Origin of the sequence: Dolichospermum compactum NIES-806 (assembly GCF_002368115.1) — a bacterium.
Taxonomy (GTDB): Bacteria; Cyanobacteriota; Cyanobacteriia; order Cyanobacteriales; family Nostocaceae; genus Dolichospermum; species Dolichospermum compactum.
Genome location: NZ_AP018316.1, coordinates 3,967,002 through 4,074,501, shown reverse-complemented (window position 1 = coordinate 4,074,501; position 107,500 = coordinate 3,967,002). Strand labels below are relative to the sequence as shown.

General features: G+C 37.8%; 68 protein-coding genes, 4 tRNA genes, 1 rRNA gene and 3 pseudogenes (1 of these 76 running past the window's edge). 36 read left to right on the top strand and 40 right to left on the bottom strand.

Annotation, left to right across the window (positions count from 1 at the left end):
• The 3 genes from CA730_RS18935 to CA730_RS18925 all read right to left on the bottom strand — a co-directional run.
• A tRNA-Ala gene (locus CA730_RS18935) sits at positions 1 to 58 on the bottom strand (it extends 15 nt beyond the left edge of the window).
• Positions 59 to 139: 81 nt separating this feature from the next.
• Positions 140 to 213: transfer RNA gene (locus tag CA730_RS18930), tRNA-Ile, on the bottom strand.
• A gap of 125 nt (positions 214 to 338) precedes the next feature.
• Positions 339 to 1,825: ribosomal RNA gene (locus tag CA730_RS18925) — 16S ribosomal RNA — on the bottom strand.
• 312 nt (positions 1,826 to 2,137) lie between these two features.
• Here CA730_RS18925 and glyQ point away from each other — a divergent pair.
• From glyQ to CA730_RS18910, 3 genes are all read left to right on the top strand, one after another.
• Positions 2,138 to 3,016 carry a glycine--tRNA ligase subunit alpha gene (glyQ, locus tag CA730_RS18920; protein ID WP_096669646.1) on the top strand — a complete coding sequence of 293 codons (879 nt, stop codon included), beginning with the start codon at positions 2,138 to 2,140 and terminating at the stop codon, positions 3,014 to 3,016.
• 188 nt (positions 3,017 to 3,204) lie between these two features.
• The gene (locus tag CA730_RS18915) at positions 3,205 to 3,684 is read left to right on the top strand and encodes a DUF4079 domain-containing protein (protein WP_096669644.1); all 480 of its coding nucleotides are present in this window, start codon (positions 3,205 to 3,207) and stop codon (positions 3,682 to 3,684) included.
• A gap of 104 nt (positions 3,685 to 3,788) precedes the next feature.
• Entirely contained in the window at positions 3,789 to 6,164 is a 2,376-nt protein-coding gene (locus tag CA730_RS18910; RefSeq protein WP_096669643.1) for a ComEC/Rec2 family competence protein, read from the top strand.
• A gap of 101 nt (positions 6,165 to 6,265) precedes the next feature.
• Here CA730_RS18910 and CA730_RS18905 read toward each other — a convergent pair whose 3' ends face one another.
• Positions 6,266 to 6,739, bottom strand: coding sequence for a TspO/MBR family protein (locus CA730_RS18905; protein WP_096669641.1), 474 nt, complete (start codon positions 6,737 to 6,739; stop codon positions 6,266 to 6,268).
• 156 nt (positions 6,740 to 6,895) lie between these two features.
• Here CA730_RS18905 and CA730_RS18900 point away from each other — a divergent pair, with 156 nt between their 5' ends.
• Together CA730_RS18900 and CA730_RS18895 are read left to right on the top strand one after the other, a co-directional pair.
• The gene (locus CA730_RS18900) at positions 6,896 to 8,170 is read left to right on the top strand and encodes a glycosyltransferase (RefSeq protein ID WP_096669640.1); all 1,275 of its coding nucleotides are present in this window, start codon (positions 6,896 to 6,898) and stop codon (positions 8,168 to 8,170) included.
• A gap of 108 nt (positions 8,171 to 8,278) precedes the next feature.
• Complete coding sequence (locus tag CA730_RS18895) at positions 8,279 to 9,025, top strand: FkbM family methyltransferase (RefSeq protein WP_096669638.1); 747 nt, start codon at positions 8,279 to 8,281, stop codon at positions 9,023 to 9,025.
• Between the two features lie 83 nt (positions 9,026 to 9,108).
• On the opposite strand, the gene CA730_RS18890 is transcribed toward CA730_RS18895, so the two are convergent.
• Positions 9,109 to 10,923: an ABC transporter permease subunit gene (locus tag CA730_RS18890; protein ID WP_096669636.1), complete on the bottom strand. Its 1,815-nt coding sequence runs from the start codon at positions 10,921 to 10,923 to the stop codon at positions 9,109 to 9,111.
• Between the two features lie 92 nt (positions 10,924 to 11,015).
• A complete protein-coding gene (locus CA730_RS18885; RefSeq protein ID WP_096669634.1) occupies positions 11,016 to 11,990 on the bottom strand; it encodes an ABC transporter ATP-binding protein in 975 nt (324 codons plus the stop codon).
• 233 nt (positions 11,991 to 12,223) lie between these two features.
• Here CA730_RS18885 and CA730_RS18880 point away from each other — a divergent pair, with 233 nt between their 5' ends.
• Together CA730_RS18880 and gatC are read left to right on the top strand one after the other, a co-directional pair.
• Positions 12,224 to 12,745: a photosystem I assembly protein Ycf3 gene (locus CA730_RS18880; protein WP_053539450.1), complete on the top strand. Its 522-nt coding sequence runs from the start codon at positions 12,224 to 12,226 to the stop codon at positions 12,743 to 12,745.
• An 89-nt stretch (positions 12,746 to 12,834) separates the two neighbouring features.
• Entirely contained in the window at positions 12,835 to 13,125 is a 291-nt protein-coding gene (gene gatC / locus CA730_RS18875; RefSeq protein WP_027401505.1) for an Asp-tRNA(Asn)/Glu-tRNA(Gln) amidotransferase subunit GatC, read from the top strand.
• 346 nt (positions 13,126 to 13,471) lie between these two features.
• On the opposite strand, the gene CA730_RS18870 is transcribed toward gatC, so the two are convergent.
• Entirely contained in the window at positions 13,472 to 14,236 is a 765-nt protein-coding gene (locus tag CA730_RS18870; RefSeq protein WP_096669632.1) for a sterol desaturase family protein, read from the bottom strand.
• A gap of 109 nt (positions 14,237 to 14,345) precedes the next feature.
• Here CA730_RS18870 and CA730_RS24635 point away from each other — a divergent pair, with 109 nt between their 5' ends.
• Together CA730_RS24635 and tnpC are read left to right on the top strand one after the other, a co-directional pair.
• Positions 14,346 to 14,504, top strand: a complete 159-nt coding sequence (locus tag CA730_RS24635) for a hypothetical protein (RefSeq protein ID WP_157750021.1) — start codon at positions 14,346 to 14,348, stop codon at positions 14,502 to 14,504.
• Complete coding sequence (gene tnpC / locus CA730_RS18865) at positions 14,504 to 15,496, top strand: IS66 family transposase (protein WP_231939882.1); 993 nt, start codon at positions 14,504 to 14,506, stop codon at positions 15,494 to 15,496. Before CA730_RS24635 ends, tnpC begins: the two co-directional genes overlap by 1 nt.
• Before the next feature lie 104 nt (positions 15,497 to 15,600).
• On the opposite strand, the gene CA730_RS18860 is transcribed toward tnpC, so the two are convergent.
• The 3 genes from CA730_RS18860 to psbX form a co-directional block, all read right to left on the bottom strand.
• Positions 15,601 to 16,161, bottom strand: coding sequence for a TolB family protein (locus CA730_RS18860; RefSeq protein WP_096669630.1), 561 nt, complete (start codon positions 16,159 to 16,161; stop codon positions 15,601 to 15,603).
• A gap of 32 nt (positions 16,162 to 16,193) precedes the next feature.
• Complete coding sequence (locus CA730_RS18855) at positions 16,194 to 17,123, bottom strand: Ycf66 family protein (protein WP_096669628.1); 930 nt, start codon at positions 17,121 to 17,123, stop codon at positions 16,194 to 16,196.
• 150 nt (positions 17,124 to 17,273) lie between these two features.
• The gene (gene psbX / locus CA730_RS18850; protein WP_096669626.1) at positions 17,274 to 17,393 is read right to left on the bottom strand and encodes a photosystem II reaction center X protein; all 120 of its coding nucleotides are present in this window, start codon (positions 17,391 to 17,393) and stop codon (positions 17,274 to 17,276) included.
• Positions 17,394 to 17,745: 352 nt separating this feature from the next.
• On the opposite strand from psbX, the gene CA730_RS18845 reads away from it, so the two are divergent.
• Entirely contained in the window at positions 17,746 to 18,033 is a 288-nt protein-coding gene (locus CA730_RS18845; RefSeq protein ID WP_096669624.1) for a YggT family protein, read from the top strand.
• Between the two features lie 85 nt (positions 18,034 to 18,118).
• On the opposite strand, the gene accC is transcribed toward CA730_RS18845, so the two are convergent.
• Positions 18,119 to 19,465, bottom strand: a complete 1,347-nt coding sequence (gene accC / locus CA730_RS18840) for an acetyl-CoA carboxylase biotin carboxylase subunit (RefSeq protein WP_096669622.1) — start codon at positions 19,463 to 19,465, stop codon at positions 18,119 to 18,121.
• 281 nt (positions 19,466 to 19,746) lie between these two features.
• On the opposite strand from accC, the gene CA730_RS18835 reads away from it, so the two are divergent.
• A tRNA-Leu gene (locus CA730_RS18835) sits at positions 19,747 to 19,829 on the top strand.
• Positions 19,830 to 20,031: 202 nt separating this feature from the next.
• Positions 20,032 to 20,646, top strand: coding sequence for a chorismate lyase (locus CA730_RS18830; RefSeq protein WP_096669620.1), 615 nt, complete (start codon positions 20,032 to 20,034; stop codon positions 20,644 to 20,646).
• A 329-nt stretch (positions 20,647 to 20,975) separates the two neighbouring features.
• Here CA730_RS18830 and CA730_RS18820 read toward each other — a convergent pair whose 3' ends face one another.
• A complete protein-coding gene (locus CA730_RS18820) occupies positions 20,976 to 23,117 on the bottom strand; it encodes a serine/threonine-protein kinase (protein WP_096669618.1) in 2,142 nt (713 codons plus the stop codon).
• A gap of 388 nt (positions 23,118 to 23,505) precedes the next feature.
• On the opposite strand from CA730_RS18820, the gene CA730_RS18815 reads away from it, so the two are divergent.
• Positions 23,506 to 24,552, top strand: coding sequence for a zinc-dependent dehydrogenase (locus tag CA730_RS18815; protein ID WP_096669616.1), 1,047 nt, complete (start codon positions 23,506 to 23,508; stop codon positions 24,550 to 24,552).
• A gap of 506 nt (positions 24,553 to 25,058) precedes the next feature.
• Entirely contained in the window at positions 25,059 to 25,259 is a 201-nt protein-coding gene (locus CA730_RS18810; RefSeq protein WP_096669614.1) for a hypothetical protein, read from the top strand.
• 61 nt (positions 25,260 to 25,320) lie between these two features.
• Here CA730_RS18810 and glnA read toward each other — a convergent pair whose 3' ends face one another.
• Entirely contained in the window at positions 25,321 to 26,736 is a 1,416-nt protein-coding gene (glnA, locus tag CA730_RS18805; RefSeq protein WP_096669612.1) for a type I glutamate--ammonia ligase, read from the bottom strand.
• A gap of 370 nt (positions 26,737 to 27,106) precedes the next feature.
• Between glnA and apcB the strand changes: the two genes are divergently transcribed.
• Positions 27,107 to 27,616 (top strand): allophycocyanin subunit beta, encoded by a 510-nt coding sequence (gene apcB / locus CA730_RS18800; RefSeq protein ID WP_096669610.1) that lies wholly within the window; start codon positions 27,107 to 27,109, stop codon positions 27,614 to 27,616.
• A 222-nt stretch (positions 27,617 to 27,838) separates the two neighbouring features.
• Here the strand turns inward: apcB and CA730_RS18795 are convergent, their stop codons facing one another.
• Complete coding sequence (locus CA730_RS18795) at positions 27,839 to 28,228, bottom strand: hypothetical protein (RefSeq protein WP_096671646.1); 390 nt, start codon at positions 28,226 to 28,228, stop codon at positions 27,839 to 27,841.
• A gap of 217 nt (positions 28,229 to 28,445) precedes the next feature.
• A complete protein-coding gene (locus CA730_RS18790; RefSeq protein WP_096669608.1) occupies positions 28,446 to 32,387 on the bottom strand; it encodes a hypothetical protein in 3,942 nt (1,313 codons plus the stop codon).
• An 835-nt stretch (positions 32,388 to 33,222) separates the two neighbouring features.
• On the opposite strand from CA730_RS18790, the gene CA730_RS18785 reads away from it, so the two are divergent.
• The 3 genes from CA730_RS18785 to cobT all read left to right on the top strand — a co-directional run bounded on the left by CA730_RS18785 (position 33,223) and on the right by cobT (position 35,865).
• A complete protein-coding gene (locus CA730_RS18785; protein ID WP_096669606.1) occupies positions 33,223 to 33,921 on the top strand; it encodes a Crp/Fnr family transcriptional regulator in 699 nt (232 codons plus the stop codon).
• 14 nt (positions 33,922 to 33,935) lie between these two features.
• Positions 33,936 to 34,646 (top strand): DUF2232 domain-containing protein, encoded by a 711-nt coding sequence (locus tag CA730_RS18780; protein ID WP_096669604.1) that lies wholly within the window; start codon positions 33,936 to 33,938, stop codon positions 34,644 to 34,646.
• Positions 34,647 to 34,761: 115 nt separating this feature from the next.
• Positions 34,762 to 35,865 carry a nicotinate mononucleotide-dependent phosphoribosyltransferase CobT gene (gene cobT / locus CA730_RS18775; protein WP_096669602.1) on the top strand — a complete coding sequence of 368 codons (1,104 nt, stop codon included), beginning with the start codon at positions 34,762 to 34,764 and terminating at the stop codon, positions 35,863 to 35,865.
• Here the strand turns inward: cobT and CA730_RS18770 are convergent.
• On the bottom strand, positions 35,859 to 36,206 hold the full coding sequence (locus CA730_RS18770; RefSeq protein WP_096669600.1) for a hypothetical protein: 348 nt from the start codon (positions 36,204 to 36,206) through the stop codon (positions 35,859 to 35,861). The two genes, cobT and CA730_RS18770, sit on opposite strands and share 7 nt — an antisense overlap.
• Before the next feature lie 185 nt (positions 36,207 to 36,391).
• Between CA730_RS18770 and CA730_RS18765 the strand changes: the two genes are divergently transcribed.
• Positions 36,392 to 37,522 carry an extracellular solute-binding protein gene (locus tag CA730_RS18765; protein ID WP_096669598.1) on the top strand — a complete coding sequence of 377 codons (1,131 nt, stop codon included), beginning with the start codon at positions 36,392 to 36,394 and terminating at the stop codon, positions 37,520 to 37,522.
• A 2-nt stretch (positions 37,523 to 37,524) separates the two neighbouring features.
• Here CA730_RS18765 and CA730_RS18760 read toward each other — a convergent pair whose 3' ends face one another.
• On the bottom strand, positions 37,525 to 38,052 hold the full coding sequence (locus tag CA730_RS18760) for a hypothetical protein (RefSeq protein WP_231939881.1): 528 nt from the start codon (positions 38,050 to 38,052) through the stop codon (positions 37,525 to 37,527).
• Positions 38,053 to 38,369: 317 nt separating this feature from the next.
• Between CA730_RS18760 and CA730_RS18755 the strand changes: the two genes are divergently transcribed.
• From CA730_RS18755 to CA730_RS18740, 4 genes are all read left to right on the top strand, one after another.
• Positions 38,370 to 39,353: an alpha-ketoacid dehydrogenase subunit beta gene (locus CA730_RS18755; protein WP_096669596.1), complete on the top strand. Its 984-nt coding sequence runs from the start codon at positions 38,370 to 38,372 to the stop codon at positions 39,351 to 39,353.
• A 141-nt stretch (positions 39,354 to 39,494) separates the two neighbouring features.
• Positions 39,495 to 40,907 carry a protein translocase subunit SecD gene (gene secD / locus CA730_RS18750; protein ID WP_096669595.1) on the top strand — a complete coding sequence of 471 codons (1,413 nt, stop codon included), beginning with the start codon at positions 39,495 to 39,497 and terminating at the stop codon, positions 40,905 to 40,907.
• Positions 40,904 to 41,872, top strand: a complete 969-nt coding sequence (gene secF, locus CA730_RS18745; RefSeq protein ID WP_096669593.1) for a protein translocase subunit SecF — start codon at positions 40,904 to 40,906, stop codon at positions 41,870 to 41,872. The genes secD and secF overlap by 4 nt, the downstream gene beginning before the upstream one ends.
• Before the next feature lie 255 nt (positions 41,873 to 42,127).
• Entirely contained in the window at positions 42,128 to 42,538 is a 411-nt protein-coding gene (locus CA730_RS18740) for a hypothetical protein (RefSeq protein WP_096669591.1), read from the top strand.
• A gap of 55 nt (positions 42,539 to 42,593) precedes the next feature.
• Here the strand turns inward: CA730_RS18740 and CA730_RS24995 are convergent, their stop codons facing one another.
• On the bottom strand, positions 42,594 to 42,929 hold the full coding sequence (locus CA730_RS24995; protein ID WP_172891213.1) for a hypothetical protein: 336 nt from the start codon (positions 42,927 to 42,929) through the stop codon (positions 42,594 to 42,596).
• On the opposite strand from CA730_RS24995, the gene CA730_RS26490 reads away from it, so the two are divergent.
• The 7 genes from CA730_RS26490 to CA730_RS18705 all read left to right on the top strand — a co-directional run bounded on the left by CA730_RS26490 (position 42,929) and on the right by CA730_RS18705 (position 45,848).
• Positions 42,929 to 43,099 carry a hypothetical protein gene (locus CA730_RS26490; RefSeq protein WP_407919744.1) on the top strand — a complete coding sequence of 57 codons (171 nt, stop codon included), beginning with the start codon at positions 42,929 to 42,931 and terminating at the stop codon, positions 43,097 to 43,099. The two genes, CA730_RS24995 and CA730_RS26490, sit on opposite strands and share 1 nt — an antisense overlap.
• A 36-nt stretch (positions 43,100 to 43,135) precedes the next feature.
• Positions 43,136 to 43,327 carry a hypothetical protein gene (locus CA730_RS26485; protein WP_407919743.1) on the top strand — a complete coding sequence of 64 codons (192 nt, stop codon included), beginning with the start codon at positions 43,136 to 43,138 and terminating at the stop codon, positions 43,325 to 43,327.
• 9 nt (positions 43,328 to 43,336) lie between these two features.
• Positions 43,337 to 43,969, top strand: coding sequence for a Uma2 family endonuclease (locus CA730_RS18725; protein WP_096669589.1), 633 nt, complete (start codon positions 43,337 to 43,339; stop codon positions 43,967 to 43,969).
• Between the two features lie 196 nt (positions 43,970 to 44,165).
• Positions 44,166 to 44,468 carry a deaminase gene (locus tag CA730_RS18720; RefSeq protein ID WP_231939880.1) on the top strand — a complete coding sequence of 101 codons (303 nt, stop codon included), beginning with the start codon at positions 44,166 to 44,168 and terminating at the stop codon, positions 44,466 to 44,468.
• A complete protein-coding gene (locus CA730_RS18715; RefSeq protein WP_096669587.1) occupies positions 44,468 to 44,998 on the top strand; it encodes a hypothetical protein in 531 nt (176 codons plus the stop codon). The genes CA730_RS18720 and CA730_RS18715 overlap by 1 nt, the downstream gene beginning before the upstream one ends.
• A 123-nt stretch (positions 44,999 to 45,121) precedes the next feature.
• Entirely contained in the window at positions 45,122 to 45,481 is a 360-nt protein-coding gene (locus CA730_RS18710) for a hypothetical protein (protein WP_096669585.1), read from the top strand.
• A 13-nt stretch (positions 45,482 to 45,494) separates the two neighbouring features.
• Complete coding sequence (locus CA730_RS18705) at positions 45,495 to 45,848, top strand: hypothetical protein (RefSeq protein WP_096669583.1); 354 nt, start codon at positions 45,495 to 45,497, stop codon at positions 45,846 to 45,848.
• Here CA730_RS18705 and CA730_RS18700 read toward each other — a convergent pair.
• The 3 genes from CA730_RS18700 to argF form a co-directional block, all read right to left on the bottom strand.
• Entirely contained in the window at positions 45,834 to 47,315 is a 1,482-nt protein-coding gene (locus CA730_RS18700) for a DNA phosphorothioation system restriction enzyme (protein WP_096669581.1), read from the bottom strand. The genes CA730_RS18705 and CA730_RS18700 overlap by 15 nt on opposite strands.
• Positions 47,316 to 47,402: 87 nt before the next feature.
• Positions 47,403 to 48,008: a transcriptional repressor LexA gene (gene lexA / locus CA730_RS18695; protein ID WP_096669579.1), complete on the bottom strand. Its 606-nt coding sequence runs from the start codon at positions 48,006 to 48,008 to the stop codon at positions 47,403 to 47,405.
• A 187-nt stretch (positions 48,009 to 48,195) separates the two neighbouring features.
• On the bottom strand, positions 48,196 to 49,116 hold the full coding sequence (gene argF / locus CA730_RS18690; protein WP_027403744.1) for an ornithine carbamoyltransferase: 921 nt from the start codon (positions 49,114 to 49,116) through the stop codon (positions 48,196 to 48,198).
• 229 nt (positions 49,117 to 49,345) lie between these two features.
• On the opposite strand from argF, the gene CA730_RS18685 reads away from it, so the two are divergent.
• Together CA730_RS18685 and CA730_RS24630 are read left to right on the top strand one after the other, a co-directional pair.
• Positions 49,346 to 49,417, top strand: a tRNA-Thr gene (locus tag CA730_RS18685).
• Positions 49,418 to 49,633: 216 nt separating this feature from the next.
• Positions 49,634 to 49,780 (top strand): annotated as a pseudogene (locus CA730_RS24630) (ISAs1 family transposase); the annotation flags it as partial.
• A gap of 290 nt (positions 49,781 to 50,070) precedes the next feature.
• On the opposite strand, the gene CA730_RS18680 reads toward CA730_RS24630, so the two are convergent.
• The 18 genes and pseudogenes from CA730_RS18680 to CA730_RS18600 form a co-directional block, all read right to left on the bottom strand.
• Positions 50,071 to 51,753, bottom strand: a complete 1,683-nt coding sequence (locus tag CA730_RS18680) for a GUN4 domain-containing protein (protein WP_096669577.1) — start codon at positions 51,751 to 51,753, stop codon at positions 50,071 to 50,073.
• Between the two features lie 136 nt (positions 51,754 to 51,889).
• Positions 51,890 to 53,701 carry an ABC transporter ATP-binding protein/permease gene (locus tag CA730_RS18675; RefSeq protein WP_096669575.1) on the bottom strand — a complete coding sequence of 604 codons (1,812 nt, stop codon included), beginning with the start codon at positions 53,699 to 53,701 and terminating at the stop codon, positions 51,890 to 51,892.
• A 24-nt stretch (positions 53,702 to 53,725) separates the two neighbouring features.
• The gene (locus tag CA730_RS18670) at positions 53,726 to 54,718 is read right to left on the bottom strand and encodes an MvdD family ATP-grasp ribosomal peptide maturase (protein ID WP_096669573.1); all 993 of its coding nucleotides are present in this window, start codon (positions 54,716 to 54,718) and stop codon (positions 53,726 to 53,728) included.
• A gap of 171 nt (positions 54,719 to 54,889) precedes the next feature.
• Positions 54,890 to 55,867: an MvdC family ATP-grasp ribosomal peptide maturase gene (locus CA730_RS18665; protein WP_096669571.1), complete on the bottom strand. Its 978-nt coding sequence runs from the start codon at positions 55,865 to 55,867 to the stop codon at positions 54,890 to 54,892.
• Between the two features lie 591 nt (positions 55,868 to 56,458).
• Complete coding sequence (locus CA730_RS18660) at positions 56,459 to 56,626, bottom strand: microviridin/marinostatin family tricyclic proteinase inhibitor (protein ID WP_096669569.1); 168 nt, start codon at positions 56,624 to 56,626, stop codon at positions 56,459 to 56,461.
• Positions 56,627 to 57,076: 450 nt separating this feature from the next.
• Positions 57,077 to 59,284, bottom strand: a complete 2,208-nt coding sequence (locus CA730_RS18655) for an ABC transporter ATP-binding protein/permease (protein ID WP_096669567.1) — start codon at positions 59,282 to 59,284, stop codon at positions 57,077 to 57,079.
• A 440-nt stretch (positions 59,285 to 59,724) separates the two neighbouring features.
• Complete coding sequence (locus CA730_RS18650) at positions 59,725 to 60,903, bottom strand: 2-isopropylmalate synthase (protein WP_096669565.1); 1,179 nt, start codon at positions 60,901 to 60,903, stop codon at positions 59,725 to 59,727.
• A gap of 79 nt (positions 60,904 to 60,982) precedes the next feature.
• Positions 60,983 to 65,197 carry a non-ribosomal peptide synthetase gene (locus CA730_RS18645; RefSeq protein ID WP_096669563.1) on the bottom strand — a complete coding sequence of 1,405 codons (4,215 nt, stop codon included), beginning with the start codon at positions 65,195 to 65,197 and terminating at the stop codon, positions 60,983 to 60,985.
• A pseudogene (locus tag CA730_RS26585) lies at positions 65,194 to 65,637 on the bottom strand (phosphopantetheine-binding protein); the annotation flags it as partial. The gene CA730_RS18645 and the pseudogene CA730_RS26585, both read right to left, overlap by 4 nt.
• Positions 65,638 to 65,733: 96 nt before the next feature.
• Positions 65,734 to 72,978, bottom strand: a pseudogene (locus tag CA730_RS18640) (amino acid adenylation domain-containing protein); the annotation flags it as partial.
• 114 nt (positions 72,979 to 73,092) lie between these two features.
• The gene (locus CA730_RS18635) at positions 73,093 to 73,473 is read right to left on the bottom strand and encodes a nuclear transport factor 2 family protein (RefSeq protein WP_096669559.1); all 381 of its coding nucleotides are present in this window, start codon (positions 73,471 to 73,473) and stop codon (positions 73,093 to 73,095) included.
• Between the two features lie 57 nt (positions 73,474 to 73,530).
• A complete protein-coding gene (locus tag CA730_RS18630; RefSeq protein WP_096669557.1) occupies positions 73,531 to 76,776 on the bottom strand; it encodes a non-ribosomal peptide synthetase in 3,246 nt (1,081 codons plus the stop codon).
• A gap of 104 nt (positions 76,777 to 76,880) precedes the next feature.
• Entirely contained in the window at positions 76,881 to 83,588 is a 6,708-nt protein-coding gene (locus tag CA730_RS18625; protein WP_096669555.1) for a non-ribosomal peptide synthetase, read from the bottom strand.
• A 366-nt stretch (positions 83,589 to 83,954) separates the two neighbouring features.
• Positions 83,955 to 84,377 (bottom strand): hypothetical protein, encoded by a 423-nt coding sequence (locus CA730_RS18620; protein ID WP_096669553.1) that lies wholly within the window; start codon positions 84,375 to 84,377, stop codon positions 83,955 to 83,957.
• Positions 84,378 to 84,729: 352 nt separating this feature from the next.
• Entirely contained in the window at positions 84,730 to 85,140 is a 411-nt protein-coding gene (locus tag CA730_RS18615; protein ID WP_096669551.1) for a hypothetical protein, read from the bottom strand.
• A 42-nt stretch (positions 85,141 to 85,182) separates the two neighbouring features.
• A complete protein-coding gene (locus tag CA730_RS18610) occupies positions 85,183 to 86,907 on the bottom strand; it encodes an aconitase/3-isopropylmalate dehydratase large subunit family protein (RefSeq protein WP_096669549.1) in 1,725 nt (574 codons plus the stop codon).
• Between the two features lie 31 nt (positions 86,908 to 86,938).
• Positions 86,939 to 87,991 carry an isocitrate/isopropylmalate dehydrogenase family protein gene (locus tag CA730_RS18605; protein ID WP_096669547.1) on the bottom strand — a complete coding sequence of 351 codons (1,053 nt, stop codon included), beginning with the start codon at positions 87,989 to 87,991 and terminating at the stop codon, positions 86,939 to 86,941.
• Between the two features lie 662 nt (positions 87,992 to 88,653).
• Positions 88,654 to 91,101 carry a hypothetical protein gene (locus CA730_RS18600; protein WP_197705460.1) on the bottom strand — a complete coding sequence of 816 codons (2,448 nt, stop codon included), beginning with the start codon at positions 91,099 to 91,101 and terminating at the stop codon, positions 88,654 to 88,656.
• Positions 91,102 to 91,822: 721 nt separating this feature from the next.
• Here CA730_RS18600 and CA730_RS18595 point away from each other — a divergent pair.
• Both CA730_RS18595 and CA730_RS18590 read left to right on the top strand, forming a co-directional pair.
• A complete protein-coding gene (locus CA730_RS18595) occupies positions 91,823 to 92,872 on the top strand; it encodes a cytochrome P450 (protein ID WP_096669545.1) in 1,050 nt (349 codons plus the stop codon).
• A gap of 198 nt (positions 92,873 to 93,070) precedes the next feature.
• A complete protein-coding gene (locus tag CA730_RS18590; protein ID WP_096669543.1) occupies positions 93,071 to 94,441 on the top strand; it encodes an AAA-like domain-containing protein in 1,371 nt (456 codons plus the stop codon).
• A 152-nt stretch (positions 94,442 to 94,593) separates the two neighbouring features.
• Here the strand turns inward: CA730_RS18590 and CA730_RS18585 are convergent, their stop codons facing one another.
• Positions 94,594 to 96,504, bottom strand: a complete 1,911-nt coding sequence (locus CA730_RS18585; RefSeq protein ID WP_096669541.1) for a patatin-like phospholipase family protein — start codon at positions 96,502 to 96,504, stop codon at positions 94,594 to 94,596.
• Positions 96,505 to 97,643: 1,139 nt separating this feature from the next.
• Between CA730_RS18585 and CA730_RS18580 the strand changes: the two genes are divergently transcribed.
• On the top strand, positions 97,644 to 101,855 hold the full coding sequence (locus CA730_RS18580; protein ID WP_096669539.1) for an SDR family NAD(P)-dependent oxidoreductase: 4,212 nt from the start codon (positions 97,644 to 97,646) through the stop codon (positions 101,853 to 101,855).
• Positions 101,856 to 102,526: 671 nt separating this feature from the next.
• Positions 102,527 to 107,500, top strand: a 4,974-nt coding sequence (locus CA730_RS18575) for a non-ribosomal peptide synthetase (RefSeq protein WP_157750074.1), incomplete at its 3' end; no start/stop codon positions are given.

Sequence of the window (107,500 nt, the reverse complement as noted above, 5' to 3'; positions counted from 1 at the left end):
TCGAACCGCTGACATCCTGCTTGCAAAGCAGGCGCTCTACCAACTGAGCTAAACCCCCAAAAAGAACTCAAAATTTCTAGTCATGCTTCAAAAATATTTAATTTTGACTTTTGACTTTTGATTTTTGACTTCCTTCAGGTGGGCCATCCTGGACTCGAACCAGGGACCTCACCCTTATCAGGGGTGCGCTCTAACCACCTGAGCTAATAGCCCTTATCGAACCAAATCATAGTTTGAAAGCTTTACCTCAAGTCTGCGACCGACCTAGGTTAGACCAATTTAGTTTCTATTAGCAATTGACATTGCTTTCGACAATCTAAATGGATTAGGTCTCCCTAAAAGGAGGTGATCCAGCCACACCTTCCGGTACGGCTACCTTGTTACGACTTCACCCCAGTCATCAGTCCTACCTTAGGCATCCCCCTCCAAAAGGTTGGGGTAACGACTTCGGGCGTGACCAACTTCCATGGTGTGACGGGCGGTGTGTACAAGGCCCGGGAACGAATTCACTGCAGTATGCTGACCTGCAATTACTAGCGATTCCTCCTTCACGAAGGCGAGTTGCAGCCTTCGATCTGAACTGAGCTACGGTTTCTGAGATTCGCATCACATCGCTGTGTAGCTGCCCTTTGTCCGTAGCATTGTAGTACGTGTGTAGCCCAAGACGTAAGGGGCATGCTGACTTGACGTCATCCCCACCTTCCTCCGGTTTGTCACCGGCAGTCTCTCTAGAGTGCCCAACTTAATGCTGGCAACTAAAAACGAGGGTTGCGCTCGTTGCGGGACTTAACCCAACATCTCACGACACGAGCTGACGACAGCCATGCACCACCTGTGTTCACGCTCCCTAAGGCACTCCTATATTTCTACAGGATTCGTGACATGTCAAGCCTTGGTAAGGTTCTTCGCGTTGCATCGAATTAAACCACATACTCCACCGCTTGTGCGGGCCCCCGTCAATTCCTTTGAGTTTCACAGTTGCCTGCGTACTCCCCAGGCGGGATACTTAACGCGTTAGCTACGGCACAGCTCGGGTCGATACGAGCTACGCCTAGTATCCATCGTTTACGGCTAGGACTACTGGGGTATCTAATCCCATTCGCTCCCCTAGCTTTCGTCCCTCAGTGTCAGTTTTGGCCTAGCAGAGCGCCTTCGCCACCGGTGTTCTTCCTGATATCTACGCATTTCACCGCTACACCAGGAATTCCCTCTGCCCCGACCATACTCTAGCTTTGTAGTTTCCACTGCTCTTATCACGTTGAGCGTGACTCTTTAACAGCAGACTTACTATGCCACCTGCGGACCCTTTACGCCCAATCATTCCGGATAACGCTTGCATCCTCCGTATTACCGCGGCTGCTGGCACGGAGTTAGCCGATGCTTATTCCTCAGGTACCGTCATTCTGTTCTTCCCTGAGAAAAGAGGTTTACAACCCAAGAGCCTTCCTCCCTCACGCGGTATTGCTCCGTCAGGCTTTCGCCCATTGCGGAAAATTCCCCACTGCTGCCTCCCGTAGGAGTCTGGGCCGTGTCTCAGTCCCAGTGTGGCTGATCATCCTCTCAGACCAGCTACTGATCGTCGCCTTGGTAGGCTCTTACCCCACCAACTAGCTAATCAGACGCAAGCTCTTCTTCAGGCAGCAAGCCTTTCACCTCTCGGCACATCCGGTATTAGCCACCGTTTCCAGTGGTTGTCCCCGACCTGAAGGTAGATTCTTACGCGTTACTCACCCGTCCGCCACTATCTCCGAAAAGACCGTTCGACTTGCATGTGTTAAGCATACCGCCAGCGTTCATCCTGAGCCAGGATCAAACTCTCCATTTTGGTTCGTCTGTTATAAGCTCTTTCTTAACCGTTTTTACAACCACGGTCAGGTTATTCTATTTTTCTGACGCAGGGTACTTGTTATATTCTGGCTTTCAAACTATAATATTTTCAAGGTTCGGTGCGCTTTTCGGCGGGGCGTTTGTTCCGCTTCGCTTCAGGCACTTATTTAATATATCGAACTTGCTTTGCTTTGTCAACTACTTTTTTAAACTATTTTTGGATTTGTTTTTTATTCGTCTGAAAACTGCTCACTATGCTGGGTTTAGTCCACAATGGGTTAGGAATTGTTGACTCAAGGAAGAGTAGATAGTGAATTTTCAGTCGGTAATAGCGATATTGCATCAGTTTTGGGGACAGCGGGGTTGCTTAATTGCCCAGCCCTATGATATGGAGAAGGGCGCTGGTACTAAGAATCCCCATACTTTTTTAAGGGCTTTGGGTCCTGAACCTTGGGCTGTGGCTTATGTTGAACCTTGTCGTCGTCCGACTGATGGACGTTACGGCGAAAATCCGAATCGGTTTCAGCATTATTATCAATATCAAGTTTTGATTAAGCCTTCACCAGATGATATCCAAGAAATTTATCTAGATTCTTTACGGGCGTTAGGGATTTGTCCTGAAGACCACGATATTCGGTTTGTGGAGGATAACTGGGAAGATGCGACGGTGGGGGCTTGGGGTACGGGCTGGGAAGTCTGGTTAGATGGGATGGAAATTACTCAATTTACATATTTCCAGCAATGTGGTGGTATTGATTGCCGTCCTGTGTCTATTGAGATCACTTATGGTTTGGAGCGATTGGTGATGTACCTTCAGCAAGTGGAGGCAATTACTAAGATTCAGTGGACGGATAACCTTACTTATGGTGATGTTCATCTTCAGGGTGAGATTGAACAGTGTACTTATAATTTTGAAGCGTCGAATCCTGAGATGTTGCTGACTTTGTTTGGTTTATATGAGCAGGAAGCTACTCAATTAACGGAACGAGGTTTGGTTTTACCTAGCTTGGATTATGTAATTAAGTGTTCTCATGCTTTTAATTTGCTTGATGCTAGGGGGGTGATTTCGGTGACGGAACGGACTCGCTATATTACTAGGATTCGGCATTTGGCTAGGAAGGTGGCTCATTTATATGTTGAGCAAAGGGAAAAGTTAGGTTTTCCGTTGCTGAAGAATAGGTTGAGCTAAGATTTTTGGCGTTGCATAGTTGAATCATTAATTAACTCACGCAAAGGTAAGAGTTTTAAAAATGAACGCTAGGGAATTCATGGCTGAATATTGCTTCGCCGCGCAGACTATCAGCAACGCCAAATTTTTAACCCCTATGCTGTGGGATAGTTGTAGATGTTGATGTTAAAAATAGTGGTGTGTGTCAGATGGTAAGTATAAGTGCTGTTTTAGAACCGATTGCGGGTTGGTTTCGTTCTCTAGGTGTTCCTGAAGCGGTTGTGCATTGGGGACATCCAGCGATGATGGGGATTGTGATTTTTGTGGTGGGGACTTTTGTGGGGGTGACGGGTTGGCGTGGTAAGTTGCTAGAGGATAAGGATGCGGCTATTCAAAGCCGTAATGCTCATCGTCAATTAGCTCCTTGGTTGTTTATATTTTTGGCGGGTGGCTATACTGGTGGGGTTTTGTCGTTGGTGATGCAGGAAAAACCACTGTTTGAAAGTCCTCATTTTTGGACTGGTTCGCTGGTGTTGATCTTGTTATTGATTAATGGTGTAATTTCTCTGAGTGGATTTTTTGGGGATAAGGCTGGGTTGCGTGCGGTTCATGCTTATTTAGGAAGTACGGCACTTTTGATTATGTTTGTTCATGCTGTTTTAGGGTTTAATTTGGGGATTTCTTTGTAATGTTGTGATTGCCAAAGCTACTAAAGATGAATTATATCTTTCCCAAGCAGGTTAAATATTTATGCGGTATTCTCTGAACTTGGTGCTTTGGCAATTAAATTTTTATGATGCAGACGAGTGGAATAATTATCTGTCTTAGTTATATTTTGGGTTTGCTGTTTACGGCTATTCCTTGGGGTGGTGTCTGGATTCTGCTGTTGGGTGTGGTTGGGGCGGTTTTTTTTCGCCGCATATATGCTAATCTGCGGAAGTTTGCTGTGAAAAGAGAAGGTGCTGTTGGCAAAAATAAGGTCGGTAATAGCTGGACGGGTACTCCTCATCCGAGAATATGGTTAATTGCTGGTGTGGTGGGTTTGTTGGCTACTATTTATTGGCAATTGCGTGTACCTCAACCGGGAATTAAGGATATTAGTCAGTTTGCGGCTGGGGATAATAGTAATCTTGAACAGTTGGTGATTGTACGGGGGTTGGTGGATAGTAATCCCCGCGTAACTCGTAGTCAACGAGGACAGTTTTGGTTAGCTGCGACTCAGTTGGATGAGGTGAAGAATGATAGCAAGGTGCTGCTGGAAGCTGGTAAAAAGCCTGTGGGAATTCCCAAGGGGGTGACAGGTAGGTTATATGTGACTGTGCCGATATTACAATCTACTGGGTTATATCCTGGACAACAAATTGCGGTGACTGGATTTTTGTATAAACCGACTGCGGCTTCTAATCCTGGTGGGTTTGATTTTCAGAAGTATTTGCGGCAGGAGAGGACTTTTGCGGGTTTAATTGGTAGGCAGATTAATATTTTGGATGATGAACATCCTTGGGGATGGTGGCAAGTTCGTGAGAAGATTGGGCGATCTCAATCTCGTTTATTAGGTGTTCCTGAAGGTCCGCTTGTCAGTGCAATGGTGTTAGGTAGTAAGGCTGTTGATTTACCTTATGATATCCGGGATTTATTCGTAAAAGCAGGTTTAGCCCATGCTTTAGCTGCTTCTGGGTTTCAAACTTCTCTAATTTTGGGTGTAATTTTACAGCTAACAAGACGTACAAATAAAGCCACACAAATTACTCTTGGTAGCTTGGGATTAATTACTTTTTTGTTTTTATCAGGTTTTCAACCCGCAGTATTAAGAGCCGTAATTATGGGTTTTGCCGCTTTGTTGGGTTTGGCTTTAGAAAGAAATGTGAAGCAATTGGGATCTTTATTAATAGCGGCAACATTATTATTGTTCTTTAATCCTCTATGGATTTGGGATTTAGGTTTTCAACTGAGTTTTTTAGCGACTTTGGGATTAATTGTCAGTGCATCTGCAATCACCCAACGTTTAGATTGGCTACCACCTGCGATCGCTTCTTTAATATCTGTACCTTTAGCAGCCACAATTTGGACTTTACCCCGACTGCTAGAGTTTTCTAGTGTCATTCCTGTTTATAGTGTGCCTCTAAATATTTTGACAACACCATTTATTTCTATCATTAGTATTGGGGGCATGATTAGCGGTTTGGTAAGTTTAATTTCCCCAGATTTAGGTAGCACTTTAGCCAGTTTTTTATATTATCCAACCCATTTATTAATTCAAATGGTGGAATTTTTTGCTAATTTGCCAGGTAGTTTGGTGGCAGTTGGGAGTATATCAATTTTGCAAATGTTGACTATCTATCTTTTAATTATTTTAGTGTGCTTAGTCCAATGGTGGCAAAAACGTTGGTGGTTTGCAGGTTTCATAGCAGTTGGTTTGGTACTTGTTCCCATTTGGCATTCTGCAAATAATTTAGTGAGAATTACTTTGTTAGATACTAGAACTGAACCTGTTTTAGTAATTCAAGATCGGGGGAATGTTGCGGTAATTAATGGGGGAAATGAAGGTACGGGTAGATTTACGATTTTACCATTTTTAAGACAGCAGGGGATAAATCAAATTAATTGGGCGATCGCTAGTAAGTTTACAGGTTATACTAATGATGCTTGGTTGGAAATTATGCAAAGTCTACCAATTAAAAATTTGTATGAATATGCTCCTAAGTTGGAGGACAATATTGCAACTCAATTACTACAACAGGAACTCCAAAAACAGCAAGGAATTTATCAAAGTTTAGGAGTTGGACAACCTATAAATACTCCCACAATGACAGCACAATTAATTAATGACCAAGTACCAATTTTAAAGTTACAAATGTTTGGTCAAAATTGGTTATTAGTAGGAAATATTAAATCTCAACAAATTAAAGAATTGATTAAAAGTGGAGATTTGTCTTCTCCCCAGGTGTTGTGGTGTCCATCAGAATCTTTGCAAGATTTAGTTTTAGCACTGAAACCACAAATAGCTATCTCTCCTGCTAATAACCTAGATAGTAAAACATTATCTTTATTAAGTAAGGGCGAAACAAAACTTTTCTTTACTGGTAAAGATGGTGCAATTCAATGGACACCAAATGGTAATTTTCAAACTTTCATTCAGACGACAGAAAATAAATCTTCTGTTTTGTAATATGAGGGTTTTTCGCGCAAAGATACAAAGGAGCAAAGATGCAAAGGCAGAATGTAAATAGTTGAAGGTCAAACATCATTAAGACTTTCAACTTTCCTGCTTTAAGCATCTTGTGGATTAAGACGACTCATTTGCCATGTGGTGTATGTACCTATGGGACTCCAAATTAAATAAGGTAATAATAGTAATGCTGCCCAGAACGATACAGATAAGACTGCAAGGGTGATTAATATACAAATTAGTAGACCTGTACCACCAATGATTGTACCAGCGATAAGACTGCGAAGACGGATCATTACTGGGCTATAAGCTATGGTAAATATCTCTAGAAGTAGGTATAAACCCATCATTAAGCGAGTTATATCGGTATTTGGGCTGTGTTCCCAAATAATATAAGCTGACCAAGCACCACAGATAAAAATTATAGTCCAAATCAGAGGAATTGCTGATTCAAAGGTTAACCATTTCGGTCTTTGTAAATGCCGAAACCATTGACTCTGGTTGGGTGTAATCCAGTTACCAGCGAAGCCTACTAAGAATGCTATAGTGCCAATTATCATCCAAGATTTAATCATAACTGCCTTGGTACTGACTATCTAAAAGTCTGACGCAATGATATTACATTAATAAGGCATTTTAAACATAGATCCAAATCTACTACAGTGATCTGTATTGAATTTATGGGGCAGTTTTCTGGTATATATCATTATAAATAACCAGAAAATACGATTATGACTCATTATGGCTTAATGTGTCCTGCATCTACCGGACACTGGAACACAATACTACCTTTGGGAAAAGAATTACAACAGCGTGGACATCGTGTTACCTTAATTGGTATTCCTGATGCCCAACCCAAGGCACAAGCAGCCGGTTTAGAATTTCGAGTTATTGGTGAATCGGAATGTCCCCTGGGTTCAACGGAAGCATCTATGGCTAAGTTAGGAGAGTTAAGCGGACAGGAAGCACTAAAATATACGATCTCTATTTTTAGAGATATGACTAATATTACGTTCAGGGATGCCCCAACTGTTATCAAAGACGCAGGTATAGAAGCACTATTAATAGATCAAACTATGTCATATGGAGGGACTATTGCAGATGTTTCTGGTCTTCCCTTTATTACTATTTGTAGTGCTGTAGTTTTAAATCGAGAGCCAAGTGTTCCCCCTTTCATGACAGATTGGTCTTATAGCCCAGCTTGGTGGGCAAAACTGCGTAACAAATTAGGTTATCAATTATTAAATCGAGCTACTCAACCTATCACAGAATTAATAGACAACTATCGTCGAGAGAAAAATTTACCTGCATACTCTAGCCCAAATCAACGCTATTCTCAATTAGCTCAAATCAGTCAACAACCTGCGGAATTAGAATTTCCTCGGCAAAATTTACCTGATTGGTTTCATTTTACAGGACCATATCATAGTGCAATTGGTCGGGAAGTTGCTGATTTTCCTTTTGATAAATTAACAGGACAACCTTTAATTTATGCTTCTATGGGAACTTTACAAAATCGGTTATTACCAGTTTTCCAAAAAATTGCCGCAGCCTGTCAAGAGTTGGATGTACAATTAGTAATCTCTTTGGGTGGTTCGGCTAATCCTGAAGTTCTCCAAGGAATACCAGGAAATCCTTTAGTAGTTCGTTATGCACCACAATTACAATTATTAGAAAAAGCAGATTTAACTATTACTCATGCAGGATTAAATACCACATTGGAATGTTTAACAAATGGTGTACCAATGGTAGCTATTCCTGTTGCTAATGATCAACCAGGAGTAGCTTCTCGTATAGTTTGGTCAGGATGTGGGGAAGCTATTCCTGTGAAAAAAGTTAATGTTGATAATTTACGGACTGCTATTAAAAAAGTATTGACAGAAGATAGTTATAGAAAAAATGCTTTGCGGTTACGAGCAGCAATTAAAAAAGCAGGGGGAACAAAGCGAGCAATTGATATTGTGGAACAGGCTGTATCTACTGGTAAGCCTGTTTTAAATCAATAAAACTGACTCAAGCAATAGAATAAATAGTGTGAACTATTCCTTTAGATAAAAACGCGATTTGCAAGCAAGAAATTGATTTCTTTTACAAAATACAGGAAGCAAAAGATTATGAAAAAGATGATTCTACCCAACAATCTAGATTTATTCTATCTTAGTAAAGCAGAAACAGAATTTATATATAAAGAAATTTTTATTGAAAAAGAATATTTAAAACATGGTATAACTATAAATGATAAAGACTGCATTTTTGATGTTGGTGCTAACATTGGATTATTTTCTATATTTTTGAGTACATTGCAAAAGCAATTTAACATATTTGCTTTTGAACCAGTAAAGCCAATATTTGAGGTTCTAAAAGCTAATGTTAACCTTCATTCTGTTCCTAATATATCTATATACAATCATGGGTTAGGCACTGAAAATATTTCTGCAAAGACATTTACTTTTTACCCAAATATGGCTGGTAATTCAACAAGCAAACCTTGGGAAAAAGTAAATCAAAGAGCAGTTATGAATACGGCTCTAAATCAAGATATAGTTGATTGTTTTTTTCAGAGTCAGGAAGTAAAATGCGAAATAAAAACATTATCTTCTGTAATTAATTCATTAGCCATTAAAACTATACATTTATTAAAAATAGATGTAGAAGGAGAAGAATATGAAGTTTTAAATGGCATTAATCAAAGTGATTGGAACAAAATTCAACAAATTGTTCTGGAAGTGCAAGATACAGAAGGAAGAATAAGTAAAATACAAACTCTTCTTGAAAATCAAGGTTTTAGGATTATAATAGATCCCAATAATATGATCCCGTCTACACTCAAGATGTTCAATATGTATGCTATTCGAGCTTGAGGACGAATTAGCTAATATCCACCGATAGGAATACAAAAATCAGATATTATTCCTATCGGTAAAACTCTACTAGTCGCTAACCATTATCGTCCCGTTAATAGTGCTTTGGTTGCGGATTCTCCTAAAACTTTGACTTGGCGATTTAATTGGAAATTTAACAAAGCTACAACTGTTATCTCAGCCAAAAGTGCCAGCAAAATTGTTGTCGTCCGAGTATATTCTATAGCTGCCCAAGGACAGGTAGAAAATAACCACAAAATGGGATGTTTTGAAGGACTAACACCCAAAACGGCAAGAACAATTGATGGTAAAAACATTGCTACACCAATAGTTCCCACTGTCCATACATAACGCTTGGGATGTTTCATGAGTAGCATCAATTGAGCAATTGTGGCATACATTAACATCAGTGTGAAAGCTAAAACCATAGCTAATATGACTTTATTCTTATCAACACTACCATTATAAAAATTAGTAGGTGAGAACAAAATCCAGATTATGATCGGTATGGTGGCAATTAATAGATTAATTGCTATGGCAACAATGGCTGGGCTTTTTTCACCAAATACTAAATCTTGTAATATAGATTTATCTCGATGATTTTGGTGTCTATATCTTGCCCAATCTTGGATAGTTTGCCGCTGAGGTGAAAGCACAATAGTTAAAATTAGAACTAGGGCAAAATTAAGTAAAGCCATGAGAATTATAATCCCTATATCTGATTTGTTCTCAACTGCACCTATAGTCAATCCCAAAAACATTACCTGAGTAAAGGCTATAAATAAATAACTTTGTTTTTTACTCAATATTGTGCTATCTGTATTCCGAAAGCAGCGTTTCATTGCTTGCCAAATACCGTAGGAACAAATTCCGTAATTAACTAAATGAAAGCTGACTAAGGTAAGGAAATTTTTTCCTATTGGTAAGTAGAAAAATTGTAGTTGGCTGATTGATGAATCTTTATAGGAACGAAACAGATTAGGAAATAGATAATTGGTGATATCCCAGGGGCTAAAAAATCTAATCCAAGTTAAGGAATTATTGAAGTCTCTAGAAGATGATACCATTGTCATTGTCATCAACAAAAACACAAGTACAGCACCGCTACCTAACCAAGGTTGAAAGTTACCGAACCAACGACTCACTAAACCGAAAATTAGGGCTGTACTGTAGAAGAATAGACAACTTGCGGCAATCACAGCATAATAACTAAAAATGTAACTCAAGGCGATTTTAGCAGAATGTCCAGCCCACAAATGTAAAGGAATGGCTGTGAGGACAAAAAGATAGATTAAACTAGGGACTCCGATAATTTTTCCAGTTAAAATGCTGGTTTCTGACTGGGGACTAAGGCGAATAAAGTTCAATGTTCCTCGTTGTTCTTCTTTGGCTAAATCACTAATTAATAAATAAGTTCCGCCAACTAAGAGGGTAAAAATGAAAATTACACTAAATGTTAAAAATGTATATTCCCAATGATCTCGCCACCATAATTCCCAGTCTATTTTATCTAAAGGACAAATATTTTTAGATAAATAATTTTGAAGGTCAGCTAGTTCAGTGTTAACTTGCTGAAGTTTAGCATCTAAGTTGGGAATTATGGTATTATCTGATAGTTGAATTTGCTGATAGTTAGTTATTTTTTGGTTGAGTAAGTTTTGTTGTTTATAGAGTTCTTGTTCCTGATTTTGGTATACTTCTCGCAAAGTGCAGTAGGTTGCTCGGAGATAGTAGTTTTCATCGGGAAATTCTCGGAATTGAAATATGAAAACTATGAGTTGTAGTAGTAAGGAAGAACCCATAGATATGATCAGGTTAAAGGGTTTGAATCTGCCTCTTAGTTCTCGAAATAACTGGGGATTTAATTCTCCAACTCTGTCTATGAAATTTAGTAACATTGTCAATACCTCTAAAAGTTGAGAAGTTTTATTTTGGAACAATTTTTAAGTTTGTGCAGAAGATAAATCCAAAATCTAAAATCCAAAATTATCTATGACGCTTGTTTATGACCTAATTTGAGGAAAATAGTTTCTAGGTCTTCTTGGGTACAATGAAACTCTGTTAAGGGAATTCCTGCACTGACAAGCGATCGCAATAAATCAGCCGAATCTTCTGGTTTACCGGAAAAATTTACTCGCACACTATTTCGACTAAGTATTAATTCCCATTCTTCCACTAAGGGATGATTTTTTAATTCACTAACTAATATATCTATATTGCCCAAAGTGGTGATAAAAATCTGCTGTCGGGAAAGACGTTGATAGAGATGTTTGAGTGAAGAACTTTCCACTAAAAAACCTAATTCCATAATTCCTACGGATGTACATAACTCTGCTAAGTCACTAAGCACATGAGAAGAAATTAAAATTGTCATGCCGGCTTCTTGCAAAGCTTTAATGATTTCCCGGAACTGCATCCGCGCAATGGGATCGAGTCCCGAAACAGGTTCATCTAAAAGTAGTAAAATTGGTTCATGAATGATAGTACGAGCTAAACTTAAACGCTGCTTCATCCCCCGTGAAAGGGTAGAAATCATACTATGGCGTTTATTACCCAGTTGAATCAGTTCTAAAACTTCGTGGAGACGTTGGGTACGGCGCTTTCCTTGTAAGCGATACAATCGGGCAAAATAATCTAAATAGTCCCAAACTGTCAAATCTTCATACAGTGGGTAGTCATCAGGTAAATAACCAAGACGACGTTTAAGTTTTAGGTTGTTTTGATTTGACTCTAAGCGATGCTCTGAAGAAGCCGCTACGCGAACGCCATTAATATAAATCTCCCCCGTAGTGGGTTCTTCAGCAGTGGCCAACATCCGAATTAGGGTGGTTTTACCTGCACCATTAGGACCAATTAATCCGTAAACTTCACCCGTATGGATTTCTAAGTCAACATCATTGACAGCAATATGTCTTTCAAATTGCTTAGTGAGTCCAGTGGTGCGAATTGCTATTTCTTTTACCATCGCGGCTGGGTGTGTCTTGTGTGCAATAGTTAACTTAACTCGGTTATACAATAGTATTTACTTCCGTTTCGGAAATGAAAACAAAATAATTTAAAATTTAACTGCGTTTATCTGCGGTCAATAATTCTGGAGATATTACTTCATGAAGCTTCATATTAATTTGGGATAACTCAAACCTCCAAAAATTAGTTAAATTAGCGGTATGCTGCAATTGAGCAACCATAGAGATAAATATGCCAAGAACACAGAAAAACGATAACTTTGTTGACAAATCCTTTACCGTCATGGCAGATATCATCCTCAAGATATTGCCAACCAACAAAAAAGCCAAAGAAGCCTTTGTTTATTATCGAGATGGAATGTCCGCACAGGCAGAAGGTGAATATGCTGAAGCGTTAGACTACTATACAGAAGCGTTAGAAATGGAGGAAGACTCTAATGATCGGAGTTATATTCTCTATAATATGGGTTTAATCTATGCCAGTAACGGCGATCATAATAAGGCTTTAGAGTATTATCATCAGGCCATTGAATTAAATCCACAATTACCCCAAGCCTTGAATAATATTGCCGTGATTTATCATTTTCAAGGTGAGAGAGCTAAGGAAGCAGGGGATAATGACGGTGGTGAAGCATTACTTGATCAAGCGGCTGATTATTGGATTAGAGCGATTCGTATGGCTCCCAATAACTATATTGAAGCTCAGAACTGGATAAAAACCACCGGGCGATCGCAAATTGACGTATTCTTTTAACTTAGGCATTAGCCATTAGTCGGTTGTAAAATTTTGCCTCACAACTGACAACGAACAACTGACAACCGACAACTGACAATTAACAAATTATGATTGATAGTGAACAAGTTCGTAAAGTTGCTAATCTCGCTCGTTTAGAATTAACAGCAGACGAAGAAGCACAATTTACCACTCAACTGGGCGGTATTCTAGACTATATAGAACAACTCAACCAACTGGATGTCACTAATGTAGCACCGACAACTAGAGCCATTGATGTTAGCAACGTCACTAGAGAAGATATTCTCCAACCCTATCCCGAACGAGAAGCAATCCTCAACAGTGCGCCTCAACAAGAAGGAGATTTTTTCCGAGTTCCCAAAATTCTTAATGCTGATTAGCTAGGAATTGACTGAAGATATAGGAAAAAATCTTTTCCTTTCTCCCCAACCCTGATGGCAATATCCATACAAAAGAGTAGAGACGCTCCGAGGAACGTCTCTACATCCCCGTAGGGACAGGGGATTAGGGGATTAGGTTTTTGGGTATGAATTAAATATAGCAGATGATTTTTTATTTGCCAAGTAGTTGAGAATTATTTTTCTATTACTCTTATTAAGAAACATTATTTTATACCCAAATTTTCAATTGTCACATGGGCAAAGCTCTATTTCTCCTCAAAAGCCATCATCTTTTATATTATTTCCTAGTCTAACGAAGTACAAATTTATCTGCGTTTATCTGCGTTTATCTGCGTTTATCTGCGTTTATCTGCGTTTTGACCATTATATCGGTGTTCATTAATTTATCCCAAAACCGAAAATAAAGACCATAGTTACAATTAAACTTGTGATGATGAATAGTATGGTGCGTTGGTGTAATCCAATGTTTACCCCAAAAACCACGTATCCATGAATATGGATAAACTTCATAACCCGTATGATTGACAACACCAAATATCGTCATTAACGTTAGTAATAATCCCACCATACTAATGTGAATGGGAATAATAAAAACCATCACAGGAATGATAATTGCCTGCATCATACTCTCAACAGGATCAAAAGAAAAAGAAGTCCAGGGTGTAGGGTTGATAGATTCGTGATGGACTTGATGAAAGCGGCGATATATACTAGGAATATGCAACCAGCGATGAGTCCAATAAAAATAAGTGTCGTGGAGAATTAAATATATAAATAAGCTCAAAGGTAAATAAAACAAACCATAATCCATAAAATTTAAGTAAACCTTGGTATATCCCAAGTTGATCATTTCGATCATAAAAGCACTTGGTAATGCAAAAATTAAACAGGAAAAAAGAGACCACTTGATTTCACTTTTCATTTTGCTCTTGCGTTTGTTCATATCATGGAGACGACGAACCTCCCAAGATGGGGGACGACGAACCCAAAGCAACCAATAGAGAACCGAAGATACAGTTAGGTATCTTGTCGAAAGAACAAAAAACATAAATACAGTTAAAATACCAAATTGCTTCAGAGTAGGGAACATAAAATTAGCTTTTATTGATACTAAATATTATAGCGGTATGCGTAACCGTTCAGGGGGGTAGAAGAGCGATCGTTAAAAATTACCTCCAAAATGTGATAAATTAAGTGACATGGAACTAAATCGCGTCAATCACTTAGAACAGATACCTCCAGAAGATTGGGGTAAGACTCCAGCCAGCGTCAAGAAACTGGTGGAGGAAATGGCGCAGGAAATAGAACAACAGTCAAAGAAACTAACAGAAGTCCTGACAGTTCAAGAACAGCTATAGTGGCATTGCTAAGTGGAGTCTATCGCCACAGTCACAGAATGGTACAAAGTGCGATGGCAGAAGTGTTTGGAATTTCAATATCGTTGGCAACAGTCAACAAACTCAGACTAGAAGCAAGTAACGCAGTGGCAAGTTGTGTAGATGAAGCCAAAGAATATATCCAAAATGCCCAAGTTGTTGGAGCAGATGAAACCAGCTTTAATCAAGGAAACATTGACGGGTTTAATCCTGAACAGAGGAAAGCTTGGCTATGGGTTGCAGTCACACCTCTGGTAACATTTTTTGAAATTGCTCTGACCCGTTGCACCCTCAAGGCAAAGAATTTATTGGGTGAAAACTTCAGGGGCATTTTGAACTCCGACCGTCATGGTGCTTACAACTGGGTCAGCTTGGAACGTCGGCAATTATGTTGGGCGCATCTGCGACGGGAATTTATCAAAATCTCGGAACGAACTGGAGTATCGGCAGAATTGGGAACTGCACTGGTCAAACAGCAAGAGAAGTTGTTTGAACTTTGGCATCGAGTTAGAGATGGTACTTTAAGTCGGAGTGAGTTTACTGAGATGGTGGTTGAGATTCGTGCATCCATCAAAGCAACTTTACTCGAAGCTGATAACTACGAAATTACATCACGGGAAAAAACACCCCTAGCAAAAACAGTACGCACTTGTCGTCAATTACTCAAAGTTGAGTCGGCGATGTGGTTATTTGTGACAACTGTTGGTGTTGAACCCACTAATAATGCCGCAGAACGAGCTATTCGTCCTGCTGTGATTTGGCGGCGGACTAGTTTTGGCTCTCAAACTCAGGCTGGTAGTGTTTTTGTGGCTCGGATGTTAACTGTGGTAACAAGCCTCAAGTCCCAACAGCGTAATGTTTTGGAGTTTATGACGCAGGCTGTTCTTGCTGCTCGTGGTTCTACCACTGTGCCTTCTTTGCTTCCACAAGTTACTGCTGATTCTGATGATTCTGACTTGTTGAAAGCTGCTTAATTTTATTGCTGGATTTTGGGGGTTGTTTTTCGTTTTCTTTGTACCCCCTGAACGGTTACAAATATTCAATTAGAAAATAAGTAAGTGTAGAAATTTTCCAACGGTCAATTTTTAGTTGACACCCTTGCACCATTAGGAATATCTAACTCAATAGTTGGACCTCTATCAAGAACTTCAATATCCCATTGTCCACGACTAGAGGATTCAAACGCAATATAACGCCCATCAGGACTGATACTAGGATTTCTCACCCAACCACGATAAGTAGGGGTCAGAACTTGTGATTGTTGGGAAGCGCGATCGTAAAGTGCAACAACAGGTCTACCTTGATCACTAGTAATATAACAAATATAACGTCCTGTATAACTTAAGCTAGGACTTTCTACAATTACCGATTGTCTGTTTAAGGTCGGTGTAGGAATAAAACTTTGATTTTCTAAATCGTATAATAACAACTGCTGATAACGAGAACGATTGGAGACAAAAGCCAAAAAACGTCCATTACCACTGATAGCAGGTTGTTCTTCAGTATATCGGCTATTCAGAGAAGTAACTCCCAAAGGAATATTATCAGCGCTACAAGATATCAGCAAACTCGCCAAACCAAAAATTAGGCTCCAATAAATTGACTTTTGGAGCCAGAAGCCAGGTGTAAATGTTTTCACATTACTGTTTTCCGTCGTCAACCCCAAATGTGTTAAATGTCATCATTAAAATCCGAATTATCTGGCTCGTTATTTGGCTTGTTAATGGGATTGTAAGGAAAATATTCGGTTGGGATAGCTTCATCATCATCCTGTCTTCTAGGAGCAACTGAATCTTTAGGTGGACGACGTTTTCTTGGTCTAGGAGTAGGGGTAATATCATCCTCACGACTTTCTGGGCGTTGAGGGCGATTATTGCCAGTATTATTGCGACGTGCTGGTTTTCTCACTGCATCTTGGGAATTTGAAGTTTCCCAATCGTCAACTGGTTTGGGAGTAGAACCCCAATTTTCATCTTCATAACCCTCACTGGGACGACTGACTGAACGCCCAGAATTGTTACGACGCTTTCTTTCAGGTGATTCTGGTTTTTCCCTGTTTCGTGGGTTTGGCGAACTGCGTGGTGGCTGATCTTCGTAATAGTCATCACGAGTAGAACGTTCATCTCGACTACCGCGAATTCTAGGGCGCTGAGGGGCTTCTTCGTCTTCTTCATACGGTAGCGGTTCTAAATCCGCATCCATCTCAGCTTGATAGTTGCGCCGCTCAGAATAAGAATATTTCCTGCTAACCTCGCGCTCATCGTCCACAATGGGAGTATTTCGTTTTGCTTGTTGAGTAGCGATACTTCGCAGACGAATACTTTCGACAGCAAAAAATACTGTAGAACCTACCAAAAGCAATTGACCAAATTGCAAAATTGGATCAAGTCGCCATCCTTGAAATACGAGAATAAAGCCGCACAACAAGCCTACCGCTGCAAAAAATATGTCTTGATCTCTGGACAGTTCTGGGCGGACAGAACGAAGAAAGTACAATGCTGCTCCAGCTACAGCTAGGAAAATTCCTAGAATACTGGCTGAGTTTGCTCCAAAATTTACCTGAGCCAAAACACTGGCTGAGTTCAGCCCCAAATTAACCATTGGTGTTTTCCTAATATCAAATCTATATTAACGAGTTACACTTACTATCACTATTTTAACCAGTCATAATATTGTGGAATAGGAATACTGGAGTCTAGAAGAAAGAAGAAGAAGATGCTTCCTCATTCCCCAGTCCCCAGTCCCCGAAGATTAAAAACGTTGGATTTTATCTTTTTGGCTAATGAAAATTAGACCAATGGTAGCAGGGATAACGACGATCGCAGTACCCCAAACGAGACTCCAAAGAAAATTTGCTAAAGAGGGTGTCATAGTTCTCAACCTTTTTTTACACAGTTTATTCTCATTTTAATCTTGGATTACTTTCTTGAAAAGTAATCCAAGATTATCGGGGTTATTGGTCGGATGTAATACAATAGAGTGCCGGGAAACCCCACTCCTACACGGTTGACGATTTCCTGAATGTATCTCAATTAGGTACATACCGCACATCTAACTTGGTCTTTACTTGATTAATGATCCCAAGTCAATAACTTTGTTTTTCTATTCTCACAATAAAATGGCACTATTTAGTTAAAATTGAGGGAAGAATACGTTACAAAACTTAAAGTTTATCAACTTGCGCCCAAGTTTTGGATTCTCTCACAGATGGTAGCTAAACAACATGACTGGTGTTAACTTGACTGCTTGGATTCTTGGTCCGGTTTTGGGAGTGATGACGTTTTTATTTATTTTCCGCATTATTCTAACGTGGTATCCCCAAATCAATCTTAATAGTTTGCCTTTTAGTGTAATAGCCTGGCCGACTGAACCCTTTTTAATCCCGTTGCGGAAATTTGTACAACCTATTGGTGGTGTGGATATTACCCCGATTATTTTGGTGGCGATTTTCAGTTTTATTCGGGAAATTTTACTGGGTCAGCAAGGGTTACTGACCATGTTAGACAGGTAATTAGGAGTTCGGAGTTCGGAGTCAGGAGGAAGAAAGAAGAATTTTCTCAATGACCAATGACCAATGACCAATGACCAATGACCAATTACTGCATTTTCATGTCCTGGACAAAGCTAGTGTAAATATTACCTTCTAAGAATTGTGGGTTTTCCATGATTTTTTGATGGAAGGGAATAGTTGTAGGGACTCCTGTAATGGCACATTCTCGTAATGCGCGTTTCATCCGGGTAATGGCGGTGGCTCGGTCTGGTCCCCAGACAATTAATTTACCTATCAGGGAGTCGTAGTAAGGGGGGATATGATAGTCCGTGTATACGTGGGAATCAATCCGCACCCCTGGACCTCCGGGGGGAAGATAACCGCTAATTCTACCGGGTGCTGGACGAAAATCATGATCTGGATCTTCGGCGTTAATGCGGCATTCAATGGAATGTCCTCTCAGAACCACTTCTTTTTGTGTGAGCTTTAGTCTTTCACCTTGGGCAATGCGAATTTGTTCAACTACTAAGTCTATACCAGTAATCATTTCCGTGACTGGATGCTCAACTTGTATCCGGGTGTTCATTTCCATGAAGTAGAACTTACCGAATTTATCTAGAAGAAACTCAATAGTTCCTGCTCCGGTGTAGTTAATAAACTGGGCGGCTTTAACGGCAGCTTTTCCCATTTTTTGCCGTAAGTCAGGGTCAAGGGCGGGACTAGGGGCTTCTTCTAGGAGTTTTTGGTTACGACGCTGAATTGAACAGTCTCTTTCACCTAGATGGATAACATTACCGTAGTTATCCGCTAGGATCTGAAATTCAATGTGACGGGGACGTTCAATAAATTTTTCTATATAAACGCCTGCGTTGCCAAAGGCTGCTCCTGCTTCCCCTCGTGCGGCGAAGAAAAGTTTGACAAATTCGTCTTCGGAACGGACTAGCCGCATTCCTCGACCGCCTCCGCCTGCGGTGGCTTTAATCATTACAGGATAACCAATTTTTTTGGCGATCGCTAATCCTTCTTCTTCAGATTCTACTAACCCTTCACTACCGGGAACTGTAGGTACACCAGCCTTTTGCATTGTTTCTTTGGCTGTGGACTTGTCCCCCATGAGCCTGATAGATTCAGGACTAGGACCAATAAAAGCAATGTGGTGGTCGGTACAAATTTCGGCAAATCTGGCATTCTCTGATAAAAAACCATAACCAGGATGAATGGCACTAGTATTGCGCGTTAGTGCAGCAGCAATAATATTGGGAATATTCAAATAACTCTTACTGCTGGCAGGTTCACCAATGCAAACCGCTTCATCTGCAAGTTGTACGTGGAGAGCATTTCTGTCAACAGTGGAGTGAACAGCTACTGTGGCAATTCCCATTTCTTCACAGGCTCGGAGAATGCGAAGGGCTATTTCTCCTCGATTGGCAATTAATATTTTGTCAAATTTCATTTTCTAGTTACGATATCAGTACCAGTAGATTCACATTTTCTCCCATCCTGTTGACATAAAGCTGTTGCATTACTGTAAATCGTGACAGGAGATCCCCAAACATAATTTTTAACAGACTATTTAGATTATGTGGCATCTTTCCTAGACCTTTTAATATGACTTGTGCTGCAACTATATTTCTGTTAGTCTCATACCCATTCAAAAAATATTTGGGAAATATTTGAAAAATCTTGTGTTTGAGAGATTTTTTTATGTTATACTGTAATCTGTGTTCAAAGCGCGCGGATGTGGCGGAATTGGTATACGCGCACGCTTGAGGTGCGTGTGGGCATAGCCCTTGCGAGTTCGAGTCTCGCCATCCGCATTTTTGAATGTAAATAGCCCGCTGCTATGTCAAAAAAATGATTGTAGCAGCGGGTTTTCAAATATTACAGCGATTTTCGGGGAAATAAACCACATTTTTTTATCTCACGCAGAGGCGCAGAGGAGCAAAGAGGAATTAGGAGTGTGGATAAATCAAATTAGATCGTTATAGTATATAGATATATAAACTTTTGTAAAGAACATTGACTACTACTTTTAATCCCACAAATGACTTAATCTTACCCAGTTCTTGGCATTGTCTAACTCCCTTATGGCAAGGTGGGGAGGAAGTTGTTAAACGCGGTTTACCTCACACTCAGTTAGCACCTACTTGGCAATTATTGCTTTTGGGTGATGGTTCTCCGACTCGACACGTTCAACTGCTGACTGGTGAGCCGACGGAGGTGGATGTGATTGATATGTCATCCATTGGCATGAATTCAGATCATGCACCAGCTATAATTCAAATGTTACCGGGTCCAAGAGTGCGTCGGCAGGTGTGGGTACGAACCGCCTCTGGTCAACGGTTATACTATGCTGCTTCTTGGTGGGAAGCCAGTCATGTAGATGAATATTTACAAAACAAGTCTTTACCAATTTGGGCAAGTTTAGCACGGTTACGGACTGAATTGTATAGAGATGTCCAAGGTATTTATTATGGTGACTCAGAGGCACTAGAGTCAGGTTTTAATGAACAAGGTCCATTTTGGGGTCGCCATTATTTGTTTTGGCATCATGGACAACCGCTAACTTTGATTTATGAGGTTTTTTCGCCTTTTTTAACTAAATACTTGGGTGCTATGAATTATGAAGGTTAATCTTGCCAATTACTAATCCCCAAAACCAGATAAAGGTTACATCTACACCAGTTACGGAAACTAATAGATTTTTAATGTCAAATTTGTGTCAGAATCAACCCCAAATTGGGGAAAATGACTTTTTGAATGGAGGGTTAAAGTACGAAAATAATCCCAATAAAATAGTGCATTTTTCATGATGGACATCTATAGAAGATGCAAAGCGGTTTTTTGAATCTCCCAAATTCGTGAAAATTAAACAAGAAGCTGGAGTCGAGTATCCTGATTTCATATATTTAGATCAACTAGAATCGGAGACATTGTAGAGTTATAATCCATAATCTCATAAACTACCGAAATTTAGTTTTATCAAGTACCAAACCTCGAGGGGAAAAATTTTTGTCATCATTGACTGGAATCTGCCAAATTTTAATTAAATTATCTTCACCACCACTAACTAGAAACTTTCCGTCAGCACTAAAAGCAAGGGAGATGACAGCATTACTATGTCCTGTCAATGTTAGCATTTCCTCTCCTGTAGCTACATTCCAGAGTTTAATGGTGTGATAGATTTGTTCTTCAGAAATATTTCGTCCAGCACTTGCTAAAATTTGACCATTGGGACTAAAAGCAATAGTATTCACACTATTATCTTCTACCATGAGAGTCCGAATTTCTTTGAGGGTTTGCAGATTCCATAATTTAATTGTGCGATACCTTCGGTCAGTGCTTACGCGATCGCGGCTGGAACTTGCTAAAATTTTGCCATTAGGACTGAAAGCCACAGCTATAACTGTTTGTGAACTGGTAGCTAAATTCAGAATTGGTTTTTCTTGATTAAGATTCCATAATTTAATCGTTTTATCAAAACTACCACTTGCTAAGGTAACACCATCAGGACTAATATCTACAGAACGCACCCAATATTTATGACCAATTAAAGTACGAATTAGTTTACCTGTTATTAAATTCCAAACTTTGATAGTTTTATCGTCACTAGCACTAACTAAAGTTTTACCATCACTACTAATAGCTAAACTATGAATCGCATCTGTATGACTCTTTAAGGTGTGAATTGATTGATTTGTTTGTAAATTCCAAATCTTAATAGTTTTATCATCACCAGCACTAACTAAAGTTTTACCATTAGCTGTGATAGCTACTGCATTGACATTTTGGTAATGTCCCTGAAGACTGGCAATTTCTTTACCTGTAATGACATCCCATAATTTAATATTATGACATAGACTATTATTACTTTTTTCGCAATCCCCACCACTGATAATTAGTTTGCCATTTGGACTCATAACCACTGACAAAACTTTGCTTTTATGTCCAGAGAAAGTATTGACTAAAGATAATTTTTTTTCTGATGTTGCAGAGGTTTGTGGAGTATTGCGAGGTTGACTCCAACTAAATGAAAAGTTGGTTTTTAATTTGCGAAATTCTCGATAACCAGATTCTGCTAATGCGAAAGAGACAATTATCCCCGATATGAAGATTAAATTTCTGACCCAAGTATATTTTGATGAATGTGATTGAGCCTTTTTTTTAGGCGATTTGATGATTTCATGATTCGCTACTGGCAGAATATTAGTATGCTTTTTCATCAAATCTCTAATTACTTCATCAGCAGATTGATAGCGACTATCTATTTCTTTTTGGAGTAATTTATCTATAATTTCTGATAATTCTGAACTCAAAGTAAAGCGTAAATACTGCTGCCAATTTCCTACCCAAGCATAGCCATATTCCATCCATAATTGAAAAGGAGAAATTCCTGTTAATAGATGAAAACAAGTAGCACCTAAACTAAATAAATCACTTGCAGGATAGGCTTTTCCATCTCTAATTTGTTCAATGGGAGAATAACCATGTGAACCGATAGAAGTACCATTTTTTCGCTGTACCTGTGCGGTTAATTGTTTGGAAGAACCAAAATCAATGAGTGTTAATCTCCCATCAGTTTTTCGGCGAATAATATTTTCTGGTTTAATATCACGATGAATTACTCCATGTTGATGCACAAATTTGATAATTGGTAATAAATCTAATAGAATAGATTGAATATCCCAATCTTTATAAATTCTTCGAGATTTCAATTCGTTAAATAAATTTTGACCATCAATAAATTGTTGTACTAAATACAAACAATTATCTTGCTGAAAATAAGCTATAAGTGTGGGAATTTGGGGATGTTCTCCTAATTCTTGTAGTCGTCTGGCTTCTTCTAAAAATAGTTGAGTTGCTTTTTTTTGTGACCAAGTGCCTTGAAATTTTGGTGCTAGTTGTTTAACTACACATAATTCATTTAATTTATCAATATCTTCTGATATATAAGTTCTGCCAAATCCGCCTTCATTAGAAAGAACACGGATCACACGAAACCGATTTCTCAAAAGTGGCACTAACGGAGTGTGACAAGTTTGACAAAGTTTATAATGATCGGGATTTTGAGGATTTGAACAATCGGGATTTAGACAGCAGATCATAATCTATATGGTGCATCTGCATGATAAAATATATAGATAACCCTAGATTTGATTAAAGCAATTAGTAATTATATTTAACCTGGAACTTCACAAGCATGGAAGATATATTATTGCCAATTATTTTGATGATATCTCATGAGAAATAGAAAATAACGGCATTTTGCCATTATTATTGTGATGTATATTTTGGTGGAAATTAAGTTTATACTTTAGGTGAAAATAATTATTTCTTTATTTGGGTTTTCTAATTAGGATGATTTATTAATCTGTATTTTGGGTTACAGATGTGATGTAAATTTAAAGAATTTTCTGGTTTTTCCCAAATTCTATAATCTCAAGTTGACCACAAAATGTTAAATCTAGTAACGTTGAATAGTGGAGAAACAACGTGAAAGCACAAGTATTTAGAGGCGTAAATCAGTTATCCTACGAAGAAGTTCCAGTTCCAACACTAGAAGCAGATGAAGTGCTGGTACAGGTGCGGGTTGTGGGTTTGTGTCAGTCAGATATTAAAAAGATTCGTTATCCTTTGTATGAACCGCCACGCATATTTGGACATGAAACGGCTGGAACTATTGCGGCTGTTGGTTCACAGGTTAAAGGATGGACTGTAGGACAACGGGTAGCGGTGATGCACCATATACCATGTATGCGTTGCGCTTACTGCTTGAATGATAATTTTTCGATGTGCGATGTTTATAAAAATATCTCGACTACGGCAGGTTTTAACGCCAGTGGTGGGGGGTTTGCAGAGTATGTGAAAGTTCCAGGACATATTGTGGAGAATGGTGGCTTAATTCCTATTCCTGATGATATCAGTTTTGAGGAGGCGAGTTTTGTTGAACCGACTAATTGCTGTTTAAAAGCTGTCAAAAAAGCCCAAATTGCACCGGGACAAACTGTGTTAGTTACTGGTGCTGGTCCCATTGGGTTAATGTTTATGATGTTGGTGAAGTATTTTGGTGCAAGAGCGATCGCTACTGACCTTTTACCGTCTAGAATTGAAAAAGCTCTGGAAGTAGGAGCAGAAGCAGCTTTTGATGCTCGTGATCCTGAGTTACCTACCAAAATTCAAGCTTTAACTGGGGGAATGGGTGTAGATGTCACCTTGTTAGCTGTTCCCAGTGATAAAGCATTTTTCCAAGCTTTAGACTGTACCCGCAAAGGTGGAAAAATCCTCTTCTTTGCAGAGTTCCCAGACGAGTTGACAATTCCCATTAACCCCAACATTCTCTACCGTCGGGAAATAGACCTCATGGGCAGTTATAGCTCATCCTACCGTTTACAAAGCCTATCTGCGGACATTGTATTTAATCGCCGCATTGATGTGAAAGCCCTAATTAGCGATCGCTATCCCCTACAAAACTTACCACAAGCCGTAGACCAAGCGATCGCCCCCACAGCCGAAACTTACAAAATTTTAATCTATCCCTAAATCAATTGAGGATTTGGGGATTAATCCTATTAATCCTTAAATCCTGGAAATCCTGATTCTGACAACTACAAAACCTACCACAAGCCGTAGACCAAGCAATACCCTGTTTAATCATTGATAGTAGTTCGTTTTTTAATTCGGTTTCTGTGAGTTGAGGTTTACTAATTGTGTCAATTGTGTCAAGTTATTTTTTTTACATAGGGCTACAACCCAGTTATACTATGACTTCCAAAATTGTTATTAACGAAATTTCCTTAACTTCGTTAAATTCGTACATACTGAATTACTGATCTGATATAACTTGGAAACAACGTTATCCCATTGGAGAATATTTTAAAAGTTGTATCCCGTAATTTTCATCACATTATTCAGCATAGAGGAAATATAATCATATCAATCCTATTCATTTAAGATTCTGTAGTTTACGCTACAGATTTTTGTGTTATGATCTGATTGCGGGAAATAGTAAATTATTTCTTAGTAAACAAATATGAGGAGGTAGTGTCATGTCTATTCAAGAAAAAGCTCGTCAATTGATGGTGCGTCAACATCAGCAAGCTAAAAACCGTCAGCAATCCATGCTAATGCGTGCTGCACAAGAACTTGGTTTACATGAAGGAATGTCTCACTATTGGAATCCCATTCAAGGTAAAATGGATTCAGCTACCCAGACACTTTATGGACGTAGCCAAGCAACTATGAGTTAAGTGACAAAGAAAGCCACCCAAGAGGGTGGCTAAAAAATACTACTTTTACTACTTATTGCAATTAGCAATCGTAATATAAGAAGAATTCATAAGGATGTGGACGCAATTGCATTTGCTTAACTTCGTTAGCAACTTTGTAATCAATCCAATTTTGGATGAAGTCTTCAGAGAAAACGCCACTTTCAGTTAAGAAAGCGTGATCATTTTCCAAAGCTTCCAAAGCCAATTCTAAAGAACCAGGAGTAGAAGGAATCTTAGACAATTCTTCTGGAGAGAGTTCATAGATATTCTTATCTAAGGGTTCACCAGGATGAATTTTGTTTTTGATACCATCAATACCAGCACAAAGCATTGCCGCAAAAGCCAAGTAAGGATTAGAAGTAGCGTCTGGACAACGGAATTCTAACCGCTTGGCTTTGGGGTTGTCTCCAGAAAGAGGAATCCGCACAGAAGCAGAACGATTACCTTGGGAGTAAGCCAAGTTTACAGGTGCTTCATAACCAGGTACGAGGCGTTTGTAGGAGTTGGTGGTGGGGTTAGTGATTGCCAACAATGCTGGAGCGTGTTTGAGAATACCACCAATGTAGTAAAGTCCCATTTCACTCATACCAGCGTACTTGTTACCTGCAAATAGGGGCTGACCATTTTTCCAAATAGACTGGTGACAGTGCATACCAGAACCGTTATCACCAAAAATGGGTTTTGGCATGAAGGTAACGGTTTTGCCATATTTTCTGGCAACATTCTTGATGACATACTTATAAGTCATCAACCAATCAGCAGCTTCAATTAACTTACCAAATTTGAACCCAAGTTCGCACTGACCACCTGTTGCAACTTCATGGTGTTGCTTTTCAATGGGTACGCCACAATCTTTCATTGTTAGCAGCATTTCTGTCCGCATATCTTGAAAGCTGTCAGTGGGAGGTACGGGGAAGTAACCTTCCTTAACGCGGGTTTTGTAACCAAGGTTAGGGCTTTCTTCTCTACCAGTATTCCAACGTCCTTCTACGGAATCTACGTAGTAGTAACCAGAGTTGGTGGTTTGGTCATAGCGAACATCATCAAAAATGAAGAATTCAGCTTCAGGACCAAAGAAAGCAGTGTCACCAAGTCCAGTGGAAGCTAGATAATCTATTGCCTTTTGGGCAATAACGCGAGGGCAACGGTTGTACCATTGTCCAGTGCGAGGTTCTTTAATACTACAGATGATACTTAGAGTTGGTTCTTTCATGAACGGGTCAATCCAAGCAGTGTTGGGATCGAGTACCATTGTCATGTCAGATTCTTCGATGCCTTTCCAACCCCGAATACTAGAACCATCGAAGGGAACACCATCAGAGAATGAACTTTCATCAATCTGGTCTTGGTACATGGTCAAATGTTGCCAAGTTCCCAGTGTATCAATGAATTTCAGATCAATCATCTGAATTTTTTCGTCTTGAATCTTTTTCAAGATTTCTTTTGGGGTTGTCATTTTTACTTTACTCCTGATGTATCCAATTATCCAATATAAACCCAAAGTCTGCTCAACCTCAAGCCTTTACGCTAACCCAAGTTGTCACACACCACCTGGAATATCGTAAATAGTTAACTTCACATGGTTTTGTCATGTTTGTTACAGATTGCCTGGATTACAGGTTATGTTAACCTTTCTTTTTTAATTTTTACAAAACTAGAAAATTCATGATCATGGGTCAACTTTGGCATAAAATCCTTAGATAGCAGATGGATAGTTTTTGTGCCAGGGTCTATTTTATGTGAATTGGCACGGAATCTTGTTGGTGCGTAATTGCAGCCAAATTAATATCAAATCATAGATAACTAAATGATTGGGAGAAAAAAGAATGCGTGATGCCGTTACAACTTTAATTAAGAATTATGACGTAACCGGACGTTATTTTGACCGGAATGCCATTGATAGTCTTAAATCATACTTTGATAGTGGAACAGCTAGAGTCCAAGCCGCAGCCGCAATTAATTCCAATGCAGCCGCAATTGTCAAACAAGCTGGTGCAAAGTTATTTGAAGAACTACCAGAATTAATTCGTCCTGGTGGTAATGCTTACACAACTCGTCGCTTTGCAGCTTGTTTACGGGATATGGACTATTATCTGCGCTATGCTACCTATGCACTAGTGGCTGGTAATATGAATGTTCTGGATGAGCGTGTATTACAAGGACTCAGGGAAACTTACAATTCCTTGGGTGTACCCATTGGTTCAACTGTTCAAGGTATCCAAATTATGAAGGGTATCGTCAAGGAACAGGTGGGGGCTGCTGGTGTGGCTAATACCGCTTTTGTGGATGAGCCTTTTGACTATATCACTCGTGAATTGAGTGAGATTGATGTTTAATTCATAGACCTGGCGATTAGAAATCGCGGCTACACAAACAAAGTCCGCCTTCGCGGACTAAATACATATCGCACTTTGGCTTTTTTGGCAAGGTGCGTTTATTTTTTTTAATAATTGTCAGAATCAGGATTTACAGGATGTTTGTTTGAGTAATGTATTGTATATTACTGGATAGTAGATAAATTTGGTTGTTACATCTACCAATGCTGAGGAGAACATATACTAATGTTTTTGTCCTTGTGGTCTTTCAGCATCCATTCTTTTTTTGAGGTTTTCAAAGATTTCTTGTCTTTCCCTAGATTCTTCATCAGAAATATTTTGATATTCCTGGATTTGTTGTGCTAAAACTGCCATTGCTTTTTGATTTTTTTGGAGTTGTTCTTGTTGATTCCATGTTGATTTATGGGGGCTAACTGGGATATTTTGATCTAGTTTTGATTGCAAAATTATTTTCAGATTTTGAGCATCTGATGATTCTAAATTGATGGGATGAGGATATCCTTCTAAAATTAGTTGATAATCACTATCAATATTATTGTTATTGGGAATTAGGGCAATAAATCGGGTGATGTTGAGGATTTTACCGCTAGGAAGTTCTATGGAGGTGTTCATGGTATTCTCCTTTGTTTCACTAATTATTAAACAGTTCTTTAATTTTATCATGGATATTTTCCAAATTTGATCAAAATAGCCTGTTGCTTTGCCAGGGTTATTCGCGTTAGTGTGGCGTTAGCCATAACTCAACAAATGCGTTGCCAGGACGGGCAAGATGCCCATCCCACAAGATTGGATTATCTTTTTTGTGAAGTTCTCTAATTAAATTCGGTGATTAAAGTAGGTAACTATATGGTTCTTCTAGGGATTGTACGGTACTGGATTTAATGGCAGATAAATGACGTAGTAATAACTGGACTTGTTGCAGATTGGGACGATAGGAAAGATTGCCTTGTTTTTCAAATAGTGGTGGAGAGTTTATGCCTGTTTTCAGAGCATCAATCGCTTTATAATCAGGATTTTCCTGGGAGTGATGAGTCAGCCAAAGGTGATCTGAAGTCCCAGGAATTAAGCCCAGTGGTAGTTCACCTTCTAAGAAAGCTAATAGTCGCTGTTGACAGATGCGGGTATTGATACCACGACTTTCAAATAACTGTAGGACTTCACCAAAGGATAAAGAACGGTTGGGTAGTAGTTTTAACAGTTCAGAAAACAGGAAATAATCCGTGTATTGTTGTTTGGGTATGTCTAAAACTTGGGGATGCAAAGGTAACATAGTTAAACCTAATGCGACGCGACTACAATTTGGAGCGCCGTTTTCACCCAGGTATAGGTCTTGAATAATTTTGGCATTAGGCAGTTTTTGCCGTAACCAACGGTTAATTGTACCAACAGAAGCTACACCACCACTAAGGACAGCTTGATTAATAGCTTCGGTGGGAATACCACGAGCTACTAATAATTTGTTAAGTTCTCGATTGAGACGACGGACAAAGGGAACAAAGACCTGACTTTCTAGGTCTCGACGCTGCAATACCCAACGTTGGTCGGCAAATTCTAGGGTAAAGGTTTCTTGGTGCTGTAAAATCAGTTTCAAGGCTAAGGCTGCGTCTAATAAAGCTTGTCCCAGGAGAGAGCTTTCTAGGCGTTGTTGGAGACGAATTCGCGCTTCTGTGTCTGGTTCACCAACTTTGGGTAATGATAAGGCTTCTAAACCCAAGTTAGAAAATTGCATTTGGTCTAAACCAGGAATTGAGGGTTGCCAATGCCAAGGATTTGTCTTAGCTGGTTCAGGGTGAGATTGTCCGGATTGACGGGGTTGGCGGGATTTTGGTGGTAGTAGTAATTGACAAATTATATCCTGTTCAATGCCTTTGCCAGAGTAGGCGAAATTGTGGAGCATGAAGTCTTTGTGTGTCAAATTTTCCAGATTTGCTGGTATATCTACCAAGGTCATTTCTACTTGAGTTGCGCCAATGTTAATGGCTAAAGTGTTACCTAGTAGGGGATAATCGCTGGTTTTTAAAGGGCGTAAACCTTGATTTTCGTTAATTTGGATAGATTGACCATTGGCACTGTCTAATTCTGGCAGCAAACTGGCGATCGCTTCTTCGACAAACAAGATTTGTTGGGGATGAGTAACCAGTTCACTGGTGACAATCGCTTCCCGCACATTAAAGCGATATTGTTCATTCCAACTGGAAGGACAAGTACAGATTACACCCGCGATATTCTTAATTAATCCCGAAAAATTTGCTGTACTCATACCCACAGCATTAGCAATTAAAGCCGGTGTGGTACTGGGTTGACTAGACCTGAGAGTTGATAATAACTTAGAGAGCGATCGCACTACCCAAATTAACGGACCTGCGGAAAACTCGTTCAATTGCAACATCGGTTCCCATTTTTGTCGTTCTTGCTGATAAGGAAATGCTATTTGCAAATAGGGCTTTAACTGTGCTGAATAAAGATGAGGGAAAAAATCCGATTCTCCACTTTTCCCCTGATGAGAACCTGAATTAGTAGGTAAATAAACTTCTGCTGGTAAACGGAATGATTGCTGAAAATTAGAACCATCAACTTGACTTTCCGCTGACCAATAAATTGGATAAACTATCAATTGAGAGCGATTTAATAAAGCCGCAGAAATTCCCGTCGTTCCAATATCAATTCCTAAATACCAACTGGCGTCCAAAGTATCACTAGAAATAAGATTATTCTCGTCTTCATTGTGAATTGATATTTGATTATCGGTAATTGGAGATTGCTCCTCAGTGAGTGGAGATTGGGTAACATCTTCTAGTTCAGCCTCTACATCTGTCTGAGTTGTTAAACTTAAATCTACGTCCTGATCAGCAACTATATTTAAACTATCAACTTGACTGCTAGAATCTAACTTAGTTATAGATTCTCCACCATAATTTAATGGTTGATCAAAATTAGACGAATCTTGATCTAACTGTTGCAACTGCTTGGCATCTAAAACAATTTCTGGTATTTCCGAAACATCATTATCTAATACAGACAGCAAATTTTCCTCATCAGCAGCAACAAAGTTATTCAATGCTAATTTCTGATTTTCTGTTTCTCCATCTACATTATCTAATTGATTGACAACTTCTGACGTTACTGTTTCATCACCAGTGTCCACCAACAAATCAGTTAAAACTGTGATTGTATCAATAGAATCTAGTTCTTTTTGCAGGTCTTGTTTAAGTTCTTTTTGAGGTTGCTCTACAACTTCTTTTTCTTCTGGTAAAAATGGGACTTGAACTTCCGTAGGCGCAGGATAAATTACTATTTGTGGCTCATATTTCTCCTCATCGTCTTTTGATAATAGCAGTAAATCCTCGTTTTCTTCTGGTAAAAGTGGGACTTTAACTTCTGTAGGATTAGCAGTAATTATTGTTTGCGGCTCTTCTTGTTTTTCATCATTTTTTGGTTCTCTTAACGCAGCACTTTCATCTATAGTATAAACAGTGAAATCGTTAGTTTCTAGTGCTAATAAATCATTACTAACCTCTTCAGGAGCAATGGCTAAACTTTCATATTTCCTAAATGTTAGATCAGGAGAAAGTGAGAAATTTAACGATGAGGAACTTTCAGTATTAAAGAAACTTGCATAAAGTTCATCTACTTCGTCAGTATTTGTCAATTGTAAATCTTTAGCCGATTGTGATTGATTTTCCAACAACTCTGTAGCTAGATTAATTGGCAATATTTCCGCCCCAGGACTTTCTAGAGATATATCTTCTGAAATTTCTGAAGTTTTTGATTCTTCAACAACCGGAGATTCAGCTAATAATGGTGCTGTTGCTACAGAATTTTCTAGAGGTATATCTTCTGAAGATTCTGTAGCAACAGCAAAAGATTCCGCTAATGATGGTGATGCCGATACTATTTGAGGATTTCCAGGAGAAATAGGAGACTCATTAATCAAAACTTGCTGTTGTAAATATTGAGTCAAATTATTGAGGAAATTTGCCATTAATTGTTCACCCTGTATGCCCTGATCGTGCATTTTAGCTAATGCCTGGGATAAAGAATGATAATAGGCGTTAATATTACTTTCTAGGGCTTCAAAAACAGTATTAACAGTTCCATCCAGAGATATCAATAGTTGATCTAAATTTCGAGCTAAATTTGCTAACTGTTCTACCCGTTCTGCTGATTCTAAAATAGGTTGAATACCAGACGTAATTGCGTCTATATTTTGCACATTAGCATTAAGTAGCAACCCAGAATTTGATGTTAAATGTGGTACTAAACGACCCATGAGGACTTCTAAAAAATCAGAAATCATCTCTTCTTGGTTAGCTAACTGTTGGCTTAATGAAGAATTTTGGAGTCGCTTTTGCTCTAGTTGTCTAATTTCCTGAATCAAGTCTGCTCTTTCTGCCAATAACCTGGATAATTCCTCTCGCAAAGGCTGAAGTAAAACCGTTATTTCTTGTTTGGGTTGTGCTGTTTCACTACTAATTGTCTCTGGTGGATGCCCAGAAGACTCTAAAATAGATGGAAGATTCTGTTGATTAAATTGTGTCAACAGAGATGAAAATGCCGATGTGGACGATGGTTTAGTGGTTTCCGGTAGGACATGATTCTTTGATATTTCATCTTCCTCCAATTGCACTAAAAAGCTCCGTACTCGTTGTAAAACCTCTTTTTCCTGTTGTCCTTGGTTAGAAAGGAACTTAGAAAGACCTTTAGCACTATGAGACAGTAAGTGATCAATATCTGCAATTAGTTGGTGAATTTCATCAGTATGGTAAGTCACGTTAAGTTACCTTAGTTAAAAATGTACGTTGATTTGTAAGGGACTGACAATTACAGAAGTTTCCAGGATGAGAATTTGTCACTGCTAATTATGTTAAGTAGTCGTGCAAAATAAATTATAGGGAACAGGGAATAGGGAAATTTTTGTTTCAACAATGTTGAATTAATTTTGTTCAGGTACTTCAAGCAGGAGTCAGGAGTCATTCGTAACAGCCTTGTTTGGTATAGCTTGTTAATCAAGTTTTGTACCTCATATAGCTGTAATATGTTTTATATACATCCGGTTCAATTTTAATTATTGGTAGCTTGCATGGTATAGGCATATTTATGTATAAAGACAGTGACAAAGTGTAAAGGCAATACTTTACTGAATTTAAAAAAGCCTTGATTTGTAATTAATGTTGTTCACATTAGTGTGACAGATTCATTAAGCTTAACCTAACGAATACGTATCTTTCGCACTTTTGCTTAACCAAACCCACAAAAAATGGCATAGGTATTGATACGATTAAGGTTTAGTTAGGTTTTCAGTGTAGAATGTAATTAACAAGATTGCGTGATGTTGGTCATGCACTCTCGTTTAGGATACACGAAAATCAGATAATACTTCTATATTAGTCAATATTGTCAATCAGTATTTACCACAGCAGTGACAACAATCCCAAAAAAAAATGTTATATTAGCATATTGGGAGTCTATTTTTACTTTTTTATATAACTATAGTTGGTCTGATCTGAGACAATCTCTGTTAGAGGTAATTTTACTTTGATGATCTAGGTTTAGAATAACGACCTTAGTGTTGTGATGATAGCAACTTTAATAATCAAGATGCCCTGATGGAAGAACGATATAATACAAATAACACATCTTATACATGGATAATTACAGCACCATTTTTTCAAGGCTTGCCGGAACTGGGCGTAGAAAAGGCTCTAGCTCATCTTGTTACTCGTACCCATCCAGCTAACCAAGTAATTTTACTAGAGAATGACTGGGGCGGTTCTGTATACTTTATTATAAATGGATGGGTAAAAATACGTACGTATAATTTGGATGGGAAAGAGGTAACGCTAAATATTATTGGTAGAGGGGAATTATTTGGGGAAATGGCAGCGCTAGATGAAGTCCCCCGTTCTAATGATGTTATTACTCTGGCAGCGACGACGATTGCGAGTATACCTGCTCAAGATTTTGTGAATTTGCTGCAAACAGAACCTTTAGCCGGCATGAGATTGGCTCAATTAATGGCTAGAAGGTTGCGACAGGTTAACAGAAGATTACGTCTTCGGGAATCGGATAGTCAGTCACGGGTGGCTGATACGTTGCTATTTTTGGCAGAGGGACAAGGAAAACAAGAGAATGCTGGCACGGAAATTCCTAATTTACCGCACCGGGAATTAAGTAGTTTAAGTGGATTGGCACGGGAAACTGTGACAAGAGTGCTGACAAAGCTAGAAAAAAAGGGTTTGATTGTGAGGGATCAAGATAGAATTCATATTCCAGATTGGTCAGCTTTGGAAAAAACTATAGTTTAATTTAGTTGTTTGGCATGAGTATCGTTGATTCCCTACCAGAAGAACCAGAGCAAGATTCATCTCCTGAATCTCTTTCCCAACCGCGATTACAGTACCAACCTTTGAAGGTTGAAAGTACCTTAAGGATGGTGGAAACGGCTTTTTTAGCCAGTACGGCGAGTTTAATTTGGTTTATTAATTTTTATTTTCCTTTGGGTCCAGTATTGCGGGTGTTTTTTCCTATTCCTATTGCTTTGGTTTATTTACGTTGGGGTAAACGGGCAGCTTGGATGGCAGCGGTAACTTCTGGGTTGTTGTTGTCTGTGTTGATGGGTCCGGTTCGGAGTTTATTATTTGTCATGCCTTTTGCCTTGATGGGTGTGCTGTTAGGGGCGACTTGGTATCGCCGTGTACCCTGGATTGTTTCTATTGTTTTAGGGACGCTGTTGGGAACGCTGGGGGTGTTTTTTCGCCTGTGGTTTTTGTCGGTGCTATCGGGGGAAGATTTGTGGATTTATGTGATTACTCAGGTGACGGAAATTATTGAATGGATTTTTTTAAAATTGGAATTGTTAATGACTCCCAATTTACTATTAATTCAATTGGGAGCGATCGCTCTAATTCTTCTCAATAATTTTATTTACTTGTTTATAGTTCATCTTACGGCTTGGTTACTTCTAGACCGTTTAGGCAATCCCATTCCCCGTCCACCTCATTGGGTGCAAGTATTAATGGATTATGAGTAAGGAGTTCGGAGTCAGGAGTCAGGAGTCACGAGTCAGGAGTCACGAGTTCAGAAGAAAGAAGAATAGTTTTCACCAATTACCAATTACCAATTACCTGTTCCCTGTTCCCTGCTATATGATTAATATTTATACCCAAATTACTCAGGGCGAAGTATGGCTTAATCGTTATCGGGGTAAATTACCGATATTTGCCTGTGTTTTAGGATTTACAGAAACTGGTTTGATTCCGGGGATTTCTGCGGCTGGTTTGACTCCAGATGATCGCCGATATACGGCTTGTGCTGATGCGGAATTTCTCTATTACGGTGCTGAATATCAACCTAAGTACCCTCTCCCACCTTTGACTTCGGGGGCTTCTCCTGTGCTGATTTCGCGGGCTGTGGTGGCTAATTTAAATATCCCTGTTTACTTATTTAATGCGGGATTACTACATATTCCACCTGTGCCATTAATTGATTTGGGTGGTGCGCCAGCGAGGTGTTTAAGTGGGGGTGCGGCGATAAATGTAGATACTGTTAAACATTTACTAGCTGAAGGATTACGCTGGGGTGATCAATTAAGTTCTCAATTAAGTTATGATGGGTATTTAATTCTGAGTGAGTGCGTGGTCGGTGGCACAACAACGGCTTTGGCAATTTTAACTGGTTTGGGGATTGATGCTGCTGGCAAAGTTAATAGTAGCCATCCTGTGTGTAATCATGGGCAAAAATGGGATTTGGTGCAGACTGTATTGAAAAAAATGCCCCCGTCAGTTGATCCTTTAGCACTGGTGGCGGCGGTAGGTGATCCCATGCAGGTGGTTGTAGCAGGAATGGCGATCGCTGCGAGTCGAAGTTGTGGGGTATTATTAGGTGGAGGTACGCAAATGTTAGCAGTTTATGCTTTAATTCAAGCGATCGCGCACAAATATTCCCTCTCTTGGAAACCCGCAGAAATCGTCATTGGTACAACCCGCTGGGTAGCAGAAGATCCCACAGGCGCAACCATTGACTTAGCCCAAAGTTTCCCCAAAAATAGCACCCCCCCCTTGTTAGCTACAAAATTGAGTTTTGCTAATTCCCGATATCCCCAATTTCAAGCTTATGAACGGGGTTTTGTTAAAGAAGGTGTTGGTGCGGGTGCGGCTTGTATTGCTGCTGCTTTAAGTGGAAATTGGCAACAAAATCAACTATTAGCAGCCATTGAAGCCCAATTTGAGCAACTTAGTACTAATCAATAAACTCTCTGTCTGAGCAACTGCTCTTCTAAGGCAGCAATTCGATGATATGCGGCGGTCAACTGCGTTGTTAGGCGTTGAATTTGAATTTCGGGTGTTATTTGTTTATCTGTAGTCTGATAAATCATTTCGGGAACACCATCAAGCAAAATATCCTTATGCTTCAATTCTCTTAACTCATTTACTGGCTGCTTTTTTTCCAGATAATGTTCTATCGCTGGTAATTGCCCTAAAGATGAATCTGATAAAGCTTGAGATAGCCTCATATCAAGCCTTTCAATCACTTCATAGATGGCACTAACCTTCTGACTTAACGTGAGAATTTGTTTTTCTAATGATTCCATTTAATACCTGCACCAAAAAAATATTTTCTCCATGTTATTCACTTTACTGACAATCCTAGCTATACTTATGGATCATTTAACCTTTCATGGCTTTTTTATTGATGGAATGCTGGAATTTTTATAGAAATCAAGCATATTAATTAGCTAAACTGATAATTATCAACTGTGCTTATACATATATAACTATGGACAGACGATCTTTTTTATTAGGTACAAGTATCTTAGCACTTTCTCAGGCGATCGTCGGATGCGGAACAAACCAGCAACCACTCTTAAATGTCCAATTATTAAAAAATTCTATCCCCGGTCAGGTAGTTAATCAATTTCGGAAAACCGTAACTCAAGCGGGAAAGTTAAAATTTACCCCCATTAATCAGTTGGAGGATTTATTTAAATTATTACAAACTTGGCAACAACCACCAATTAATAATCAGCAAGAATGGACTCGTTATTTACCCTTCAATCAAAATCAAAAATCACCAACAGCCAATTTAATCACCTTGGGAGATTATTGGTTACAAGCAGCAATTGATCAAAAATTAATTCAACCATTAGCCACAGCAAACATCAAAAATTTAGCTAACCTCAATCAAAAATGGCAACAGGTAATTAAGCATGATCAAGAGGGTAAGATTTGGGGAGTTCCTTATCGGTGGGGAAATACCGTAATTATTTATAATCGAGAAAAGTTTCAACAACTGGGTTGGACACCCACAGATTGGAGTGATTTATGGCGCAGTGAATTGCAAAATCGCATTTCTTTACTAAATCATCCCAGAGAAGTCATTGGTTTAGTTTTGAAGAAATTAGGAAAATCTTATAATACAGAGAATATCAATCAAATCTCTGCCTTAAAAACAGAATTAAAAGCATTAAATCAACAAGTCAAATTCTATGATTCCAAAAACTATCTAGAACCATTAATTATTGGAGACACTTGGTTAGCAGTCGGTTGGTCTGATGATATTATCCCCATCATCAGTCGTTATCCAAAATTTGCCGCAGTTGTCCCCAAATCAGGAACAGCAATTTGGTCTGATTTATGGGTAAGTCCCACAGGTGTTAATAATGACAGTTTAGCATACCAATGGCTAGATTTTTGTTTACAACCCAATACATCTAAACAAATTGCCTTACTAACTAAAAGCAATTCTCCCATTGACAAAACCATTGCTGGTGGGGATATTCAGCAGCAGTTACAAAACTTATTATTAACTGATTCAGAAACTTTTGCCAAAAGTGAATTTCTACTTCCTTTCCCTCCAGACGTTATGAAAGAGTACGAAGATTTATTTATGGAGATCAAAAAATCCTAATTTTACAAAGCAAAACTAAAACCGACTTTAGTTTGGTTATTCATCTGAAGCCGACAGGAAACAGGACTTTGAGGAAAATTGCAGGTGTAAGTTGCTAAAGGTTCTTTCTGATAGTTGAAAATTCGGATATTGTAACCATATTTACTAGCTAGGCTACCTAAACGATTCACAAAGACATATTTGCCAAAATAGTCTAATAAGCTCCAAATTTGCTGATTAATAATTAAATCTGCGCGGGGTGCTTCTGTTTGCGAAGGTGGGTAAACTATCCAATTATCTAAAAGCTGTTTTTCTGAATTTTCTTTAGCCCACCATAAACTAGGAACTGTTAATTTTTGGGGATCAATAGTTTTAGCTGTGATGATATTATCTTTGGGTTGGGTAAGTAAATCTAGCTGTAAAGGTGCATTAGAGGGGAGAAAAACATTTTCTGCTTTTGATGGGAGAATTGGTAAAAGTGCAGACGTAAAAAACCCCATTGCTAATAATAACAGTGGTTTTTTGCGGGGAAATAACTTATTGTTAGTCATAGCTTGGATACTTTATATTTATTTCCCATAATGTTCATGCTTCACTTGAGAAAATCCTGATTGAAATATAAAAATTTCGTTGAAGAGTAGGAGTCAGGAGGTAGGGGCGCAGGGACTGCGCCCAGTCAAAAGAATGAAGAAGCAAGAAGAAGTCGTCGCACTCTGGGGTTAGCTTTTCAGTTATGCTCTTAGCTTGACAATAGGATACAAACTATATGAAAATTATCTTTTGTTCTCAACAACAGTGCTACGCTTGACGGTATTCGGGGCAATGGCACGATAAAATTCTATAACGATAAAATGTAATAAAGGTCTAAATGGCAGAAACACTATTTTTCAACGCCCTGCGGGAAGCTATTGACGAAGAAATGGCACGCGATTCCAGCGTATTCGTTCTAGGTGAGGACGTGGGACACTACGGCGGTTCTTATAAAGTTACTAAAGACTTACACCAAAAGTATGGTGATCTGCGAGTTTTAGATACCCCCATTGCCGAAAATAGCTTTACAGGGATAGCTGTAGGGGCGGCTATGACTGGGTTAAGACCGATTATTGAAGGGATGAATATGGGCTTTTTGCTCCTCGCCTTCAACCAAATTTCTAACAACGCGGGTATGTTACGCTACACTTCCGGTGGTAACTTTAAAATCCCTATGGTGATTCGCGGTCCCGGGGGTGTGGGTAGACAGCTAGGTGCGGAACATTCCCAACGTCTCGAAGCTTATTTCCAAGCTGTTCCCGGTTTAAAAATTGTGGCTTGTTCCACACCTTATAACGCTAAAGGATTGCTGAAAGCAGCTATCCGCGATGACAACCCTGTGTTATTTTTTGAACACGTTTTACTTTATAATTTAAAAGAAGACCTGCCAGAAACAGAATATGTGCTACCCCTAGATAAGGCCGAGGTTGTCCGTCAAGGTAAGGACGTGACGATTTTAACTTATTCGCGGATGCGGTATCATGTGCTGCAAGCTGTAAAAGCTTTGGAAAAACAAGGTTATGATCCAGAAGTTATTGACTTAATTTCCCTAAAACCTCTTGATTTTGAAACTATTGGCGCATCAATTCGCAAGACTCACCGGGTGATTGTTGTAGAAGAGTGTATGAGAACCGGGGGTATTGGTGCAGAATTAACCGCTTCGATTAATGACCGCTTATTCGATGAATTGGATGCACCTGTATTGCGGCTTTCTTCTCAAGATATTCCCACACCTTACAACGGTAATCTTGAGCGCCTAACTATTGTCCAACCAGAACAAATCGTAGAAGCCGTCCAGAAGATGATCGCTCTGCGAGTTTAGCTATTTGTCAGTTGTTAGTTGTTAGTTGCTATAAACCAATGACCAATGACCAATGACCACTGACTACTGACCACCTCAAACTTCTACTCACAACGCAATCAAAGAACGTTATTATAACCTTTGTTAGTTGTGAGTGATAGTATGCAAAAACAGCGATCGCTATTAGCGTTAATTATAGTTTTGGTCATCGCCGCTATTACGGTGATTGTGACAATTCCTGTCCCCTTGGGGTTAGATTTACGAGGTGGCTCACAGCTTACTATTCAGGTGAAACCAACGGCGGAAATTCCCCAAATCACCGAAAGAGAATTGGAAGCTGTGAAAAAAGTAGTCGAAGGGCGAATTAATGGTCTTGGTGTTTCTGAGCCATTAATTCAAACTATCGGTACAGATAAGATATCCGTACAACTACCGGGTGTCAATGACCCAGAACAAGCAGAACGAGTATTAGGTGGTACAGCGCAATTAGAGTTCCGCATCCAAAAACCGAATACAGAAACACAACTTTTTGCTTTCCAGGTAACACGAAACGACCTGAAAACTAAGCGAGAAGAGTTGAAAAAGTCCAAAGATCAAGCCGCGATTGATAAAAATAAGCAAGAGTTGGAGAAAAATAATCAAGCAGTTGCAGAATTGTTTGAAAGTACCAACCCACCCCTAACTGGTAAATATCTCAAGGATGCCTACGGTGAACCCAATCAAGGCACTAACTGGAATGTGGCTATTCGTTTTGATCAAAAAGGTGGAGAACTCTTTGCTGGACTGACAAAAGATCTGGCTGGAACAGGTCGCAGTATCGGTATTTTCCTCGATAATGAAATGATCAGTTCACCCACCGTAGGACCAGAACACGCTGCTACTGGAATCACTGGTGGTTCTGCTATTATTACCGGTCGTTTTCAAGCCCAAGAGGCTAATGATTTAGGGGTACAATTGCGCGGTGGTGCATTACCCGTTCCTGTGGAAATTGCGGAAAGAAGAACAGTAGGCGCTACTTTAGGAAAAGATAGTATTCAAAGAAGTATCTACGCTGGTATCGGTGGTTTGACTTTAGTATTAATATTTATGGTGTGGTACTATCGCCTACCGGGAATGATAGCCAATGTTTCACTAATAATTTACTCCATACTGACTTGGGCTGCATTTTGTTTACTAAGTGTTACCCTCACTTTGCCGGGAATTGCAGGTTTTATTCTCAGTATTGGTATGGCTGTTGATGCTAACGTCTTGATTTTTGAACGCACCAGAGAAGAATTACAAGCAGGTAAATCTTTATATCGTTCTGTAGAATCTGGTTTTTACCGCGCCTTTTCCAGTATTTTAGATAGTAACGTCACCACCTGGATTGCTTGTGCTGCATTATTTTGGTTAGGTTCAGGATTAGTCAAAGGCTTTGCACTTACCTTAGCTTTAGGCGTAGGGGTGAGTATGTTTACCGCAATTACCTGTAGTCGCACATTAATGTTTTTAGTTATTTCTATTCCCTCTTTGCGGAACACACAACTTTATGCTCCTAATGTGCCAACAGTGAATAAGACAGGAGTAGCACAATGAGACTAAGTATCAACAAATCACGGGGTCTTTGGTGGACTATTTCCTCTATTATTATCCTGGTCGGTATCATCTCAATGGTGATATCTTCTCTTAATCCCAATATCAAAGCACCTCTGCGTCCCAGCTTAGACTTTATCGGCGGAACCAGATTGCAATTTGTGCGGGACTGTGGCAAACCTGGTAACTGTGACCAACCCATAGATATCAACGTTGTTCGAGAAGTCGCTAAATCCCAAGGACTTGGAGATAGCAGCATTCAGTTAATCTCGGAAAATGGACAGGAAAATGGTATTACCATTCGTACCAAAAACCTGGAAACAGAACAGCGAAGTAATTTGCAAAATGCCTTAACTGAAAAAATCGGCACTTTCGACCCCCAAAAAAATCAAATTGACTCCGTTGGTGCAACTTTAGGAAAAGAGTTATTTACTTCGGGAATCTTAGCTTTAATAGTTTCTTTTGTCGGGATTACTGTTTATATGGCTTTCCGGTTTCAGTTGGACTATGCCTTATTAGCTATTGTGGCTTTGTTTCACGACATTCTGGTAACAACTGGAGTTTTCTCAATTTTAGGCTTAGTTTTCGGAGTTGAAGTAGATAGTCTTTTCATTGTGGCTTTACTGACTATTACAGGGTTTTCAGTGAATGATACTGTGGTAATTTATGACCGCATTCGGGAAACTATTAAACTTCATCCTGAACAACCAATTGCTGAAGTTGTTGATGATGCCGTTAACCAAACTTTGTCTAGGTCAATCAACACCACTTTAACAACCTTACTGACATTAACTGCTATTTTCCTATTTGGTGGGGAAACGCTGCATTATTTCTCTCTGGCGTTAATTGTGGGCTTTGTAATGGGAGCTTATTCTAGTATTTTCATTGCTAGTACACTACTAATTTGGTGGCGAGAACGCACTGAAAATTACTCAGTTGAAACTCCTATAAGTTCTCAAGAAAGTTAAATTTCACTCACTCCTAGCCTCTGGCTGGGAATGTCTCAGTTGAGGCTCTGCCTCCTTGTTACTAAGCAGCATAGCCGCAATAATACAGTGCTTCCTGATATTATGATGTACAGTTTTTTATCGCAAAACCTGTAGGGGCGCAGGGCCTGCGCCCTCCATTCTATTTCATTAGAGCGAGAATTGCTGTAAGCATTCCCAATCGGAGACGGGGAACAAGATTAACAATATTTTGTAGGCGCACATTATACATTTCCTATGGATAAACCTGAAGAACCACAATTTGAACCAGAAGCAGTGGAATTAGACCCTACTGTTGCTCAACAATTACAAAAACTACATAGGCTAACAGTGTGTGGCAGATGGTTATTTGCCGGTTCTTTGTGGCTAATTATTGCGCCTTTGTGCCTATGGAATTTACGGACTGAAATTTATTTGTTACGAGAATATTTTACTTGGGTAGGACTACGATATACACTGATTTTTCATCCTCTGTCTACACTGGGTTTAAGTTTATGTATTGGTATGACGGCTTCTGTTTTAGTTTGGCAAAGTCGTAATATTATATGGGGATTACCATTACAAGAACAGGAAAATTTAAAAAAGCAACTTTATCGAATTCGTCAACAAGGATCTTCTCATCCTTTATGGAAATGGGTTTGTCAATAATCAGGGAATAGGCACGAAACGAAGTCATTTAGGGTGCGTAATTTACAGGAATAACTCAAATTTCATACAGTGAATTTACTCTAGACAAAGTTAGAAAAGCCTTTGCTTTAACGATTATAGATAAAGTTAATATTTTTGCATCTATTCCAGAAATTGAATGTCCAGATTTACTAACAGAAGTATTAAAAGAAAATCTACCTTTAGCACTTGCTAGTAATACTGAAAAATCCCGTTCGGAAATGATCATTGCGCCAATTTTAATAGCAGCTAGAAAATATTTAAACAATCTAGGACTTACGCAAGTGTCACACCAAAAATCTGTTGTAGGGTGCGTCAGACTGCATAAATCCTGCAAATAAACAGATTGTTGATATTTGACGCACCCTACCAATGTGCCAGTTGCGTAAGTCCTGCAATCAAATCAGTTTATTTTCAGGGATTGATTTTACTGTAGATATTAAACAAGGATTAAACGGTAATTGTGATTTCATTATGAGCCGTTCACCTGAATTATTAATTATTAATGCTCCAGTTGTCACAATTGTAGAAGCTAAAAAATAAAATATTAATGCAGGTTTAGGAAAATGTGTAGCAGAAATGATCGCCGCCAGAATGTTTAATGAACGTGAAGGTAATAATATTCAAACAATTTATGGTACTGTCACCACTGGGACTAACTGGAAATTTTTAAACCTGATTAATCAAGTGGTAGAAATTGACTTGACAGATTATTATATTAATAATATCGGTAAAATTCTCGGTATTTTATCTAGTATCGTGATGGAATAGGTATTGTATATGCTTCTTCAGTCAATTACTGCTGAACAAAGAACGGTTTTATATAACGTTAGCTGGGAAACTTTTGAAGCCTTGTTGAGAGATACAGGTGAGGATAGGGGTTCTCGGTTTGCTTATGACTGCGGTACTTTAGAAATTATGACTCCACTTTTTGAACACGAAAACCCAAAAAGCAATTTTGGTAATTTTATTATTGCTTTAGCTGAAGAATTAGATATTGAAGTTAGAAGTGCTGGTTCGACAACATTAAAACGTAAATTTTTTGCAAAGGGAATAGAACCAGATAGTTGCTATTATATCCAAAATGAAGCAGCTATGAGAGGTAGGGAAACTTTAAATTTAGAAATAGATCCTCCTCCTGATTTAGCAGTTGAAATTGATATTACTAGCAGTTCTGTGAATAAGTTTAATATTTATGCGGCTTTAGGTGTGGCTGAATTGTGGAAATATGACGGTGAAGTTTTAAAATTTTATCAATTGGTAGAAAATCAATATATTGAAATTAAGTTTAGTCTGGCTTTCCCTCTAGTTTCTGTTGGGGATATGAATAGATTCATCCAGCAAAGTAAAACTATGGGTGAAATTGCTTTGTTGAAATCTTTCCGTGTTTGGGTGAGAGGGAAAATAGGGTAGTTTACTTATTTGTCACTATCGTATATAATCACACTAACTAAATTTAGCTATGCTAAAATGAAATAGTAATATTCAAGTTACAGGAGAAGAAAAACGGACAGTATTTTTGATGACTTAGCTGAATATAGGCAGCGTCTTAGTTTACCCCCTGCTGGTAGTGAGACAGATAAATCAACAATTGCTAAAATAGAAATAGATGGTCAAAGTTTTTTTTGGCATCAATTCTGGTAGTAATCCTAATCCTCGGCAAATAACTTTCAAAGTTAACCCTATTTCTAAAACTCATGCAGAAGCTGATGTTTTCCAGCAAGTAAAAGATGCAGATATTACAGCTAAAAAAGCTCGTTTAATTGTAGATAGAGACCTTTGTGATGCTTGTGGTTTAAGAGGGGGTGTAAATTCTATGGCTTATCAATTAGGTATAGAAGAATTAGAAATTATTACTCCCAGTGGCACTAAAATAATTGAAGTTACACCCCCAAAAACAAGGAGGAAATAATGTTTGTATCAAAGTTATATACAGACAACTGGACAGGAAACAGAAATGAAGAAAACTTCATTGATAATCCAAATTGGAAACAAATTAAAACAGCTATTTGTGAGTTAGATGGTCATAGGAGAACTTTAGTTAGCTTAGAAGTTGATGATGAAAGTTATATGATGATTGGTGGAGGTAATTTTGGTAAATATGTTGTTACAGCAACTTTAGATAATGATGTTTTTTATTCTCTTTTGCGTCAGATTTATAAGATACCTAAATCAAATCTTTTTTATCGTCTAAAAAGAAGTTCATCTCGTAGAAAAAGGAATTTATTTAGTTTTGATGAGGCATTAAGAAATGCGAAAAACAATAATATTAGTTCTCCTAATGAACAAAAATTAATTGTTGGTGGACAAGCGGGAAATTATTCTAAAAAAATTTGTGTTAATTTACCTCAATGTTTAATAGCTGCAATTACTTTTGCTGAATCAGGTGAACTTGAACCTTTGTTTTCTTGGGAAGAAGATAAATCTTTAGTTACTGTATAATTGTTACTGGTAAACTTTTTTGAAATAATTATTAGCATTTTATGTACTCAAATTTTATTGACCTAGATGAATTAATAGTTCTTTGTCGGGATAAGTCAACAAAGAAATTTATTCAAGAATCTGTTGCTTGAAGGTTTCTCTAAACGAGTCTCTACGATTGTTGATAAATTTACAAAATCTAACGGCTATCATAGCACTAATGCTAATGCTTTTGAATTACATCAAATTATATTTGCCTTGAATGATACACAAAGAGAAGCCATTTTGGATGCTTTTTGTGATAACGATCAAATTTATCACGCATGGGAATGTCCAAATCTTATTAAATCTATGTTTCAAGAAGATAGAAAACAGAAGGTTTCTTGTGCTTCATATTGGTTATCTTTCCTAGAAAAACTCAATAATAATCAATGGACGAAAGATCGTATTAGCAATTTGATCAATATGATTGATTCTTATTGTAAAGAAGTAGAAGCCAAATAAAAATACACAACAAATGAGTAACTCCTACAATATTCGTAGTACCAAAATTGGTAACAGTGCAGGGTTTCGACTTCCTGCTGATTTTTATCGTGAACATCCCCAATTTACTAATGCAGATGCTTGGATTGAGGTTTTATCCACAGATACAGCAATTGTAAGAATTGTTCCTCAATTGCATGATGATGAAGATGCAGAAGACTCGCTATTAATGCGGCTGTTTCTTGATTTTGCTACCACAGAAGCATTGAAAAATAATACACTACAACCTTATACAACAGAAATGTCTAAAACTGCCCATAAACTAATTGAAGGTGTGCAATTAGAAGATGAGGAAATAATTATTTCTACAACATTAAATATCCAATAAACCATATCGTTTTTGCAAAGCCAATAACTTCATCCTCGCTTCCCCAGCATTATCAGCTAAATCAGCAAACTCCACAAACCGCCGTAATTCTTTTTTTAATAAATTTCGTTCGACTTCAATAGTTTCTCTATCCAAATCTGGTGGTAAAACAATCATATCAAAAATAGTTGCCCGTTCCTTCCCAGGGTGAGGACGCAAAACCCGTCCTCGACGCTGGATAAATTGGCGGGGATTTCCTGAACTTGATAAAATGACTGCGGTTTGAATTGCGGGAATATCTACACCTTCATCTAAACACCGAATTGCGACTAAACCCTGTAATTCTCCACTTTCAAATTGACGACGTAAAGTTTCTCTTTCTTCTAAAGAAGTATTTGCTGTGTAGGTACTGACTTTATAACCTAATTCTCCTCCCAAAAGTTGAGAAACTGCTTTGAGTTGACGCAGAGAATAACGTTGTCCAATTTCTTGAGAACCATCACTACAATAAAAGAGTGTATGGGTGGTTTCTCGACGAGTTGACATTAATTCTTTTAAGGCTATTAATTTATTTTCTGCTGTGCCAATTAACCGCGCTCTTTGCATTAATAATGATTTGATATCTTCATTATCTTCAAAATCTGCTCCTTCCCCAATATCTCGATCTCGATAAAGGAGAGAACGCCCAATTTTTTTGGTTAATTTTAAATAAGCGATACTCTCAGTTTCCGTCAATTCCACCAACACCGGATTATAAACATAATGAACTAATGCACCTTGAGAAATTGCATCCTGTAAACTAAATTCAGGTTGAAGAATATTACCAAAATAATCTAATAAAGATTCTGTGCCATCATCATCAAAATATCTTTCTGGTGTGGCTGATAAAGCTAGACGTAAACCTACTTTTCGGGGTAAACTTTCCTCTAACTTCGGTGCGCCTAAATTATGGGCTTCATCACCAATAATCAAAGTTTTTGGCGGAAAATATTTAAGTTGTGTTTGAAAACCATCACTAATTAAAGTCGAGTTAGTGGTAATTACCGTGACGAAATCTTGAGAACCAGAAGACAAATTATAGATTTGCGTAGAAAGTTGACTTTGCCAACTGCGTAAATTATCAAATGCTAAAATCGGCTGTAAGTTAAATTTCTCACATTCCCTGCCCCATTGGGTGACAAGATGACGATAGGGACACACCACTAACAAGACTTGTAAACCAATTTGCTGATACAATTCGCAAGCGATCGCTAATGCAGTAATAGTCTTACCACTACCAGTAGCCATTTTTAATGTCCCCCTACCATGATTAGCAAACCAGCTAGTCACGGCTTGGCGTTGATATCCCCGCAATTGCAGAGATAAAGGCATTTTCGGACATCCCGATAATGATTTCTTAATTTGATAACTGCCCCCTTTCTCACCCGCATAAGGTAACTTGAGTTTAAAAGTCGGCAATTTCGGTACTGCATTTTGCGTCAGGTACATAAATTTGCAAATTGGTGATTGGTAATTGGTGATTGGTAATTATCAGTAGTCATCTGTTTTTCATTTGCCACTGACAACTGACATCCTTTAGTTATAATTACGCCAAATACAAACTAATGAACCTTGTACCTCTACTTGCATTGCTAATACTTCTATCGGGTGATAATTCCGATTTGCAGGTTTAAGGGTGACAAGATCATCATGGCGGTAAAAACGTTTTAAAGTTGTACCGTGTCCTTCCACTCTCGCAGCCACGATAGTCCCATTTTTTAACTGATTGGGTTCAGCTACAGGGCGCAAAAATACCACGTCACCATCTGCTATTAAATCTTCAATCATACTATCCCCCGCGACTCGTAAAGCATAGCTTTGGGGAGGTAATGATAAATTAGCCAAATCTAAATGTTCCACCGCATCTGTAAACGGTTCTATTAAACCACCTGCGGCAATAGTTCCTAAAATTGGTACACCTTGTTTAACAGGATGAAGTATGCGAAGAGTTCTCGCCCTGCCTTCATTCCAGCCAATGTAACCCTTATTGCGTAAATGTTCTAACCGACTTTGAATGGGTGCGGGAGATTTCAAATTCATTCCTTGCATCATTTGGCGAATTGAGGGAGAATGTTGATTCAACCTGATATATTCTACCAACCATTCGTATAGTTCTTTTTGGGGTTCTGTAAGACGTTCCATAATTTTTTTGGGAAGTAAATAATAAATGTCCCTAGAACATTGGTACTACAAAATTCTTCCCTTAACAAGCTTTTATTAAATATTCATGCTAATTGGTAACTGATAGTGAGGGAATAGGGAATAGGGAATAGGGAATAGATAAGAATTTCACCAATTACCAATTACCCATTACCAATTACCCATACCGTTATTTTGCTCCAAGAATACTCGCAAGTAAAGCTTTTTGAGCGTGGAGGCGATTTTCTGCTTGGTCCCAAACCCGTGATTGTGAACCTTCAATTACTTCTTCAGTAATTTCCTCTCCACGATGGGCTGGTAAGCAGTGTAAAACAATTGCTTCTGGATCTGCAAGACTTAATAATTGTTGTGAAATTTGATAGGGTTGAAAAACAGGGAAGCGGTTATTGGCTTGTGTTTCTTGCCCCATGCTTGCCCAAACATCAGTATAAAGTACGGATGCACCTTTTGCTGCTGCTTCAGGATCGTGAGTCAAGATAACTTCAGTTTTTTTATTAGCTATTTCCCTAGTTTTTTCTACAATTTCTGCATCTGGGGCATATCCTGACGGAAAAGCGATTCTGACATTCATTCCCACCAAAGCACAACCCAACATCAGGGAATTAGCGACATTATTCCCATCACCGACATAGGTTAGTGTTAAACCCGCCAAACTGCCAAATTTTTCTTGAATGGTGAGTAAATCTGCCAATATCTGGCAGGGGTGTTCTAAATCCGTGAGGGCATTAATTACAGGAATTTTCGCATACTTGGCAAAAGTTTCCAACTCCTGTTGAGCAAAGGTACGAATTGCTAAAACATCCAAATAACGATCTAACACCCTAGCAGTATCCTGGATAGGTTCTCCTCGACTCACCTGAGTGACATTAGGATGCAGATCAATTACCTGTCCCCCCAGTTGGTACATTGCGACTGTAAAACTGACTCTAGTGCGTGTTGAAGCTTTGGAAAATAACAAACCTAGAACCTTGTTACAATGCAACTTCAGTTTTTCTGACTTGAGTTGAGTAGCCAATTCCAGAAGTTCTTGCAGTTCCTCAGAACTCAGATCCGCTAGACTTAATAAATCTCTGCCTATCAATGCTGCCATGCTTGATTATCTCTAAAGAACAAATGTTCCTGCGCTTTGGTATAGCCGTGTCACCAGGAATACTCCAATTGCACTGTACCAAATATTTTTGCATCAATCTACAGCACGGCGGCTAGTTTTAGCGATTCTTGGTAACTGGAAAAATATTTTGTTTACCCTCTAGACAAATGATATGCCTATGCTATAATATGAAATCTGTGAGGCAATTAAAAACGTTCTTACCCAAATCGCCAGCATAGCACAGTGGTAGTGCATCCGACTTGTAATCGGAAGGTCGTAGGTTCAAATCCAACTGCTGGCCCTAAAGAAACCCTTGAGAAATCAGGGGTTTTGTCGTTTCAATGCCCTGTTATATTAACCTTTTGATATTTCTCCATCGTGCCGCAACACTTTAGAATTTAGTGGAAAATGACAGAATAATAGATAAACTTTAGATCAATGAACAGCAAGAAGTGGACATTAGACGAGGCTAAAACGATTTTTAGAACTTCCAAACCGGATTCCATCTCATGATACAAATGCACCGCAAAATTTTGCAGTTCTTCGTCACATAGCAGTTAATCTTTTAGGAAAAGAAAAAAGCCAAAAACTAGGAACTAAAAGTAAGCAGTTTTGTGCAGGATGGGATGATGAATATTTAGAGAAGATTTTAGAATGTATCTGATAAAAATCAGAAAAGATAGACAACCATAAATATAAACAATTTATTTTTCTTTTGATTAGACAATAGAATCTAGATTTTTAATGTCAAAAAATATAGATATTAATATATAGAAATGAACCAAATAAATCCATCATCAAAAATAAATAATTACTCTAAATTTCTTAAATCTTTAGGATATTAATAAAGGAATTAATCAGATTTTGAATGGAATTAGATATTTTTCTGTCTTGATTCACTAATATAGTATTTTGTCAAGATAATTTTAATTTAGATGCGTTTCCCCTGCCCCCTTAAGTTTCGTGACAGCTTTTGACACGAGAAAAGAATAAGTGCATCTGCCAAATTAACCAAGACTTTACCCTCCAAGCTGCCATTGATTGGTTTTCTGTAGATGAAGGTGAGGATAATTCCAGGTTATTTTGGTCGTAGTGTAACCATTTAGCTGGTAGGTGTCCCATCGGTGTCATGGGGGATAATTCAAAGGTTAGTGCTTCGTAATCTAACCATTTTCCATCTTTTCGCCAACCCAGGCGATCGCCCAGTTTCTTTTCTGTTTCATAGTCTATTTGACCACCCATTTCACTCCAGATTGTTTGTTGAATTTTAAACCCAAAATAACCATAACTGTATTGTTCCCACAGTCGATCAATAATATGCAGGTCTTGACAAGGAAAGTTCTCAATATCTTCTTGATAAACTTCATTCCAATAATTTTTTTGCATAACTTTAAGTATTAATTTAGCAGTTTCAATATCTGCTTCTTGCCATTTATTTTCTGCCAGCATATCCCGCAATTTTGTATAGTCAATATTTTGATTTATCAAAAATTCTGGTTGAGAACTAATCTGATTATTAGCTACTTCCGCTACTTCCATTAATTCTGTCTTTTGAGTCGTAACTAGAGATGATGTAGAGACAAGATTTACTTCTGCTTTGTCTAGAGTTTGGATTTGTTGAGATATTTGTTGAGATATATAATTTGAGATTAAATCAATACCTTGACCCAAGAATAAGCCATTTTCACTGGTATCAAAATTTGGGCTTTGCCAATTTAATAATTGAGATTGAATTAAAACATCTTTTAATCGAGAATTTTTCTCATAACTTTTTACCATAAAATCAAGAAAAGTTTGAGAAAAGGTTTCATTTTCTTCGGTTGTAAATAAATTGGATTGATAATTTAAAATATTTTCCCCTAGACTTTTAATGTCTCCCACAGTTGCATAAAAATATTCATCTACTTTCATCACTTCATCTATTAAAGATTGAAATGGACTAAAGTAATCTTGAATAGAATCTTCAAAATTAATGGCATTATGGGCAAGTTTAGCTATTTCTTGACGAATTTTATAAGCTTTTTGTTGATACTCGTAAATTTCTTGATATACTGCTAAATCTTTAACTATTTGTTGTACAATTTGTCTTTGATTCTTAGTGTCTTCCGCCAGTTTACTAATACCTTCACTAATTAATTTAATTTTCTCTAAAGTTAATAAATAAGCATTACTCAAAATGATAACAGCTTTAAAATTTTCTTTTTTCTCCCATCTGAGTTCATTTAGGATTCGCGGATTTTGTTGGTTTTTTAATTCTAATCTACTTCTGGCATCTTCGAGATTTCTGATTTCTAAATATTTTGCTTGAAATAATTTCTTTAAATTATCCATTAAAGTTAACAAAAAACCCTGATAACTTTCCTGATAATTTTCCAGAAAATCAATAATCTGATTATAGTCTATGATAAATAATTGAATTTCTGCTAAAATTTCCCCTTGAGTAATTGCTGTTTTACGTTTAATTATTCCAGCAATATAATGATAACGAACACCTTCTTTAATTAATTTTTGACGTTCACGAATTTTCTTTTGTAGTGTTTTTACAGCAGGATTTTTTAGAACTGGTAATTGATAGGTTTTTTCATAAATTTTGATGCTTTTATAATTAATAAATTGTTTTGGCTTTTGGGTGAGCATAAGTTTGATTTTCAGTTATTTTCCAAATTTACAGCAGTTTCCAAAGAGATAAATTAGACATTTAGCGGGCAAGATGCCCGCACCACAAGAGTTTGATTATTACAGTTTGTGTTTCATTGGAATTAAATAAACTGTATTATCTTGATGAAGTAGTGAGAGAAATTGATTTTTTGTGCTTATAATCTGCAATTGGTAAGAGTTGCCAATGATTATCTTCTGTAAGTTCTAGTACCCATTGATGATAAGCAAACAAACTTTCTCGATGTCCCACACTAATAAAAGTTGTGTTTGTAGCTTGTAATTGAGAATATAAATTTTCTTCGTTTTTTAAATCTAAAGCACTGGTCGCTTCATCTAAAATAGTAAAGCTAGGCAAAGAAATTAACAATCTGGCAAAAGCTAAACGTTGCTGTTCTCCTAATGATAAAATATTCTCCCAAGCAACTTCTGTATCAAAACTCTTGACGCGGGTGAGCAGGTTTTGTAAATTCACTTGATGGAGAATTTCTTCTAGTTGGCGATCGCTCATTTCCCGATCTGGATGCGGATAAAGTAGTTGTTGACGCAGAGTTCCTAAAATTATATAAGGACGTTGGGGAAGAAATAACATTTCCTTTAATGCAGGTCTAACTAACCTACCACTTCCTGCATTCCATAAACCTGCGATCGCTCTCAACAAAGAACTTTTACCCCTACCACTAGCACCAACTATTAATAACCCTTCTCCTGAGGGAACAGATAATGATAAATCTTCAACTATCACTTGTTCATAATTGGGTGTTTTTAAAGTAAAATCCTCAAACCCTAAACGGCGTTCTTCTAGGACTTTAATAGTACCAAAAGTACCCAAATTCTCAGGTTTTTTGCTTACCGATGCTAACGCATCTGAAAATTCCGCTAACCTTTGGACATAACTAGAAAATCTGCCTGAGTTACCAAATTCAGCTATTAATACACCTAAAGCATTGGAAAACATAAAACTACAAAATGTAGCTTGGCTAATTTCTCCATAATTAATTTGATCTTGAATAAATAAAGGTGTCAGCGTAAACATAGAAAATAAACTAATTGCTGACTGATAAGCACTGTTAAAAATATCTTGCCCTCTTTCCCAATTTAGCCTCCGTTCTGAATTTTTCAGCACATTCTCAAATCTACGTTTAATAATATTTAATTCTTCGGTTTCTCCTTGGAAAAAAGCAATTGATTCCGCATGATTTCTCACATGAGTTAGACAATAATTAAAATCGGCTTTAAATGCTAGTTCTTCTCGATTAATTTTCGCTAATTCTTGACTTAAAAAAATCGCCAATATATTACCGACAATTGTATAAACGATGAGATAAATTGCCACTTGTGAAGAAATAGTCCAAAGAATGATTACAGCAGCAATCATATCCATGAATTTTTCTATAAAAGTAGTGGAAAATCTCAACGCATTGATGGTAATAGGTTCAATTTCTTGGGCTATGCGTTGATCTGGATTAGTAATTTTAGACTTAAAATTGATTTTATAATAGGCTTGATTGCTCAAATATTTAGTTAAAATATGATTATTTAGCCACTTGTACCAATCCATAGCTATTTTCTTTCTAATATATTTAGAAAATGCTACTACAAGTACATTGACAACGATAAATAGAACAGATATCCATAATGTACCTAGATACTTTTCTAGGTTTTTTTCTTCAATGACGATATCAAAAACGTAACGATTCCAGAAGCTACTGAGACTATGAATACCCACAACGGAAGTAATTAATATGAGCAACAGAATAAACATTCCCCATGAATAAATCACTTCGGAAAATGCTCTTGTTCCCACCTCTGTTGGATACCAATATGGACCAGCGACTAATTTCAAATCCCGCCAAAGTTGAATGGCAGTAGCAAAAGGATTAAATACAGGATTAAATGGTGTTTGATCAGTAACGCTACGAGTTTGCATAATTTCGATATTTATATCTATTACTTATCTATTAATTTGATTTTTACCAGTTAGGAGAATTTCTGCGATCGCCTGAGAAATTTGTAAATGTGGTGAAAATATTTCTAACCAGAAAAATTCCCCAACTGGATTAATTTCCAGAAAAACATAATCTCCATCAGGTGTGACAATCATATCAATTGCTCCATAGTTTAAACCAAATTCAGCCATCAATTGCAATAGCTTTTTCTCAACATCTGGCGGTAAATCATAAGCTTGCCAAGCGTCTTTTAATGCTCTCCCTTGTTTACGCCAATCATAGGTAGCTCCTGCACAACTTTGAGAATTTACTGCTGCTGTAAATACGCGCTGTCCCACAATAGTTATCCGCAATTCTAACGCTTTGGGTACGTTTTCCTGAAACGTCATCGGACAAACACGCAGTCCTTCCAGATTTTCTAAATCCTCATCTTTAACTGGACTTGTAAACACAAAAAACTGTTCTCCCTGTTCGCCAAAAATTGCAAAGGAAGAAAGCATTTTTGTTACTATACCTTGTTGATGACATTCAGAGGCAAATTGTTTAACTGCTTCTGGATTATTAGTAGTCAGAGTGCGTGGAGTAAGCAGTCCTATTTTTCGTGCTATTTGTAGCTGTAATTGTTTATGATGAGTTCGTTCTACATTGGACATCAAATCAAAATGGAAACCAGGAAGACTGGCAATCATAGCTCGAACAGTAGCGCGAGATTCGTTAATTGATGCTTCTCTATATTGCTGATCCATCGTGTTGGTAATTTTTGCCCCATAGCGCATCCTGCGATACCAAACCGCAGCAACTTCACTCACATCCAGTTGCTTTTCCCCGTCTGTGATAATTACCTTTTCTGTATCACCTTGGTAAATATCTAATTTGATTTCTGTAGGATATCTGTCAGTATCAAACCGAAATGCTTTTTCTCCTTGATCTTCAATTGCTTTGATCACTAAAGGAATACTTTCATTGTCGTTGCTATATGTGACTATTAAAATTGTCATAAATAAAAAATATGATTTTAATTAAACTTGGTATGAGTTGCTAGTTAGGCTAACTGTCTGAATCAGGATGTCCAGTATTAAAGGATGAACACGATGAAAACAGGGATTTCATCACCTATTACTAATTACCAATTACCAGCCTCAACGAGATAACTATTGAGTTGTTAGTAATTATAAAACTAGAGTATCAGCGATCGCCTTAGCAATAGGCAAATCCAAATCTTTTTCTAGCATTCCCCATTCACCTATAGGATTAATCTCTAAAAATATATATTCTCCTGATGGTGTAACAATCAAATCTAACGCTCCAAACAACAGCCCCAATTTATTCATAAATATTTGCACATGACGCAGCACTTGTTCAGGAAGATCATAGTGTTGCCATACACCAACATCAACACCAGGTTTACGCCAATCTACTTTAGATGTGTCATAAACACTGGCATCTAACGCACCAACAAATACTTTACCATTGACATACACCACCCGCAATTCCCACTGTTTAGGAATTTGCTCTTGAAACACCATCGGACAATAACGCAGTGACTCCGCATTTTCTAAGTCTGATTCTTTAACCACGCTGGTATAAAGAAAGAAAGAAGTAGATTCCATAGTCTGGGATAAAGGAGTTAATAACTTACTCACCATCTTACCTTTGACTTGATGGAAAAACTCTCTTGCAGCTTCAGCTTTGTTAGTAACGAGAGTCTGAGGAATGACAAAACCTACCTCAGTAGCAACCCGCAGTTGGCGCAACTTATCATTGGCAGTATTTATACATTCTAAATTATCTACCCAATGCGCTTTCCGCAAACTATCCCAGAAACCATTTAAGGTGGCTTGTGATTCTCTTATACAGGCTTCTCGAAACTTAGGAGCTAAGTCTGCACTTAGTTTTGGTTTCCATCTTCGTCGCATCCACACCGCTTGCACCTGTTCTGTACTGATAGAATAACCGCCATAGTCTATAGTGTGATAGCTTTTTTTGTGATCAAAATGTGCTGTTAATTGTACTTCTAGAGGAAACCTATCAGTATCTAAACGAAACGGTTGCACTCCTTTTTTTAACAATGCTTCAGCCACTCTATCTATTGTGAAAAAATCACCACTGTGGGTAATTAACAAAACAATGTCAGGAGACAGGTGCATAAAAACTTTTTAATTTAAATTTGATCAGCCAGATATTTGTAACTACCTAAAAAGTATCTGAGAATGTTGCTTTTTATAGCCTTAGATAGAGTAGTTAGGGGATGCTGAATAAATGTAAAACCTATATAAATCAAGGGATTGAGGATGATGAAAATTAAAATTGTGCAAGGTTTTAGGTACTGTGAGCCTAAAAAAGCTTGCACTTTATTAGTGTTTGCACAATTTCCAAATCAAAAAACTTCTTGATAGCGAAGCGTGGCGTAGCCATACTCCTTGAACTTCTGACTCCTTGATAGCGAAGCGTGGCGTTAGCCATACTCCTAGCCCTCACAGATAACTTTTTCAGCAAACCCTAGTTAGAATATCAATTTATCATGAAAGTCTTACTTCTGACTCCTGACTCCTGCTATAAATCCCCGATTTCTTGTAGACACCTGTATAGTAGCTGTCCAACGAGTAGAATTCGGGGATATTCAACCAGTAGAGATCGCTTAAATATTCTTGATATCTGAATATGCTATTTATTCAGAAACAAACAGCAGGTTTCAATTTTTTGATGCTGCTATTTCTGCAATTTCAGATTTACTATATTTAGCAATCTTCGCAATCAGAAGGCCACTTGAAAGTAAATATTGGAGGAGGTAATGGCTGTTCTTCTGGTTGTGGTGTTGGTGGGTTTTCTGGTGGTTCTTCTTCTGCTGCCAAAAAGCGAGCGAAAAATGGCACTGCTTCAATATTTGTTAATGTTGCTGTTGTCATAATATATTCCTGTTTTCCTGAGAGGAACTTTATGTTATCCATCAAAAATATATCAGTAAATGCTTTTTAAAGCAAGGACATTTAAGATATTTAAGATATTTAAGTAAATCTCATGATTAGAAAGCAGTGTAAATAAAGCAATATAAATGAGGTAAAAAGAAAAAGGTTTTGTTCGCGTAGCGTGCCGTAGATAATCCTCTCACTCCCCAATTTTCAAGGGGGATTTAGGGGGATCTAAAAGGTCTAAATTTCCTTAACCTAATATTATTCTGAATATTACGTTTTTTACTTTTAATGTAAGTAGGTGAACACAATAAAACCAAACTGTGTAAAGAAACGTAAAATCGCTGAAAACTTATTTAATCTTGCCTCTTACCTTTCTCTAACAACGATTTTTAACGCCAACCTACTTAAGCATTCAGCCGTCAGCTAAGGTTAAGGATTATTTACTTAATTCTCCAAGCGTTCAACTCTTACCCATTTCAAAACTTTTGAATCCTTATTATAGCAGTAGGTAAAACCATCTTTTGCAGTAATAGTTTGACCTTTGCTGGCTTTGCTTCTGACAGTACCCAGTGAATAATCAGTTATTTCCTGCATTTCTCGATGAGAAATTCCTAGAATTTCACCTGTATCTGCTGTTAAGGTTTCTGATTGATTTTCAGGTTCATCATCAGATACAAAATCTATGATAATTTCTGAATTTTCAGAAGCATCTGTTAATATTTCTGATTGATTTTCAGGTTCATCATCAGATACAAAATCTATGGTAATTTCTCTATTTTCAGGAGAAACTGTTAATGTTTCTGATTGATTTGCTAGTTCATTATTGGGTACAACTTCTATGGTGATACCAGAATTTTCAGCATAATTATCAGTAGTAAGTTCTTGTGCTTTTTGCTGTCTATAATCCTCAACAGAGAGAAGTCGCCAACTAGAATCTTGTGATAGTTCTAAAACCCATTGATGATAACTAAATAGACTTTCTCGATGTCCTACACTGATATATGTTGTGTTCCTTTCTTGTAATTGTTGATATAGATTACCTTCATTGTTCAAATCTAAAGCACTTGTAGCTTCATCTAAAATAGTAAAGCTAGGACAAGTAACTAATAAACGTGCGAATGCTAAACGTTGTTGCTCTCCCAAGGAAAGGATATTTTCCCAAGGAAGTTCTGTATCAAAATTATCTATTCGACTCAATAGGTTTTGCAAATTAACTTGTTTTAAAATTGCTTCCAGTTCGCGGTCGCTCATTCCCCGTTTTGTATGGGGATAGAGTAACTGTTCCCGCAAAGTTCCTAAAATTATGTAAGGACGTTGAGGTAAAAATAATACATCTTCTAGAGGAGGTCTGACTACACGACCAGTCCCTGAGTTCCACAAACCAGCGATCGCTCTCAACAGAGAACTTTTACCACGACCACTTGGACCAACAATTAATAAACCCTCTCCAGGTTGAACAGTCAGCGACAACTCTTCAACAATTACCTGTTCATAATTGGGAGTTTGTAAAGTAACATTCTCAAAAGCTAGTCGCTTTTCCTCTTTCGTCTTAATTATACTGACATTTTCCTGTTCTTTAGTGACAGATTTTAACGCTTCCGAGAGTTCAAATAAACGGTCAATGTAACTAGAAAATTTTCCTGAAGTGGCAAATTCTTTGATTAATTCAGCCAGCGCTGTTGCGAACAAATTACAAGCTAAAGAAGCTTGGGCAATTTCTCCAAAATCAATTTCTCCTCTAATTTGCATTGGTCCAAATACTATAAATGGAAATATTTGAATAACCGCCTGATATCCTCGATTAAAAATATCCTGACTTCTTTCCCAATCAATCTTGCGTTTAACACTTTGAACAATCCTATTAAATCTCCGATTAACAATGTTTAATTCCTGTGATTCTCCCTGGAAAAAAGCTATTGATTCCGCATGATTACGCACATGAGTTAAACTGTAAGTATAGTCTGCATTTGATTCAACTTCTTCTTGCTTAATTTTGTTTAATTCTTGTGCCAAGTAAATAGCAATTAAATTACCAACTACTGTATAGCAAACTAAAGCAACTGCTACAAATTTAGAGAGCGTCCAGAGCAGTATTAAAAAAGCTGTCATTTCTAGGACTTTTTCTAGCAATGTAGCTGAAAAGCTGAGAAAATCTTTAGTTAAAGGCTCAATTTCTTGTGATATTTGTTGATCTGGATTAGTAACATCGGACTGAAAATTGATTTTATAATATGCCCGATTATTGAAATATTTTGATAAAATTTGACTATTCAGCCATTCATACCATTCAAGAGCTATTTTTTTTCTAACAAATTTAGAAATTCCTACTAAAATTGTTACCAAAACCAGCGCAAAACCATAAAGCAATAATAAATCACTAAATTTTTCTAAATCCTTTTCTTGTGTAATAACATCTAGTAAATAGCGGTTAACAAAGCTGTTAAAAACTGTTGCACCTACCATAACAACAATTAATAATACTAGAAGAGCCAGCATTCCATAAGTGCGAATCACCTCTGAAAATGCTCTACCATTTGCATCTGTAGGATACCAATATGGACCGACAACCGCTTGGAAATTTTTCCAAAATTGATTAGTACCTGAAGCAGAATTATCCTTGGCGGATTTATTAATAAAAGTTGTAGCTTGCATCTGTAAAAAATTATTTGAGTCTTATAGAGCAGATAGCAGAGAATAAGAAGGCTAGTGCCGCAAGGCGGAAGTCAAAAGTCAAAAGTCAAAATGAAGACAGTATAGGCTTTTGGATGATTTAGAATGGTTGGTTTATTTACGCTGTCTTGTACTAGTGGTCTGTCAAATTTATTTTGACGGGTAATGATCGGAAAAAACTTCTGTTCTTCCCTCCCCTGCCTCTTTTCTCCCCCTGGTTGCCTTCACCCGTCATTTTCGGGTTGACAGACTACTAGTATGAAACCCCTCTGGTAAACCTCTCCCTAACCCTCTCCTCTTAGGAGAGGGAAAAGGAATAATATTTAATACTGGAGAGGGTTTGAACCTTGTTCCTTGTATGATAAAAAAGCCCAGCTTCTAGCCGTTTTGATTATAAGTCTTATGTCAATTTACAAGATGGACTATTCAAAGGTACCATCTTTCCAGAGTTTTAAAACTTCCTTAGCTGTAAAATAGCATTCTTGTTCTATCGCCAAAGATTTAATTACATCGCGCATTTTCTCGTACTGTTGCCTAGTTTGAGGGTTTTGTAATTGTTTTTCAAAGAGATATTGAAAATTACTAACACCGCTCCACTTACCAAAGACAACACCTGTCTTATCATGGGGAAATGTGGAATAACTCAAAGGATCACGAAGTAGAGAATTGACGTGAATACCTGATTCATGACTTTGTGAAATTCGTGAATAAGGGGGTGCAGGACGAATCCCCATCTCTTCAATGTAATTAGTCAGTGCATCAACAGCATCATAGTTTATGCCCTCTAGTTCAATACCGAACCGAAGTCGCAACCCATTTAATACTTGCTCTAAAGCAGCGTTTCCTGAACGCTCCCCTAAACCACAAAATGTCCCTGATATTAAACTTGCCCCCGCTGTAATTGATTGTAAGGTGTTTTCCAGCGCCAACCCCCTATCATTGTGGTAATGTACTCCTAACTCTACCCCTGTAGTACATTGGAGTAAATCATTAATCCAGATATAACTCTTCTCTGGAGTGAGTACACCGACGGTATCACACAATAAAAAGTGTTCAACATAACCACTGAACGAATTAATACACTGTACTAAAAAATTAAAGTCTGCCCTAGAAGCATCCTCCGCTGCAAAATCTACTCTCAATCCTGCAACTTGTGTCGCATAACGTAAATTCTCCACAATCAAATTAATAGCATCTTGACGAACCTTATTAATGATGTGAGATGGGATATCATCATCAATCGTTTTACCCTGGTATTCACTCATTAAACGAATATCAGGATTGCGTAAAAACATCAAGCGATCGGAAACAGCATGGAAGAGAATAATACGCTTAACTCCATAGTTTTTCGCCTGATCAATGTACTCTTTTCCCATCATCGTAGAGGCAGTAATTAGATGAGTTAATCCATCTGATATTAATGTTTTGGTAAGCTCTGATTCTTGATCACAAACACTAGGCATGATGGCAAATCCACTGACTCCTGTTTGTGCAATCAGATGAGCAAGTTTATGTTTAGTTGCTAAAGAGAAAAACACACCTACTTGTTGTTCTCCATCCCGCAGGGTTTCATCAGAAATTTTGATTGGCAGAGTTTTCATTTTTTTATCCCAATTTAAAATGCAAAATTAAGAAAATCAGATTGTAAAAAAGTCAGATAGATGATTGCAAATCATTAAATCAACCCATCATCAATCGCAAGTGTGACGCTAAAGTTTTCACATTCGGTTCATAAAGCATCCCTCCGTGATTTCCAGGTACAGATATTACTTTAATAGGGTTTGGTGTGTAAGCTTGCCATCCCCAGTCCGGTAAATCATAATTAGAAATAGCTCGGATTTCTTGTAAAACAATATCATAAACTTCTTGGGCGCGGAACAAAACAATTGGCGCAGAAATTTGATCAGAAGTCCGATAATTTGCATAATTAATTGTTAGCTGTTTCATTACCTGCATATTGGTTTTGAGTAAATCAATGCTTGAATGTTCGGGTAGGACATTCTTTTTGTATAAAAACTCTGCTGCTAAATCCCAACGAGCTTGATCATCAATTTGATCAGCTAAATAAGCGTATTCTAAACCTAAAGAAACTCCCTTTACAGCTTCAATTCGTTGGAGTAATTGCCAAATCCAATCAAGGTCTTTTCTCTTAATTAAATATTCAGGGTGAGTAACTAAACCAGCGTCTAAAATAGCCAGTAATTCTAATTTTTCTCCTTGTTTTTCCAATTGGTAAGCCATTTCAAAAGCAACGGCACAACCTGATGAATATCCTGCCAGTATGTAGGGACCTTGAGGTTGTTGCTGACGTAATAAATCAATCAGTTGACTACCATGCAATTCTACTGATTTTGGAACTTTACCAATTCCATTTCTTCCGGGAGTTTCCAGGCTATAAACTGGATGATTTTCTAAGTTGATAGCCAAATCTTTAAAATAGAAACCATGCCCATTTGCTCCTGGTACAACAAACAGAGGATTGGCATTTCCTTGGTGTTGAAATAACAGCACATCAGGATGGGATTTTTGCACCTCTTTATTACCAAGCTGTTCTGCTAGTTGAGCAATAGTAGGATTTTGAAATAAACTGCTCAATGTCAATTTTTGACCAAACATTTCTTGCATCAGATTGAGCAATTTGATCACTAATAAAGAATGTCCACCTAAATCAAAAAAGTTATCATGAATGCCAATTTCTTGACGTTCAAGAACATTAGACCATAATTGTGCTAATTGTACTTCAACTTTGTTACGTGGTGCTGTATGTAAACCTGCAATTCCCACATTAGGAGTATGTAAAGCTTTCTTGTCAATTTTGCCATTGGGAGTTAAAGGTAACTGCTGCAAAACAACAATTTGAGCCGGAATCATGTAATTAGGTAAACTGGATTTGAGATATTTTTTCAAATCACTGCCAAAATCAGGATCAATTCCTGTTACATAAGCAATTAAACTTTGATTACTCTCAGTTTGATATAAAATCACCACAGCTTCTTTAACTAATGGATGCTGTAATAAAAGTGATTCTATTTCACCCATTTCAATCCTAAAACCCCGTAATTTTACCTGCTCATCAATGCGCCCCAAATATTCTAAATTGCCATCATCTTTCCATTTTACTAAATCACCAGTTTTATAAATTTGCTCAACTTTACCAAATAATTCCACTTTAATAAACTTTTCGGCGGTTAATTCAAGACGATTGAGATAACCCCGCGCTAAACCAACACCAGCAATACACAATTCACCAGGAATACCAGGAGGTAATGGTTGATTATGTGCATCTAAAATATAGATGCGGAGATTAGGTAATGGTTTACCAATGAGTGGTTTTTTACCATTAGGTTGACAAAGAGCGATGCTAGTACAAATTGTAGATTCTGTTGGTCCGTAACCATTAAAAAAACTTCTTTCTTTTGCCCATCGGGTAACTAATTCTTTGGGGCAAACTTCACCACCAGTAATTAAAATTTGCAAATCAGGTAAGGTTGCGTGGGGTAACAAAGATAAAACTGAAGGTGGTAAGGTGACATGAGTAATTTTGTATTCAGTTAAAAAGTCAATCAGTTCTTGACTAGGTAACAGATTTTCTTTTTTTGTGAGATATAAACAAGCACCTGCGGAAAGGGTAGAAGCAATTTCCCAAATGGAAGCATCAAAACTGAAATTAGCAAACTGTAGTACACGACTTTGCGGTTGAATTTGCAAAATTTCATCAACTGCCAAAATTAAATTTACCAGTCCACCATGTTCAATCATTACCCCCTTGGGTTTTCCCGTTGAACCAGAAGTATAAATAACATAAGCTAAATTATTGTAATTGACAGCTGACAATTGACAATTAACAATTGGTGATGGGTATTTGTTTAGTTCTTCATCTACATAAACAACTTCAATAGGATTTTCTAAACTATCTAAAGGTAATTTATCTACTACAAAACTTTGAGTTAATAAAACCGATATCCCCGAATCTTCTAACATGAACTTGATTCTTTCTTGGGGATAATTAATATCAATCGGTACATAAGCACCACCAGCTTTCATGATACCCAAAACACCAATGATCATTTCTAAAGAACGTTCCACAGAAATACCAATTAAGGTATCTGGTTGAACTTTATAATTTTCAATTAAATAATTAGCTAGTTGGTTGGCTTTTTCATTTAACTGTTGATAAGTTAGATTTTCAGATTCAAAAACTACAGCAATATTATGAGGATTGTTTATAACTTGTTCTGCAAATAAATCAACAAAAGTTTTATCTTGAAAATAATCGGTTTGAGTTTGATTCCAGCGTTGTAGTTGTTGCAGTTCGGCTGCTGTTATCAAAGGCAAAGTATGAATAGGTTTTTGAGGATGATCAATAATCCCCTGGAGCAGCACTTCAAAGTGTTCTGCCATCCGTTGGATAGTACCCTCTTCAAATAGATCTGTAGCATATTCCCAAGAGCAATTTAACTGATGATCATCTTCCATCACCATCAGGGTTAAGTCAAACTTAGCGATCGCACCCTTGACTCCCAGCAATTCAGTATCTAACCCTGATAAATCCAAATCTGGACTAGCATTATTTTCCAGGGTAAACATGACCTGGAATAAAGGGTTATAGCTCATACTGCGTTCTGGTCGTAACTTTTCTACCAGCACATCAAAGGGAACGTCTTGATGAGCATAAGCATCTAAACAGGTTTGGCGAGTTTGTTGTAAAAACTCAATAAAACTTAGATCTAGTTTGATTTGCTGACGCATAACCAAAGTATTGACAAAAAAGCCAATTAACCCTTGAGTCTGGCTATGGGTGCGGTTAGCAATGGGAGAACCAATACATAAGTCTTCTTGCCGACTGTAACGAGATAGTAAAATGCTCAAAGTAGCCAACAAGGTCATATATAAACTTACGCCTTGCTGTTGGCTAAAAGCATTAACAGCAGCAGTTAATTCCGGTGTAAGAGAATAAATATAGCGATCGCCTCTGTAACTTTGCTGTGCTGGACGGGGATAATCAGTAGGTAATTCCAGTAATGGGGAAGCATCACCTAGTTGATGTTTCCAGTAATTAATCTGCTTTTCTAATACTTCTCCTTGTAACCAGTGGCGTTGCCAAGTTGCATAGTCACTGTATTGAATCGGTAAACGAGCAAAAGTTGGGGTTTGACCTTGAGAATAAGCAGTATAAGCCTGCCATAACTCACGCAAAAATACTCCCATTGACCAGCCATCACTGATAATGTGGTGCATATTGATGGCCAAGACAGATTTTTGCTCCTCCAATTGCAGCAGTTTAGCTTTAAACAAAGGGCCAGTATTTAAGTCCAAGTGTTCTTGTGCATGAGCGTCAATTAAATCTTGGATATTTGGGCATTGGGTATCTAAATCAAGCTCTCCCTTGTTCCCAGTCCCTAATTCCCGGCAATCTTGTACTGTTAAAACTGCGATTTCGTCTAAACTGCGGATGGCAACTTGTGGTTGTCCGGCAACTGTAGGAAAATACATCCTCAGACTCTCGTGCCGATTCAGCAGAGAAGCCAAACTGGAATGTAGGGCATCAATATTCAGGTTGCCGTTCAGTTGTAAAGCGATCGGCATATTGTAAGTAGCTGATGACCCTTGGAGTTGTGCTAATAGCCAGAGACGTTGTTGAGCAAAGGACGGAAGCTTGGGAGAGTCAGCACTTAAAGCCGGAATTTCTGCGGTGATCACAGCTTGTGTTTTAGCAGCTTTCAAGAAGGTGAGAATCTCTGCTTTGTGGTTTTGAATTTCCTGCTTCAGTTCCGCAGTCAGGGCATTTTTGCTAGTACGAATCCGTAACTTATCATCTTCAGCCCAAATTCGGCAGCCCATGTTCTGCAAACGAAGCATTAAAGAAACTATTTGCTGATTTTGTGTTATGGTCATAGTTCAATTTCCTCTTCGTCTGAGTTTAAAGGTTGTATATCTGTGGTTGTCGAATTAACCCAAATGCAGCTATCTATATAATTTGCCAAGTCAATGATAGTAGGAGATTCAAATACTTGACGCAGTGGCAGTTCTACTTTGAAAGTGTCACGAATGCGGTAGCAAAGTTGGGTAGCTAATAAAGAATGTCCTCCCAAGTTGAAGAAGTTATCTTGTCGGGCTATGACCTCATATTTCAGCAGTTTTGCCCAAAGTTGAGCCAGCAATTTTTCGGTCTCCGTTACAGGCAATTCAATATCTGTGACTGCAACTTTTGTATCTGGTGCAGGTAAAGCTTTTCGGTCTACTTTGCCATTTGGTGTCAGTGGCAGTTTGTCCAAAACAACAAAATGACTGGGAATCATATAATCAGGCAGGGTTTTCTCTAAAAAGTCCCGCCATTCTGCTAATAAAGCTGGATCAATTTGATTGGTGCGATATTGCAACGGTTGATTAGCGTAATTTTGCCAAGGTTTCAGCCGCCAATTGCCTTTTGTCGCAAATCTTGGGATTTTGTCTTCTTCAAAGATATGCCGTTGAAAAACAACATCGTAATCAGAAAATCCTGTGGAGCTATATTGGATAAAAGCCGTATAGGGCAAATCTCGCGCTAAATTTCGGAATGCTTCCGGTTCTATCCCTGATTTGACTTGGGCAATTGCCGCTTTTAAATCTGTGACAGTACCATCTAATTGAGGAATTTGTGCTAACAACGCCATTTCTGGAGTTAGACGTGCATTAGGAATACTCTTAATCCCTAGTAAATCTGGTTCCTCGGTTGTTAAAATTCTCTCAATTGTTGCCAGATTTAACTGTTGTTCTTGCCAATCTAAGCATTGAGGTTGAGTTAGGGGAATACCTACTTGATCTAAATGTAAAACAACATCATAACGAAAACGACTCATCTCCGTATGACTGTAACCCCGTTTTAATTCAATTTGGACGTGACTAATCCGAGAAAATCTTTGCTTGAGAGCGATAAAGAAATCAGGGTCAATCAGCAATTCTTCTTCCGTGCGAATCCTGTTTTGAATTTTTTGGCGCAAGTCCTGAATTGATAAGTCATCAGGGGCGCGATAAAATTCTGTGGTGGTGTGGAAAGCTGCTAATAAATGGAGATTTCGCACGTCCCCAATAAATATTTTTCCTTGATGGCTCACAGTTTTGATTGCCCCTTCAATTACTGACAACAAGTAATCTAAAGAAGGGAAATACTGAATTACAGAATTAATGATTACCAAGTCATAAACATTGGATTCAATGCCATCAAACTGGTTAGCAGCACTTTGTTTTAAAGTAACTTTGTTTTGGAGAGATTGCTGTTTGAGATGTTGTTCAATATACTGCAATCCGCTCGATGCAAAATCTGTACCTAAATAATGTTGACAATGGGATGCAACTTTAAATAATAACATCCCTGTTCCGCAACCAATTTCCCAAACTCGTTTGGGTGCAAGTTCTAAAATTTGGTCAACTGTTGTATCACGCCATTCTTGCATGGCTGATCGCAAAATTGGCTCTCCTGTGTAGCTATCCTTCCAACCTGCAAGATTCAAAGTTGGATCATCGGTTGGTGTTGTTTGTTGAGTGTAGCTATCATTAAAAACTTGTTCCCACAATTCTACCTGTTCACTTTGGCTGGTATAGTCGCCTTCCGTTGTAGGGACGACATAAGCTACCAGATGTTGATAGCGAAGCGCTCCGTAGGAATCGTGTTCGCTATCTTCCCGCACCAAAACAACCGCTTCCTGAATTTTGGAATGTTTGAGCAAAGATGCTTCAATTTCACCTAATTCAATACGGAAACCCCGCAGTTTGATTTGGTAATCAATCCGTCCTAAGTATTGCAGATTACCATCAGGTAGCCACCGAGCTAAATCACCAGTTTTATAAATTCGCTCAGTTTTGCCGAATAATTCCACGTTCAGAAATTTTTCGGCGGTAGTTTCAGGACGATGTAAATAACGCTGTGCTAAACCTGCACCTGCAATGCAAAGTTCTCCAGGAATACCAGGGGGCAGGGGTTGATTATATTTATCTAAAATGTAGATGCGAGTGTTAGCGATCGCTTGACCTATAGTTGGTTCATGCTGGGCATTTTTGGCAACTTTCGTAAATGTAGAGTAAGTTGTGTCTTCAGACGGTCCATAGAGGTTGTAAACTTCTCTGACAGATGTGTTTTGATATAAAGCCTGTACCAAACTATTTTTTAATGGTTCACCAGCTAAATTAATTACCTGTACACTTGCGGGAATAGCATTCATATTCAGCAGTTCCGCCGCCGCACTCGGTACAGTATTAATCAAAGTTATCGGTACAGGACTCTGACGTGCTTGCTCAATGTAGAGTGCATTTTCTACCAAAATCACACTACCACCTTGAGTCAGGGGAACAAAAATTTCAAAAATGGAGAGATCGAAACAAATTGAGGTTGAAGCTAAGACACCTGCAAGCTGTTCTGCACTAAAGACTGAATGCGCCCATTTTACAAAGGCTACGGGACTAGAATGGGCGATCGCCACTCCTTTAGGTCGCCCTGTAGAACCAGAGGTATAAATTATATAAGCTAAATCATTATTAATGCTGATGGGATGGGGATTATTTGTTGGCTGTTGAGTCCATGTTTGTTCATCCAAAAACACTACTTGAGCAGTATTTTTCAGCTTTTCTAAAGGAAGTTGCTCTTTCAGGGATTTAGTTGTTAGTAATACCGCCGCATTACTATCTTCGAGCATTAAATGAATGCGTTCTTGGGGATAACTTGGATCAATCGGTACATAAGCTCCACCGGCTTTGAGGATAGCAAAGATACCGATGAGCATTTCCAAGGAACGATCAATGCAAATCGCCATCAGTGGGTTATCAGATATGCTTTTGAGTTGCAAGAGATGATGCGCCAGTTGATTAGCTTTTTGATTGAGTTCTTGATAACTCAGGCTTTGATCTGCAAACACAACTGCAATCTGATCGGGTGTTTTTGCTACCTGTTGTTCAAACAGAGTTACCAATGTTTGGTTCTGAGGGTAACCTGTGTCAGTTTGATTCCAGATTAGCAGTTGTTGAACTTCTGCTGAAGTGGTGATGGGTAGCTGATAAATCGGCTGTTGGGGATTTTGGGTAATTGCTGTCAGCAAAACTTCAAAATGTCCCGCCATGCGTCTAATGGTTGATGCCTCAAATAAATCTGTAGCATATTCCCACATACAATTTAGTTGCTCATCCCTTTCGCACAAATCCAGCAGTATATCAAACTTGGCAAAGGGGAAACTTTGTTCCAAGTATTGAATATCAAGCCCTGGTAAACTCACATTCACCCCAGCCCCCGCCGCGTTTTGCAACACCATCATCACTTGGAATAAGGGATTATGGCTGAGGCTGCGTTCTGGTTGTAGTTTTTCTACCAAATAATCAAAGGGAATATCTTGATGAGCATAAGCATCTAAGCAAGTTTGACGGGTTTGTTGGAGTAAATTAATAAATCCTTGTTCTGGCTTGATTTTGCTTCGCAATACTAAGGTGTTGACAAAAAAGCCAATTAACCCTTCTGTGTGGCTATGAGTGCGGTTAGCGATCGCAGAACCAACACATAAATCCTCTTGGCGGCTGTAACGGGATAGTAAGATATTGAAAGCAGTCAACAGGGTCATAAATAAACTCACCCCTTGTTCTTGACTCAAGTTTTTAAGCTTCTGAGTTAGTTCTTGACTCAAACAATATTCTTCACGCCCACCTTGGTAACTTTGTTGCGCTGGACGGGGATGATCTGTAGGTAACTCTAATAACCTGGGTGCATCGCCTAGTTGTTGTTTCCAATAATTTTCCTGACTTGCTAAAGTCTCCCCTTGTAACCAATTGCGTTGCCAAGCTGCATAATCACTATACTGAATCGGTAACGGTGATAAGTTGGGAGTAGAACCGACTGCAAAAGCGGTGTATGCTTTTTCCCATTCCCGCTTAAATACACCCATTGACCAACCATCACTAATAATGTGGTGCATATTTATCAGCAGGACATTTTTCTGGGGGCTGAGTTGCACTAGTTTGGCTTTGAACAGGGGTCCAGTATTTAAGTCAAAGGGTTCTTGAGCATGGTTATCAGCTAATTTTTGTAAGATTTCCGCTTGTGTGTGGGGATCGAGTTCTTGTAAGTTGGCGATTGCCAACACTTCTATATCTTCTATACTTCTAACTACTACTTGTGGCTCTCCCTCCAAAGCCGGAAAATAACTGCGTAAACTCGTATGACGTTGTAGTAAATAAGTTAAACTCTGAGTCAGAGCCTCTACATTGAGTTTGCCATTTAATTCGTATGCGAATGGCATATTATAGGTAGAAGAAGTTCCTGTCGCTTCCAGTTGAGCGATAAACCAAAGTCTTGATTGGGCAAAAGACAGAGTTTTTGGTTCATTTTCTAACTGGGGGGAAATGGGAGGTAAAGCCACACTCGCAGATGCTTTATCAATTTCCCTCGCCAACTCAGATAAAATGCTTTGCTCAAATATCTTACGAACAGGTACTTCTACTCTGAAAATATCACGAGTGCGGGCAACTAATTGAGTTGCTAACAGGGAATTTCCACCTAATTCAAAGAAGTTATCAGAACGACCAACAGAGTTAACTTTTAATAAACTTTGCCATAAACTAGCGAGTAGTTCTTCTGTGGGAGTTACTGGTATTTCCAAATCAGCAGCAGTGGCTGTGTTTGGTGCTGGTAATGCACGACGGTTTATTTTTCCATTAGCAGTCAAGGGCAAGTTTTCCAAAACCATAATCTGGCTAGGAATCATATAATTTGGCAAGCGATTTTTGAGGTATTCTCTTACTTCAATTACCCCCTTAAACGCCAAGCCAGCGGTTTTTTCTGACTCTGTAACATAGGCAATTAACCTGGGATTGTTATCAGTTTCATATAAAATCACCACAGCTTCTTTAGCTGATGGATGTTGTAATAATAGTGATTCTATTTCACCCAGTTCAATTCTAAAACCCCGTAATTTTACTTGTTCATCAATGCGACCCAAATATTCTAAATATCCTTCATTATTCCATTTAGCTAAATCACCGGTTTTATAAATCCGTTCAGATTTACCAAATAAATTAATATCAATAAATTTTGTGGCTGTTAAATCAGGACGATGAAGATAACCCCGCGCTAAACCTATTCCTGCAATACACAATTCACCGGGGATACCAGGGGGTAATAGTTGATTATTGGCATCTAAAATATAAATACGGATATTAGGTAATGGTTTACCGATTGGTGGTTTTTTGCTGTTTATCTGACTATTGGGTTGACAAAGATAAATAGCAGCCGTCACAGTAGATTCTGTCGGACCATAACAATTGTATAAATGTTGTTCTGTTCCCCACTGACTTACCAATTCAGCCGAACAAGCCTCTCCACCAACAGCCAGATATTGTAAATCTGGGACACTCACTTTTGGTAAGACAGATAAAGCCGAAGGAGATAAAAAGCCATGAGTAATTTTGTGTTTAGTTAAAAAATCAACTAAACTTTCACCAGGTAATAAAGTATCTTTATTGCCTAAATATAAACAAGCACCTGCTGATAAAGCAGTTGCAATTTCACCAATAGATAAATCAAAACTAAAAGACCCAAATTGTAGCAAGCGACTGTGATTTTGAACTTGAAAACTTTCACCCCAAGCTAAAGCCAAATTAACAATCGCTTGATGTTCAATCATTACCCCCTTGGGTTTTCCAGTAGAACCAGAAGTATAAATCACATAAGCTAAATTATTGTAATTGACAGTGGTCACTGAGCGAAGTCGAAGTGTTGACAATTGACAGTTGACAATTGGTGATGAGTATTTGTCTAGTTCTTCATCTAAGTAAACAACTTCAACAGGATTTTGTAAACTATCTAAAGGTAACTTATCTACTAAACAACTTTGAGTTAATAAAACCGATACTCCAGAATCTTCTAACATCAACTCAATTCGTTCTTGGGGATAGTTGGGATCAATGGGTACATAAGCACCAGCAGCTTTCAGAATCCCTAAAATACCAACAATCATTTCCAAAGAACGTTCCACAGAAATACCGATTAAGGTATCTGGTTGTATTGGGTAATTTTCAATTAAGTAATTAGCTAGTTGGTTCGCTTTTGCATTTAACTGTTGATAAGTTAGACTTTCAGATGCCAAAACTACAGCTAAATTATTAGGATTCTTAATAACTTGCTGTTCAAATAAGTCAACAAGAGTTTTATCTTGAGGATATTCTGTTTGTGTATGATTCCATGTTTGTAGTTGCTGAATTTCATCTGGAGTCAGCAAAGATAGAGTATTAATTGATTGATGGGGATTATCAATAATTTGCTGGAGCAGAACCTCAAAATGGCGCACCATCCTTTGAATATTTGTATCTGCAAACAAATCAGTTGCATATTCCCACTCTCCAGTTAAACCTTGAGGAGTTTCCCGGAAAATTAGGGATAAATCAAAGAATGTTGTGGTGTTTTCCCACTCAAAGCGGGTGAGAGTTAAACCAGGAATTAAAAGTGTTTCGGGAGTTCCACTTTGTAAACCAAAAGCGACTTGAAATAGGGGATGATGAGCAAGCGATCGCTCTAATCCCAGTTCATCAACTAATTTCTCAAATGGTAAATCTTGATGGTCGTAAGCATCTAAAGTGGTTTGCTTTACTCTTTGTAGTAATTCTAAGAAACTGGGATTCCCTTCCAGGTTGGTACGCAAAGCCAAAGTATTGACGAAAAAGCCAATTAATGGTTCTATTTCTCTACGGTTGCGATTGGCGATCGCTGAACCAACTACAATGTCCTCTTTTCCAGTGTAGCGCGATAATAATAGCATAAATACTGCCAGTAAAGTCATAAACAAGGTAGTTCCTGACTCCTGACTTAACCGCTTTAATTTTTGTGTTAAATCTAGATCAATTTGGATAAATTCACTACGTCCCCTAAAACTTTGGACTGATGGACGTGGATGATCTGTAGGTAATTCTAATAAAGGGGTAATTTCTGCTAATTGTTGTTGCCAGTAATTAAGTTGTTTATTTAAAGTTTCTCCTTGTAAATATGACCTTTGCCAATGAGCAAAATCAGCATATTGTAAAGATAGTGGGGATAAAGAAGAAGATTTTCCATTACAAAAAGCGGTGTAAAGAGTGAATAATTCTTTGCGGAAAATATCCATTGACCAACCATCACAAACTATGTGATGAATGACTAACAATAGCAGATGAGCTTGATAGCTTCGCTCGCCGCAGGCATCAGCCAGTTGCAGTAATTTTACCCGCAATAAAGGAGGATTTGATAAATTAAATGGCTGTTGTAATTCTACTGTTGCTAAATGTTTGGCTTTGCTGAACTGGTCTTTTTCTGGTATTTGTCGCCAGTCTATAACTTCTATTTTTAATGCAGGTTGGCTGTGAATTACCTGTACGGGAGATTCATTAACAACGGAGAAGCTAGTGCGTAAGATTTCATGGCGTTGGACAATTTCTAAAATGGCTTTTTCTAAAGCACTGATATTTAATAAACCGCTAATTTTCCAAAAAAATGGCACATTATAAACACCATTTTCTCCTTCTAGTTGGTCAATAAACCACAGTCTTTGTTGAGCAAAAGAGAGGGGAAGGGGTTTTTCCCGTGATACTGCTTGAATGAGTGGGGTTTGTTGTTGTTTTTTGAGTTTTTGTAAAACTAATTCTCGTTTTTCTGGTGATAGGTTTTCAAGACGTTTTAGTAAGTCGCTCATAAGATTTTTATTGAAATTTATTTTTTATCGAACCACGAAGACGCAAAGGACACAAAGAAAGATAGAAGAAATTTTACAATTAATTGACGGAGCTATATAAGATATTTTTTAAACTTATACTGCTGGTCTAAAGAAGTAGCTACGTCGAGTTTTTAATTTGCCATTTTCAAAGGAATAAACCTCAGCAAAACGCTCATTAATGGGAGAGCCATTTTTATGGATACCAATAAATTTGCCCCAGCAAGCACCATGATTATTGTCAACTGCAATATATTCAAGATAATGTTGACCGGAGGCAATGATTCTCTCATACTGATAAAAATTTAGCAATCTGTCAAGCCCAATAAAAGGTTGATAACCAGGACGCTCATAAATGATATTTTCGTCGAAGCAATTTTTGAGTAAATTCCAATCAGATGAGTCAACAGCAGAAAATAAAGTAACTATCAATTCTTTTTCGGCTGCAATATTCAATAAGGTAATAGTGTTTGACATATTCTTCTGGAAATTTTGGATTTGCATTTATTTAAATCAAAGTGCTACAACTAATCATCACAACATTAATTGCTGTGTCACCTCCTCTTCTGATAACTGATCCACCCCTGCTAAAATCCTGGACAGTTCATCATTTTCTGCTTGCTCAATTTGTTGTTCAATAACTTTTTGAGCAAGTTCCGCAATAGTTGGATTTTCAAATAAATAACGCAGAGGGAAATCTAGAGAAAAGACTTCTCTTAAGCGAGAAATCGCTTGAGTAGCTAGTAAAGAATGTCCGCCTAATTCAAAAAAGTTATCGTTAATTCCTACTTGTGGCAATTTCAGAACTTCAGTCCAAATTGTGGCTAATTCTTTCTCAACTGGTGTACTAGGAGCAACAAAATCAATTTCTATATTTCTGTGCGTTTGCTCAGGAACAGGTAAAGCTCGACGGTTGATTTTCCCATTTGGAGTTAGGGGTAAACTCTCTAGACATACGAAAGCGGTAGGAATCATGTAATCTGGTAGCTTTTCTTTGATAAAGTTGCGTAAGCTGCTAGGGTTGGGAGCATGATCTTTTGCTACCAAATACGCTACTAATAATTTCTGACCTGGTTCATCTCCCCGTGCAATTACTACCACCTCTTTTATATCAGGATGTTGAATTAAAACAATTTCAATTTCTGCTAATTCAATCCGAAAACCGCGAATTTTTACTTGTGTATCAATTCGACCAATAAATTCCAGATTGCCATCAGGCAACCGACGGACTAAATCTCCGGTTTTATAAAGTTTTCCCCCTGCTGCTGCCTCAAAAGGATTAAGAATAAATTTTTCTAGAGTAAGTTTTGGTTGGTTTAAGTAGCCTCTAGCAACACTTGCACCACCTACATAAAGTTCCCCAGGAACACCCACTGGTACTCTATGTAGATTCTCATCTAGTATGTAAACTGTTCTATCACCGATAGGTTTACCAATAGGAATGGAATTGACATTTTCGCCAAGTTGTTGAGGAATTGGATAACAACAGGTAAATACTGTGCATTCTGAAGGACCATAACCATTGATGATTTTGGTTTCTGGTAATAGTTCTAAAGCACGATGTACATGATTTATAGACAAAAATTCTCCACCAATAAGCAGTTTTTTAATGCCTAATAAACCTTGTGGCATTGTATTAATCATCATATTGAATAAAGCAGAAGTTAACCAAAGAGTATTAACTTTTTGTTCTTGAATAATTTGGGTTAATTTTTCTGCTGTAGGAATTTTTTCTGGATACAGTACACAACGTCCACCATAAAGCAAGGGTGGCCACATTTCTAGGGTGAGTCCATCCCAAGAAACAGATGAATGTTGTAGCCAAATTAGGTTTTCATCAAGTTGAATATAATCAACCCCAAACATAAAACCAATAAAGCTACGATGGGGAACTTCTGTTCCTTTTGGTGTTCCTGTTGAACCGGATGTATAAATGATATAAGCTAAATTTTCTGGAGTAACTTCACTGGGGAAATTATCTGCTAAATATTGGGCGATAATTTCCCCATCTGTGTCAAGATTCACCACTGTTTGCTGATTGAGTGGGAGTCTATTTTGTAAATGAGTTTGTGTTAGTAAGATGGGTGTTTGTGCATCTTCCAGCATTAAAGCTAATCTTTCTGTAGGATAAGCTGGATCTAATGGTACATAAGTCCCCCCTGCTTTGAGAATGGCAAGTATTCCGATTACCATTTCTGGGGAACGTTCAACACAAATTCCTATCCTGGTTTCTGGTTTAACTCCTAATGATTTTAAATAATTTGCTAATTGATTGGCACGGTTATTTAATTGCCGATAAGTTAAATGTTCTTGTTTATAAACAACTGCAATCTTATCAGGTGTTCTCTGTACTTGTTCTTCAAATAAAACATGAACACATTGATAATTAATATTTTCCTGATTTTGATGATTCTCTAGATGATTTTCTAAAATTATTAATTCTTGTTCTTCTGCTGCACTGAGTAAAGATATTTGTGAAATATTCTGTTGTAAGTTTTCAGAGAATCTTGTGAGCAATGTTTGGAAATGTCCAATCATGCGGTTAATTGTTGATTCATCAAAGCAGCTAGTATCATAAACAAATCTACCTCCTAACTGTGAACTAGGGTTAATGACTATTGTTAATGGGTAGTTTGTTCTTTCAAAACAACTGAGATGACTAATTTCTAAGGTTTTTTGTGTGTCTTGTTTACTGGAATCTACAGGATAATTTTCAAAGACTAACAGACTTTCAAATAATGGCATTCCTGGGAGAATATCACTTACTTGTTGAATTTCTGCCAGGGGAAAATAACTATATTGTTCTTGTTCTATTGCTTGATTTTGTAATTCTTGCAGCCAAGATAATATTTGTTTTTGATTATCAATTTTTACACGGGTGGGAATGGTGTTAATTAATAATCCCACCATTGATTCTATGTTTTCTATTACAGGTTGACGACCGGATACAGTTGCCCCGAAAACTACATCTTTTTCTCCACTATAGCGGGAAATCAATAAACTCCATGCTCCCTGCACCAAATTATTTAATGTTAAATGATGTTGTCGTGCCGCAGTTTGCAACTTTTCAGTTACCGTTTGAGATAATTGAAAACGTTTTTCTTGATATATTCCTTTGCTTCTGTTCCCTGTTAAGAGTTCCCTGGTCCCTATCAGAGTAGGTGTTTCAAAACCTTGTAGTGTTTGTTGCCAAAATTGTTTAGCTTGTTCAATATTCTGCTGTTGCAACCATTCAATATATTCTTTATAAGGTCGAACTGGTGACAATCTTAAATGTTCACCTCGTTGATTTGCTTCATACAAAGCGAAAACTTCTTTGAGGACAATTTGCATTGACCAACCATCAAAAAGAATATGATGGTGACTCCAAATAAATTGGTAAGTCTTTTCTCCTAATTGAATGATAGTAAAACGCATTAAAGGAACTTGATTTAGTTCAAATCCCTTGTAGCGATCGCTCTTTAGCAACTCTTCTAACTGACCTTTCTGTTCATCAGGTGTTAAATGTTGCCAATCCAATTTTTCCCAGGGAATATCAACTTGCTTACTTACCATTTGCAAGGGTTTTTCTATTTCTTCCCAATAAAAAGCACTGCGTAATATTGAATGTCTAGCTACAACTTGTTTCCAAGCTTTTTGGAATGCAGCAAAATTCAATTCCCCAGAGAGGATGCAAAGTAACTGCTCAAAATAAACTTCTGATTCTGGTGCATAAAGGGTATGAAACAACATCCCTTGTTGCATGGGTGAAAGTTCATAAAGGTCTTCGATACTTTGCATAAAATTTCCTCTCCGTGTCCTCTGTGCCTCTGTGGTATGGCTAACGCCACGCTTCGCTATCGTTATTCCGTGATTCGTGAGTCCTGTAACTCTTCCCTGTTCCCTTACTTCTTCTTGTTAATTTTGGCTAGGAATTTATCTAGCTGTTGTTGATTGAGTTTAGCAGCAGAAAAATCAGATGGGGTATAGCTTTGATCGTCTTTTGATTGACAGTGATAAATGAGTTCTGTTAATGCTTCCATGAATCCTGAAGCTAACCTTTCAATAGTGTCTAGCTTGTGAATTTTATCACTATATGCCCAAGTCATTTCCAGTTTTCCAGCCCGAATAAAACCGCTGATTCCTAATAAGTGACTACGACGATTTAATGAACTCTGTTCTGATTTAAATTCTTTAGCTTCACCTAAAACTGATGATGCTTTCAGAACTTGATCAAATTGTCCCAGGTAGTTAAAACTAACTTGCGCTGATGGGAAGGAAGCTAATTTTTCACGGATGCTGGTGTCTGCATTTAAATATCGCAAGACACCATAACCTATTCCCCGTTTAGGAATGCTTCGCAGTTGTTCTTTGACTGACTTTAATGCTTCCCCTGGTTGGTTTTCTTTGAGTTCTAAACCCACGGGGAATAATGTTGTAAACCAACCTACAGTTCTTGAAAGGTCTACATCTTCAAATAAGTCTTCCCGTCCATGTCCTTCTAAATCAATTAGTAAAGAATTTTCTCCTGTCCATTGGGCAAAACTCTGTAATAAAGCTGTTAATAAAACATCATTAATTTGGGTATTGTAAGCAGCAGGTACATCTTTTAATAGGGCGCGGGTTTGTTCTTCATTTAACGCCAGTGATACAGATGCAGTTGAGGCTATGGTGTTATTTTCTTCAGATGCAGTATAGTCTACTGGTAAAGGTTTAGTGGCAATATTAGATTGATTTACCCAGTAATCTAACTCTTTGACAGCTTGGGTTTGAGCATATTCTGTTAAGCGATCGCTCCAATATTTCCAAGATGTTGTTTTCTCCAGTAATTTTATCGCCTGTCCTCGGCTAATTTGTTGGTAAGCTGTTGCTAAATCTTCTAATAAAATCCGCCAAGAAATCCCATCAACTGCTAAGTGATGAATAACCAAAAGTAAACAACTGGGTTTATTACTTCCTAATTGGAATAATCCAAATTTGGCAATTTCTCCTGTTGCTAAATCTAAACTAGCTTGTAATTCTGTATCTTTAGTTTTGATCGCTGTTTCCTGTTCTGCTGCTGACAGATGCGATAAATCAAAGATGCTTAATGGTACTGTTTCTTTGACATCGGTGTGGATTTGTTGCCAGTTTTCCCCTTCCTGGACAAATTGCGATAGCGTTCGCGGAGCGTCCCGGAGGGAACTAGCGCTGCTGCAAGCAGTTCGCAAAGCATCATGGTGTACCAACAGTTTTTGTACCACTTCCTGCAATAACTCAGGTTGCAAATCAGCAGGAACTTCTAACAATGCTGACTGGTTAAAGTAATTGATTTCTGGTAATTTCTGTGCAAAAAACCATTTTTGAATCGGTGTTAAACCAACTTTACCAGTTACTAAACCTTGTTCGGCGTTGATTTGGCGAGTCATACCCGCTACTGTCGCTAACTCGGCAATAGTTTGATACCTAAATAACTGTTTAGCGGCAATTTGAATACCTGCCTGATTCGCTTTAGAAACTAGCTGAATACTGAGAATTGAATCTCCACCTAATTCAAAATAGTTATCGTGAATGCCAACATTTTCTATTCTCAGCACTTCTGACCAAATCGCCACTAATTTTTCTTCGATCAGTGTGCGTGGTTCTGCAAATTTATCTTCATCACTGCGAGAAAAATCAGGTGTTGGTAAAGCCCGATAATCTACCTTTTGATTTGGTGTCATGGGTATACTATCTAGCACCATGAACGCTGCCGGAATCATGTAATTCGGTAATTTCTGTTTAAGAAACTGGCGCAGTTCGTCAATTGCTGGCTGTGGTGTTTGGGGTACGAAATAAGCTACAAGTCGCTTTTGTCCGGTAGTTTCTTGATGGGCAATCACCACAGCTTGGGATACTTGGGGATGCTGTCTTAATACTGTCTCAATTTCTCCCAACTCGATGCGGAAACCGCGAATTTTTACCTGATTGTCAACTCGTCCCAGGTATTCTAAATTACCATCTCTTCTAAATCTGACTAAATCTCCTGTTTTATAAAGCTTTGGGCGTTGTATATTTGGTGGATGATTTTGTTGGTTTTGTGGGATGGGCATCTTGCCCGACCCTTGTATTTCTGAGGCAGGTAAGATGTCTACCCCACAAGAATTGTCTGCCATGGGGTTCTCAATAAATTTCTCAGCTGTGAGTTCTGGACGTTGCCAATATCCTCTTGCTAGTCCTGCTCCCCCAATGTGTAATTCTCCAGGAACTCCTATAGGTACAGGTTGCTGATATTGATCTAAAATGTAAACCTGAGCATTACTAATGGGTTTACCGATGCTCACAGAAGTATTTGTCGGGGTGAGGCGTTCTAAAGTAGTAATTACTGTGGCTTCTGTCGGTCCGTAACTGTTAAATAATTGGGGTGCTGGGGAAAGATGCGCTGTGCAATGATGCCAATGTTGCACTTTTTCTAGCTGTACTTCTTCCCCACCAATAATCACGGTTCTCAAACTTCCGGGAATAGGAGAGTTTTGGGGTTGCAGTTCTGTTACTAACTGATGCCAGTATGCTGTGGGTAAGTCCAAAACTGTTAACTGCCATTTTTGACAACACCGCCAAAAATCATCGCTGGAGTTGAGCATTTCTTCGGTGCGTAACACTAAGGTTGCACCGACACAAAGACAGGGGAAGATTTCTTCTATGGATGTATCGAAGCAAACTGAGGCGAATTGTAGAACCTTATCTTGACCATTTATACCATACTCATCAATGGCAGTGGTGACAAAGTTCAATAATGAACGATGTTCTATCATTACTCCTTTGGGTTTACCCGTAGAACCAGAGGTATAGATAATGTATGCCAGTTTATGGAGTTGAACGTCACTCACTGGATTGGCTGGACTTTGGGTAGCAATTTTCGCCCAATCTGTATCTAAACAAATGGTTTGTCCGGTATAACCTGTTAGTTTCTCTTGGAATCTATTTTGTATAAGTAAAATACCGAGTTGGGTATCTGCGATAATCTCAGATATGCGTTCTTGGGGATAAGCAGGATCAATGGGAACGTAAGCACCACCGACTTTGAGAATACCCAATAAACCAGCAATCATTTCTAGGGAACGATCAACGCAAATACCTACCAAGGTTTCTGGTTGAACTCCTAAACTTTGCAGATAGTGAGCGATTTTGTTAGCGCGATCGCTCAATTCTCGGTAAGTTAATTTTTTACCATCCTGTTCTACAGCGATCGCATCTGGTGTTAATTCTACTTGCAGTTCAAATAACTTCTGGATACACTGAGTCTGTGTATTTTCCCTAGCTGTTTGATTCCATTCCCCTAGTAATTTTTGTTGAGATGCTGTCACCAGAGGTATTTGACAAATTTTTTGTTCTGGGTTAGCAAGCATCTCAATTAACACCTGTTCATACTGCTCTAGCATCGCTTCCATGCTTTCAGCATCAAACAAGTCGCTGTTATATTCCAAATCCAGAGTAATTCCTCTTGCTCCTGTTTTTGCACCGGACTGTACACTTTGTTCAAACCTGGGGATAACTAAGAAGTCAAGATCAAACTTGGCAGATTTGTTATTAGCTGGTTCATGCAAGGTGAAGTCAAAGCCAGGGAATTTTAAATAGGGTTTGGCGGAGTTATGGAAACTAAACATCACCTGAAATAGCGGATTATGACTGAGGTTGCGAACCGGTTTCACTGCTTCTACCACTTTATCAAAAGGTACGTCTTCGTTAGCGTAAGCTTCCATTGTCATTTGGCGCACCCGATCAAGTAATTCCCGCACTGTGGGATTTCCTGAAACGTCAGTGCGTAAAACTAAGTTGTTAACAACCATACCCATGATCTTCTCGATTTGGTGCATCCGACGATTGGCAACCGCAGAACCGATAAAAATATCATCTTGGCTAATGTAACGATGCAACAGGATGATAAAACCTTCCAGCATCGTCATAAATAAGGTTGCACCTTGCTGATGACTGAAATCTCTCAGGGATTCGCACAAATTAACAGGCAATTCCATCCTGGTGTGTTCGCCATTATAGGTTTGCTCTTTGGGACGTGGGCGATTGTATGGTAATTCCAACAACGGGGAAATCCCGGCTAACTTTTGTTGCCAATACACCAACTGCGCTTGAGCTTCTTGTGTTTTTGCCCATTCACGCTGCCAAGTAGCAAAGTCAGCAAACTGGTAACTTAATTCCGGTAATGGGGAAAGTTTACCCGCCCAGAAAGCTTCATACAGTTCTACCAACTCACTTAAAAAGACGTTAAATGACCAGCCATCATGCGCCATGTGATGTTCCACATGGGTCAATATATAATCCTGGTCGCTCAACTGAAATACCGCCCATTGCACTATTGGTAGTTGGGTTAGGTCTAGGTGTGTGAGAAGTTCTGCCTCTACTAACTTTTGTGCCTCTATTTGTCGCTCCGGTTCAGGAATGTCCCGCAGATCAACGACTCTCAAAGCGGCTCCTGGATGTGGGTGAATTACTTGATAGAGTCTACCATTCACCTCTTGATAAGTTGTCCTGAAGATTTCATGCCGCCTGACAATCTCATCTAGAGAACGTTGTAGAGCTTCAAAATCCAGTTTGCCTCTAATGTCCATTGTGGCCTGGAATTGGTAGGCGCTGTTTTCTGGTGCTAATTTATGGACAAAGTAAATGCGCTCTTGGGAAAAGGAAACTGGTACAAGTCCTTCATGGGAAATATGTTGAATGGTAGGGCGTTCCCATTGGGTTTGTTCACCACCTTGGGCAATGATTTCAGCTACAGCAGCTATGGTGGGGTTAGCAAATACTTGAGCAAAAGATATATTGACTGAGAAAATTTCCCGCGCCCGAGAAATCATTTGCGTCACAATCAGGGAGTGACCACCCAAACAGAAAAAGTTATCATTGACTCCCACTACATCTAGTCCTAATAACTCAGTCCAGAGAGTCGCTAACTGTTCTTCAATAGAGTTACGGGGTGCAACAAAAGCTGCTGCTAAATCGGGGCGTGTGCGAGCAGGGGCTGGGAGAATACGACGATCAACTTTACCATTCGGGGTCAGAGGTAAGGAGTCCAGCGCCATCCAAGCCGCCGGAATCATATAAGCGGGTAGCTTGTCTTCGAGGAAGCTTTTTAAGGTTGTGGCGGTGACTGGGGATTTTTGATTGGATACAACATAAGCAACTAGCCGTTTATCACCAGGAACATCTTCCCGAACAGTTACTACTGCTTGTTGTATATCTGGGTGTTGACTTAAAGCCGTCTCAACTTCTCCTAGTTCAATCCGAAAACCGCGAATTTTGACTTGGTTATCAACTCGCCCCACAAATTCAATATTACCGTCCGGTAAATAACGGGCTAAATCCCCCGTTTTATACAATTTTGGATTTTGGATTTTAGATTTTAGATTATGAAACGGATGAGAAATAAATCTTTCCTCAGTTAACTCCGGACGGTTCAAGTAGCCTCGTGCTAAACCATCACCACCAATATATATTTCCCCTGGAGTACCCACGGGAACAGGTTGTAGTTGTTCGTTAAGTATATATATTTGTGTATTGGATATGGGGCGGCCAATGGGTAATGTTGTGCTACCTTCTGGTACATCTTCTACTGGATAAAAACAGGAGTATGTTGTACTTTCAGTTGGTCCATAAACGTGCAGTAAATTCTGGGGTGCGCCATTTTTCAGCACTGCTCTGACTGTTTTCGGATCTACAGCTTCACCACCAAATAATAAGTATCGCAGGTCTTTAAATGCCTGGGGAACAATGTTAGCTAATTGATTAAATAAGGCAGTGGTTAAAAATAAGATGTTAATTTTTTGTTCACTGATGTAGTCAGCAAAATCTAGAGGTGAAAGCAGAACGTTTTGCGGAACACCGACTAAGGTAGCGCCATGTAATAGCGAACCCCAAATTTCAAAGGTGGCTGCATCAAATGAAGTATTGGAAGCTTGGGCAGTACGGTCAGTGGTTGTAAACTGTACATAATTGGTATTACATACTAGCCGATTCACCGCCCGATGGGGTACAGGGACTCCTTTGGGTGTGCCTGTAGAACCAGATGTATAAATCACATAGGCTAGATTTTCTGCTGTGACATCGCTGGTAGGATTTTCTTGATTTTGGCGATCAATTAATTCCCAATCTTGATCTAAACAAACTGTTTTTACTCCACTTTCCGCAAAGCTTTCCACAAATTTTTGCTGTGTTAACAGCACTTGCACTTGGGAATCTGCGAGCATGAAAGATATCCGTTCTTTGGGATAGGTGGGATCTAGTGGCAGATAAGCTGCACCTGCTTTGAGAATTCCCAATAGCCCGACGATCATTTCTAGGGAACGTTCAACACTAATCCCTACTAGAACTTCTGTTCCTACACCTAAAGATTGTAAATAATGAGCTACTTTATTGGCTTGGTGATTCAACTCTTGATAAGTAAGTTTTTGCCCATCAAAAATAGCAGCAATATTATCTGGAGTTTTTTCTACTTGTGCTACAAATAATTCATGGATGCACAAATGTTGAGGATAATCTACTGTGGTATTATTCCAGTCCACCAATATTTGATGTTTTTCCTGTTCGGTTAAAACGGGCAAATTCTCCAGAGAATTATTTGATTTAATCACCATTTCTCCCATAATTTTTGTATGTAAATTGATAATTTTACTAAGGTGGTAAACAATAATTAATACTTACTTGTTTTTTAATTTAAGCCTAATAAGCTTGATTTTTGTATTTCAGATTGTATTCCAGGAAAATTTATCTATTTTTAGGTAAAGTATTCTAGAATTATGACCAAGTTTTCTGGTGTTATAGAAATGGCCTATGAGAGATTCATCTAGTGTAATCGGACTCAGAGGCCATTTTTTATCTCATCCTGATTTATTTGATTTTGGTGAGATTGTCTGTACCTGGGAGTTCTGGACGTTGGAAAAGTAGAAGTTTCAAAAACCCTTTAATTTAATGGCATTTGTTTGAGAATGTCACCAAATTTAAGCATGAAATTATGCTTCTACTGCTACTTCTTCATCTTCATAAACAATTTCTACTGTTCTTGGTTCTTCACTCACTTCTGATTCTGTCGCTGTATGGGTTGCTGATTCCACGTGAGTGGTTAATTTGGTTTTTAGTTCGTCGGAAATGGGTAAATCATTGATTTCTTTGACAAGCGCCCTTATAGATTCGTTTTTGCTCCGTTCTGAATAAACTGCTTTGAGAATAGCTTCAAAGCCATAAATACCTACTGTATCTCCTACAACTCCTACTAGCCCCAGTAAACCGATACCTCCAAGGATACCAAATGGTCCTCCTGCTGCTGTTAGGGCTGCAACAATAGCGGCATTACTACCTGCTGATGCAACTGATAAGACTACAAGAATTATGCCGGGAAGACCTAGCCCAGCTAGTTTTTTTGCGATTTCATCCATGTTCATGATCTAAGATCCTTAAATATTGTTAGTGGAAACTGTTTTAATTGGCTTAATTGGCATGAGATTTATATCTCTATAGTTCAAGAAACTATTGCAGTATCTAGACTAAGGAAGATAAATGTCTCTTTATCTCAAATCAAGGTGATTTTTTAACATTTTCTCTTTTATTTAACCTCAATATCTAACAATAGTCAATGCAATAATCAACAAACATAGGACTCCTATTTGACTTTTGAAAAAACTCTGTACACTCAAATCATCCAAAAATCTATTCACTGCCTCCACGAAAAATTTATGAATTAAACAGGATAGCTGTATGATTTTGATATTTACTGTTTAACTCATTCATTTAATCAGGAATATGGATGTTTTCTATTTTCACAAAGGATATATTCACGGTTCTTAGCGATGGTAAATAGTTCTTACTTTCTAATTTTAGATGATTTTGCAATTTTATTTTTAACTCCTGGCAAATTGGTAAATCTTGAATTTCGTAGAGTAGGGATCTCAGAGATTCGGTTTTGCTACGTTCTGAATAAACGGCTTTGAGAATAGCTTCAATTCCATAATCTGCGATGAGATCACCTACCACCTTTGTTAGACCAAGTAAACCTATCCCTCCAAGAATACCAAATGGCCCTCCTGCTGCTGTCAGTAGGGCAACGATAACAGTATTACTACCTGCTGATGCGAATGCTAGAATTAAGAGAATGATGCCCGGAAGACCTAAACCAGCAAGTTTTTTCACAATGTTATCCACTGTAATCTCCTAACATTTTGATATGATTTCTTCAATCAAGAATTAATCGAGATTATGGCTTATTTTGCCTTTTACCGCAGAAATGGCCACCGTTCTAGGAGAGGCTAAATAATTTTTCCCTGTAGGATCACCACTGCGTCCTTTAAAATTACGATTGGTTGCATAAACCCCCGTTTCTTCTTTGTTTAAAACTCCAAGTCCCGAATTGATACAAGCACCACAACCTGATTTGAGAATCTTTGCACCTGCTTCGGTAAAAATGTCCATATATCCTAATGCTTCTGCTTTTTCCCGAATTTCTACGGAAGCAGGGACAATAAACAAGTCTACACCATCTGCGACTCGGTGATTCTGTAAAACTTCGGCTGCTTGGGCTAAGTCGTATAATTTACCTCCTGTACAAGAACCAATAAAGGCTTTGGTAATGGGGGTTTCTTCTATCTGACTGATAGGTACTACTTGATCTGGTTTGGGGGGACGGGCTACTTGCGGCTCTAGATTACTGATATCAAATTTATACACTTTTTCATATTCAGCATCAGCATCGCCAACAAATTCTTCAAATTCTTGATCAGACCGACTTCTAACATAGTCGCGGGTTGTGTCATCGGGAACAATTAAGCCACAGATTGCTCCACACTCAATGGCCATATTAGCAAGGGTTAGGCGTTCATCAAATGGCATTTGTTCGAGTATTGACCCTCTAAATTCCATGACCTTGCTTGTACCACCAGCACAGCCGATTTGTCCCAGGATAAACAAGATAATATCCTTAGCACTGATATGGGGGGGTAGAGTTCCAGATAAATTGAATACCAATGTGGGGGGGACGCGAATCCACATATCCCCCATAGCATAGATATTTGCCATGTCTGTAGTCCCCACACCAGTAGAAAAAGCTCCTAATGCTCCGTAAGTACACGTATGGGAATCTGTACCAGCAATGATCATTCCTGGGCGGACAAATCCTTTTTCTGGGAGTAAAACGTGACAGATACCAGTAGCTTCACCGGGAGAAACAATATCAAATAAATGACATCCTTGCTCTTGGGCAAAGTCTAGCATTTCCTGATACATGACATTGGCTTTTTGATCATTGCGAATGTCATTAACTTGGATAAAATGATCTGCTACTAATACCACCCGTTGAGCATCCCAGAGTTTTGCTTCTTGTCCGTAATTTTTATAAAATGTTGTAGCTACAGGTCCTGCTACCGCATCATGGGATAAAGCTAAGTCAACTTGAGCAAAAACAACTTCTCCAGGACGGACATAAGCATTGCCCGAAGCTTTAGCAAGGAGTTTTTCTACTAACGTCATGGGTCGTTGGGAAGTTACACTTTGAGGAATGGTAATTTTTCCCTGACGACGCATTTGATTAAATGGTATGAGTCCACCTGCTTGGGCGATCGCCTCAACTACAGGATTTTCCTGTGTTTCCTCTAAAATTTCTAAATTTAAGCCAATATTGATACTATTGCGATAAAAAATTTCTGCAAATGATTTGGCCTGTATTTTTTCAATTCCCGCAGCTTTCAAAGCAACAGGGGCAATTTCTCGACTAGAACCACAGCCAAAATTTTGCCCAGCGACAATTACATTATATTTTAATAACTCTCCTACTCCTATCAAATGTTCTAAAGCATATTGTTTTAAAATATCAGCATCATAAGTTGTGGCTCGATTAGCAGGCATAATATCATCTGTATTAATATCATCACCTAAATATAAAACTTTGTTATTCACTTCTTTATTAATAGGACTCATGCAGCACCTCAATTTCTAAATTTTGTAAATTCTATAAATTATAAATTTCTTCTAGCAAAAGTTGTATTAATTGTTCGGTATTGACTAATATTTCTTCTCCTTGAGGAGATAAATCAGCCGTCCGATATCCTTTAGCTAAAACTCGATCTTGTGCTGCCATAATTGTTTGGGCAGCTCTTATTTCCCCCCACTGCTCTAGCATTAAAACACAAGCGCCAATAGTTCCCAAAGGATTAGCAATTCCTTTACCTGCTATATCTGGGGCCGTACCGTGAATTGCTTCGTATAATCCAAATCCATCTGCATTGAGACTGGCTGATCCTAATAAACCTAGAGAACCAACTAAAGCACCACCAATATCGCTGAGAATATCTCCAAACAAATTGCTGGCCAAAATTACATCAAATCTCTGGGGATTTATAACCATTTGCATGGCTAAATTGTCCACTAACATTGGTTCTACAATAACATCAGGAAATTGGGTTGCTTCTTCTTGTACTAAACGAGTCCAAGGCAAATTAGGTAAAGCATTTTCTTTATGGGCTACTGTTAGTTTTCCTCGACGTTGTTGGGCTTTTTGCAAAGCTTTACGAGCAATCCGCCGTATTTCATGATCGTAATAGAGCATGGTGTGGTAGCCATAAGCTCCTTTTTCATCTGAAGCCCGTCCAGCAGATCCAAAATAAATCCCACTGACTAATTCTCGAATGACGAGTATATCCAGTCCTTTAATTTTTTCTGGACGTAAGCTAGATTTATGCACCAAACTATCAACAATCCGAATGGGACGTAGATTGCAAAAAAAGTCATAATGTTTTCGTAATTCTAGCAGTCCACCTTGGCTAACTGCACCAAAGACAATTCCATTAGATCCATTACATAGTTCTATCGTAGTTTGGGGAAAGTAACTACCAAATTTTTCTAAAGCGGTTTTACCCAGCCAACCATAATTTACCTGTACGGTAAATTTTTCTAGTTGAGCTACTTGCTGCAAAACTTTTAAGGAAGCTTCTACAACCTCTGGACCAATTCCTTCACCTGGAATAGCAACAATGCGATAAGACTGATTTCTTAATGACCTCATTTTTCCTGATTTTTTAGTTGACGAGGATTCATCGAGCCTGAATTTGTCAACACTGAACTCCCCCTCAGTAACAAAACTGGCAATATCACATTTTATAAAATTAGTGTGTAATGGGTAACACGCTTTCCCTTCTTTTTTCCCAGACTTTCAGTCAGAATGCAAGGACAGTTAAAACATTTAAGGTTTTTTATAAAAAATTAAAAATTTGATGACAATTCTTATAAATTAATTTTATATAGGATAGGACTTACGCTATACAAATTAGACATAATATGTGTCAACCAAAATTAATCATTTTCAGCTTTATTAGTAGGGTGCGTCAGATGGAAAAATATGGCTAATATGGTTAAATTATTGGGTCTGACGCACCCTACAAGAGACGAAAAACCGCAACCCATATTTAGTAAGGGTTGTCAATGTGTAAGTCCTATAGGATTACTATAGGACTCATATTTGATTTTTGAAAAAAATTAGGTATTGTAGGGTGCGTCAGATATTACAAATCTGTTTACTGATAGAATTTATGCGGTCTGACGCACCCTACGTATCTTTTCATAAATCAAATATTATTCCTGTATAGCAATCCTAAATGATTCATGAACACTTTCTGTTCCCTTTTCCCTGTTCCCTTGTCATAAAGACAATTTTTAAAGCCCACTTACTTAATTTTTGACATTAACAGAGATTCCGCAAATTTTGAAAGTGCCGTTATTATTGCTAATTTTCACAGATGTCAGTTCTTGGTTTAACAAATAGAATCTGCCCATGATGCTCACTGAATTATAACGACCATTCTTAGATTTTTTAAGTATTAATGTGGCTTTTTTCTGATTATTCATGCCTTTGAGGATGAGAATATTTCCAAAATTAAAGCTACCCGATGCAGTTAATTTTTCACTATTTACTTTGGCGTTAATGTTGGCGATATTATAACCCAAAAAATTGAGATTACCTACAATACTAGCTGAATTATTGATATTTCCTTGATTGTCTTTACCAAGGGTAACTGTAGCACCATTGAAGGCTAAAATGCCGAAATCAAAATCATTTTTTGCTTTCAATCCTCTTTCATTCAGGATGATACCTAACTCAGTGAATTTTTTACCTAATATAGTTATATTCCCTAAACCAGAAACTTTTCTCTTGGTTAAGTCAACTTTCAATTTGGGAACATTCAATTTCAAAATATTCACTAAATTCAAAAATACATCTTTGATGAAAATATCTTGAACGTTAAATAATAATTTACCCTTACCTAAGGCTTGATTAAAGGCGGTAATATCTGCTTCACCTGTGGCAATTTGTTGATTTAAATTTACTGTTAACAGGGGAATATTGAGACTTAAAAAACCAAGTAAATTGATTTCCAGATTGTTTATGTTAATACTAGTTTGATTAATATCAAATGTAATACCTGCTAGGGTATTACCTAAGAGGGAAATTTTTCCGCAACCACTACCACAGCCAGTTTTGATATCTATAATTAAATCATCAACATCAAGACTTATTAGATTAGCTAAATTTAAATCAAAGTTTTTAAAGATCGCATTTGTAGCAGTAATTTTAAATTCTACATTGGCAATTTCGTTACCAAGTAACTCTACATAACCATCTCCCTGAAGATACTGTTCTGTGGGTGTAACTTTTAAAGCTAAATCTAAACTATCATCATCTGCTCCTGTGATTTTGGCAAATCCTAAATCTATTTCAAGAACTTTTAACGAACCACTAATATTATTTAAACTTGTGTTACTTTGCAGGAGTAAAATCGCTTCATGACCCCAAGCGTTAATTTTTCCATTAATTTCTAATCCTTCTGATATGGGTTGTCCTGCAATGATTGTCGGAAAGGGAACATATTTAATCAATGGGTTGCGTTCTCCGTCTGCATCTGCATCAACTGATTCAATCTGCAAATTATCTAAGGTTTCTAATAATGACAATGCTTTGTTAACTAAATCTGTGGAAAATCCTGCTTGTTTTTCAATAAAAGAGGTAACTGGACCTTGCCACAAATCTATTAAACTAACGGGTTGATTGACAGTTAAAACTAAGGCTAATCTTTTAGGATCATTAGTATCTATCAAAAATGCTACTTCTATGTCTATTTCTTCCCATCTTAAGTCACCAATGAATCCGAAATTATCAAAGTAAGGTGGTAAGTATGTTCCCCCTCCTTGGAATCTGAGATTACGTAGTTCTGTTCCATTCAATCCATAGGGATTATGCCAGGTTTTTTCACCCTGTTGACAAAAATACGCTGTTAAAGATTCAATCTTGAGGGAGAGATTACCGGCAAGAAATAGTTTAGGTTCATCTTCTTGACTGGGATCATAACCTTGAAGAGTTAAATTTCCAGTTAATCCAAATCTTGGTTGTAAATCAGAATCAATATTTAATTCGAGTAGTAAGTTATTAAAATCTGCTTGCAATGGTGGTTGATAAAATAAGTTTCTTTGTCCTTTAATATCACTTATTAAACATATTTCTCCTGTGGAATTGATGCTAATTAATCCTGCTAAATCCCTAATTTGTAAATATTCGTATATAAATTTACTTAGATTTTTGGAAATGGTTTGTAAATTAATATTTCCAATAAAATTCAATCCTTTACTTAAGTTAATATTACCTAATTCTTTATGAAGGTAATTATGACTATTATTAGATATGATTAACACTGCTTCGTCTAAGTTTAAATTACTGATGATCGGAACTGCATTTGTCAGGTTACTAAAACTAAATTCATGATTTAATTGATATTTTAAAATAGGATTTTTACTAAAAACTAATTCTATATTTTGATTATTTAGTAGTCCTTGTAAGTAAATTTCTATTTTTTGAGCATTTTTATATATTTTACATTTTGGGTTAATTATAATAATTTCATGTCCACCAAATACTTGTGTAATAATTCTCTCGAAGATCACATTTATGTATTCAACTTGACTATGAATGTCAAAAATTTTATTTAAATCTAGCCGCACATCATCATCCAAATCTATGTAATTCCACGGATTTGATGTAAATGATTTTACATTTCCTAAAACTTCTAGTTTTAATTTGATTTCTTCAGGTAGGACAATGGTTGCTAGATCAAGACTATTAGACATAAGTTAAGGTATACGTACATTAAAGCTGGTAAATATTGGTATATTTTACGATAATTTAGTTATGATTGATGTGTAATTTACTGAGTAGAGATACTTGTTCCCTGTTTCCAGGGGATAATTTCCATATCACTTCCGAAATATGTTGATTTTATATTACCACTATCTATGGAGTGATTTTTTACCATAAATCAAGGCAACGCACCTTATTGTCCAAATCCTTACTGGGCAAAGTTTTCAAGATTTGTGAAATTTTGTATCTAAAAAATGAAACCCTTGCCGCACGGGGATCATAAAGCTTAGGCGCGTTTGCTCTGTACTATAAATTGTTAAAAAATTTAAATTTAGAAGTTACGTATTGACAGGGTAACAAAATAGTGAGTTGATAAATATGGGTAATCTAGTCATAAGTATGGGACAATTGGGGTATTGAAACCTTTCATCCTGCCATAAAATATATGGGATTTATCGGGTTATGGTTATATTTTATACCCAAATCCAGCAACTTGCAGATCAATCAGGTACAAACTGTAAACATAAAACTCTTGTGGTACAGGCATCTTGCCTGTAATGTTAGTATATCACTCAGATTACATATGCTTTATATTACAGTTGTTTAAGTTTTATACACTTGCCTAGAAATTCCTATAAACTAATTTTGCTTGGGTACTTAAAACTCAAAAACTTAAAACTCAAAAAACTGAACTTTTGATTGACAATCCTTATGAAAAGCCCAGAAAACAAATCCAACAACCCAAATACTTCCACTGATAATCAATTACCTTTACCACCTGGAAACTTAGGTTTACCTATAATTGGTGAAACAATTAGTTTTGTTACAGATAAAAACTTTATTAAGAAGCGACAAGAAAAATACGGGAACGTTTTTAAAACTAACATAATTGGTCGTCCTACAATTATAATGATAGGATCAGATGCAAACCGATTTATATTTAGTGGTGACAATCGAAATTTTATATTTCTACAGGATAAGAACACTTCAGACTTGTTGGGTCCTGCATCTTTAGCAATGCAAACAGGAAGCATACATCAAACCCGACGTAAATTATTAGCCCAAGCATTTCAAACGCGAGCTTTAGCCAGTTATACACCTGCAATGTTGGAAATTACTAATAGCTATTTACGGAAATGGAAGGATTTAGGTCAATTAACTTTGTATCCTCAACTGAGAGAATATGCTTTTGATATAGCTTGCAAATTATTAGTAGGAACAGACATTACTAATGACCATGATTTTCTCAAATTATTTGAAGCATGGTGTCAAGGTTTACATGCTCTTCCTATTCGTTTACCTTGGACTACGTTTAGTAAAGCTGTGAAAAGCAGAGAAATGTTATTAGCAAAAATTGACAAGATTATTGTACAACGTCAAAAACAACCAAATTCAGGAAATTCAGAAAAAGATGCTTTGGATTTATTGTTAAATGCTGAAGATGAAAATATTTATCAAAATCCTCAAAGTTTCGATCCAGAAAGGTTTAGTGTAGAGAGAAATGAGGATAAATCTAAACCTTTTAGTTACATTCCCTTTGGTGGGGGAATTAAAGAATGTTTAGGTAAAGAATTTGCTAAGTTAGAAATGAAAATATTTACTGCGTTGCTCTTACGTGGTTATGAATTGGAGCTAGTACCAGGACAGAATTTAGATTCAAAAATGACACCCACGCCTCAAGAGAGCGATGGTTTAAAGATATTTTTACGTTTTAATATGATTTTGTTGCGTTGGGCTGAGAAGTTGTTTAAAAAGTATTAGATGAAACCGATAATCTCTAGAAACCTAACCCCCCTTCCCTACAAGGGAGTCTCCCCGCGTCGGTGAGAGGTTTGGAGAGGGGTTTATTTATACATTAAAAACTTTTCAAACATCCTCTGAGAGGTTGTTTACAAAGTCAAAAAAAAGATCAAGCAACGATATTCTGCTAGTTATCCTCCCATATCTTGTTTGTTGATTATGGTTTTAAAAGAAAATAAAGCAACAAGGAGACGCGGTGTCCTTTTATCTCCTCAAGGAATACAACGCTTACAAGATGCTATATCATCTTGGGAAATTACAGAAAACCAAGGCCAACGACTCTCTTTAGAGGATTTATCATACCAAACCAAGCTTTCTACTAAAACCCTCAGTCGCTTATGGTCAGCTAATAAAGGTGTGGATCAAAAAACTTTAAAATTATGCTTTAACACTTTCAATTTAGAACTTAATGAAGAAGATTACATCTTCCTCAAGGAAGATAATGAAACGAAAATATTAGATTGTTTATCAGAGAGTATCTGTTTACGAACAGAAATTCCGTCTTTATGGTCATATCCTGATGGACCAATACCCTTAGATTCTCCCCTATATATTGAGCGTCCATCGATAGAAGAATTAATTTATCGAGAGGTGACTCAACCAGGTTGTTTAATTAAAGTTCTCGCTCCTGGACAGATGGGTAAAACTTCTTTGATACTACGTATTTTGGCTTTTGCAGATGTACAAGGATATCACACTGTAAATTTAAGTTTTTCCCAGATAGATGCTGATTGTTTAACTGACTTAAATAAGTTTTTACGTTCTTTTTGTAGCCAAATTGCTATCAAACTGGGTATAGCTCCCAATCTTAATGAGCATTGGGATGAAGAGGTGGGTTATAAGTTAATCTGTAGTCTTTACTTCCAACATTATATTCTCCAGCAGATCAATAGTCCTCTAGTTTTAGTATTAAGTGAAGTTGAAAGATTTTTTGAATATCCTCAAGTTGCTCAGGAATTTTTTGCTTTGTTGCGTAGTTGGTATGAAGAATCACGACAAAATAATTTATGGAAAAATTTGAGGTTAGTAGTTACTTATTCAACAGAACAGTATTTTTGTTTAGATATTAATTACTCTCTGTTTAATATTGGACTACCTGTCCGTTTACATGAATTTACTCAGCAACACGTAGAAGAATTAGCTAGGCGATATGGGTTAAGGTGGACTGCTGGTGAGGAGTCGGCACAATTGATATCTCTTATTGGTGGTCATCCAGGACTGACACAACTTACTTTGTATTATCTTCACTCTGGGGCTATGAGTTTACCAGATTTGATCAAAGAGGCGATCGCCAATGGTGGAATTTATCGCTATCACTTGCAGAACCATTGGGTAAAGCTGTTAGCTAATCCTGGTTTAATTAGGACATATACTGAAGTTGTTACCGCTAAAGAAAGTCTGGTTATTGATCCTATCCATGCTTATAAACTGGAAAGTTTAGGATTAATTACCTTTAATGGCGATCGCGTATTACCCCGTTGCCAACTTTATCGGGCTTATTTTACCAAGCAACTATCTATTGTTTGTTAGTCCCCATTGCACAAGCAGTTAGTTTACTCTAAGAGGATGTCTGAAAACTTTTTTTGTGTTGCATAAAACACTTGTAGATCCCCCTTTATCCCCCTTAAAAAGGGGAACTTTGATTAATTTTTCGGGGGAATCTGGATAGAACCTGATACTTCTCAGACATCCTCTAACAACAAACTACACAATTCATCTATTTTTTTACTATTTTGATTAATCATCTGCTGGGCGGCTATTTTTAGCTCACGAATATTGCGTAAAGTTGTCTTATCTATTTCTTCTAGTTCTGTATCTAAAAATGTTTGAAACCGATAATAAGAACTTGTATTTTCTGGATTACTAGATGCAAACAAGCGCTCTAATTCTCCAGCCACAACTTCACTACTACCATCAAACATAATATTTAAAAGTGGTCTTCCCCATTGCAAAAGTCCCCAATTTTTGACTTCATTATAAGGATAAACACTTGTCAGTGAACCTGTACCCAAGGAAACCATTAAGATATCTTCTGTATTCAGAACCCTATTTGCCTCTCGTTTACTACTAATTTTTGCTTCAGAAATAGCTAACTGGGCTGGATTATTCGCAAAAACTCCCCCATCTACTAAAGTATAAAAACCATTATTATTGTGATTAGTGGTAATGCGATGGGGAGGAAAATAAGTAGGAGTAGCACTGGTGGCTAATGCTGCATCTAAAAGCGAAAATCCTGCACATAAATTGCGAGATCTTTGAGATTCTATCTGTTGTTTTTCCCGTTTGTTAGTAAACAATATGGGTATTCTTTGCTCAATATCATAACTGGTAACAAAGACTTCTTTTAAATTATTTTCTATCAGACTATCACCAAAATATTGTTTGAGCATTTCTACTCTGCTGGTAGAAGCATATTTGGGCTGTAAAAATATATCTTCTAAAGGTCCAAGTATTTTTTCAAATAATGGCTCATAAAATATTTCCACCCCATACTCAATAAATAGTTCTGATAGATCCGCAGCAGTATATTCAGCTTGGGTTAATTTATCAGCAGTTTCTGTATTTAATCGGGGTTTAGTTAATCCCAGTGCTAAAATTCCCCCAGTGGAAGTACCAGCAATTAAATCAAACAAACTAAATATAGGTTTTTGTGTTCGCTTTTCAATTTCTGCTAGAACAAGTGCAGGGATAATACCGCGAATACCACCTCCATCAATGGCAAGTATTTTATATTTTGGTTGGGCTGTTTTATTGATATTTTCTTGTGATTCCTGTGTAGATAATGGGAGTAGAATTTGGATATTAATAGGTGATTCTACTTGGTTTATTGTGGTTTCTTGCTGTTGTGAACTAATAGAATTCTCAGTGGGAATTTCTGCTTGATCAGATGATTCTCCTAGAAAGGGAATTTGTGCTAAATTCCAACTAGGATCACCATAAAAATTTCCCTGATAAGATTCTCCAATTTGGTTTTTGACTATTCTTCCTGCTCCTTCATCTAATTTCCAATAGGCAACTAATCCTTCTTCATCCCCAACTATTAGCCCAGAACGATGGGCTTGAATTTGTTCCTGATTACATGGATAATTCCAGACACTAATATGAGCTAATTGTCCTGAAAAATATATATTATTGTGTAAAGTTCCCCCCAGAGTGATCGGACTTGTGGCTTTATTTAACGCAGAACCTGTAAAATATTCTATATATTGATTATGATCAAGATATACGGTAAGATCACCTTGATTAAAAACAATAGCAAAAAAGTGCCATTCTCCAATGGTTAATTCTCTATTACCCAGGGTTTTGATAAATTTGCTCAATTGTTCATCAATGTAAATATCTAAATTTCCTGTAGGACTAACACCAACTTCAAAATTATCACTGTATCGGTCTGAAGAACGGGCAAAAAAGACATTGCGTGTTCCATAAGTAGTAGCTTGTTTAGTGAGATGATGGGGATTAACCCATCCTGAAACTGTAAAACCTGAAGTACCCTGGGATAAAACCAGATCAGGATCATTTTTGACAAAATCTATGTAATCATGTTGACCATCAAAGGTCAAAACTAATTGTTCAATTACTTTTTTTACCACGGAATTTTTATCTCCAATTATTCAGTTTACAAACGGGAAAGAGTGAATAAGTAATTGGACAAAAATATTTACAGTCATTGCGAGGGAAGGGAAGCAATCACAACCCTTGGAATTGCTTCATTTCACTTCGTTCCACATGGCTAACGCCACGCTACGCTAACGCAATGACATTGTGTAATTAATTCTGTCTCACGACTTATAAAAATCCTGCAATTACTTCAATTCTGATTGGATAGTATAACATTAGTTCTTGGCGTGTAAGTAATTGGACAAAAATATTTACAGTCATTGCGAGGGAAGGGAAGCAATCACAACCCTTGCGATTGCTTCATTTCAATTCGTTCATTCATGTGATGGTAAGTTTGTACTTGTAGGGTGCGTCAGACCCAATAATTTGGTAAAAAACAGATTTCCTCTATCTAACGTGGTTGGTGAGATTCTTAACTGTCTTAACAGTTGTCTTAAATGTTTAAACTGCTATTGTATTTTATGGCTAAACCTGAGATTATACTCAAAATAGCTGGAAGCTAGACTTTCTTATCATACAAAGAAAATAAAAAAATGGGTCAAAAACTGCAATACCTTAGAGGATGTTTGAAAAGTCGTATACCGTAATTTTCATCACATTGTTACTCCCCTTTCCCCTTATAAAGCTACGGTGTACACACAAGTTATCGCATCACCATTATTCCTCAAATTACCCTACCCTAACCCTCCCCGATGCTTTGGGGAGGGAACTGGATTCTTGTTTCCCCCCTTTGCATCAGGGGGATTAAGGGGGGTAATTATAACTTGTGTGTACACGATAGCCTTATAAAGGGGGGAAACAGTAAAAATCTAGTTCCCTCCCCGATGCTTTGGGGAGGGTTAGGGTGGGGTAAAAAATATTTGATACATCAACCATAACTTTTCAAACACCCTCTAGGAGAGAGTTAGGGAGAGGTTTCATATTTAGTTGAACTATGAACCATTTGCAGTATATTTGTTTGCTTAATAAGCATTATTTTAAAATAAGCATAACTTTAAAAAATAACATCAATTGAAATAAAAGAAAATAAATGACTGTTTTACCTTATAATTACGATTAATTAGAAAATAATTAACAGCCGCTTTAATCTTAATAAGGATATATAAAGACAATGAATTTAGACAACCATAATCAAATTTTAGCGACTTCAACTAACGAAAATTTTACATACCAAAAAATAGAAGTTGCTATTCGGTCGAGTTTGACTGTAGATGATTGTGTAGTTATCAAGAGACAGACAGAAAAGGTAAAACAGGAATTAATAGCTTATATAGTTCCATCAGGTTTGTTTGCACCAGAACAACTTTTATCTCACCTGCAAACAATTCTTCCCAGCGAGTTGACACCCACTGCATTTGTACCTGTCTCTACCATACCCTTAACAGAGACAGGGCAGGTAGATGAAGTTGCGTTAGCTAGTTTAGAAGTAATTAAATCTGACTTAATACGAGATTTAGAAAAGCAATTAGAGTCATTGTCAGAAATTGATCAGGTTGCTGTGGTTGTTGAACCTGTGGTTAAAAGTATTAGTATTCCTCCTGTGCATTTAGAAGATTTGTTGGGGGAGACTCCAGCAAACCCCTATGAAAATAACCAACAAGAAATACAAGTAAGTACACATAGTCAAAACATAGAAAATAAAAATTATTATTTATCAAAAAAATTAGCCATTAGTCACAGTGAACCACTGCCATACTCCCCAGACGCTCCTAAAAATTTAGTGGAAGTATTACAACGAGCCTCAGAAAATTCAAACAAAGGTATTATCTATATTAAATCTGATGGTAGTGAGACATTTCAATCTTACAGAAAATTATGGCAAGATGCCCAAATCATTTTAGCTGGATTAAGAAAAACAGGACTCAAACCTCAAGACAAAGTAATTTTCCAACTGGAAGATAATCAAGATTTTATCTGTGCTTTTTGGGGTTGTGTTTTGGGTGGTTTTGTTCCAGTACCAGTATCTATTGCTCCCATTTATGAACCAGCCAATAATACAGCCAGTAAATTAAAAAACACTTGGGAGATGTTAGAGAAACCCTTGGTACTAACAAGTGGTTCTTTAGCTGCTGATATTGATGATTTTGCCAGAGGTTTAAACTTAGAAAACTTTAAAATTGTAACCGTTGATGAGTTGCGTCAATGTGAAGCAGATTTAAACATATATGAGAATCAACCCGAAGATTTAGCAATTTTGCTTTTGACTTCTGGCAGCACGGGAATACCCAAGTGTGTGATGTTAAATCATCGCAATATCTTGAGTATGACAACTGGCTTAATTTTAATGGGTCATTTTTCCAGCCAGGAAAGTGTTTTAAACTGGATGCCTTTAGATCATGTGGGTGCGTTAGTTTCTCTGAGTATCATGGCTGCGAGTTTAGGTTGCCAGCAAATTCATGTACATACTGATTTAATTGTACAGAAACCGCTTCACTGGCTAGATTTAATTGATAAACATCAAGCGACAATTAGCTGGTCGCCTAACTTTGCGTTTTCCTTAATTTGTGACCGTGCTGTAGAAATCAATCGCCAGCAATGGGATTTATCTTCTATGAAGTTTATCATCAATGCTGGAGAACCAATTGTTACAAAAACAGCGAGGAATTTCTTAAAACTTCTCAGTCATCATGGTTTACCAACTAATGCTATTCACCCAGCCTTTGGAATGTGTGAAACTTCTTCTGGTATTACCTATTCTGACAGTTTTTCTCTAGAATCTTCCTCAGATCAAACTTCATTTGTAGAATTAGGATTACCAATTGCTGGTGCTGCATTACGGATTGTTGATGAAAACGAACAAATAGTAACCGAAAATACTATTGGGCGTTTACAGGTAAAAGGTGCATCTGTTACTATCGGTTACTATCAAAATCCACAAGCAAACGAAGAAGCTTTTACTACTGATGGTTGGTTTAATACGGGGGATTTAGGCTTTCTAGATCAAGGACGTTTAACCATTACGGGCAGAATCAAAGATGTAATTATCATTAATGGATTAAATTACTATTGTCATGAAATTGAAGCTGCTGTTGAGGAAATGACAGGAGTAGAAGTTTCTTATACAGGTGCTTGTGCAGTCAGACAACCAGGAAGTAATACTGATAAATTAGCTATATTTTTTAATACTTACCTAAATGATGATCAAAGTTTATTAACTCTACTTAAGGAAATTCGCGCTTGTGTTGTGAACAAAGTGAGAATAAATCCTGATTATTTAATTCCAATAGATAAAGACATTATTCCTAAAACCGCTATTGGCAAAATTCAACGTTCTCAACTCAGCCAACGTTTCCAAACAGGTGAATTTAAATCAACTATTAAACGAGTTGATATATTACTAGGCAATAGTAATACCATTCCTAATTGGTTTTACCGTCAAGTATGGAAACCTAAATCACCCATTATTGTTAATTCCTCTTTAACTATTACTAATACAACTCTAGTATTTCTCGATGATTGGGGGTTGGGTGACTATTTATGTCAAACATTGTCAGAAAATAAACTGTCATATATTACCGTTTACCCTGGAAAAGAATTTCAAAAAATCAGTAGTTCTCATTATGTAGTTAATCCCGAAATAGCCAAAGATTATCAACTTTTAATCGAATCCCTAGCAGCAGATAAGATTATTATTGGGCAGATTCTTCATCTTTGGACTTACGATAAATATCAGGAAATTAACAATATTGATAGCTTAGAAAAAGCACAAGCACAGGGAATATATAGTTTATTATTCCTGGTTCAAGCTTTAGCAAAAGTTCAAGGTACTAATAATTATATTCAATTACTATTTATTTCTTCTCATATTCAGTCTATTGCCTCAGATGATCCTATAGCTTATGAGAAATCAACAGTATTAGGACTATTAAAAACTATTCCTCAAGAACTACCTAAACTAAACTGCCGCCACATTGATTTACCTTTTGCGGAAGTTGAAAAAAATGGGTTTTATATTCTCCAAGAAATGCAAATTTCCTCAAAAGAACGAGAGGTAGCATACAGAAATGGACAACGTTTAATTTCTCGCTTAGAACAAGTTGATTTTACCAACACACCTAAATCATCAATTACCTTTCAACAAGAAGGAACTTATTTAATAACCGGGGGACTTGGTGGTATAGGTGTTGAAGTTGCCCGGTATTTGTTAAAACATTACCAAGCTAAATTATTATTAGTTGGGAGAACTCCCCTAAATTCAGAAAAACACATCAAACTCTATCAAGAATTAGCACAGCTTGGGGGTGAAGTAATTTATGAGTCCGTTGATATCTGTGACTTAGAACAGTTGCAAATAATAGTAGAAAAAGCTCAATTTAGATGGGGTGAAAATCTTGATGGTATATTGCATTTAGCTGGAACTTTTCACGAACAACAGGTACTAGAAGAAACGCAGGAAAACTTAGCCGCAATTCTATGTCCTAAATTGTTGGGTGCTTGGGTATTGCATCAGTTAGCAAAAGAGAATCAGGCAAGTATTTTTATTAACTTTTCTTCAGCACACCGTTTTTTTGGTAGCACTGCTGTGGGTGGTTATGCTGCTGCTAATAGTTTTCTCGATAGTTTTACTCATTACCAAAATTCCCCAAATAAATTAACCAATAAATTAACCAGCTATTGTTTCAGTTGGAGTATGTGGGATGATACAGGAATGAGTCAAGGATATCAAATGAAAAATCTGATCCGTGCTAAAGGTTCTTATATCATGTCTTGCTCCCAAGCAATATCTTCTATGCTGGCCAGCTTACACCATCAGCAACATAATTTATTGATCGGTTTAGATGGCAGTAATCAAAATATTCTACGTTGGCAATCATCAACTTTTAATTTACAGAAATTAACCGCCTATTTTACAACTAATACGGGGGAGGTTGTTAAATTACCGGGCTTAAAAGTGCAAGATAATTTTGGCAATGTTTGTATTTATGACTCTGTACAACTGCCAGAAATGCCTTGTTTAGAAAATGGTGAAGTTGATCGTGCTAGACTCATTAAAAGAAGTAACAATCAGGAAAATAGGGAGCAGATTGAACCACGGAACGAGATAGAGTTAAAAATTGCCCAATGTTGGCAACAAGTTTTAAAAGTGACACTTTTAGGAATTCATGATAACTTTTTTGAATTGGGGGGAAATTCTTTACTAGCTGGTCAAGTAATTTCTCGGTTACGGAAAGATTTCTCTTTAGAATTGTCTCTCCAGCGTTTATTGCAAACACCTACTATTGTGGGTTTAGCTCAAACAATTGCAGCAATTCAAACAGTAACTCAAAGTCAGAATACCTTTACTGAAACATCATTACAAGAATACGAAGAGGATTATTTATAAAATGGCTATGGCACAGATACCAAAACCTAGTGATTGACTCACCATTACCGCACTTTTAACCTACATTCCGCACCCCGGTGTCGCAATCGGTTTTTTCTTAATTTCATAACCATCAAATCTTATATTTTGTATCAAACATAATGAATATTGGTAGGCGATAGCGAAGCGCTGCTGCAAGCAGTTCGCCAATTCTCAGTCTCCAAATGACCAATTTTCGTTGTGTATTGTGTAATTAATTAGACGAAAATATTTACAGTCATTGCGAGGGAAGGGAAGCAATCACAACCCTTGCTATTGCTTCATTTCAATTCGTTCCATATGGCTAACGCCACGCAACGCTTACGCAATGATATTGTGTAATTAATTCTGTCTCACTACTTGACAGTTGGAAGTTCCTTAACTGTCTGGTTAACTATGTAAAATATCCTTGTAGTTGACGGCTAAACCTGATAATATTATTTTTAATAACTTAAAATAAAGCAAATATTACAGCAGATTTCGCTCTGATGTGGTGCAAACTTGAACTATAAAACTCTTGTAGTGCGGGCATCTTGCCCGCTGGATATGTACCTCATAACACCGGAAAGTGCTGTATTAAAAATTTGCTTACTTAAAAAGCCAAAATCATCAAAAAATTAGTAGTAAAATTTTGTATTTAAGTGTGCCTAATTATGACAAGAAATATTAAAAATATTTATCCACTTTCATCTGGTCAAGAAGCAATGTGGTTTATCTACCAAATTGCCCCAGAGAGCGTTGCTTATAATATATTTATTACGGTAAAAATTGATTATGAGTTAAAGATTGATGTTGTGAATCGTGTATGGCAAAAAATTATTGAAAAGCACCCGATTCTGAGAACCACATACACCAATCATGAAGGTAAACCGGTACAGCAGGTTAATCAACAAGAGAATTTTAGTGTTGAGGTAATAGATAGCAAGGAGTGGAGCGAAGAACAATTAGCAAAGAAAATCTATGCTATTGCTGACCGCCCTTTTAACTTAGAACAAGATTCAGTTTTGAGAGTTAATTTATTTAGTCGTTCAGCAGAAAAACACATTCTCATGCTGACAATGCACCACATTGCCGGTGATATGTGGTCTTTTGATTTATTGCTGAGTGAATTTCAAACTTTATATCTCAGGGAAATTGAGCAAATTAGTCAAGAACAGACAGAAACAGTAGATTATCTCAGTGAAAAAAAATCCTATGCGGACTTTGTTCACTGGCAATCAGAAATGCTATCTAGTTCTCAGGGAAAAAAACTGTGGCAACACTGGCAAGAACAATTAGCTGGAGAATTGCCAATTTTGAATTTGCTACCAGACAAACCCCGCCCCGCAGTACAGACATATCAAGGGGCATCATACATAGTCAAGCTAGATGAACAGTTAACTGAAAAACTCAACCATCTAGCTGTAGCATCTAAAACCAGCCTTTATCAGATTCTGCTTACAGCATTTTACATCCAACTTTACCGATACACCAACCAAACAGATATCCTCATATCCAGCCCGATGAGGGGTAGGAGGGGGGGAAACTTCGAAGAGATTGTTGGCTACTTTGTTAACCTGACAGTTTTAAGGGTTTCTGTCCAGGAAAATGCGACATTCCAAGAATTTCTGGCTCAAGTCAGCAAGACAGTAAAAAAAGCCCAATATCATCAAGATTACCCTTTTGGTTTGTTAGCACAAAAACTTCAGCCACAAAAGAATCCCAGCCGTTCTCCTTTATCTCAAGTTAGTTTTACTTGGCAACGACATCGTTGGTGTGAACTAACAGAAAAATCATCACACATTCAAGAACAAGTGCTTCAGATGGAGCCATACTTGCTCGGACATCAAAGGGGAGCAGACTTAGATTTGAATTTAATGGTAATGGAAGCTCAGGGAGTGTTGCAACCTTGCTGGCAATACAACACCGACTTATTTGATAGTAGGACTATTGAGCGGATGGCAGGACATTATATTACCCTGCTGGAATCCATTGTCACCAATCCCCAGAAGACTATTGCCCAATTACAATTATTGACAGAAGTTGAAAAGCACCAGCTATTAACAGAGTGGAATGATACCCAAGCTGAATATCCTGTTGATAAATGTATCCATCAGTTATTTGAAGAACAGGTAGAGAAAACACCGGATGCAGTAGCGGTAGTATTTGAAAATCAACAACTCACCTATCAGCAATTAAATAGTCGGGCTAATCAGTTAGCCAATTACTTACAAACGTTGGGTGTAAAACCAGAGACATTAATAGGGATTTGTGTAGAGCGTTCCCTAGAAATGGTAATTGGATTATTAGGGATTCTCAAAGCAGGAGGAGCGTATGTACCCCTTGACCCCGAATATCCCCAGGAACGCTTGAGCTTCATGTTAGAAGATGCTCAAGTTTCAGTATTGCTGACACAAAAATCACTATTAAATGAATTACCCTTAGACAATCGAGAAAAACCTTGTCAGGTAATTTGTTTAGATGAAAACACCTTTAACTTAGAATTAACCGAAAACCCCAGTCACCAAAGTCAACCTAATAATTTAGCCTACGTAATTTATACCTCTGGATCTACGGGAAGACCCAAAGGGGTAATGATAGAGCATAGCGCCATAGTCAATTTAAGTTTAACCTGGGCTAAAACTTTCCAAGTAGAAAACCATAGCCGATTATTGCAATTTGGTTCTTTTAGTTTTGATTTATCCGTAGGTGAAATTAGCACAGCCTTAGTGACAGGTGCTTGTTTGTATTTAGGAAATAAAGTAACTTTATTGCCTAGTCAAAGCTTAGTAGACTTTTTAACAGTAAACAAAATTACCCATAGCTTCTTATCGCCTTCAGCCTTATCTGTACTACCCAAAGCAAAATTACCTGATTTGCAATATCTGACAGTAGGTGGTGAAGCTTGTACAACTGAATTAGTTAATCAGTGGGGAACAGAAAGAAATTTCTACAATTGCTACGGACCTACAGAATCCACAGTCACCGCTACTATCTTCCATTGTCAACCCAATGGCAGAAAACCACCTATTGGTAAACCAATATCTAATCTTCGCATCTATATCTTAGATAGAAACAATCAACTATTACCGCCAGGAATACCAGGGGAATTGTGTATTGCTGGGGTTGGTTTAGCTAGAGGCTATTTAAATCGTCCCCAAGCGACTACGGAAAAATTTATGGAAATAGATATATGTGGTCAAGTGGAGCGAATTTACAGAACAGGAGACTTAGCAAGATGGGGAGATGATGGGAATATTGAATACTTAGGGCGCATAGATAATCAAGTAAAAATCAGAGGATTCCGCATAGAACTAGGAGAAATAGAAACGGTACTCAATCAACATCCTCAAATCCAGACATCCTCTGTCATTGCTCGTGAAGACATTCCTGGACAGAAGCGATTAGTATCCTACCTAGTACCACATCAGGATTCCACAGTAACCATCAGTGAAATGCGCCAATATCTCAAAGAAACACTGCCAGAATATATGGTGCCTCATGGTTTTGTGATACTAGAATCCTTACCCCTAACTCCCAACGGCAAAATAGACCATCGGGCTTTACCAGCACCAGATTCCCGTGCAGGAATAGAAATAAGTTTTGTGCTACCACGGAATCAAACAGAAAAAATATTAGCGCAGATTTGGGCAGAAGTGCTGAGAGTAAAACAAGTAGGAATTCACGATAACTTCTTTGAACTCGGTGGAGATTCAATTCTCAGCATCCAAATTTTAGCCAAAGCCAAACAAGCAGGACTAGAACTGACAGCTAAACAACTATTTGCAAATCAAACAATTGCCCAATTGGAAGCAATAGCAGGAACAGTCAAAACTACAGAGATAAAACAAGAATTAGTCACAGGTACATTACCTCTGACACCTATTCAACACTGGTTTTTTGAGCAAAATTTTACAGAACTACACCACTTCAATCAAGCATTTCTGCTATCAGTTCCCAGTGATCTAAAAGTAGAGCTATTAAAACAAGTATTCCAGCAACTGCTAATACATCATGATGCCCTAAGGTTAAGTTTCACCCAAAATGAATCCACTTGGGAACAGATGTACTCTGCTCCAAAAGATAAAATTGGGTTCTGTGAGATAGACCTATCAAAAATTCCAGAAAATAAACAACCAGAAGCTATAGAAGAGCAAGGGAATTTATTACAGGCGAGTTTAGAATTATCAGAAAACCTAGTGGAAGTCGCCTTTTTCCATCTGGGTATCGGTAAAAGAGCGCGATTACTAATAACAATCCATCACTTAGCCATTGATGGTGTATCCTGGAGAATTTTACTAGAAGATTTACAAACAGCCTACCAGCAAATAGATAAAGGTCAAGCTATTCAACTGCCTGCCAAAACCACAGCTTTTAAAGATTGGTCAGAGAAATTAACAGATTATGCCCAATCCCAATCCCTGAAAACTGAAACCGCGTATTGGTTAAATCAAAATCGCAGAGAAGTTCCTGCCATCGCAATAGACCATAGAAAAGGGGAAAATACCGTTGGCGCAGAGAACACAATATCATCGTATTTAAGCGAAGCAGAGGCTCGCACCTTACTGCAAGATGTACCAAAAGCTTACAACACTCAAATTAACGATATCCTACTGACCACCTTAGGATTGGTTTTGAGCAAATGGACAAACTCCAAGAGAGTGCTGTTCAACTTAGAAGGACATGGAAGGGAAGGCATAGTTGATGGTGTAGATTTATCACGGACCATAGGTTGGTTTACAACCATATTCCCTGTAGTAGTAGAACTACCAACCACAGACAATTTAGGGGACACTTTAAAATCAGTTAAAGAACAACTAAGAGCTATTCCCAATAAAGGAATTGGCTATGGCTTATTGCGCTATCTGAGTCAAGAACCAGAAATTGCCAACCAACTCAAGAAATTACCCCAAGCCGAAATCAGTTTTAATTATTTGGGTCAATTTGACCAACAAATGAATACAATATCTTGGATACAAATGGGGAACGAGTCGGCAGGAAGAATGCACAGTTCACAAAACAACCGCCCTCATCTGCTAGATATAAACAGCATGATAGTGGGAGAAAAGTTGGAAATACAGTGGACTTACAGCAGAAATCTTCACCAAGATGCCACCATTGAAAAACTGGCACAGGAATTTGTCAAAACATTGCAGGATATAATTACCCATTGTGCATCTGGCGAAAATGGAGGTTATACACCTTCAGATTTCCCATTAGTGAAGCTCAACCAGTTAGAACTAGACCAACTATTGGCAAGTTTAGACAAAACTAACTGGCGAAATATTGAAGATATTTATCCACTGTCCCCCATGCAAGAGGGGATGCTGTTTGAAAGTTTGTATGCCTCTGATTCTCAGGCATATTTTGAACAGTCGATTTACAATTTGAGTGGTAATTTAAACCTGTCAGCATTTGAAAAAGCTTGGCAGCAAGTATTAGAAAGACATTCAATTTTGCGGACTGCTTTTATTTGGGAGCAATTGGCACAGCCACTGCAAATAGTTTATCGGCAAGCAGAGGTTAAACTACAGACTGATGATTGGCGGCGCCTATCTCCTCAAGAAGCACAACAAAAATTAGAATTGTTGTTACAGTCTCAGAGAAAACAGGGTTTCCAACTGTCCGCTGCACCATTAATGCAGTGG

Bases quoted from the DNA above. Each gene is read 5' to 3' on its own strand.
- CA730_RS18630 (WP_096669557.1), bottom strand. From the start codon at position 76,776: ATGCAAAGTATCGAAGACCTTTATGAACTTTCACCCATGCAACAAGGG.
- argF (WP_027403744.1), bottom strand. From the start codon at position 49,116: ATGGCAGCATTGATAGGCAGAGATTTATTAAGTCTAGCGGATCTGAGT.
- CA730_RS18770 (WP_096669600.1), bottom strand. From the start codon at position 36,206: ATGGAATCATTAGAAAAACAAATTCTCACGTTAAGTCAGAAGGTTAGT.
- CA730_RS18700 (WP_096669581.1), bottom strand. From the start codon at position 47,315: ATGTACCTGACGCAAAATGCAGTACCGAAATTGCCGACTTTTAAACTC.
- CA730_RS18670 (WP_096669573.1), bottom strand. From the start codon at position 54,718: ATGACAATTTTAATAGTCACATATAGCAACGACAATGAAAGTATTCCT.
- secD (WP_096669595.1), top strand. From the start codon at position 39,495: ATGCAAAAACAGCGATCGCTATTAGCGTTAATTATAGTTTTGGTCATC.
- CA730_RS18655 (WP_096669567.1), bottom strand. From the start codon at position 59,284: ATGCAAGCTACAACTTTTATTAATAAATCCGCCAAGGATAATTCTGCT.
- CA730_RS18605 (WP_096669547.1), bottom strand. From the start codon at position 87,991: ATGAGGTCATTAAGAAATCAGTCTTATCGCATTGTTGCTATTCCAGGT.
- CA730_RS18885 (WP_096669634.1), bottom strand. From the start codon at position 11,990: ATGGTAAAAGAAATAGCAATTCGCACCACTGGACTCACTAAGCAATTT.
- CA730_RS18715 (WP_096669587.1), top strand. From the start codon at position 44,468: ATGTTTGTATCAAAGTTATATACAGACAACTGGACAGGAAACAGAAAT.
- CA730_RS18760 (WP_231939881.1), bottom strand. From the start codon at position 38,052: ATGACTAACAATAAGTTATTTCCCCGCAAAAAACCACTGTTATTATTA.
- CA730_RS18785 (WP_096669606.1), top strand. From the start codon at position 33,223: ATGGAAGAACGATATAATACAAATAACACATCTTATACATGGATAATT.
- CA730_RS18610 (WP_096669549.1), bottom strand. From the start codon at position 86,907: ATGAGTCCTATTAATAAAGAAGTGAATAACAAAGTTTTATATTTAGGT.
- CA730_RS18705 (WP_096669583.1), top strand. From the start codon at position 45,495: ATGAGTAACTCCTACAATATTCGTAGTACCAAAATTGGTAACAGTGCA.
- CA730_RS18880 (WP_053539450.1), top strand. From the start codon at position 12,224: ATGCCAAGAACACAGAAAAACGATAACTTTGTTGACAAATCCTTTACC.
- CA730_RS18810 (WP_096669614.1), top strand. From the start codon at position 25,059: ATGTCTATTCAAGAAAAAGCTCGTCAATTGATGGTGCGTCAACATCAG.
- CA730_RS18795 (WP_096671646.1), bottom strand. From the start codon at position 28,228: ATGAACACCTCCATAGAACTTCCTAGCGGTAAAATCCTCAACATCACC.
- psbX (WP_096669626.1), bottom strand. From the start codon at position 17,393: ATGACACCCTCTTTAGCAAATTTTCTTTGGAGTCTCGTTTGGGGTACT.
- CA730_RS24635 (WP_157750021.1), top strand. From the start codon at position 14,346: ATGGAACTAAATCGCGTCAATCACTTAGAACAGATACCTCCAGAAGAT.
- accC (WP_096669622.1), bottom strand. From the start codon at position 19,465: ATGAAATTTGACAAAATATTAATTGCCAATCGAGGAGAAATAGCCCTT.
- CA730_RS18720 (WP_231939880.1), top strand. From the start codon at position 44,166: ATGGTCAAAGTTTTTTTTGGCATCAATTCTGGTAGTAATCCTAATCCT.
- CA730_RS18765 (WP_096669598.1), top strand. From the start codon at position 36,392: ATGGACAGACGATCTTTTTTATTAGGTACAAGTATCTTAGCACTTTCT.
- CA730_RS18895 (WP_096669638.1), top strand. From the start codon at position 8,279: ATGAAAAAGATGATTCTACCCAACAATCTAGATTTATTCTATCTTAGT.
- cobT (WP_096669602.1), top strand. From the start codon at position 34,762: ATGATTAATATTTATACCCAAATTACTCAGGGCGAAGTATGGCTTAAT.
- CA730_RS18645 (WP_096669563.1), bottom strand. From the start codon at position 65,197: ATGACCATAACACAAAATCAGCAAATAGTTTCTTTAATGCTTCGTTTG.
- CA730_RS26485 (WP_407919743.1), top strand. From the start codon at position 43,136: ATGATCGCCGCCAGAATGTTTAATGAACGTGAAGGTAATAATATTCAA.
- CA730_RS18625 (WP_096669555.1), bottom strand. From the start codon at position 83,588: ATGGGAGAAATGGTGATTAAATCAAATAATTCTCTGGAGAATTTGCCC.
- CA730_RS18675 (WP_096669575.1), bottom strand. From the start codon at position 53,701: ATGCAAACTCGTAGCGTTACTGATCAAACACCATTTAATCCTGTATTT.
- CA730_RS18580 (WP_096669539.1), top strand. From the start codon at position 97,644: ATGAATTTAGACAACCATAATCAAATTTTAGCGACTTCAACTAACGAA.
- CA730_RS18845 (WP_096669624.1), top strand. From the start codon at position 17,746: ATGACTGGTGTTAACTTGACTGCTTGGATTCTTGGTCCGGTTTTGGGA.
- CA730_RS18855 (WP_096669628.1), bottom strand. From the start codon at position 17,123: ATGGTTAATTTGGGGCTGAACTCAGCCAGTGTTTTGGCTCAGGTAAAT.
- apcB (WP_096669610.1), top strand. From the start codon at position 27,107: ATGCGTGATGCCGTTACAACTTTAATTAAGAATTATGACGTAACCGGA.
- lexA (WP_096669579.1), bottom strand. From the start codon at position 48,008: ATGGAACGTCTTACAGAACCCCAAAAAGAACTATACGAATGGTTGGTA.
- CA730_RS18905 (WP_096669641.1), bottom strand. From the start codon at position 6,739: ATGATTAAATCTTGGATGATAATTGGCACTATAGCATTCTTAGTAGGC.
- CA730_RS18900 (WP_096669640.1), top strand. From the start codon at position 6,896: ATGACTCATTATGGCTTAATGTGTCCTGCATCTACCGGACACTGGAAC.
- CA730_RS18665 (WP_096669571.1), bottom strand. From the start codon at position 55,867: ATGCACCTGTCTCCTGACATTGTTTTGTTAATTACCCACAGTGGTGAT.
- CA730_RS18915 (WP_096669644.1), top strand. From the start codon at position 3,205: ATGGTAAGTATAAGTGCTGTTTTAGAACCGATTGCGGGTTGGTTTCGT.
- CA730_RS18635 (WP_096669559.1), bottom strand. From the start codon at position 73,473: ATGTCAAACACTATTACCTTATTGAATATTGCAGCCGAAAAAGAATTG.
- CA730_RS18680 (WP_096669577.1), bottom strand. From the start codon at position 51,753: ATGCTCACCCAAAAGCCAAAACAATTTATTAATTATAAAAGCATCAAA.
- CA730_RS18650 (WP_096669565.1), bottom strand. From the start codon at position 60,903: ATGAAAACTCTGCCAATCAAAATTTCTGATGAAACCCTGCGGGATGGA.
- secF (WP_096669593.1), top strand. From the start codon at position 40,904: ATGAGACTAAGTATCAACAAATCACGGGGTCTTTGGTGGACTATTTCC.
- CA730_RS18590 (WP_096669543.1), top strand. From the start codon at position 93,071: ATGGTTTTAAAAGAAAATAAAGCAACAAGGAGACGCGGTGTCCTTTTA.
- CA730_RS18595 (WP_096669545.1), top strand. From the start codon at position 91,823: ATGAAAAGCCCAGAAAACAAATCCAACAACCCAAATACTTCCACTGAT.
- CA730_RS18780 (WP_096669604.1), top strand. From the start codon at position 33,936: ATGAGTATCGTTGATTCCCTACCAGAAGAACCAGAGCAAGATTCATCT.
- CA730_RS18820 (WP_096669618.1), bottom strand. From the start codon at position 23,117: ATGATCTGCTGTCTAAATCCCGATTGTTCAAATCCTCAAAATCCCGAT.
- CA730_RS18725 (WP_096669589.1), top strand. From the start codon at position 43,337: ATGCTTCTTCAGTCAATTACTGCTGAACAAAGAACGGTTTTATATAAC.
- CA730_RS18870 (WP_096669632.1), bottom strand. From the start codon at position 14,236: ATGTTCCCTACTCTGAAGCAATTTGGTATTTTAACTGTATTTATGTTT.
- CA730_RS18910 (WP_096669643.1), top strand. From the start codon at position 3,789: ATGATGCAGACGAGTGGAATAATTATCTGTCTTAGTTATATTTTGGGT.
- CA730_RS18755 (WP_096669596.1), top strand. From the start codon at position 38,370: ATGGCAGAAACACTATTTTTCAACGCCCTGCGGGAAGCTATTGACGAA.
- CA730_RS26490 (WP_407919744.1), top strand. From the start codon at position 42,929: ATGTGCCAGTTGCGTAAGTCCTGCAATCAAATCAGTTTATTTTCAGGG.
- CA730_RS18890 (WP_096669636.1), bottom strand. From the start codon at position 10,923: ATGTTACTAAATTTCATAGACAGAGTTGGAGAATTAAATCCCCAGTTA.
- CA730_RS18600 (WP_197705460.1), bottom strand. From the start codon at position 91,101: ATGTCTAATAGTCTTGATCTAGCAACCATTGTCCTACCTGAAGAAATC.
- glnA (WP_096669612.1), bottom strand. From the start codon at position 26,736: ATGACAACCCCAAAAGAAATCTTGAAAAAGATTCAAGACGAAAAAATT.
- CA730_RS18620 (WP_096669553.1), bottom strand. From the start codon at position 84,377: ATGGATGAAATCGCAAAAAAACTAGCTGGGCTAGGTCTTCCCGGCATA.
- CA730_RS18740 (WP_096669591.1), top strand. From the start codon at position 42,128: ATGGATAAACCTGAAGAACCACAATTTGAACCAGAAGCAGTGGAATTA.
- CA730_RS18660 (WP_096669569.1), bottom strand. From the start codon at position 56,626: ATGACAACAGCAACATTAACAAATATTGAAGCAGTGCCATTTTTCGCT.
- gatC (WP_027401505.1), top strand. From the start codon at position 12,835: ATGATTGATAGTGAACAAGTTCGTAAAGTTGCTAATCTCGCTCGTTTA.